At 65.3% G+C, this 113,647-nt stretch carries 109 protein-coding genes, 2 tRNA genes and 1 pseudogene (2 of these 112 cut by a window edge); 48 read left to right on the top strand and 64 right to left on the bottom strand.

Annotated features, from left to right (window positions below; translation table 11 throughout):
• A protein-coding gene (locus U741_RS0102750) for a type I restriction endonuclease subunit R (RefSeq protein WP_029888965.1) crosses the window boundary here: on the top strand, positions 1-1,172 show its final stretch. Its footprint begins 1,942 nt before the window's first position; only the last 1,172 of its 3,114 coding nucleotides appear in the window; its start codon lies off the left edge, out of view; the stop codon is at positions 1,170-1,172.
• A 2-nt stretch (positions 1,173-1,174) separates the two neighbouring features.
• Positions 1,175-1,897, top strand: a complete 723-nt coding sequence (locus U741_RS0102745) for a M48 family metallopeptidase (protein WP_029888964.1) — start codon at positions 1,175-1,177, stop codon at positions 1,895-1,897.
• A gap of 111 nt (positions 1,898-2,008) precedes the next feature.
• Here U741_RS0102745 and U741_RS0102740 read toward each other — a convergent pair.
• Positions 2,009-2,084, bottom strand: a tRNA-Phe gene (locus tag U741_RS0102740).
• 136 nt (positions 2,085-2,220) lie between these two features.
• Between U741_RS0102740 and U741_RS0102735 the strand changes: the two genes are divergently transcribed.
• On the top strand, positions 2,221-2,826 hold the full coding sequence (locus tag U741_RS0102735) for an LON peptidase substrate-binding domain-containing protein (RefSeq protein WP_029888963.1): 606 nt from the start codon (positions 2,221-2,223) through the stop codon (positions 2,824-2,826).
• A gap of 112 nt (positions 2,827-2,938) precedes the next feature.
• Here the strand turns inward: U741_RS0102735 and U741_RS19395 are convergent, their stop codons facing one another.
• Complete coding sequence (locus U741_RS19395) at positions 2,939-3,106, bottom strand: hypothetical protein (RefSeq protein WP_161776102.1); 168 nt, start codon at positions 3,104-3,106, stop codon at positions 2,939-2,941.
• Positions 3,107-3,172: 66 nt separating this feature from the next.
• Entirely contained in the window at positions 3,173-3,823 is a 651-nt protein-coding gene (locus tag U741_RS0102725; RefSeq protein WP_043110175.1) for a glutathione S-transferase family protein, read from the bottom strand.
• Between the two features lie 254 nt (positions 3,824-4,077).
• On the opposite strand from U741_RS0102725, the gene U741_RS0102720 reads away from it, so the two are divergent.
• On the top strand, positions 4,078-4,773 hold the full coding sequence (locus tag U741_RS0102720; RefSeq protein ID WP_029888961.1) for an MBL fold metallo-hydrolase: 696 nt from the start codon (positions 4,078-4,080) through the stop codon (positions 4,771-4,773).
• 4 nt (positions 4,774-4,777) lie between these two features.
• Positions 4,778-6,496 carry a SulP family inorganic anion transporter gene (locus tag U741_RS0102715; protein ID WP_029888960.1) on the top strand — a complete coding sequence of 573 codons (1,719 nt, stop codon included), beginning with the start codon at positions 4,778-4,780 and terminating at the stop codon, positions 6,494-6,496.
• A 19-nt stretch (positions 6,497-6,515) separates the two neighbouring features.
• On the opposite strand, the gene U741_RS0102710 is transcribed toward U741_RS0102715, so the two are convergent.
• The 4 genes from U741_RS0102710 to U741_RS0102695 are packed head-to-tail and all read right to left on the bottom strand — an operon-like array spanning position 6,516 to position 8,947.
• Complete coding sequence (locus U741_RS0102710) at positions 6,516-7,241, bottom strand: SIR2 family NAD-dependent protein deacylase (protein WP_235200010.1); 726 nt, start codon at positions 7,239-7,241, stop codon at positions 6,516-6,518.
• Positions 7,238-7,411 (bottom strand): rubredoxin, encoded by a 174-nt coding sequence (locus U741_RS0102705; protein WP_029888958.1) that lies wholly within the window; start codon positions 7,409-7,411, stop codon positions 7,238-7,240. The genes U741_RS0102710 and U741_RS0102705 overlap by 4 nt, the downstream gene beginning before the upstream one ends.
• Positions 7,412-7,424: 13 nt before the next feature.
• Positions 7,425-8,324 (bottom strand): fatty acid desaturase, encoded by a 900-nt coding sequence (locus U741_RS0102700; RefSeq protein ID WP_052378432.1) that lies wholly within the window; start codon positions 8,322-8,324, stop codon positions 7,425-7,427.
• Complete coding sequence (locus U741_RS0102695) at positions 8,321-8,947, bottom strand: TetR/AcrR family transcriptional regulator (protein ID WP_029888956.1); 627 nt, start codon at positions 8,945-8,947, stop codon at positions 8,321-8,323. Before U741_RS0102695 ends, U741_RS0102700 begins: the two co-directional genes overlap by 4 nt.
• A 115-nt stretch (positions 8,948-9,062) precedes the next feature.
• On the opposite strand from U741_RS0102695, the gene U741_RS0102690 reads away from it, so the two are divergent.
• A complete protein-coding gene (locus U741_RS0102690; RefSeq protein WP_029888955.1) occupies positions 9,063-11,093 on the top strand; it encodes a sensor histidine kinase in 2,031 nt (676 codons plus the stop codon).
• Positions 11,090-11,548, top strand: a complete 459-nt coding sequence (locus U741_RS19390; protein ID WP_052378431.1) for a response regulator — start codon at positions 11,090-11,092, stop codon at positions 11,546-11,548. Before U741_RS0102690 ends, U741_RS19390 begins: the two co-directional genes overlap by 4 nt.
• On the opposite strand, the gene U741_RS0102680 is transcribed toward U741_RS19390, so the two are convergent.
• Positions 11,528-12,847, bottom strand: coding sequence for an MFS transporter (locus U741_RS0102680; protein WP_052378430.1), 1,320 nt, complete (start codon positions 12,845-12,847; stop codon positions 11,528-11,530). The two genes, U741_RS19390 and U741_RS0102680, sit on opposite strands and share 21 nt — an antisense overlap.
• Positions 12,848-12,986: 139 nt before the next feature.
• Here U741_RS0102680 and U741_RS0102675 point away from each other — a divergent pair, with 139 nt between their 5' ends.
• Positions 12,987-13,268 (top strand): DUF427 domain-containing protein, encoded by a 282-nt coding sequence (locus tag U741_RS0102675; protein ID WP_029888952.1) that lies wholly within the window; start codon positions 12,987-12,989, stop codon positions 13,266-13,268.
• A 99-nt stretch (positions 13,269-13,367) separates the two neighbouring features.
• Here the strand turns inward: U741_RS0102675 and U741_RS0102670 are convergent, their stop codons facing one another.
• The 3 genes from U741_RS0102670 to egtB all read right to left on the bottom strand — a co-directional run bounded on the left by U741_RS0102670 (position 13,368) and on the right by egtB (position 15,887).
• Positions 13,368-13,574 carry a DUF3185 family protein gene (locus U741_RS0102670; protein WP_029888951.1) on the bottom strand — a complete coding sequence of 69 codons (207 nt, stop codon included), beginning with the start codon at positions 13,572-13,574 and terminating at the stop codon, positions 13,368-13,370.
• A 67-nt stretch (positions 13,575-13,641) separates the two neighbouring features.
• A complete protein-coding gene (egtD, locus tag U741_RS0102665; RefSeq protein ID WP_029888950.1) occupies positions 13,642-14,619 on the bottom strand; it encodes an L-histidine N(alpha)-methyltransferase in 978 nt (325 codons plus the stop codon).
• A complete protein-coding gene (gene egtB / locus U741_RS0102660; protein ID WP_029888949.1) occupies positions 14,616-15,887 on the bottom strand; it encodes an ergothioneine biosynthesis protein EgtB in 1,272 nt (423 codons plus the stop codon). Before egtB ends, egtD begins: the two co-directional genes overlap by 4 nt.
• Positions 15,888-15,972: 85 nt before the next feature.
• On the opposite strand from egtB, the gene U741_RS0102655 reads away from it, so the two are divergent.
• On the top strand, positions 15,973-17,133 hold the full coding sequence (locus U741_RS0102655) for an aminotransferase class V-fold PLP-dependent enzyme (protein WP_152551470.1): 1,161 nt from the start codon (positions 15,973-15,975) through the stop codon (positions 17,131-17,133).
• Positions 17,130-17,744: a molybdenum cofactor guanylyltransferase MobA gene (gene mobA / locus U741_RS18165; RefSeq protein ID WP_052378428.1), complete on the top strand. Its 615-nt coding sequence runs from the start codon at positions 17,130-17,132 to the stop codon at positions 17,742-17,744. The genes U741_RS0102655 and mobA overlap by 4 nt, the downstream gene beginning before the upstream one ends.
• 5 nt (positions 17,745-17,749) lie before the next feature.
• On the opposite strand, the gene U741_RS17580 is transcribed toward mobA, so the two are convergent.
• Entirely contained in the window at positions 17,750-18,124 is a 375-nt protein-coding gene (locus U741_RS17580; protein ID WP_084154617.1) for a winged helix-turn-helix domain-containing protein, read from the bottom strand.
• Between the two features lie 55 nt (positions 18,125-18,179).
• Between U741_RS17580 and moaA the strand changes: the two genes are divergently transcribed.
• The 9 genes from moaA (at position 18,180) to U741_RS0102600 (ending at position 25,895) form a co-directional block, all read left to right on the top strand.
• Positions 18,180-19,208, top strand: a complete 1,029-nt coding sequence (gene moaA / locus U741_RS0102640) for a GTP 3',8-cyclase MoaA (RefSeq protein WP_235200008.1) — start codon at positions 18,180-18,182, stop codon at positions 19,206-19,208.
• 193 nt (positions 19,209-19,401) lie between these two features.
• The gene (locus U741_RS19385; RefSeq protein ID WP_052378426.1) at positions 19,402-19,650 is read left to right on the top strand and encodes a MoaD/ThiS family protein; all 249 of its coding nucleotides are present in this window, start codon (positions 19,402-19,404) and stop codon (positions 19,648-19,650) included.
• 1 nt (position 19,651) lies between these two features.
• A complete protein-coding gene (locus tag U741_RS17575; protein ID WP_052378425.1) occupies positions 19,652-20,140 on the top strand; it encodes a molybdenum cofactor biosynthesis protein MoaE in 489 nt (162 codons plus the stop codon).
• Positions 20,141-20,229: 89 nt separating this feature from the next.
• Entirely contained in the window at positions 20,230-21,162 is a 933-nt protein-coding gene (gene moaCB, locus U741_RS0102625) for a bifunctional molybdenum cofactor biosynthesis protein MoaC/MoaB (protein WP_029888943.1), read from the top strand.
• Between the two features lie 2 nt (positions 21,163-21,164).
• Positions 21,165-21,914 (top strand): sulfite exporter TauE/SafE family protein, encoded by a 750-nt coding sequence (locus U741_RS0102620; RefSeq protein WP_029888942.1) that lies wholly within the window; start codon positions 21,165-21,167, stop codon positions 21,912-21,914.
• The gene (locus tag U741_RS0102615; RefSeq protein WP_052378423.1) at positions 21,911-23,116 is read left to right on the top strand and encodes a molybdopterin molybdotransferase MoeA; all 1,206 of its coding nucleotides are present in this window, start codon (positions 21,911-21,913) and stop codon (positions 23,114-23,116) included. Before U741_RS0102620 ends, U741_RS0102615 begins: the two co-directional genes overlap by 4 nt.
• A 15-nt stretch (positions 23,117-23,131) precedes the next feature.
• Positions 23,132-23,527, top strand: coding sequence for a cupin domain-containing protein (locus tag U741_RS0102610; protein WP_084154614.1), 396 nt, complete (start codon positions 23,132-23,134; stop codon positions 23,525-23,527).
• Positions 23,505-24,143: an acyl carrier protein phosphodiesterase gene (locus U741_RS0102605; protein ID WP_161776100.1), complete on the top strand. Its 639-nt coding sequence runs from the start codon at positions 23,505-23,507 to the stop codon at positions 24,141-24,143. Before U741_RS0102610 ends, U741_RS0102605 begins: the two co-directional genes overlap by 23 nt.
• Before the next feature lie 24 nt (positions 24,144-24,167).
• Positions 24,168-25,895, top strand: a complete 1,728-nt coding sequence (locus tag U741_RS0102600; RefSeq protein ID WP_029888938.1) for an OPT/YSL family transporter — start codon at positions 24,168-24,170, stop codon at positions 25,893-25,895.
• Position 25,896: 1 nt separating this feature from the next.
• On the opposite strand, the gene U741_RS0102595 is transcribed toward U741_RS0102600, so the two are convergent.
• From U741_RS0102595 to U741_RS0102575, 5 genes are all read right to left on the bottom strand, one after another.
• Positions 25,897-26,223 carry a DUF4326 domain-containing protein gene (locus tag U741_RS0102595; RefSeq protein ID WP_029888937.1) on the bottom strand — a complete coding sequence of 109 codons (327 nt, stop codon included), beginning with the start codon at positions 26,221-26,223 and terminating at the stop codon, positions 25,897-25,899.
• Positions 26,220-26,855: a LysE family translocator gene (locus U741_RS0102590; RefSeq protein WP_029888936.1), complete on the bottom strand. Its 636-nt coding sequence runs from the start codon at positions 26,853-26,855 to the stop codon at positions 26,220-26,222. Before U741_RS0102590 ends, U741_RS0102595 begins: the two co-directional genes overlap by 4 nt.
• Positions 26,856-26,875: 20 nt before the next feature.
• Complete coding sequence (locus U741_RS0102585) at positions 26,876-27,286, bottom strand: GFA family protein (protein WP_029888935.1); 411 nt, start codon at positions 27,284-27,286, stop codon at positions 26,876-26,878.
• Complete coding sequence (locus U741_RS0102580; protein WP_029888934.1) at positions 27,283-28,149, bottom strand: pirin family protein; 867 nt, start codon at positions 28,147-28,149, stop codon at positions 27,283-27,285. Before U741_RS0102580 ends, U741_RS0102585 begins: the two co-directional genes overlap by 4 nt.
• A gap of 97 nt (positions 28,150-28,246) precedes the next feature.
• Complete coding sequence (locus U741_RS0102575) at positions 28,247-28,843, bottom strand: outer membrane beta-barrel protein (RefSeq protein ID WP_084154612.1); 597 nt, start codon at positions 28,841-28,843, stop codon at positions 28,247-28,249.
• A 165-nt stretch (positions 28,844-29,008) separates the two neighbouring features.
• Here U741_RS0102575 and U741_RS0102570 point away from each other — a divergent pair, with 165 nt between their 5' ends.
• The gene (locus U741_RS0102570; protein WP_029888932.1) at positions 29,009-30,175 is read left to right on the top strand and encodes a serine hydrolase domain-containing protein; all 1,167 of its coding nucleotides are present in this window, start codon (positions 29,009-29,011) and stop codon (positions 30,173-30,175) included.
• Between the two features lie 70 nt (positions 30,176-30,245).
• On the opposite strand, the gene U741_RS0102565 is transcribed toward U741_RS0102570, so the two are convergent.
• Complete coding sequence (locus U741_RS0102565; protein WP_084154611.1) at positions 30,246-30,911, bottom strand: outer membrane beta-barrel protein; 666 nt, start codon at positions 30,909-30,911, stop codon at positions 30,246-30,248.
• A 123-nt stretch (positions 30,912-31,034) separates the two neighbouring features.
• On the opposite strand from U741_RS0102565, the gene U741_RS0102560 reads away from it, so the two are divergent.
• Both U741_RS0102560 and U741_RS0102555 read left to right on the top strand, forming a co-directional pair.
• A complete protein-coding gene (locus U741_RS0102560) occupies positions 31,035-31,472 on the top strand; it encodes a MaoC/PaaZ C-terminal domain-containing protein (protein WP_029888930.1) in 438 nt (145 codons plus the stop codon).
• A 28-nt stretch (positions 31,473-31,500) separates the two neighbouring features.
• Positions 31,501-32,493, top strand: a complete 993-nt coding sequence (locus tag U741_RS0102555; protein WP_029888929.1) for a tRNA dihydrouridine synthase — start codon at positions 31,501-31,503, stop codon at positions 32,491-32,493.
• On the opposite strand, the gene U741_RS0102550 is transcribed toward U741_RS0102555, so the two are convergent.
• Both U741_RS0102550 and U741_RS0102545 read right to left on the bottom strand, forming a co-directional pair.
• Positions 32,460-32,894, bottom strand: a complete 435-nt coding sequence (locus tag U741_RS0102550; protein WP_043110174.1) for an NTF2 fold immunity protein — start codon at positions 32,892-32,894, stop codon at positions 32,460-32,462. The two genes, U741_RS0102555 and U741_RS0102550, sit on opposite strands and share 34 nt — an antisense overlap.
• Before the next feature lie 50 nt (positions 32,895-32,944).
• Positions 32,945-33,018: transfer RNA gene (locus U741_RS0102545), tRNA-Gly, on the bottom strand.
• 65 nt (positions 33,019-33,083) lie between these two features.
• On the opposite strand from U741_RS0102545, the gene thiS reads away from it, so the two are divergent.
• Entirely contained in the window at positions 33,084-33,275 is a 192-nt protein-coding gene (gene thiS, locus U741_RS0102540) for a sulfur carrier protein ThiS (RefSeq protein WP_029888927.1), read from the top strand.
• Here the strand turns inward: thiS and U741_RS0102535 are convergent.
• A complete protein-coding gene (locus U741_RS0102535; RefSeq protein ID WP_152551469.1) occupies positions 33,272-33,508 on the bottom strand; it encodes a hypothetical protein in 237 nt (78 codons plus the stop codon). The two genes, thiS and U741_RS0102535, sit on opposite strands and share 4 nt — an antisense overlap.
• Before the next feature lie 102 nt (positions 33,509-33,610).
• Here U741_RS0102535 and U741_RS0102530 point away from each other — a divergent pair, with 102 nt between their 5' ends.
• The 3 genes from U741_RS0102530 to U741_RS0102520 are packed head-to-tail and all read left to right on the top strand — an operon-like array spanning position 33,611 to position 37,421.
• Positions 33,611-36,064, top strand: a complete 2,454-nt coding sequence (locus U741_RS0102530) for an AsmA family protein (protein WP_029888925.1) — start codon at positions 33,611-33,613, stop codon at positions 36,062-36,064.
• Positions 36,061-37,119, top strand: coding sequence for an A/G-specific adenine glycosylase (gene mutY / locus U741_RS0102525; protein ID WP_052378422.1), 1,059 nt, complete (start codon positions 36,061-36,063; stop codon positions 37,117-37,119). Before U741_RS0102530 ends, mutY begins: the two co-directional genes overlap by 4 nt.
• Positions 37,116-37,421: an oxidative damage protection protein gene (locus U741_RS0102520; protein ID WP_052378421.1), complete on the top strand. Its 306-nt coding sequence runs from the start codon at positions 37,116-37,118 to the stop codon at positions 37,419-37,421. The genes mutY and U741_RS0102520 overlap by 4 nt, the downstream gene beginning before the upstream one ends.
• 28 nt (positions 37,422-37,449) lie before the next feature.
• On the opposite strand, the gene U741_RS0102515 is transcribed toward U741_RS0102520, so the two are convergent.
• The 7 genes from U741_RS0102515 to U741_RS0102490 form a co-directional block, all read right to left on the bottom strand.
• Complete coding sequence (locus tag U741_RS0102515; protein ID WP_029888922.1) at positions 37,450-38,364, bottom strand: alpha/beta hydrolase; 915 nt, start codon at positions 38,362-38,364, stop codon at positions 37,450-37,452.
• 87 nt (positions 38,365-38,451) lie between these two features.
• Positions 38,452-38,697 (bottom strand): hypothetical protein, encoded by a 246-nt coding sequence (locus U741_RS19140; RefSeq protein ID WP_152551468.1) that lies wholly within the window; start codon positions 38,695-38,697, stop codon positions 38,452-38,454.
• Positions 38,698-38,800: 103 nt separating this feature from the next.
• Entirely contained in the window at positions 38,801-39,355 is a 555-nt protein-coding gene (locus tag U741_RS0102510) for a thioredoxin family protein (protein WP_029888921.1), read from the bottom strand.
• A gap of 16 nt (positions 39,356-39,371) precedes the next feature.
• On the bottom strand, positions 39,372-39,764 hold the full coding sequence (locus tag U741_RS0102505) for a DUF779 domain-containing protein (RefSeq protein ID WP_029888920.1): 393 nt from the start codon (positions 39,762-39,764) through the stop codon (positions 39,372-39,374).
• An 83-nt stretch (positions 39,765-39,847) separates the two neighbouring features.
• Positions 39,848-41,368 carry an aldehyde dehydrogenase gene (gene adh / locus U741_RS0102500; protein WP_029888919.1) on the bottom strand — a complete coding sequence of 507 codons (1,521 nt, stop codon included), beginning with the start codon at positions 41,366-41,368 and terminating at the stop codon, positions 39,848-39,850.
• A gap of 182 nt (positions 41,369-41,550) precedes the next feature.
• Positions 41,551-43,578, bottom strand: a complete 2,028-nt coding sequence (locus U741_RS0102495; RefSeq protein WP_029888918.1) for a TonB-dependent receptor family protein — start codon at positions 43,576-43,578, stop codon at positions 41,551-41,553.
• Between the two features lie 68 nt (positions 43,579-43,646).
• Positions 43,647-45,101 carry a DNA recombination protein RmuC gene (locus U741_RS0102490; RefSeq protein WP_052378420.1) on the bottom strand — a complete coding sequence of 485 codons (1,455 nt, stop codon included), beginning with the start codon at positions 45,099-45,101 and terminating at the stop codon, positions 43,647-43,649.
• Positions 45,102-45,220: 119 nt separating this feature from the next.
• Between U741_RS0102490 and U741_RS0102485 the strand changes: the two genes are divergently transcribed.
• The gene (locus U741_RS0102485; RefSeq protein ID WP_152551467.1) at positions 45,221-45,823 is read left to right on the top strand and encodes a hypothetical protein; all 603 of its coding nucleotides are present in this window, start codon (positions 45,221-45,223) and stop codon (positions 45,821-45,823) included.
• 52 nt (positions 45,824-45,875) lie between these two features.
• On the opposite strand, the gene U741_RS0102480 is transcribed toward U741_RS0102485, so the two are convergent.
• Both U741_RS0102480 and U741_RS0102475 read right to left on the bottom strand, forming a co-directional pair.
• A complete protein-coding gene (locus U741_RS0102480; protein WP_029888915.1) occupies positions 45,876-46,361 on the bottom strand; it encodes an FKBP-type peptidyl-prolyl cis-trans isomerase in 486 nt (161 codons plus the stop codon).
• Positions 46,362-46,400: 39 nt separating this feature from the next.
• A complete protein-coding gene (locus U741_RS0102475) occupies positions 46,401-47,765 on the bottom strand; it encodes a cytochrome P450 (protein ID WP_052378419.1) in 1,365 nt (454 codons plus the stop codon).
• A gap of 147 nt (positions 47,766-47,912) precedes the next feature.
• Here U741_RS0102475 and U741_RS0102470 point away from each other — a divergent pair, with 147 nt between their 5' ends.
• A complete protein-coding gene (locus U741_RS0102470) occupies positions 47,913-50,045 on the top strand; it encodes a PhoX family protein (RefSeq protein ID WP_029888913.1) in 2,133 nt (710 codons plus the stop codon).
• Here the strand turns inward: U741_RS0102470 and yihG are convergent.
• From yihG to U741_RS0102445, 5 genes are read right to left on the bottom strand one after another with little or no spacing between them, the layout of a single operon-like run.
• Positions 50,042-50,971, bottom strand: a complete 930-nt coding sequence (gene yihG, locus U741_RS0102465) for a 1-acylglycerol-3-phosphate O-acyltransferase, YihG family (RefSeq protein ID WP_235199983.1) — start codon at positions 50,969-50,971, stop codon at positions 50,042-50,044. The genes U741_RS0102470 and yihG overlap by 4 nt on opposite strands.
• Positions 50,972-50,986: 15 nt before the next feature.
• The gene (hemE, locus tag U741_RS0102460; RefSeq protein ID WP_029888911.1) at positions 50,987-52,051 is read right to left on the bottom strand and encodes a uroporphyrinogen decarboxylase; all 1,065 of its coding nucleotides are present in this window, start codon (positions 52,049-52,051) and stop codon (positions 50,987-50,989) included.
• A gap of 10 nt (positions 52,052-52,061) precedes the next feature.
• Positions 52,062-52,775 carry an orotidine-5'-phosphate decarboxylase gene (pyrF, locus tag U741_RS0102455; RefSeq protein WP_029888910.1) on the bottom strand — a complete coding sequence of 238 codons (714 nt, stop codon included), beginning with the start codon at positions 52,773-52,775 and terminating at the stop codon, positions 52,062-52,064.
• Between the two features lies 1 nt (position 52,776).
• Positions 52,777-53,088 (bottom strand): CcdB family protein, encoded by a 312-nt coding sequence (locus U741_RS0102450; RefSeq protein ID WP_029888909.1) that lies wholly within the window; start codon positions 53,086-53,088, stop codon positions 52,777-52,779.
• Positions 53,088-53,327, bottom strand: coding sequence for a type II toxin-antitoxin system CcdA family antitoxin (locus U741_RS0102445; RefSeq protein WP_029888908.1), 240 nt, complete (start codon positions 53,325-53,327; stop codon positions 53,088-53,090). Before U741_RS0102445 ends, U741_RS0102450 begins: the two co-directional genes overlap by 1 nt.
• Before the next feature lie 366 nt (positions 53,328-53,693).
• Between U741_RS0102445 and U741_RS0102440 the strand changes: the two genes are divergently transcribed.
• On the top strand, positions 53,694-55,121 hold the full coding sequence (locus U741_RS0102440; protein ID WP_052378417.1) for a WS/DGAT/MGAT family O-acyltransferase: 1,428 nt from the start codon (positions 53,694-53,696) through the stop codon (positions 55,119-55,121).
• An 11-nt stretch (positions 55,122-55,132) separates the two neighbouring features.
• Here the strand turns inward: U741_RS0102440 and styC are convergent, their stop codons facing one another.
• The 3 genes from styC to U741_RS0102425 all read right to left on the bottom strand — a co-directional run bounded on the left by styC (position 55,133) and on the right by U741_RS0102425 (position 58,337).
• Positions 55,133-55,603 (bottom strand): styrene-oxide isomerase StyC, encoded by a 471-nt coding sequence (gene styC / locus U741_RS0102435; RefSeq protein ID WP_029888906.1) that lies wholly within the window; start codon positions 55,601-55,603, stop codon positions 55,133-55,135.
• 179 nt (positions 55,604-55,782) lie between these two features.
• A complete protein-coding gene (locus U741_RS0102430) occupies positions 55,783-56,736 on the bottom strand; it encodes a DUF6492 family protein (protein WP_029888905.1) in 954 nt (317 codons plus the stop codon).
• Between the two features lie 5 nt (positions 56,737-56,741).
• Positions 56,742-58,337, bottom strand: coding sequence for an OpgD/OpgG family glucan biosynthesis protein (locus tag U741_RS0102425; RefSeq protein ID WP_043110172.1), 1,596 nt, complete (start codon positions 58,335-58,337; stop codon positions 56,742-56,744).
• 138 nt (positions 58,338-58,475) lie between these two features.
• Here U741_RS0102425 and U741_RS0102420 point away from each other — a divergent pair, with 138 nt between their 5' ends.
• The 3 genes from U741_RS0102420 (at position 58,476) to U741_RS0102410 (ending at position 61,332) form a co-directional block, all read left to right on the top strand.
• Complete coding sequence (locus U741_RS0102420) at positions 58,476-59,417, top strand: glycosyltransferase family A protein (RefSeq protein ID WP_029888903.1); 942 nt, start codon at positions 58,476-58,478, stop codon at positions 59,415-59,417.
• A complete protein-coding gene (locus tag U741_RS0102415) occupies positions 59,414-60,166 on the top strand; it encodes a glycosyltransferase family 2 protein (protein WP_052378416.1) in 753 nt (250 codons plus the stop codon). Before U741_RS0102420 ends, U741_RS0102415 begins: the two co-directional genes overlap by 4 nt.
• A 77-nt stretch (positions 60,167-60,243) precedes the next feature.
• Positions 60,244-61,332, top strand: a complete 1,089-nt coding sequence (locus tag U741_RS0102410; protein ID WP_029888901.1) for an IS630 family transposase — start codon at positions 60,244-60,246, stop codon at positions 61,330-61,332.
• A gap of 29 nt (positions 61,333-61,361) precedes the next feature.
• On the opposite strand, the gene U741_RS0102405 is transcribed toward U741_RS0102410, so the two are convergent.
• The 3 genes from U741_RS0102405 to U741_RS0102395 form a co-directional block, all read right to left on the bottom strand.
• The gene (locus U741_RS0102405; protein ID WP_043110171.1) at positions 61,362-62,213 is read right to left on the bottom strand and encodes a glycosyltransferase family 2 protein; all 852 of its coding nucleotides are present in this window, start codon (positions 62,211-62,213) and stop codon (positions 61,362-61,364) included.
• Between the two features lie 33 nt (positions 62,214-62,246).
• Entirely contained in the window at positions 62,247-62,963 is a 717-nt protein-coding gene (locus U741_RS17570) for a glycosyltransferase family 2 protein (RefSeq protein ID WP_052378415.1), read from the bottom strand.
• A 194-nt stretch (positions 62,964-63,157) separates the two neighbouring features.
• The gene (locus U741_RS0102395; RefSeq protein WP_200872659.1) at positions 63,158-64,054 is read right to left on the bottom strand and encodes a glycosyltransferase family 2 protein; all 897 of its coding nucleotides are present in this window, start codon (positions 64,052-64,054) and stop codon (positions 63,158-63,160) included.
• A 217-nt stretch (positions 64,055-64,271) separates the two neighbouring features.
• Between U741_RS0102395 and U741_RS0102390 the strand changes: the two genes are divergently transcribed.
• Entirely contained in the window at positions 64,272-65,189 is a 918-nt protein-coding gene (locus tag U741_RS0102390; protein WP_029888898.1) for a glycosyltransferase family 2 protein, read from the top strand.
• On the opposite strand, the gene U741_RS0102385 is transcribed toward U741_RS0102390, so the two are convergent.
• The 10 genes from U741_RS0102385 to U741_RS0102335 form a co-directional block, all read right to left on the bottom strand.
• Positions 65,161-66,021: an FkbM family methyltransferase gene (locus U741_RS0102385; RefSeq protein ID WP_052378414.1), complete on the bottom strand. Its 861-nt coding sequence runs from the start codon at positions 66,019-66,021 to the stop codon at positions 65,161-65,163. The genes U741_RS0102390 and U741_RS0102385 overlap by 29 nt on opposite strands.
• Positions 66,018-66,887 (bottom strand): glycosyltransferase family 2 protein, encoded by an 870-nt coding sequence (locus U741_RS0102380; protein WP_052378413.1) that lies wholly within the window; start codon positions 66,885-66,887, stop codon positions 66,018-66,020. Before U741_RS0102380 ends, U741_RS0102385 begins: the two co-directional genes overlap by 4 nt.
• A gap of 98 nt (positions 66,888-66,985) precedes the next feature.
• Positions 66,986-71,080, bottom strand: coding sequence for an ATP-dependent RNA helicase HrpA (hrpA, locus tag U741_RS19380; RefSeq protein ID WP_052378412.1), 4,095 nt, complete (start codon positions 71,078-71,080; stop codon positions 66,986-66,988).
• A complete protein-coding gene (locus tag U741_RS0102365) occupies positions 71,077-71,544 on the bottom strand; it encodes a PIN domain-containing protein (RefSeq protein WP_052378411.1) in 468 nt (155 codons plus the stop codon). Before U741_RS0102365 ends, hrpA begins: the two co-directional genes overlap by 4 nt.
• Positions 71,531-71,764 (bottom strand): hypothetical protein, encoded by a 234-nt coding sequence (locus U741_RS0102360; RefSeq protein ID WP_029888893.1) that lies wholly within the window; start codon positions 71,762-71,764, stop codon positions 71,531-71,533. Before U741_RS0102360 ends, U741_RS0102365 begins: the two co-directional genes overlap by 14 nt.
• Before the next feature lie 59 nt (positions 71,765-71,823).
• On the bottom strand, positions 71,824-74,952 hold the full coding sequence (locus U741_RS0102355; RefSeq protein WP_052378956.1) for an efflux RND transporter permease subunit: 3,129 nt from the start codon (positions 74,950-74,952) through the stop codon (positions 71,824-71,826).
• A gap of 53 nt (positions 74,953-75,005) precedes the next feature.
• Positions 75,006-76,046, bottom strand: coding sequence for an efflux RND transporter periplasmic adaptor subunit (locus tag U741_RS0102350; protein ID WP_029888891.1), 1,041 nt, complete (start codon positions 76,044-76,046; stop codon positions 75,006-75,008).
• Positions 76,047-76,218: 172 nt separating this feature from the next.
• Positions 76,219-79,845, bottom strand: coding sequence for a PAS domain-containing protein (locus tag U741_RS18160; RefSeq protein ID WP_052378410.1), 3,627 nt, complete (start codon positions 79,843-79,845; stop codon positions 76,219-76,221).
• Between the two features lie 96 nt (positions 79,846-79,941).
• The gene (locus tag U741_RS0102340) at positions 79,942-80,805 is read right to left on the bottom strand and encodes a UDP-2,3-diacylglucosamine diphosphatase (RefSeq protein WP_043110170.1); all 864 of its coding nucleotides are present in this window, start codon (positions 80,803-80,805) and stop codon (positions 79,942-79,944) included.
• Positions 80,806-80,898: 93 nt separating this feature from the next.
• Positions 80,899-81,711, bottom strand: coding sequence for an undecaprenyl-diphosphate phosphatase (locus U741_RS0102335; RefSeq protein WP_029888888.1), 813 nt, complete (start codon positions 81,709-81,711; stop codon positions 80,899-80,901).
• A 55-nt stretch (positions 81,712-81,766) separates the two neighbouring features.
• Between U741_RS0102335 and U741_RS0102330 the strand changes: the two genes are divergently transcribed.
• Positions 81,767-82,492, top strand: a complete 726-nt coding sequence (locus U741_RS0102330; RefSeq protein ID WP_043110372.1) for an SDR family oxidoreductase — start codon at positions 81,767-81,769, stop codon at positions 82,490-82,492.
• A 12-nt stretch (positions 82,493-82,504) separates the two neighbouring features.
• Here the strand turns inward: U741_RS0102330 and U741_RS0102325 are convergent, their stop codons facing one another.
• Together U741_RS0102325 and U741_RS0102320 are read right to left on the bottom strand one after the other, a co-directional pair.
• Positions 82,505-82,987: a methylated-DNA--[protein]-cysteine S-methyltransferase gene (locus U741_RS0102325; RefSeq protein ID WP_301331314.1), complete on the bottom strand. Its 483-nt coding sequence runs from the start codon at positions 82,985-82,987 to the stop codon at positions 82,505-82,507.
• Positions 82,984-83,745: an NRDE family protein gene (locus tag U741_RS0102320; RefSeq protein WP_029888885.1), complete on the bottom strand. Its 762-nt coding sequence runs from the start codon at positions 83,743-83,745 to the stop codon at positions 82,984-82,986. Before U741_RS0102320 ends, U741_RS0102325 begins: the two co-directional genes overlap by 4 nt.
• Before the next feature lie 103 nt (positions 83,746-83,848).
• Here U741_RS0102320 and U741_RS0102315 point away from each other — a divergent pair, with 103 nt between their 5' ends.
• The 3 genes from U741_RS0102315 (at position 83,849) to ppk1 (ending at position 88,324) form a co-directional block, all read left to right on the top strand.
• Positions 83,849-84,718: an EcsC family protein gene (locus U741_RS0102315; RefSeq protein WP_029888884.1), complete on the top strand. Its 870-nt coding sequence runs from the start codon at positions 83,849-83,851 to the stop codon at positions 84,716-84,718.
• 34 nt (positions 84,719-84,752) lie between these two features.
• Complete coding sequence (locus tag U741_RS0102310; RefSeq protein ID WP_052378954.1) at positions 84,753-86,111, top strand: NAD(P)/FAD-dependent oxidoreductase; 1,359 nt, start codon at positions 84,753-84,755, stop codon at positions 86,109-86,111.
• A 134-nt stretch (positions 86,112-86,245) separates the two neighbouring features.
• Entirely contained in the window at positions 86,246-88,324 is a 2,079-nt protein-coding gene (gene ppk1 / locus U741_RS0102305; protein WP_029888882.1) for a polyphosphate kinase 1, read from the top strand.
• On the opposite strand, the gene U741_RS0102300 is transcribed toward ppk1, so the two are convergent.
• The gene (locus U741_RS0102300) at positions 88,321-89,871 is read right to left on the bottom strand and encodes a Ppx/GppA phosphatase family protein (protein WP_029888881.1); all 1,551 of its coding nucleotides are present in this window, start codon (positions 89,869-89,871) and stop codon (positions 88,321-88,323) included. The two genes, ppk1 and U741_RS0102300, sit on opposite strands and share 4 nt — an antisense overlap.
• Before the next feature lie 234 nt (positions 89,872-90,105).
• On the opposite strand from U741_RS0102300, the gene U741_RS0102295 reads away from it, so the two are divergent.
• The gene (locus U741_RS0102295) at positions 90,106-90,426 is read left to right on the top strand and encodes a c-type cytochrome (protein WP_029888880.1); all 321 of its coding nucleotides are present in this window, start codon (positions 90,106-90,108) and stop codon (positions 90,424-90,426) included.
• Between the two features lie 16 nt (positions 90,427-90,442).
• Complete coding sequence (locus U741_RS0102290) at positions 90,443-90,775, top strand: c-type cytochrome (protein WP_029888879.1); 333 nt, start codon at positions 90,443-90,445, stop codon at positions 90,773-90,775.
• Between the two features lie 64 nt (positions 90,776-90,839).
• Here the strand turns inward: U741_RS0102290 and U741_RS18155 are convergent, their stop codons facing one another.
• Positions 90,840-91,631 (bottom strand): hypothetical protein, encoded by a 792-nt coding sequence (locus U741_RS18155; protein WP_029888878.1) that lies wholly within the window; start codon positions 91,629-91,631, stop codon positions 90,840-90,842.
• Between the two features lie 142 nt (positions 91,632-91,773).
• Here U741_RS18155 and U741_RS0102280 point away from each other — a divergent pair, with 142 nt between their 5' ends.
• On the top strand, positions 91,774-92,253 hold the full coding sequence (locus U741_RS0102280) for a hypothetical protein (protein ID WP_152551465.1): 480 nt from the start codon (positions 91,774-91,776) through the stop codon (positions 92,251-92,253).
• 199 nt (positions 92,254-92,452) lie between these two features.
• Here U741_RS0102280 and rpoD read toward each other — a convergent pair whose 3' ends face one another.
• The 4 genes from rpoD to rpsU form a co-directional block, all read right to left on the bottom strand.
• Positions 92,453-94,345: an RNA polymerase sigma factor RpoD gene (gene rpoD, locus U741_RS0102275; RefSeq protein ID WP_052378409.1), complete on the bottom strand. Its 1,893-nt coding sequence runs from the start codon at positions 94,343-94,345 to the stop codon at positions 92,453-92,455.
• A 187-nt stretch (positions 94,346-94,532) separates the two neighbouring features.
• The gene (gene dnaG, locus U741_RS0102270) at positions 94,533-96,269 is read right to left on the bottom strand and encodes a DNA primase (protein ID WP_029888875.1); all 1,737 of its coding nucleotides are present in this window, start codon (positions 96,267-96,269) and stop codon (positions 94,533-94,535) included.
• Between the two features lie 28 nt (positions 96,270-96,297).
• The gene (locus U741_RS0102265) at positions 96,298-96,750 is read right to left on the bottom strand and encodes a GatB/YqeY domain-containing protein (RefSeq protein WP_029888874.1); all 453 of its coding nucleotides are present in this window, start codon (positions 96,748-96,750) and stop codon (positions 96,298-96,300) included.
• Between the two features lie 83 nt (positions 96,751-96,833).
• Positions 96,834-97,049, bottom strand: a complete 216-nt coding sequence (gene rpsU, locus U741_RS0102260; protein WP_029888873.1) for a 30S ribosomal protein S21 — start codon at positions 97,047-97,049, stop codon at positions 96,834-96,836.
• Positions 97,050-97,170: 121 nt separating this feature from the next.
• Here rpsU and tsaD point away from each other — a divergent pair, with 121 nt between their 5' ends.
• Both tsaD and folB read left to right on the top strand, forming a co-directional pair.
• The gene (tsaD, locus tag U741_RS0102255; protein WP_029888872.1) at positions 97,171-98,193 is read left to right on the top strand and encodes a tRNA (adenosine(37)-N6)-threonylcarbamoyltransferase complex transferase subunit TsaD; all 1,023 of its coding nucleotides are present in this window, start codon (positions 97,171-97,173) and stop codon (positions 98,191-98,193) included.
• The gene (gene folB / locus U741_RS0102250; RefSeq protein WP_029888871.1) at positions 98,190-98,555 is read left to right on the top strand and encodes a dihydroneopterin aldolase; all 366 of its coding nucleotides are present in this window, start codon (positions 98,190-98,192) and stop codon (positions 98,553-98,555) included. The genes tsaD and folB overlap by 4 nt, the downstream gene beginning before the upstream one ends.
• Here folB and gmhB read toward each other — a convergent pair.
• The 3 genes from gmhB to U741_RS0102235 form a co-directional block, all read right to left on the bottom strand.
• Positions 98,524-99,087: a D-glycero-beta-D-manno-heptose 1,7-bisphosphate 7-phosphatase gene (gmhB, locus tag U741_RS0102245; protein ID WP_029888870.1), complete on the bottom strand. Its 564-nt coding sequence runs from the start codon at positions 99,085-99,087 to the stop codon at positions 98,524-98,526. The genes folB and gmhB overlap by 32 nt on opposite strands.
• 189 nt (positions 99,088-99,276) lie before the next feature.
• Positions 99,277-101,364: a glycine--tRNA ligase subunit beta gene (glyS, locus tag U741_RS0102240; RefSeq protein ID WP_029888869.1), complete on the bottom strand. Its 2,088-nt coding sequence runs from the start codon at positions 101,362-101,364 to the stop codon at positions 99,277-99,279.
• Between the two features lie 80 nt (positions 101,365-101,444).
• Positions 101,445-102,812 (bottom strand): hypothetical protein, encoded by a 1,368-nt coding sequence (locus U741_RS0102235; RefSeq protein WP_029888868.1) that lies wholly within the window; start codon positions 102,810-102,812, stop codon positions 101,445-101,447.
• Positions 102,813-103,007: 195 nt separating this feature from the next.
• On the opposite strand from U741_RS0102235, the gene U741_RS0102230 reads away from it, so the two are divergent.
• Positions 103,008-105,578, top strand: coding sequence for a hypothetical protein (locus U741_RS0102230; RefSeq protein WP_029888867.1), 2,571 nt, complete (start codon positions 103,008-103,010; stop codon positions 105,576-105,578).
• 9 nt (positions 105,579-105,587) lie between these two features.
• On the opposite strand, the gene U741_RS0102225 is transcribed toward U741_RS0102230, so the two are convergent.
• The gene (locus tag U741_RS0102225; RefSeq protein WP_029888866.1) at positions 105,588-106,547 is read right to left on the bottom strand and encodes a beta-ketoacyl-ACP synthase III; all 960 of its coding nucleotides are present in this window, start codon (positions 106,545-106,547) and stop codon (positions 105,588-105,590) included.
• Between the two features lie 56 nt (positions 106,548-106,603).
• Positions 106,604-107,512, bottom strand: coding sequence for a glycine--tRNA ligase subunit alpha (glyQ, locus tag U741_RS0102220; protein WP_029888865.1), 909 nt, complete (start codon positions 107,510-107,512; stop codon positions 106,604-106,606).
• A 366-nt stretch (positions 107,513-107,878) separates the two neighbouring features.
• Between glyQ and U741_RS19925 the strand changes: the two are divergent.
• From U741_RS19925 to U741_RS0102195, 5 genes and pseudogenes are all read left to right on the top strand, one after another.
• Positions 107,879-108,091 (top strand): annotated as a pseudogene (locus tag U741_RS19925) (hypothetical protein); the annotation flags it as partial.
• Positions 108,092-108,230: 139 nt separating this feature from the next.
• A complete protein-coding gene (locus tag U741_RS0102210; protein ID WP_052378408.1) occupies positions 108,231-110,081 on the top strand; it encodes an ATP-binding protein in 1,851 nt (616 codons plus the stop codon).
• A gap of 24 nt (positions 110,082-110,105) precedes the next feature.
• A complete protein-coding gene (locus U741_RS0102205) occupies positions 110,106-111,782 on the top strand; it encodes a site-specific DNA-methyltransferase (protein ID WP_029888862.1) in 1,677 nt (558 codons plus the stop codon).
• Positions 111,779-112,852 (top strand): virulence RhuM family protein, encoded by a 1,074-nt coding sequence (locus U741_RS0102200; RefSeq protein WP_029888861.1) that lies wholly within the window; start codon positions 111,779-111,781, stop codon positions 112,850-112,852. The genes U741_RS0102205 and U741_RS0102200 overlap by 4 nt, the downstream gene beginning before the upstream one ends.
• A protein-coding gene (locus tag U741_RS0102195) for a DEAD/DEAH box helicase (RefSeq protein WP_029888860.1) crosses the window boundary here: on the top strand, positions 112,849-113,647 show its 5' portion. Its footprint extends 1,892 nt past the window's final position; 799 of the gene's 2,691 nt are visible here — the first part of the coding sequence; it begins with the start codon at positions 112,849-112,851; its stop codon lies off the right edge, out of view. Before U741_RS0102200 ends, U741_RS0102195 begins: the two co-directional genes overlap by 4 nt.

The raw sequence follows: 113,647 nt of genomic DNA, 5'->3' as shown, positions 1-113,647 counted from the left end.
GGCTGTTTCAGGCCATTTGCCGCACCAACCGGCTGGACGGTGATGACAAGGACTTCGGCTACATCGTCGACTACAAGGACCTGTTCAAGAAGGTTGAGAACGCCATCGCGGTGTACACCGCCGAGCTGGATCACAGCGCCGGGGGTGCCGAGCCCGAGGTGCTGTTGCAGGATCGGCTGAAGAAGGGCCGCGAACGCCTGGATGCCGCCATCGAAACGCTGGAGCTGCTGTGTGAGCCGGTGCAGCCGCCCAAGGGCGAGCTGGAGTACATGCACTACTTCTGCGGCAACGTCGAGATCGCGACCGACCTGGCCGAGCGGGAGCCGCAGCGCGCGGCGCTCTACAAGGCCACCGTGGCACTGGTGCGCGCCTACGCCAACATCGCCGACGAACTGGATGCGGCGGGGTACACGCCGGGCGACACAGAGCGGATCAAGCGCCAGCTCAAGCACTACGTGGACGTGCGCGAGATCGTGCGCCGGGCCAGCAGCGAGACGCTGGATCTGAAGGCCTTCGAGGCCGATATGCGGCACCTGATCGACACGTACATCGAGGCCGATCAGCCCAGAAAGATTTCCCCATTCGACAACATGGGGCTGCTGGAGCTGATCGTAAAAACCGGCATTGGCGAAGCCATTGCCCAGCAGTTAGGCGGCATGAAAGGCAACAAGACCGCCATCGCCGAGACCATCGAAAACAACGTGCGCAGCAAGATCGTCAAGGAGCAAACCAGCGACCCGGCGTTCTACGAAAAGATGTCGGCGCTGCTGGACGAGATCATCCGCTTTCGCAAGGAACAGGCCGACGAGTACGAGGCCTACCTGCACCGCATCGCCGAGTTGGCCAAGAAGATCGAGGCTGGCCACGACGAAACGCTGCCCACCCAACTGGACAGCGCTGGCAAGCGCGCGCTCTACAACAACCTGCTGGCGAATCTGCCATCACGCTTAGCGGCTCAGGAGACGCCGCCGGATTACGACGGCAAGCCCGCTGACGAGGCCTTGGCGCTGGCGTTGAGGCTGGACGCGACCATTCGCACGGCACGGTTTGATGGCTGGCGCGGCGTGCAGGCCCGCGAGCAGGCCATCAAGGCCGCGATGTACGAGGTGCTGAATGATGTCAACGAGGTTGAGCGGCTGTTTCTCATCATCGCCGCGCAGCCCGAGTACTGAGGATGGAGGCGCTCGAGCTTGGGGATGTCTCGGTGGACGTGGTTCGCAAGAACATCAAGAACCTTCATCTGAGCGTGCACCCCCCGACCGGCCGGGTGACCATCGCCGCGCCCGCCCGCATGAGCCCGGACGCCATTCGCGTATTTGCCATTTCCAAGCTGGGGTGGATACGGCGGCAGCGGACCAAGCTGAGCGCCCAGCTTCGCGAGACCCCGCGCGAGTACATTGACAGGGAAAGCCATTACCTTTGGGGTCGCCGTTACCTGCTCACGGTGCAGGAGCGTGATCAGGCGCCTGCCGTCATCCGGCGGCACAACCGCCTCGTCCTTGGTGTTCGCCCAGGCGCGGATGTCGAGACGCGGGCGCAGGTGATGGCGCGCTGGTACCGCGACCAGATTCGCGAGGCGTTACCGGCGCTGCTCGACAAGTGGCAGCCCGTGATGGGCGTGGCATGCAACCGCGTGCTCATCCAGAAGATGAAGACGCAGTGGGGAAGCTGCAACGCCGCCACACGCAACATCCGGCTGAACACCGAACTCGCCAAGAAGCCGCCGGAGTGCCTGGAGTACGTGCTGGTGCACGAGCTGACTCATCTGCGGGAACCGACACATGGGGAGCGCTTCGTCGCGCTCCTGGAGGCTCAACTGTCAGGTTGGCGCTCGGCGCGGGCGTTGCTCAATGCCGCGCCGCTGGCGCACGAGGATTGGGCGAGATCTGACCGTTAGCGATCAAACAACCCTCAGATTGGAACGCTGCCTTCTTTGGCAGCATCAACACCGGGAGGGCACCAACAAAGCCACTGAGGCGCGCGATCAGATCGTAAGTGCTTGATTTAATGGTGGCCAAGGACGGAATCGAACCGCCGACACGAGGATTTTCAATCCTCTGCTCTACCGACTGAGCTACTTGGCCATTTGGGACGCGCTTCGCGTGGACCGCGAAGGGGCGCGTATTAAAGCCGCGCGCGGGGGTGGCGTCAAGCTCGCTCAACACCCGAGTGACGATGAGGCCGGGTAAGGTGCACGTCCCCAAACCGCCCGACCGGGTCATGACCGACACCACCGAAATTCCTTTATTCCCACTGGGCAACCCGTTGTTTCCTGCCGGGCGTCTGCAGCTGAACATTTTCGAGCCGCGTTACCTGCAGATGGTTGCCGAGTGCCTGGCGCAGAACAGCGTATTCGGCGTGTGCCTGATTGAAGGCGGGTTCGAAGTTGGCGCGCCGGCCATTCCGGCGCTGCTGGGGTGCAGCGCGCGCATCATCGAGTCGGCGCAACCCGACGCTGACCGTTACCTGTTGTTGGCGCGCGGCGAGTCACGCTTTCGCATTCTCGAGCGCTGGACTCTGGACTCCGGCCTGATCATGGGCCGGGTGGCGTGGATTGATCCACCCGACCCCATGCCGCTGCCCGAGCGTTACGCCCCGCTGGCGGCGCTGCTGCGCCAACTGTCGGACACGCTTGGGGACGATGCGCCGTTGCCGCGCCCGTTCCGGCTGGACGACGCCGCGTGGGTGGGTTACCGCTGGGCCGAACTGCTCAACGTCACGCCCGAGCGTCGCCAACGCTGGTTGACCTGTGACGAACCACTGAAGGTGCTCGACGAGGTCACCGCAGAGTTGCAGCGGCAGTCGTCGGGGTCGGATGAGGCTTAGCCGTGATCTCTCAACCGGTTGTCCAAGGAGCCGCTCCGGTGGACGCTGAGGTTGCCGACTTGGCAACTGAAGAAGGCAGTGCCGCGTGGACATGGATGGCAATGCCTCGCTTTCACCTCGAGGTCGAGCGGCGATGGTTGCGTGCCGGTTCAACCTGCACCGGCGCTTCGGCGTCATCGCCCGTCACCACCAAATTGATCCGAAACAAGATGGCGAAGAACTGTCCGTAGCAGACGGCGCCGCAGACCCGAGTGATGATGCGGCCGGTAACGGTGCTCACGCTGTTGGATCGCGTGCTGGCCCGGCATGCCGATATCGGGCGGCATGACGGGCCGGCGATGACCTTTTACCCTTTCATCTTTGCCTGTTCCGCGGCCGGATGAAGGCTGCCGGCGGCGCTGGGGCGGGCGTCCATGCGTTTGAACCAGGCGTTCAGGTTGCTCAGCGACGGGTCCAGCGGCTGGCCGACGCTGTTGGCGAAGTCGAGGCAGCAGTACAGCGCCAAGTCGACCAGCCGGATGTCATCGCCGCTGACGAACGGCTTGCCCGCCATCAGGCCATCGAGCCACTGCAGATTTTCCTTGCCAATGGTCTTTAGCCCATCGGCCGCTTCGGGCAGGCAGCGGACGCGGTCCTTGAACAGCGGCAAGCCCTCGGCGTAGCGGAAGCCGTTGTAGATGGCCTCGGTGATGTTCAGTTCGACGCGGCGCTGCCACATGCGCGACACGGCTTTTTCTTCCGGCGACTTGCCGACCAGCGACTTGCCCGGATTGACCTCATCGAGGTACTCGCAGATGGCGATGGTTTCGGCAATCACGGCGCCGTTGTCGAGCTCCAGCGACGGCAGCTGCCCGGCAGGGTTCTTGCGCTTGTAATCGGCCTGGCGGTTTTCGCCGCCCATCAGGTCGTGCTCCTGCATGTCGAGCGTGATGCCTTTTTCGAGCGCAAACATGCGCACCATGCGCGGGTTGGGGCCAAACGAGTTCAACAGCTTCATGGGGTCTCCTCAAATGGGTTTTGATGTCGCCGCGCAGTGCACGGAGCCTGCGAATGTTGCGCGCTGCGCCGGACGCTGCCAACGACCCGAATGGGTCGGTCACTGGGTCGTGACAGAGGTACGTCAGCGACAGGTTCGACGACCCCGATATTGACGCGCGACGCCTTCCGGCGTAATCTTATTTCACTTAAGGAATATCGATATTCTTTTTGGTTATCTAAGGTTTCCGGTACAGACCCTCACAAGGCATTTCCATGATCTTCCGCCAGTTTTTTGACCCGGTTTCAAGCACGTACACCTACCTGTTGGCGTCCGGCCACGGCCGCGAAGCGGTGCTCGTCGACCCGGTCAAGGAGCAGGCACACCACTATTTGGCCGCCATCGAGGCGCTGGATCTGAAGCTGGTCAAGGCCATTGACACGCACACCCACGCCGACCACATCACCGCGCTGGGCGACCTGCGCGACGCCACCGGCTGCGTCACCATCATGGGTCAGTTCACCAAGGCCGAATGCGTGTCGACGCAGGTGCGCGAGGGCGAAGTAATCGACGTCGACGGCCTCAAGCTCAAGGCCCTGTACACGCCCGGCCACACCGACGAATCGTTCAGTTTCGTGCTGAACCCCGCCGCGCCCGAAGGCGTCTTTACCGGCGACGTGCTGCTGATTCGCGGCAGCGGCCGCACCGACTTCCAGGGCGGCGATCCCCACAAGAGTTGGGATTCGATCGTCAACAGGTTGTTCAAGCTGCCGGACGACACACTGGTGTGGGCCGGACACGACTACAAGGGCTGGATGACCTCCAGCATCGGCGAAGAGAGGCGTCATAACCCGCGACTGGCCGGTAAAACCGAGGCCGAGTACGTGGACATTATGCGCAACCTGAACCTGCCCAACCCTAAGCTGATGGACATTGCCGTGCCGGCCAATCTGGCCTGCGGGCGCAACTGACCCCGTGCGTATTTCGCCGCTGCTGGCCGACCTGCGCCACGGCGGCTTGCCGGGGTTGGGCGCCGACACGCTGGCGGGGACGATTACCGCCATCCTGCTGATCCCGCAGGCGTTGGCCTATGCGCTGCTCGCCGGGCTGCCGCCGCAGATCGGCCTTTACGCCAGCGTCCTGCCGGTGATTGCTTACGCCCTGCTGGGCTCAAGCCGCACCTTGGCCGTGGGACCTGTCGCCGTGGCGGCGGTGATGGTCAGCTCGGCGCTCACCGCCTATGCCGGCGACGACGTCGACAAATACCTGACCGGCGCACTGCTGCTGTCGGCGCTGACCGGCGTCATGCTGCTGGCCATGGCCGCGCTGCGACTGGGCTGGCTGGCCAACTTCATCAGCCACCCGGTGTTGTCGGGCTTCACCACGGCTGCGGCAATCACCATCATCGGCACGCAGATTCCGGCACTCACCGGCCTCAGCGTGGCGCGTGACGCGTTGCCGTTCGAGCTGCTGACGCACCTGGCCGAGCAATGGCGACAGATCAACCCGGCCGAGCTGGCGTGGGGCGTCGCGGCGCTGATGTTGTTGGTGCTGGCGCGCCAGCCTTTGGTGAAGACGCTCACGCGCGTCGGCGTGGCGAAAAACACCGCCGCGATTCTCAGCCGCACCGCGCCACTGGTGCTGGTGATCATCGCCACGCTGCTGTCGACCCTGCTCGACACCGAAGCCCGCCACGGGGTACGCGTGGTCGGCGCCATTCCGCAGGGCATTCCCCTGCCGACGCTGGGCTTTATTGCGTCCGACGGCTGGATGGCCTTGCTGCCGTCGGCGGCGATGATCGCCGTGGTCGGCTATATCGAGAGCATTTCGGTGGCCAAGGTGCTGGCCTTTCGCCGCCGCGAGCGCATCGACCCTGATCGCGAACTGCTGGCGTTGGGCGGTGCCAATCTTGCCGCCGCGTTTGCCGGCGCGATGCCGGTGGCCGGCGGCTTTGCACGCTCGATGGTCAACTTCGACGCCGGCGCACGCACGCAACTGGCGGCCATCGTCACCGCGGTGTGGGTGGCGCTGGGCGCGTTCTTTTTTACTGGCTTGATCGCGGCGCTACCCAAGTCGGTGCTGGCGGCGTTGATTGTGGTGGCGGTTTGGCAGTTGATTGACCTGCACCACCTGCGCCTGACCTGGGCCTTTGATCGCACCGATGGCGTCGCGCAGGTCGTGACCATCGTCGGCGTGCTGGTGCTGGGCATCGAACCCGGCCTGCTGCTCGGCGCTGGCACCGCCCTGGCGCTGTTCCTGTATCGCACCAGCCGCCCGCATATCGCGGTGGTGGGGCGCATGGCCGGCAGCGAGCACTTTCGCAACATTCGCCGCCACCCGGTGCAGACCTTTCCCGGCGTGCTGCTGCTGCGCGTCGACGAGAGCCTGTACTTCGCCAACGCGCCGTTCGTTGAGAACGAACTGCAGACACGCATCCTCGAAACCCCCAACCTGCGCGCCGTCGTGCTGATCATGTCGGGCGTCAATGGCGTCGATTCCAGCGGTCTGGAAGTGCTCACCGGCATCGAACGGGTGCTGGCCGAGACCGGCGTGGCCCTGCATCTGGCCGAGGTCAAGGGCCCGGTGATGGACCGCCTCGCCAAAACCGACCTGCTGCGCAAGCTTGCGCCTGCGCACATTCACCTGTCGGCACAGGATGCGGTCAATGCCGTCGTTGGCGGGCCGCAGGGCTAGGGTGAGCCGCGCGACCCGGTCATCGAGAAAGGGGCAGCAACGCCGGCAGCGCGACAGAGGCGGGCTGACGGATCACCTGCTCGAACAGGTCACTCATGTCGCTGGCCTCGGGATTGATCTCGACCAAGCGAACGCCCATCTCTCTGGCGAACGGTAAAAACCCCGCTGCGGGATACACCGAGGCGGTGGTGCCGACCGCCACCAGCCACTGCGATGCGGCGATCAGCCGCATGGCGGCATCGAACACCGCGCCATCCACCTGGTCTTCGAACCAGGTGACGTCGGGCCGCAGCCAGCGCCCACACAAGGCGCAGTGACGGGTGACCAAGTTGGCGCCGGCGCGGTCATCACTGAGGCCGTGCGCCGCGCAGCGCATGCGCCAGATGGAGCCGTGCAGTTCAGCAGCGACGGCCACCCCGGCCCGTTGCAGCATGCCGTCGATGTTCTGCGTGACCACGCTCACCTGTCCTGGGTAACGCGCCTGCAAGGCGGCGATGTGCGCGTGTCCGGCGTGGGGGGCGCAGGCCAGCAGGCCTGCGCGGCGCTGCTCATGAAAGTCGAGCACCACGCCGGGCTGCCGGTCAAAAGCGCGCTGGCAGGCGACCTCCCGGTAGTTATATTGGCCCCAGATACCCCCGGCGCCGCGATAGGTCGGGACCCCGCTTTCGGCGCTCATCCCGGCGCCGATGAACAGACACACCCGATCGCCGCCGTCGAGGTCGATCCGCTTGCCGGGGAAGGTCACTCGTCGAGGTCGTAATCCGACTTCGCGGCCCCGCATTCGGGACAGATCCAGTCGTCGGGAATGTCATCAAAGCGCGTGCCGGGTGCAATGCCGCTGTCGGGGTCGCCCAAGGCCTCGTCATACACGTGAGAACAGTAGCGGCAACGATAGCGGCGGGTGGCGGTGCTCATGGCGGCTCCTTCGTTAGCCCGCGCCAGATGCGGGATAAATCTTCGGGTGTATGCGGAAATCGTGCTGGATCGCGAGCTCACGTTGGCGCAATTCCGGCTCCAGCAAGGTCCAGACTTTTCGATTGTTGAGGAATGGCGTCATCGGATACAGGTGGTGAATCAGATGATAGTTCTGGCATTGCAGCAGTGGGCTGAGCAGCCATTCATGACCGATGCGCACGGCGGTCGCGCGGGTCAGGTTGTCTTCCTGACGCGTGTCGTGCGGCACGTGCGGCAGCCAGAAAAAGCTGAAGCCCAGCGTCAGAAAAATGATGCGCGACGGAATGAACCACAACATCAGCACATGCCAGCCATACCCGCTGGCGATGAGCCCACCGAACACAAGGCCGGTCGCTGCCGTGAGCCACAGCGAGGTCATCAGATAACGCTGCGACACCTTGTCGCGATAACGAATCGTGTGAATCAGATACAGCAGGTCAATCGCCATCCAGCGGAACGGCAAGGTCCACGCCGCGCCGTGCAGCACGATGTCGGGGTCTTTCGGGCCGCTGGTGAAACGGTGATGCAGGATGTGCGCCCAGCGGAACAGGCGCAGGTCGACGTACGGCGCGCCCAGGAACACCGCCGTCTGACCGATGAAGTCGTTGAGCCGCGTGTTCGTCGAGATCGCGCGATGTATCGCGTCATGAACCACGGTGAAGGCGTAGTAGCCGATGACCGAGTTGATGATCATCGCCGCCCACAGCGGCAGCACACCCAGGAAGGCGAGGGCGTCTGAACTGATGTAAACGCTCATCACCAGCGCCCAAATGCCCACCACCGGCCACGACACTTTGGGCGCCGAGGTGAGCTGCTTGAAGCGGGCTTTGCGTTCGGGGCTCAGGCCCGACAGGTCAAGGGCTTGGGCACTCATGGCGGTGCTTCGGCAGCGGTGCTTTTGAGCATCAGTTGCATCAAGGGGTCCAGCAGGGTGGTCATGTCATGGCCGTGCACCAACTGACCGGCCACATGCAGCGTCATCAGGCCGTGCAACGACACCCAGAACAGGTGCGTGAGCGCGCGCGCCTCCCCTTCCAAGTCCCCGGTGTCGATGGCGCGCTGCACGACATCGGTGGCGTGATCGAACAGGTGCCGCCGCGCTGCCAATAATTCGGGGTAACGGCTCGGCGGCGGCTGTTCGAGGCTGAAGATCAGCAGATAGTCGTCCGGGTGTTCGCTCACGAAGCCCACGTAGGCCGCCGCCACTTCCCGAATCTGCTGCATGGGCGGGGCACCCGCAGTTTCGCGGGCCCGCACAAAGTCGTCGAAGTGTTGGGTGCAGGCGACGCGCATCGCCACCAGGACCGCTTCCTTGTTGCGGAAGTAGCGGTAGGGCAGCGTGTGGCTGATGCCTGCCGTGTCGGCAAGCCGGCGAAAGGTGATCGCCTCCAGCCCCTCGCTGCGATACAGCGCCAGCGCCAGCGTCACCAGTCGTTTGCGGGTGGCGTCGACAACATCGTCGGTCAGTTGCGGGCGGGCCATGCGTAGATTGAACATTGTTTATTTAACATCGTCAACCCCTGCAGAGTGCGCGCCGTTCAGCCATCCCCCGATCAGGGGACATACACCCCCCGCGAGGGCTCTACTATGCTGATCGGGATTGGGGAATCACGTGAATCAAGGGACGTCCGAAACGGCGGAGGCGCGCGGCACCGCAGCGCAACTTCGCTACTACTCACAGTTTCTGTACCGCTATGTTTTCGCGGCGCTGCTGTTCACCTACATGCACGTGCAGGGCATCACGCCGGGCGTGTTCACTCAAGACCAGATTGCGGCCGCCATGCTCGGCTATGTGCTGGCGGTGGCGGCGGTCATGGTCGCGGCACGTGGCCAGCGGCTGTCGCTGGGGCTGCAGCGGACGCTGGTGCTGCTGGACCTGACCGCCTTCGTCATTGGCGTGCCGCACGATCCCAACCCGGGCATGCCCGCCGCCTTCGCGTTCTATCTGGCCTACGCCGATCTGGGCCTGCGCTACCGCCTGCAGCTCTATATCGATGCCATGAAGATGGGGGCGGTGGCGCTGACCCTGGTGCTGGTGATGCGCGCGTTTTACACCGAGGCCGGCCTGCACTACGCGGACATGTGGCAGGCGTTGCTGCTGGTCATCATCGTGTTGCACGGCCTGCAGGTGTTTGCCGGACGCGAGCGCGCGCGGCAGCAAATCCGCGAATCGCAGGACCGCCTGACCCTGGCACTGAGCGCCCCCGGCGTCGGGGCCTGGGCGTCACGGTCGGCGCTCGACGAGTTGGTGGTCGACGGTCAAATCCGCGAGGCGCTGGGGCTGCAAAGCGTCGAATTCAACAACCGCATGCTGCGGTATCTGGATTACATCCACCCCGACGACCGCGACCGGGTCATTGAGCGCTACAGAGCGTTCATCAAATCGCCGGCCATCGATTACGAGGACAGCTACCGAATCATCAGGCCCAACGGCGCCGAGGGTTTCATCTGCTCCCGGGCCCGCGCCGAGCGTGACGAAGATGGCCGCGCCATCAGCGTTGCCGGCATGGTCTGGGACCTGAGTGCCGAGCACGCCCGCCAGCAGAGTCTGGCGCGCATCGAAGAGCGCTATCGCATCGCGACCCAGTCGGCCCAGGTGGCGGTCTGGATGCTCTACTGCAACGAAAACCGCTTTGAGCACGACAGCAACACACCCGAGCTGCTCAACCTGCCCCGCGACACGCCCATCGCCACCCTTGACGAAGTGCTGGCCCGGCTGCACCCCGATGACCAGGCGCCTTTCGCCCAGCAGATCGCCATGGCGGCGCAAGGCGACGATCGTGAGTTCTTCGGGGAGGTGCGCGTGGTGGCTGGCGACAACCACAGTCGCGTGTTGCAAATTCGCGCCAGCATCGAGCGGGATGCCAGCGGTGCCGCGATCCGCATCGCCGGTGCGAGTTGGGATGCCACGCAACTGGTTCGGGTGCGGCAGGACCTGGAACGCTCCAACCGTGACCTTGATGACTTTGCCTACATCGCCTCGCACGACCTGAAGGAACCGCTGCGCGGCATCGCCAGCTATGCCACGTATCTGGAGCAGGACTACGCGCCACAGCTCGACTCGGCCGGTCGCGCGATGGTGCAGCGGATCAAGCAGCAAACCACGCGAATGGAGGGCTTGATCAACGACCTGCTCACCATTTCCCGTATCGGCCGCACCACCTTGACCCTGGCGCCGGTCGATCTGAATGTTCTGGTTCGCGACGTGCTCGAATCGCTGGAGTTTCTGCTGCACGAGCACCAGGTCGACGTTCGCCTGAGCAGCAAGCTGCCGGTGTGGACATGCGATGCCGTCCGGGTTCGCGAGCTGATGCGAAACCTGATCGTGAACGCCGCCAAGTACAACGACAAATCGGCCCGCTGGATCGAGATTGGCCACACCGGTCACGGGTTGACCACCCGCTTTTTTGTGCGCGACAACGGCATCGGGATTCACCCCGATCAGCAGGGCCGCATCTACACGCTGTTCGAGCGCCTGCACCGCCGCGATGCCTATGGCGGCGGCAGCGGCGTCGGGCTGACGATCGTGAAGAAAATCGTGCTGCGACACGGCGGCGACATCTGGCTGGATTCCGCGCCCGGCCAGGGCAGCACCTTCTGGTTCACCCTTCCCCCGCAACGCCCTGCAGGAGCGACGCCTTGACGCCTGACACCATCCTGTTGATCGACGACAACCCCGACGACTATTTCGCCATTCAGCGGTGCCTGCAGCAGGCGGGCCTGGCCAACCCGCTGGCGCACATCGACGAACCGGGAGTCGGCCTTTCGCGGCTGCGCGAAGCCGCTGCCCATGACCGCCTGCCGACGCTGGTGCTGCTGGACATCAACATGCCGGGCATGAGCGGCACCGAGCTGCTGGCCGAGCTGCGCGGCGATCCGCGCATGGCGTGGCTGCCGGTGGTGATGCTTACCTCGTCGAACGATGATCGCGACGTGCTGGCCGCGTTCAACGGCCGCGCCAACGCATGGATCAACAAGCCGCTGGATTACGACGGCCTGCTGCTGGCCCTGAACAAAATCCGCTCACACCAGGTCGAGCGCATCGATCACCCTGGGGCAAGGCTCCACCACAGCCTGTCAATCCGCCGCGCCCAGTGACGTCTTCGAGGTCTCGGGCACGAATTTCACGGCCAGCATGCCGATCAGTATCGAGCCGAACATGTACGCCGAGATCGAAGCCGAAGTGCCGGTGAGCTGCATCAGCGTTGTGGCGATGATCGGCACAAACGCACCGCCCACCAAGGTGCCCACCTGGTACGACACCGAGTTTCCGGTGTAGCGCAGCCGCGTCGGAAAAAGCTCCGAGAGCATCGCCGCAATCGGTGAATACATGGCCGACATCGACACCGCCAACAAAGTCATGCCCAGCGCCATTAGCCATGGCTCGCGGGTGTCCAGCAGCCAGAACAGCGGGAAGACCATCGCCAGTCCGCTCCACGCGCCCCAAAGGTAGACGCGGCGCCGCCCGTAGCGGTCCGAGCCGGCGGCGAACACCAGGGTCAGCACCAGCCATACCGCCGACGACCAGAGCACCAGCCCGATCATCAGGGGGCGGCTGACGCCCAGTTGGGTGACGCCGTACGACAGCAGGTAGGCGATCATGACGTAGCCAATCATCGCCGGCGCCGACATCGTCAGACCGCCGGCCAGCACGGACTTCCAGTGCGACCGCAGCACCGCCGCCACCGGTACGCGCTCGGCGGTTTTTGACGCCTTGGCTTTGGCCTCGGCGAAGACCGGGGTTTCTTCCAGCCTGAGGCGAATCACCAGCCCGACGATCACCAGCACCGAACTCAGCAGAAACGGAACGCGCCAACCCCAGGTCATGAAGTGCTCTGGCGGCACGAAGGTGACCACCGACAGGAACGCCAGATTGGCCAGAATCAGCCCGGCCGGGGTTCCGATTTGCACAAAACCCCCGTAAAGGCCACGGCGGTTTGGCGGCGCGTACTCCACCGCCATCAGCACCGCGCCGCCCCACTCACCGCCCACGCCGATGCCCTGGAAGATGCGCAGCACCACCAAGAGAATTGGCGCCCAGATCCCGATCTGCGCATAGGTCGGCAACAGGCCAATCACAATGGTGGCGATGCCCATGCACAACAGGCAGAACACCAGCATCGCCTTGCGGCCGATGCGGTCTCCGAAGTGACCGACGATGACGCCGCCCAAAGGCCGCGCCAGAAACCCCACCGCAAAGGTTGAAAACGCCGCGAGGGTGCCGGCAAAGTCCGAAACGTTGGGGAAGAACAGCGGACCAAAGACCAAGGCTGCCGCCGAGGCATAGATGAAAAAGTCATACCACTCGAAGGTGGTGCCAATGAAGCTGGCCGCCACCACCTTGCGTGCTTGCCGCGCCTTCTCGACCGACACCGATGCGGATGACGGACTGCTCATGTTGATTCCCCTGGCACATCACATTTTGGTTGACGCTGATCAGACAGCGTTCGTTTTGTCGCGCAGGAGCCTAGCGTAATTGCCACAGGCCGGACATCGGCTACGGTAGCGCCTGTTCCCGCGTCCACAGGATTGACCCATGAAAGCGATTTGGAATGACGTTGTAATTGCCGACAGCGACGACACCGTGGTGGTGGAGGGCAACCATTACTTCCCGATGGACGCCGTCAACCCGCAACACATCGCGGCGTCGCCGCACCAGACCGTCTGTGGCTGGAAAGGCACCGCGCACTATTTCGATGTGGTGGCAGACGGCCAGGTCAACGCCAACGCCGCGTGGTTTTATCCCGAGCCGAAGGATGCGGCCGCGTCGATTGGCAATCGGGTGGCGTTTTGGAAAGGTGTTCGGGTCGGGCCATAGGGTCTGCCCGTGAAGCCGCTCGACAGCAGGCGGGTTCGATGGAAGCGACCGCACAAAAAAGCCCCGCCGTAGCGGGGCTTTTCATGGCGAACTCCGGTCTTACTTTTTGCCGAAGATCAGCAGTGCCAGACCGGCCGCAGCGGACACGCCGCCACCCACGAGATAGAGCATCGTGTTGTCGGTGAACTTGCCGGTCACGCCTTCGACCATCTGTTCGCCCAGGCTTTCGGTGGCGTTAAAGCCGAAGTAAAGCGCGATCAGGCCCCCGACCAGCAGCACCAGGCCCAGTAGTTTCGAAACGCCCATATCCCTCTCCTTGGTTTGGTTTTGTGCGCCGTGCATTGCATTGCAGCGACGGCGCAGTGTGCAGTAGCTAGCTGAACGTCAGGTGTTGCAGCATCACCAGAGAAAACCATTGGTTGGGGTCGGTCCAGGTGCGGGTCACGCGCAGCCCTGCGGTAGTCGCCATGTCGGCAAAGTCCTGCGGGGCGTACTTGCAGCTGTACTCCACCTGCATCGCCTCGCCTTCGGCAAAGCGGACGGGCTGGCCTTCGAACATCACCTCCTGGGCGCACTGGCTGACCAGCGCGGTTTCGATACGGCCCATCTCGGCGTTGTAATGGGCGCGGTGGGCGAATTGGTGCAGGTCGAAGTCGGTCCCCAACTCGCGGTTCAGGCGGGTGAGCAGATTCAGCGTGAAAGCGGCCGTCACGCCGGCGGCATCGTTGTAGGCCGCCTCGATCAGCGCGGGCTCTTTTTGCAGGTCGATGCCGACCAGTGCCGCGCCGTTTTCGCCCATGTCGGCATGCATCACCTTGAGCAACTTGATGGCTTGCGCACGCTCAAAGTTGCCGAGCGTCGAACCGGGAAAAAAGATCAACACCCGCTGCGGTTGCCGCTGCGGCACGGGCATTTGCAGCGGCTGATTGAAGTCGGCACACAGGGGCATCAGCTCAAGCTCGGGGAAGCGCGCCTGCAATTGATCGACACTGCCGCTGAGCGCGCTCGGCGAGATCTCGATGGGCACGAACGCCACCGGGTCGTGCAGGGCGGCCAGCAGCAATTCGGTCTTGATGCCGCTGCCGCTGCCAAATTCCACCACCAGCGCGCCGGGCCCCACCGCGTCTGCAATGTGGGCCGCCTCGGCCTCCAGCAGCGCCAGCTCGGTGCGCGTCAGGTAGTACTCCGGCTGCTCGCAGATCTGCTCGAACAGCTCGGAGCCCTGCGTGTCGTAAAAATATTTGGACGGCAGGCGCTTGGGGGTTTGGGCGAGGCCGGCGCGAACGTCGGCGCGCAGCTGCGCGCGCGCGTCGGCCGGCGGATCAAAGTGGGTGTTGGCGGCGTCGTTCATCGGTCTTGGGCCAGTCGCAGGCCGCTGAACTGCCAGCGGTCCGGCGGCATGAAAAAGTTGCGGTAGCTGGCGCGCACGTGGTTCTCGGGCGTGGCGCAGGAGCCGCCGCGCAACACGAACTGACCGCACATGAACTTGCCGTTGTACTCACCCAGTGCGCCGGGTAAAGGCTGGTAGCCGGGATAGGCGGTGAACGGGCTGGCGGTCCATTCCCACACATCGCCGAACAACTGTTGGAAGCCGCTGCCGGTTGCCGCCGCGCGCGGGTGGTAGTGCCCGGTATCCGCAAAACCACCGGCCACCGCTTGACCGGCGGCGGCCACTTCCCACTCGGCTTCGGTCGGCAGGCGGGCACCGGCCCAGCGGGCAAAGGCCTCGGCTTCGAAATAGCTGACGTGGCAGACCGGCGCATTCGGGTCCAGCGGTTGCCGCCCGGCCAGTGTGAACGCGGTTTCAAGATCGTCGGACCAGTAAAGCGGATGCATCCAAGCCTGTTGCTGCACGGTGGTCCAGCCTGCCGACAACCACAGCAGCGGATTGCGATACCCCCCGTCTTCAATGAAGGCCCGGTACTCCCCGTTGGTCACCGGCCGGTTGGCGAGGGCATGCGGGTGCAGCAGTGTTGGGTGGCGCGGCGTTTCGCAGTCAAAGGCGAAACCATCACCGTCATGACCGATGTGATGAATACCCTCGATCCCGTTGATGAATTGCAGCGGCAGCGCCGCAGAGACCCCCTGCAACGGCGCGGGCTTAAACGCCGGTTCCAGCGGATTCAGGGAGAACAGATGCTTGATGTCGGTCAGCAGCAACTCCTGATGCTGCTGCTCGTGGTGCAGGCCCAGGGTGATCCGCCGCAGCAGCTCGGGGTCGTCACTGCGCGCGAGCAGATCGCCGATGCGGGCCTCAACCTCGTGACGATAGGCCAGCACTTCGTCGAAGCCCGGGCGTGACAACAGGCCGCGCTGAGGCCTGGCGTGCATCGGCCCCACGCTCTGGTAATAAGAGTTGAACAGGTAGTCCCAGCGTGGATGCACCGGCACGTAACCCGCCTCAGCGCCAAGCACGAACTGCTCGAAGAACCAGGTGGTGTGCGCCAGGTGCCACTTGGCTGGGCTGGCATCGGGCATCGACTGCAAGGCGGCGTCTTCGGCGCTGAGGCCAGCGGCCAGCAAACGGCTGCGGGCGCGCACCGCCCGAAACTTTGCGAGCAGGGATTGTGCCGGGGCCGCCACTGACGGCGCCTGCAAATGGCATGGGACGTCAAGCATGGAAGGCTGATTTCGGTGTGCAAAAAATGAAGTCGCAGAATGCCAAAGATCGGCACGCAGGGTGCACGCAGCCGGTTACGGTCCGATGGCACGACGCGATTACCATGCGCGGATGGCACCCGATGACACCGCCCTGTTCGACCTGCCGCCCGAGGTGATCTACCTCAACACCTGTGGCGCTGGCCCGCGCCTGCACGCGGTCAACGCCGCAGCACACACGGCCCTGCACGCCAGCGCACGCCCCTGGGAGACGGGTGAGGCCGACTGGCACGCCGCCGTCGAAAACCTGCGTCGAAACACCGCGTCCTTGCTCGGCACCACGCCCGATGCCCTGGCCTTTTGCCCCTCGGTGGGTCACGGCATGAGCCTGGCGGCGCTGAACCTGCCCCTCGCCGCCGGCCAATCCGTGGTGGTGCTGGCCGCCGAACATCCGTCGAACCGGCTGGCCTGGGAGCACGCCTGCACACGCGTCGGCGCCGTGCTGCAGCAAGCTTGTTGCGAGCCCGGACAGGACTGGACCCACGCCGTGCTGCAGCACATTGACGCCCACACCGCCGTGGTCAGCGTGCCGCACGCGCACTGGGCCGATGGCGCGCTGCTGGATCTGCCACGCATTGCCCTCGCCGCCCGCGCCGCAGGCGCCGCACTGGTCATCGATGCCAGCCAGTCACTGGGCATCCTGCCGCTGGATTTCGAAGCCCTGGCGCCGGACTTTGTCATCGCCCCGGGCCACAAATGGCTGCTCGGCGCTTACGGCCTCGGCTGGCTGTGGGCCGCGCCGCGTTGGCGTGAACAGGGGCAGCCGCTGGAGCACGGCATCGCTGCGCGGCAGGCGGAGGGCGACTTTGCATCGCTTGTGTCCACCCCGGCATACCGCGACGGCGCCCGGCGTTTCGACTTTGGTGCCCACGCCCATCCCCTGTTGGTGCCGATGTCGCTGGCGGCCATCGACCAGATGCAGGCGTGGGGGCTGGATGCGGTTCGCAGCCGCGTCGCCGCACTCGTCAGCCATCTTGAAACCGGCCTGACGCAGCGCGGCCTCGGTGACGGATTGACACCCGGCCACGCGCCGCACTTCTGCGCATGGCGGCCACCGCCGGACCGCCTGGCCGCCGTCACCGCTGCCGCACGCGAGGCCGGCTGCATTCTTGCCAGCCGCGCCGGGGCGCTGCGCATCGCACCGTATTTGCACATCAAAGAAGGCCAGATCGACCGGCTGATCGATGTGTTGGCAAGCTCGACATGAGCGCCATACGCCCCACCGGGCTCATCCTCGCCGGGGGTCGCGGCCAACGGCTGGGCGGCCGCGACAAGGGTCTCGTGCCGCTGCACGACCGGCCGCTGATCGCCCATGTCGCCGAACGGTTGTCGCCGCAGGTGGCCACAATGCTGATCAGCGCCAATCGCAACCCAGCCGACTACGCGCGCTTCGGGCAGGTGGTTGCCGACCCGGTGCCGGGCTTTGCGGGGCCGCTGGCCGGTCTACTGGCCGGCCTTGATCACTGCGCCGGCGATTGGCTGCTGGTGGTGCCTTGCGACGCGCTGGGCCTGCCGCTGGATCTGGGTGATCAGCTCATGAACGCCGCCACTGACGCACGAGCCCACGCCGCCTACGCGGTGATTGGTGAGGACGCGCTCTATCCCTGCTGCCTGCTGCACCGCGATCTGCGGCCGGGGCTTGAAACCTGGCTGCACGGCGAGCAGCGGGCGGTGCGTCACTGGCTGCACGCCGAGGGTGCGGTGGCGGTGCCGGTGCGCGGCTGGCGCGCCGATATTTTCAATCTCAACACCGCAGATGATCTGGCGCGTGCCGCCCGGTCGCTGTCGGGCGACGCCTCCGGTCCGGCCCAGGGCTGACCCACTCACGCCAGCAGTTTGACTAGCCTGGCGTTGAGCCGACCCACCTGCCGCGCATGTTCGGCCTCGAGCGCTCGATAGGCCTTGATCAGCCGCTGGCCTGCGGGGCTCAGGGTCGCGCCGCCGCCACCCTTGCCGCCGGTCGCGCGGTTGACCAGCGGCTGGCCGAGCCGACGTTCCATGGTCTGCACCGCACCCCATGCCGCGCGGTAACTCATGCCCATGGCCAGCGCCGCCTGCCGGATCGAGCCGCTGTCACGCACCCGCTCCAGCAACTCAATACGGCCATGCCCGCCCAGGCTCTGATCACCGGCCATCAGCCAGAAATTGGCGTGCACTTTAAGCGGAGGTGAGTGCGGCAAAGCGGGGGTAGTGTTCATTCGTTATGTCCAGTGGTGTATAACGCGAGTCCGACCGCCAACCCAGCAGCGCAGCGTGCTCGACACCGTTTTACCCGATCCCATCACCAATGATCGCCCCACGCAGGGCGCGGCCCGGCTGCGCGACCAGCACGGCCGGGTGAAGCGCAAGCTGCGGCTGTCGCTCACCGACCGCTGCAACTTCAGGTGCAGCTACTGCATGCCGGAGCACCCGGTGTGGCTGCCCAAGGCCAGCCTGCTGACCCGCGCCGAGCTGTTGCGAATGGCGCGGCTGGCGGTGGATCAGGGCATCACCCACATTCGCCTCACCGGCGGCGAGCCGCTGCTGCGCGCCGGCGTGCGCGACATCGTCTCCGACCTGCAAACCCTGCGTTCGTCGGGCCTGCAGCGGCTGTCGATGACGAGCAACGCCGAGCGCCTGGGCGAACTGGCCCAGCCGCTGGCCGATGCCGGGCTCGATGACCTGAACATCAGCTTCGATGCCATTGATCCCGACGTTTTCGAGACCCTCACTGGCCGTCCCATTGCGCCAGTGCTGCGCGGCATCAACGCCGCCCGCGCCGCCGGGCTGCCGGTCAAGCTCAATGCCGTCCTGATCCGCGACCGCAACGACCACCAGATTCTGCCGCTCACGCGCTGGGCGCTGGAGCAGGATCTGAGCCTGCGTTTCATCGAATACATGCCGCTGGACCAGCCGGGCCGGTGGCGTCCCGAAACCGTCATGAGCGAGGCCGAGGTGCTGGCGGTGCTGCGCACCCAACACACCGTCGAAGCCCTGCCGCGCAGCGCTGAACCCGCCACCCGCTATCGCATCGACGGCCAGGACCGCGTCGGTGTGATCGCCACCGTGTCCAACCCGTTCTGCGGCAGTTGCGACCGCATCCGCTTCACCGCCACCGGCGAACTGTTCACGTGCCTGTTCGCCCAAACCGGCACGCCGATGGGTGCGCAGATGCGCGCCGGGGCTGACGACGATGCCCTCACCGAAACCCTGCACCGCGCCGTGTGGCACAAACAGGCCGGGTACGCGGCGCAGCCCGGGCCGGTGGAGCGGACTATTCTCATGCACGGGATGGGGGGGTGAGCGCTGGCGCTTTGCGCGCACTGCGCGCAGGCAGCGCGAACGCCCGGCCAGGGAAGGCCGGGCCGGGGGTCAATCGAGTGATCACGTCGCGCCAGGGATGGCATCTATGAGCTCCCACCTGGAGTGGCTCGCAGGCACAGCGAACGCACAGCCAAGGATGGCCACAGCACATTTTCAGGAGTTGAACCGCCGCATGAACATCACCTTCGCCTTCTACGGCGGCCTGACGCGCCGCTGCCAGGAAGCACCGCTTACCCTGACCCTGCCGGACCACACCGCCACCCTAGGCGATGCCGTGGCCGCACTCGGCGACCGATTCCCCGACGCGTGGGAAGCGCTGGAGCGCGCAGCACTGGCCGTTGATGACCAGATCGTGTCGCGGCGTACGTCCCTCGAAGACGGCATGATGGTTGCCCTGTTACCGCCTGTGGCCGGGGGCTGACATGTCGCTGTCGGAACACACGCTCACCCTCGATCCGCTGCTCGCCGAAGGCCAGTTCCCCGACTGCGGCGGCCTCGCGATCTTCGGCGGTGCGGTCCGCAACCACCACGAAGGCAAGCCGGTGCTGCGGCTGCGCTACTCCGCCTACCCGCCGCTGGCCGAGCGCCTGATGCGCGAGATCGAAGCCGAAACCCGCGCCAAATTCGACCTGCCCTACTGCCGCGTCACGCATCGCGTGGGGATGCTGGAAATTGGCGATGTGGCGATTTACTGCGTGGTGCGCGCCGCGCATCGCGCCGAAGCCTTCGCGGGGTGTCGCTATGCCGTCGATGCAGTCAAGCACCGCGTGCCGATCTGGAAGGAAGAGTTCTACGCCGACGGCAGCAGCCTTTTTGTTGATGGCTGCTGCATCAATCCGGAATTGGGCGAGCCCAGCTTCGGCGTGGCGGCCGAACCTTGCGGTCACGACCACGACCGGCCGCGCCCGTAGGTCGGCATTCATGCCGACATCAACCGTCGCCTGTCGGGTTGAAACCCGACCTACCGCCCTATCTCGTTTTCAATGATCGAGTCACACGCATGAAAGACGTCGGCAGCAAACCCGAAACCCGCCGCAGCGCGCGTGCCAGTTGCGTGCTGCACGCGCCGGCCGGCTGCATCACGCGCCTGCGTGAGGCCAATACCGACAAGGGCGATGCGCTCAAGACCGCACGTGTCGCCGGCATCCTCGCCGCCAAGCGTACCGACGAGCTGATTCCGCTATGCCACCCGCTGCCGATCTACCGCGCCGACATCGACTTTGACCTGGCCGACACCTCGGTGAAGGTGATCGCCACCGTCGAAACCATCGGCCCCACCGGGGTGGAGATGGAAGCACTCACCGCCGCCAGCCTGGCCGCGCTGACGCTTTACGACATGCTCAAACCGCACTGCCAACCCGCCGAGCTGCGCATCACCGACACGCATCTGGAAGAGAAGAAGGGTGGCAAGTCGCAGTTCGGCCGCAAGCTGCGGGTGGCGGCCGATGCGCAGGTGATCGTGCTCTCCGACACGGTTGCTGCGGGCAGGAAGCCCGACACCGCCGGACGCGCCGTCGAGGCCGCCTTAAGCAAGGCCGGTTTTGCGAAGGTCGGCTACGAGGTGATTGCCGATGAGCCCGACGATCTGCGCCAGCGCATCGATGCCGCCATAGAGGCCGGCACGGCGCTGATCATCACCGTCGGCGGCACCGGCGTTTCGCCGCGCGACTGCACGGTGGAAACCGTCACGCCGTATCTGCTGCAACCACTGCCGGGGCTGATGGAAGCCGCGCGCGCCTTTGGCCAGCGGCGCACGCCTTACGCGGCGCTGTCACGCGGCGTGGCGGGTTACGCGCGCAACAACAGCCTGATCGTGACCTGCCCCGGCTCGCGCGGCGGCGCCAGCGAGACCATGGCGGCGATTCAACCGGCGCTGATTCACCTGATCGAGGTCTGCCGGCCGGGCAAGCCGCATCCGGGCGGGTATCAGTAAGCGTGACCGCCGTGCTGCTGCCGGCGGCGCTGTTGCTGATTGCCGCGCTGTACGCCAGCGTCGGTCACGGCGGCGCCTCGGGCTACATCGCGGTGATGGCGCTGGCGGGCCTGGCGCCGGAAACCATTCGCCCCACCGCGCTGATGATGAACGTGGTGGTCGCTGGTATTGCCACCGCGCAGTTCGCCCGCGCCGGGTATTTTCGCTGGGCACTGTTGTGGCCATTTGCGGTGGCCGCCGTGCCGTTCGCCTGGCTGGGCGGACGCGTGCCACTCGATGCCGGACTCTTCGGGCTGGTTGTTGGCGCGGTGCTGTTGCTGTCGGCGGCGCGGCTGTTCTGGCAGCCGCGCGAAGCGACGTACCAGCGGGTGCTGAGCCTCGCCTGGGCACTGCCGGTGGGCGCGCTGCTGGGCCTGATCTCGGGCCTGGTTGGGGTGGGCGGCGGTATCTTTCTCACGCCGCTGCTGCTGTTTGCCGGCTGGGCGCGCGCGCATGTGGCGGCGGCGGTGTCGGCGCCGTTCATCCTGCTCAATTCGCTCGCCGGCTTGCTGGGCTGGTGGGGCCAGGGTCAGGGTCAGGGATGGCCACCTGCAGACCTGGTGGTGCCGCTGCTGCTGGCCGCCGTGATCGGCGGCAGCGTGGGCGGCTGGCTGGGCAGCCGTCGCCTGCCGCCGATTCAGATCAAACGCGCGCTCGCCGTGGTCTTGCTGGTGGCGGGCCTCAAAATGCTGGGTTTGGGAGTGAGCTGGTGATTTCAATCGACGCGGCCCTGGCGGCCTACGCGCAGCACGCACGGCCATTGCCCGTGGCGCGCCTGCCCCTGCGCGACGCGCTCAACCGGGTGCTTGCCGAGGCTCCGGTGGCGAGCACCGACCTGCCCATGTTTACGCAAAGCGCGGTGGACGGGTATGCGCTGCGCAGCGCTGATCTGGCGGCCGCCGGTGACGCGGCGCCGGTTGACCTGACCCTGGTCGGCGAAGTGGCTGCAGGCGCCGGTGCACTGCCTCATGTCGGCCCCGGTGAGGCGGTGCGCATCTTCACCGGCGGCACCCTGCCGCCCGGCGCCGACACCGTGGCGCGGCAGGAGATCGTGCAGCGGGGGGACGGTGTCATCACGCTGACCAGGGCCTTGCCGCCCGGCGAGGACACCCGCTTTCGCGGCGAAGAGCTTCAGGCTGGCGCCGAGCTGGCGCAAACCGGGACACGGCTGCACCCGGGCGGCATCGCGGCGCTGGCGATGGCCGGCATCGGCACGGTGTCGGCGTACCGCGCACCGCGCATCGCGCTGCTGGTGACCGGCGATGAGGTGGTGCCGCCCGGCGGCGCGCTGCTGCCCGGCCAGATCTTCGATGCCAACGGGCCGCTGCTGCACGCCTGGTTTCAGGCGCGCGGCGGGGCGGTACCCGAGGTGCGCTACGTGCCCGACACCTTGGAGGCCGTCATCAGCGCGCTGCGCGACGCACTGGTTGACGCCGATCTGGTGATCACCACCGGCGGCGTGTCGGTGGGCGACAAGGATTTTCTGCGCGAAGCGGCGGCCTCTCTGGGCGTGGAAGAGCGCTTCTGGCGGGTGGCGCAAAAACCCGGCATGCCCCTGTATTTCGGTCAGCGCGGGCAGCAGTTCATCCTCGGCCTGCCCGGTAACCCCGGCGCGGTGCTGGTGGGGCTGGAAGTGCACGCCGCGCGGTTGATGGCGCTGCTGGAAGGCGAAGCGTTGCCCCTGCCGCTCTGGCAGATGGGCCGTCTGACCGACACCTTCCGGGGCGACGGTCGCCGCGACCTGCTGGCGCGCATGCGCATGTCCGTCACCGCCGATGGCGTGGCCCTGCATCCGCTGGGCCGCCAGGGTTCGCACATGCTCAGCAACCTGATTGACGCCAACGTGATCGTCCGCGTGCCGCCCGGCGAACACCCGGCCGGCGCGGCGCTGCCGTTCATCACCCTTGCCGATTGAGACGGAGACCCTGCCGTGACCCGACCCCCGCCCACCGCCCGCATCGAACACAACGCTGCCGGCGCCGAGTACGACTTCCGCGAGGGCTGTGCCATCACCGAGTGGTGGAATCACCCGGCCGACGATGACGTGTCGGTGGCGCGCGCCCGCGTGGCGCCCGGCGGCATCACCCGCTGGCATCGGGTGCGGAACACCACCGAGCGCTATCTGCTGCTGGAAGGCCAGGGGTGCGTGGAAGTGGGCGATGAACCGCCAACACCGGTCGGCCCGGGCGATGCCGTGGTCATCCCGCCCGGCCAGCGGCAGCGTATCCACAACACCGGCGAGACCGATCTGGTGTTTCTCGCCGTCTGCACCCCGCGGTTTCGCGATGCCCATTACGAGGACCTTGAAGCCTCGGACGACCCTTGAACACCCGCCCGGCCGCGCCGTTTTGAACTACCTCGCGCACTTATATCTTGCGGACCGCACCGGCACCTCGCCGGCCGGGGCGATTCTGGGCGATCACGTGCGCGGACGGCTCGAACCGGATACCCGGACCGGGGTGCGCAGCGGCATCGTGCTGCACCGCCGGGTGGATCATTTCACCGACCATCACCCGGCCGTGCAACCGTTGCTCGCAGCCTTGCCCCCCGGGTTCCGGCGCTATGGCGGTATCCTGATCGACATCTATTTCGACCATCTGCTTGCCCGGCATTGGGCAACCTGGCACGACGAGCCGCTGCCAACGTTTGCCGCCCGCATGATGGCCGCCGCCCGCATCGAATGGCCGGACTGGGCGCCGTTTGCGGCTGAACGCCTGGCCCATCTGCCCGAGGTGCTGGCCGGTTACGCCGAACCGGCGGGCGTGGCGCGGGCGCTGGCGCGGACGGACGCCCGCCTGCGTCGACCCAGTCCGTTGACGGACGCCATGCCGGTGCTCGAGCAACATCAAGCGTTGCTGGCGCAGCAATTCGAGGTGTTCCTGCCGAGCGTGATCGCGTACGTGCAGACCTGGGTGGCGGCGCATCTGCCGGTCCATCCATAAGCCCCGCGTGGCTACACTCGGGCCATGACGGCCCCGCCCGCCAATCCGGTTCAACCCGCCCTCACCGCCCGCGCGCTGCTCACCGGCGCGGTGCTGGGCGCGCTGCTCACCCCGTGCAATGTGTACAGCGGCCTGAAGATTGGCTGGTCGTTCAACATGTCGATTGCCAGTGCGCTGCTCGCCGTCGCCTTCTGGCGGCTGATGCAGGATCTGGCCGGCGCGCGGCACTGGGGCCTGCCGGAAAACATCATCAACCAGACCACCGCGTCTTCCTCGGCGTCGATCGTGTCGGGCGGCCTGGTGGCGCCGATTCCGGCGCTGGCGCTGCTCGGCGGCCCGGTGCCGGACGGCGTGCTGCTGATGCTGTGGGTGTTTTCGGTGAGCGTGCTGGGCGTGGCGATTGCCGCGCTGCTGCACGCGCGCTTCATCCAGGGCGGGTCGCTGCCGTTTCCTGAAGGCACCGCGGCGGCGGAAACCCTGGGCAGCATTCACGGCGACGGTCGCGACGCACGCAGCCGCCTGCGCTGGCTTGGGCTGGCGGCGGTGATCTCGGCCAGCGTCAAACTGCTTGGTGACTTGTTCAGCGTCACCCTGCGCGCCAGCCTGCCGGGCGGCTTACCGACGGCCAGTTTCAAGCAGTTGGGCATCGCGCTGGATGGCTCGCTGCTGATGATTGGCTTCGGCGCCATCATCGGCCTGCGCGCCGGGCTGTCGCTGCTGCTCGGGGCGCTGATCGCCTGGCTGGGGCTGGCGCCGTGGCTGCTGGGGCAGGGGCTGGTGAGCCCGGGCGCGACCGATGCCGTGTGGTTCAATGAACTGGTGGGCTGGCTGATCTGGCCCGGCGTCACGCTGATGACCACGGGTGCGCTGGCCAGCCTCTGGCTAGGGCGTCGATCTGCCGCAGTGGCAGGCACCGCCACCAAGCGACGCTTTCCGTTGCCGAAAGCCGTGTTCGCGACCGGCACGCTCGCCGCCGTGGCGCTGGTGGTGGGCCTGCAGATGCAGTTGTTCGGCATCCACTTTGCAGTGGCGCTGGCCGCCGTGGGCATGGCGTTGGGGCTGGCGATCGTCGCCGCACGGGTGGTGGGCGAAACCGGCATTCCGCCGATTGGCGCGCTGGGCAAGATCGCGCAACTGGGCGTGGGGGCACTGGCGCCGGGCACCGCCACCGCCAACCTGATGGGCGCCAACGTGACCGGCGGCGCGGCCGGGCAAACCGGCGACCTGCTCAACGATCTGAAAGCCGGTGCGCTGCTGGGCGCCCGCCCGGCGCCGCAGTTTGTGGCGCAGATTTTTGGCGTGATCATCGGCAGCATCGTCGGCAGCTTGAGCTACGGCCTGCTGATTCCCGACCCAGCCACCATGTTGTTGACACCTGAGTGGCCGGCACCGGCCGTCGCCACCTGGAAAGCCGTCGCCGAGGTGATGGCGGGCGGCCTCGCCGCGCTACCGCAGCTGAGTGTTCCGGCCGCTGCGGCCGGCGGCGTCGCGGGACTGGCTCTGGCGCTCTGGCAATTCCGCGCCCCGGCCCGCTTCGCACGCTGGGCGCCGAGTGCGGCGGCGATGGGCCTGGCGTTCGTGATTCCGGCGTGGATCGCCTTCGGCCTGTGTCTGGGCGCCGTGCTGGCCGAAGCGCTCAAGCGAGTCGCACCGCACTGGGCGCTGCGCCACGTGATTGCGGTGGCGGCCGGGCTGGTGGGCGGCGAATCGCTGGCGGGCGTGGCAACCGCGCTGGCGACGATGCTGGCGTGATCTAAACGGGTGCGCTGCCGTTGGCCACCGCCAGCAGCACGTCGGCGTGGCAGGGCTGGTCGAGCGGGCACCAGCAGGCCAGATGCTGGCCGACCAGTTCGGCGCGCGCGGCGGCGATCAATTCGGGGCGCTCGGCAAGGTAGCGTCGGTAGGCCGTCACCGCAGCCGCGCGGCCTTCGATCCAACCGGCGTTGGGGTGCGTGGTCTGTACCTTGAAGGGATTGCCCCAGCGGTTGGGGCGACTGACGATGACCGTGCCCGCCGGCAGTCGCCAGCCCTTGCGGCGACTGAGCTGCACGCGGCTAGGTGGTGACGCGGTCGCGTTCATGAGGCAACGACCGTAGAGGCCAACACCATTACGCCCACCACCGCGACCAGTACCGCCGCCACACGCGGCAGGGCACGCAGCCGACCACCCGTCATGACCTTGGTGCCACGCGCAGCCACCGCCGCATAGGCCAGCTTGACCCCGCCCACGGCCACCGCGGCGGCGAGCATCACCGCCAACACATCGGCGGTTTCTACGTCCGTCAGCGGTACGAATGCGGGCAAAAAGCCCAGATAGAACAGCACCGCTTTCTGGTCACCGAGGGTCAGCGTCAGGCCGGCCATGACGCTGCCGGTCGCGGTGGCCCGTACCGGAGCCGCCTGCGGGGTCGGCGGCGTCATGCGCCACAGGCCGCGTGCCAGCCACAACAGATACAACGCACCGATGACTTTGGCCGCGACAAAAGCCGGCCCCAGGGCGTCGATCAGCGCCATCAGCCCGAACATCGCCACGGCGATGAACAGCAGGTCACCGACCACCACGCCAAGGCTCACCCAGGCGCCGTGCGCGAAGCCGTTCGCCGCCGCACGAGAGGTCACGATCAGCACGCTGGTGCTGGGCACGGCGGCGAGCAAGGCCATGGCGCCGAACAGGGCGGCTAGGCTACCGAGTGTGAGCGTGCTGGGGTCCATGCCGGCACTTTACCGACGACTCAGAGCCGCGGGCTGTCTTCCATCTCGGCGTAGCGCGGCAGGTCGTCGGTGATGGGAAACCAGTCGGCGCACGAGGCGGCGTAGATGTGATGCGACGGGCGGGCATCGACCGGGCTGGTCACCGTGCCCATACGCAAGCGCAGGGTCTCAGGGCGCGCGTCACGCCGGCTGTACAGCGGGCTGCCACAGTGTCGGCAGAAGGCGCGCTTCTTGTCGCCTGCACCCACGTACTCGGTGATGGCATCGGCACCACGGACCAGCCGGAATCCGGCCGCAGCGATTGGACTGTTGGCGGCAAACGGCGCGCCGCTGGCCTGCCGGCACTGGCTGCAGTGGCACAGCGCGATGGGGCCCAGCACGCCGTCGTAGCGGTAACGCACGGCCCCACAGTAACAGCGGCCTTCAATCACGCCGCTTCGACCAGGCGGCCTGCCTGGTAGTCGGCAATCGCCTGCTCGATCTCGGCGTGGGTGTTCATCACGAACGGGCCGTACTGCGCCACCGGCTCATTGAGCGGCTTGCCGGCGAGGACAATCACCCGACTCGGCGCGTCGCCGGCCGTGAGGGTCAGTTGATCACCGTCGCCGAGGATGCCGGCGGCATATTGCGGTATGGCTTTCTCGCCGATACGGATCGCACCTTCGTAGACGTACACGAAGGCGTTATGGCCCGCGGTCATCGGTAGCGTCTGGCTGCCCCCGGCGGGCAGCAGCAGGTCGACGAACAGCGGGTCGGTGGCCATTGCCCCCGGCGTGGCGTTGATGGGGCCGGAGACCGTCTCGCCGTCCAGCGCAAGGCTGCCGGCAATGAGCTTGGCCGACCCGCCGTTGGCCCGCCGTCGTTCGGGGAGTTCGCTGGCAGGAATGTCGCGATACCCGGCCGGTTTCATCTTTTCGGCCGCCGGTAGGTTGATCCACAGCTGAAAGCCGCGCATGCGCCCTTCGGCCTGTTGCGGCATTTCGGAGTGAATCACCCCGCGCCCGGCGGTCATCCACTGCACACCGCCGCTTTTCAGCTCGCCGACATTGCCCAAGTGATCTTCGTGGCGCATGTGGCCGTCGATCATGTAGGTGACCGTCTCGAAGCCGCGGTGCGGGTGCGGCGGAAAGCCGGCGATGTAATCGTCCGGGTTGTCGGTGCCGAACTCGTCGAGCATCAAGAATGGGTCGAGGCGCAGCGACGGGGCCGCGCCGATGCTGCGGCGCAGTTTCACGCCTGCGCCATCCGAGGTTTCGCGGCCGGGGATGATGCGGGTGACATGACGACTTTTCATGGGTGTATTTATGGCGCCTGCCTCGCAAAACGCAAGCCTCTCGCACCCACAAAAAACCCCGCCGAGGCGGGGTCCGTTTACTGCGTGAAACCGACAATCAGAAGTGGTAACCCACACCGATACGCAGGTCGTCCAGGTCAACATCAACCCCTCGATCGCTCAAGCGTGTCATGCGGTAATCGCCGAAAATGCTGATCTGCGGTGTGGCCTGATAACGAACACCCAGCAGAAACTCGGGGCCGTCCAGATCATCCAGCATCACGTAGCCGACGCTGCCGTGGACCATGAATTGCGGTGCCAGTGCGGCTTCGAGACCACCGTGTACACCAAAGCCGTCTTCGTCGGGACCACCACGATCTCCGTCAACATTGATGTATTCCAGCAGCCCGACAAAATTCACGTTTTGGTTCAGTGGAGAGTGCATTCCCACGCCGAAACGGAGCTGGTCGAGATCACCGGAACGGTCGTAATCGACCGCCTGGTATTCACCGTTGATGAACCACTGATCGGCAATGGCAAACCGGCCTTTGGTGCCGAAGCCGTCACCGTCCGTGTCGCCGCCTGGGGAGACGTCAATTTCAGCATTGGGGATGAAATAGCCATCGAGATGGCCGAAAGAAGGTTGCTGGGCATTTGCGTGGAAGGCCAGCGATGACAACGCCAAAACGCCCATTCCCACTTGATAGAGTTTCATGAAAATCTCCAGTTAATTCTTATACATGGCGTCCAAGTCAGGACCCAGGCAAGGTACCGCAATGAATCTGAACGGCCGGCGAAGATTGCGCCACAATGGTTCGTGGTGCACCAAAGTGATGCGCCGCCGGTGGGTCGCGCAACCAAATTCAATCTGGAGAGATCAATGCCCCTCAAAGCCGCCCTTGACGAGGTTCTTACCGAGGCCGTGGCCAACAACGCCGTCGCCGGCGTGGTGGCGATGGCCGGCAATCGCCGCGGTCTGCTCTATGAGGGTGCCGCCGGGGCTCGGGTGTGCGGGCAAGCCGCGACAATGACCCTCGATTCTCTCGCGTGGTTGGCGTCGCTGAGCAAGGTGGTGACCAGCGTTGCGGTCATGCAATGCGTCGAGCGCGGCCTGCTCGATCTTGACGCACCCGCCGCCAAGGTCTGCCCCGAGCTCGGTGAGCTGCTGGTTCGCGAGCGCTACACCGACGCTGGCGAACCGGTTTTGCGAGCACCGCGGTCGCCCGTCACCCTGCGTCACTTGCTCAGCCATTCCAGCGGACTCGGCTACGAACTGTTTCACCCCGACGTGGCGCGCGAGCTGGTCGACGCCGGCAAGGACAACGTACTCAGTGGCACCCGCGCGACGCTGCACCGCGCGCTGGTCGCCGACCCCGGCAGCGCCTGGGTGTACGGCATCGGCATCGACTGGGCCGGCCTGATGCTCGAAGCTGTGACCGGGAAGCGGCTCGGCGACTATCTCAAGGCTGAGCTTTTCGACCCGCTGAACATGGTCGATACCGGTTTCACACTCAACGCCGAGCAGGCCGCGCGGCGCGCGAGCATGCACGCGCGAACGCCGGATGGCGGACTGCAACCCATGGCGTTCGAACTCCCTCCGCAACCCGAAGTCCAGATGGGCGGCCACGCTCTGTTTGGCACCGCGCCGGACTATATGAGGCTGATGCGCATGCTGCTCAACGACGGCTCGCTGGACGGCGCGACCCTGCTCAAACCCGAGACCGTGGCCGAAATTCGCCGTAACCAGATTGGTGACCTGAACATGACGCCGATATCCACGGCGATGCCCGACTTCAGCCACCCGGTCGACCTGCACCCTGGAACCGCCTGCAAGTTCGGGCTGGGCGGGCTGATCAACACCGAAGCCACGCCGGAAGGGCGCGCGGCCGGCAGCTACGCCTGGGTCGGGCTCAGCAACATTTATTTCTGGGTGGACCCGGTGCAGGACATCACGGCAATTTTTCTGGCCCAGTCACTACCGTTCTTCGATCCCGCCATCGTCGAGGTCGTACGGCGATTTGAGCGGGCGGTTTATCAAGCGCGATAGCGTCGCCAGCCGCAACCAAAAACACCCTGCGCTGGCAGGGTGTTCGTGTGCTTCCAGCTAAGATCTCTGCTTAGAAGTGGAAACCGGCGCCGATGCGCAGATCGTCCAGATCTAAATCGGTGCCGCTGTCACTGAAACGGCTGGCGCGGTAGTCAGCAAACAGGCTGAAGTTAGGTGCGACATGGAAACGTGCACCGATCAAGAACTCTGGACCGTCGGTGTCGCCAAGGGAGAGGAATCCAACGCTGCCGTGCAGTGAGAATTGCGGCGACAGCACGGCCTCCAGGCCGCCATGTACGCCGAACCCGTCCTCGCCTTCGGAACTGAATCCTGGAGTGTCGACTTCGACATCGACGTATTCGACCTGCCCAACGAACCGCAGCGCGGTGTTGATGGGCAGACCCAACCCCAAGCCGACCCGCACCTGATCGAGTTCGATGTTGCTGTCGTCATACTCGACGGCCTGGTACTCGGCGGCGATGAAGAGCTGCTCGGAGACCAGGAACCGGCCCTTGAGCCCGAACCCGTCACCGTCATCCTCGGCGCTGCCGGTTGCGTCAGAAAGCTCCAAGTCGGCACGAGGAATGTAATACGCATCGACATGACCAAAAGATGTTTGCTGCGCATTCGCCTGAAACGCGAAGGCCGACAACATCAGGGCGCTAAGCCCGGCTGTGTGAATTCTCATGGTGTTCTCCCATTTGTTTTGGTGGTTATTGCCCTCCAGCGCGGGCAACGGAACGTAACACTTTTGTCCGGTCCGGCCATCAAGTGCGCACGCATGTGAGCGCCGACCCGCGGCGGCAGCGTTGTCGCCGCACTGGCACCATAGCGACCTCTCCGCCGTCACTGACGCCCCATGAAATTTCACGACTTCTCGCCCGATCAGACCCTCACGCTGGGCCCGGTGTCGCTCAGCGAGGCCGAGATCATCAATTTTGCCCGCCTGTGGGACCCGCAGCCGTTCCACACCGACCCCGAATGGGCGACCAAGAGCCGCTGGAAAGGGCTGATTGCCAGCGGTTGGCAGACTTGTGCCCTGACCATGCGCACGGTCTGCGAGGGCCCGCTGCTGGACTCGGGCTCGATCGGCTCGCCGGGGCTGGAGTACCTGAAATGGACCGCGCCGGTGCGCCCCGATGACGCGCTGACCATTACCCTGGACGTGCTCGGCACCGGGGTGTCGTCCAGCGGTAAGGTCGGCAAGTTGCGCTGGCAGTGGCGCGTCCACAATCAGGATCGTGTGCTGGTGCTAGACACCATCGCCACCAGCCTTTTCGATCTCGATCTGCCGTGACTCGGCCGGTCCGCCGATAGGCACGCTGATGCGGATTGCCCTGGCCCCGATGGAGGGCGTTGTCGACGCCCGAATGCGGCAGATGATCACCGCCGTGGGCGGCATCGACTGGTGCGTGACCGAGTTCGTTCGCGTCACCGACCGCCTGCTGCCGCCCAAGGTGTTCCACGCGTTGGCGCCAGAACTTGCATCCGGCTGGACGACTGCCAGTGGCACGCCCGTGCGACTGCAGTTGCTGGGCGGCGACCCGACCTGCATGGCCGAAAACGCGGCACGCGCCGCCGAACTCGGCGCCCCAGTGATCGACCTCAACTTTGGTTGCCCGGCAAAGATCGTCAACCGCAATCGCGGCGGCGCCGTGCTGCTTGACGATCCGGCGTTGCTGCATCGAATTGTCTCGGCGGTGCGAGCCTCAGTGCCGATGCGGGTGCCGGTCACCGCCAAGATGCGGCTCGGCTATGCCGACACCTCACGTGCACTCGACTGCGCCCGGGCGCTGGCTGATGGCGGCGCGGCCGAAATGGTGGTGCACGCCCGCACGCGGGCCGACGGTTACAACCCGCCCGCGTACTGGCACTGGATTGCGCGCATCGCCGAGGTCGTGTCGGTGCCGGTCTATGCCAATGGCGAGGTCTGGTCGGTGGCCGACTGGCGGCGCTGCCGAGCCGAAAGTGGCGTCGACAACTTCATGCTTGGTCGCGGCCTTGTCGCCCGCCCCGATCTTGCACGACATATACACGCTGCCGCAAAAGGGCAGGCTTGCATGCCGCTGGATTGGACTGACCTCGTGGTGATGATGGGCGCCTACTGGCAGACCCTCCGCGCCCAGGTGCCCGAGCGCCACGCGCCGGGCAGGCTCAAGCAGTGGGTGTTTGCGCTGTCACGCCATTACCCGGAAGCGCAGGCCTTCTTTCTTGAGATTCGCCGAGGCCGCGACTGCGTGCAGCTCGACTCGGCGGTGGCGGCACAAGTGGCTGCGGCCAAAAATCAGCCAGGGTTTGCAGTTCGCGCGGCCGCTTGATCATCGTCTAGCGGTGGCCGGATCAACACCACCGCACCGGCATCGCGCGTGAGCACCAGCACCGGGCCGTCACCCGGTCGCTCGATGCCCTCGGTGCCGGTGACAATCCACAGGTTATGCCGCTTGAACGCCCGATAAGGTCGCGCTGCCTCGGCCACGTCGCGTCCCAGGTTGTCGGTCCAGACCTGCCGGGCAATGGCCATGGCCGTCCGCTCGCCGGCCACCGAGCCCCGGGGGCGCTCGGTCTCAACCCGCGCCTCGCGGTCAACGTCGGTCATCAGCTGATCGACCCAAGCCTGCCAGTCGGGCTCGGGGAAAAAACGGCTTTGAGCGACGACGACGAAACTCGTCACCCAGAGTGAAATGGCCAGCCAACTGCGCAGCGAGGAAAGAATGCTCATCAATCGGAGGTTACCGTCTCGACGATTGGAGTGGGCCAGAAACACCATTATGGAGCGGGTGAAGGGAATCGAACCCTCGTCGTAAGCTTGGGAAGCTTCTGCTCTACCATTGAGCTACACCCGCAGCAGTGCCGAATTATAGGGCCGCCGCGACTCAATTTAGTACCGCGACCGACAAATCGTTTCCTCATGACCGTCAACGGACAACCTCATCCCGGCACGCCGCCGACCGTCGCCGCCCTGATCGACGAGTTGTCGTTGGCCGGGCGACGTATAGCCATCGCAGTCAATGGTGCGGTGGTCCCGCGCTCGACCTGGCCGGATCATGCGCTCGCACAGGACGACCAGATCGAGGTGGTGCACGCCGTCGGCGGGGGTTAGTCCTCCCGGTCGCGACGCGGGCCGCTGCGACGGTCTTCACCTTCCGGGGGCGAGGCATCTCGGTGACGGCGGTCCTGACGCTCCTGCTCACGGCGGTCAATGCGACGGCCACTACTTTTGCCACTGGCCTCACTGCGCAAGGCCTCGCTCTTCGAGTAGAACAGCAGGTAAATCAGGTAAACGATCAGCGCCAGGCCGGCGAGTGTCAGCGCGACTTCCACAAGGGTTAACACGGTGATGTCCTCGACTCGTGCGGCGACAGGGTGCCGGTTCAGAGTCCGGTCGGTAACAGCACGTTTATGATGGCCTGATTCGACTTCGAGAAGGGGGGCCTCATGCCCAAGGCACTGAAAATTGTTCTGGCCGCGTTCGGCGCGCTGTTGCTGCTGTTGATCGGCGTGGCCATTGCACTGCCGTTGCTGATCGACCCCAATGACTACCGCGACACCATCGCCAGCAAGGTCGAAGAAGCCACCGGACGAACCTTCGCACTTGGCCAGATCGAACTGAAGGTGTTTCCGTGGGTGAAGCTGCGGGTCAATGACGCCGCACTCGGTAACGCCGAAGGCTTTGGCGATGAGCCCTTCGCGTCGATTGAAGAGGCCGACGTCGGCGTCAAGGTGCTGCCACTGCTGTTTGACCGGCAACTGGAGGTCAGCGCCATCACGCTCAACGGGCTCACCGCCAACCTCGCGCGCAAGGCTGACGGCACCACCAACTGGGACGATCTGGCCGACGCCGGTGAAGACGCCCCTGAAGAAGAGCCCGAAGCCGCGACGGCCGAAGGCGGTTTCGACCCTCGGCAAATCGACATTGGCGGCATCAACATCACCAACGCGGCCATCCACTTCGACGACCGGCAAGCCGACCAGAACATCAAGATCGAGGATTTTTCGCTGGCCACCGGGCGGCTCGCCCTGGGCGAAGCCTTCGACGTCACCACCGGGGCACAGATCACCCTTGGCGAACCTGCCATGACCGTGCGCTGGGACCTGAGCAGCCGCATTTCTCCTGAAGAAGATTTCTCGCGGGTGGCCATTGCCGATCTGAAGACCGCGATCAAGCTTGAAGGTGAGGGTCTGGCGGCCACCAGCGAGCTCACCGGCAACCCCAATATCAACCTCACCGACACTCGCCTCGACTGGGTGGATCTCGCCGTCGATTTCGATGTAACCCACGCCGAGGGCAGCGCCAAAGGCCGCCTGACCTCGCCCGTCGAGCTCGACTGGACCGCGATGAAGTTGGCGCTGAGCAAGTTGGCGCTGGATGCCACCGCCAGCAGCAAGGCCCTCAACAAACCCGTCGACATCACCCTGCGCGGTGACGTCAGTTACGACGGCACGGCCAACACCGCGAGCGTGAACGGCCTGTCGCTGAAGGCCGGCGAAGCCAACCTCAGCGGCAACGTCGATGCCAGCAAACTCGACAGCGACGCGCCGCAGGCACAGGGCAAGCTGGCGCTGGCCGCGTTCTCGCCGCGCAAGCTGGCGGCCGAACTCGGCATCGAACTGCCGCCCATGCAGGACGACACCGCGCTGCAGAAGTTGCAGTTCAGCAGTGACATCGGCGGCGGCACGCGCGGCATTGCACTGAAAAACATCGTGCTGGTGCTGGACGACACCACCGCGCGCGGCTCGGCCGAGGTGCGTGACTTTGCCAGCCAGGCGATCCGCTTCGACCTCAACGTCGACCGGCTCGACGCCGACCGCTACATGCCGCCCACCGAAGAAGGTGATGGCGGCGACAAAAAGGCGGATGGCGAGGAAGGCGGCGACATCAACGCCATCCAGTTGCCCACCGAGATGCTCGATGCACTTAACGTCGATGGCGTGCTGCGCATCGGCGAGCTCAAGGTCAGCGGGCTCACCCTCAATGACGCGCAAGTCACCCTCAGCGGCGCCGCCGGCCAGCCCAAGCGCCAGCAGATTGCAGCCAAGCTCTATGGCGGCAACATCGCGCTGGATCACCGCTACACCCCCGGCGACAACCCCGGCTGGAACCTCAAGGCCGGACTCGACGCGTTTCAGGCGGCGCCCTTCCTGAAAGACTTCATCGGCAAGGAATACCTGTCGGGCCTCACCCAGTTCGATGTCGATCTGCGTACCAGCGGCAACACCGTCGGCGATCTGCGCGCGGCGCTCAACGGGCAGCTCTCGGCGCAGTTGCGTGATGGCGCGGTCAAGGGCTTCAACCTCGGTGCCGCGTTGCGCCGCGCCGAGGCGGCCTTCACCGGCAACGCAGCCGCGGCACGGGCGCCGGCCACGGTCGAAGAAACCGACTTCTCGTCGCTGGCCTTCGCTGCAAAAATCACCAACGGCGTGCTTGAAACCACGCTGCTTGACGCGGCCAGCCCGCTGTTCCGCCTTGATGGCGGCGGCAAGATCAATCTGGTCAATGAAACGCTGGAATTCCTCGCCAAACCGACGGTGGTCGCCACCGCCACCGGTCAGGGCGGCAAGGAGCTTGAAGCTCTGCGCGGTCTGACCATTCCCATCGCGCTCAGTGGCAGCCTGTTCGACCCCAAGGTGCGTTTCGACTTCAAGGAGGCCTTGAAGTCGAAGGCCGTCAGCGAAGCGCGGGAGCGCCTCGGGGTGGACGAAGAAGAGTTGCGCACCAAGGCCAAGGCCGAGGAAGCCCGCGCGAAAGAGAAGGTCGAGTCAAAAATCGAAGAAGAGCTGGGCGACGGCGCGGTCGATGCCATTCGCGGCCTGTTTGGTCGCGCGCCGCGTGCCAGGCCGACGCCCACCGCTGAGCCTGCGGCCGAGGCGACCCCCGAACCTGCGTCGTGAGTGCAAAGCCGTTCGCGGAGCGCGTGCTGCAGTGGTTCGATGCACACGGCAGACACGATCTGCCGTGGCAGCGGCCGCGCTCGGCATACCGCGTGTGGGTGTCGGAGATCATGCTGCAGCAGACGCAGGTCGCGACGGTCATTCCGTACTTCACGCGCTTTATGGCGCGCTTTCCCGACGTCGCAACGCTGGCCGCCGCACCGCTGGATGACGTGCTCGCCCACTGGTCGGGCCTTGGCTACTACGCCCGCGCCCGCAACCTGCACGCCTGCGCTCAGGGCGTGGCGAATGGCTTGGGCGGGGAATTTCCCCGCACCGTCGAAGGCTGCCTGGCATTGCCGGGTATCGGGCGCTCGACCGCGGGGGCCATCGTCAGTCAGGCCTTTGATGCGCGCGCGCCCATTCTCGACGGCAACGTGCGCCGCGTGTTGGCACGCCACGCCGCGCTGCACGGCTGGCCGGGCACGCCGGCCGTGTCAAAGGCTTTCTGGGCGCTTGCCGAATCACGTCTGCCCGAAGCCCGATACGCCGACTACACGCAGGCGCTGATGGACCTGGGCGCCACCTGTTGCACGGCAAGGCGCCCGCAATGCCTGCTCTGCCCGGTGCAAGAGGACTGCCTGGCGCGGCAGCAGGGCAGCGTGGCCAGCCTGCCCACGCCCAAGCCCAGGCGCGCGCGGCCACGAAAGCAGGCGCAGGTGCTGGTGGTCGAGAACCACGACGGCGAGATTCTGCTGGCGCGCCGTCCGCAGCGCGGCATCTGGGGCGGGCTGTGGAGTCTGCCGGTGATCATGGCCGGCGATGCATGGCCCAGCGGGCTGGACGCCTTGCAACCGTTCGACAACACCCCGCTGACGCCCATCGCCCACAGCTTTACGCACTTCGATCTGCAGATGGACCCGGTGCATCTGCAGGGCCAGCCCGCCGTGAACGACGACCTGATCTGGCACGCCCCGACGCAAGCCCTTACCCTCGGGCTCCCCGCGCCCATCCGGCGCATGATCGAACAACGGGTCGCCCACACCGCGGCCACAACCACCCCCGAGGCCTCATGACCAAAACCGTTCACTGCATCAAACTCGGCCGCGAAGCCGAAGCCCTGCCCAAACCGCCACTGCCCGGCCCGCTGGGGCAGAAGATCTTCGAGAACGTCAGCAAGGAAGCCTGGGCCACATGGATGGAGCATCAGACCCGGCTCATCAATGAATACCGGCTGGCATTGGCCGATGCCAAGGCGCGCAGCTTTCTTATGGATGAACTGAAGAAGTATTTCTTTGAAGGCGGCGAACTCACCGGCACCGGTTTCGTGCCGCCCGCCGGCGACAGCGGCGTCAAGCAGTACACCCCCGAAAGCTGACCGCCCTGGCGGTAGATCGCGGTGGATTTCAGTCCGGGTTGATCAAGTGCCGGACGAACCAGTCGCGCGCCGCGCCCGCCGAAATCTCGAAGCCCTTGCCGGTGTACGCGTCGAAATGTCCGCCGGGCACCAGCGTGAGTTGCTTGGGGTGTCGAGCGGTCTCGAAGGCGGCGGTGGCAAGGCCGCCGTCCGCCAGCCGGTCCAGTGGTGCGACGACCATCAGCAACGGGGTGGGCGCAATCATCGGCAGGTAGGCGCCGGGCTCATAGCCGCGAAAAAACTCCATCGACAGCAGCGTGGTTTCGTTCTTCCACTTGACGCCTGGCTTGTCGATGTAATGGCGGAAAAACTCCCAGGAATCGGGCGTCGGTAGCCCCGACATCGCGGCAGGGTCTTCGGCGACGATGGGAATGTAAGTGGGTGGCGCGCCGTTCAACTGGGCTTGACGCTCGGCTGCAAAGGCTGCGTCCATCGCCGCCCAATGGTCGATACGCACCAACTGTTTGAAGGTTTCGGAGCCCGAGATTGCCGGCACTTGGCCCACCACGGCTTTGACACGGCGATCGATGGCGGCTGCCACATAAGCGTTGCCACCGCCATAACTGGAGCCCCACAGGCCGATACGACCAGGGTCGACATCCTTGCGCGACTGCGCGTAGGTGATGGCGTGCTGAATGCAGCGAATCTGCTGCCAAGGGTCGACCTGCTGGCGCGGCGTTCCCGGCAGGTCGTCGCTGTCGCCGAAGCCGGGGTGGTCATAAACCAGGCAGGCCAATCCGGCGGCCTGGAAGTGCGTGGCGTAGTCGTCAAGGTGCATTTCCTTCACCGCCGTGAAACCGTGCTGCAGCACCACGCATGCTGCCGGGCCTTGGGCGTCGGCGGCCGGGTAGAACCAGCCGCGCAGGGTGGCGCCAGGGGCTGTGAATGTGATGTCTTCTCTCACGGCACTCTCCTCAATGGGTGATGTCTTCTGCGCGCTGTTTGGCGCCCTGCTCAGGCTAGGTCAGCCGGTGATCTGCTCTGCGCCCGATCATGGGCTGACGCGCTGCTCGCAAGCCTCACGCGTTTGTGTAGTGACGATGCTGCCGCTCGGCGTGCGTCCAAACCACGCGCCATCCCGCTCGGTGCACGGGGCATCGGCATTTGAAGTAGAACCTTCCTGTGGCGTGCCTTCTGGCGTTCCCTCCTGACCGCAGGCGGCGATGAGCAACCCAAGCGGGGCCAGCGCGGCGAGCCGCAGCATGGGCCGGCGGTTGATCAAGGGTGAGGTTTTCATCGGTTCTCCTGTTTGCGGGGTCTCGTAAGACGGCCATACGTCATGTCGTGGTCAATCGGGAAGGGACCGAAGTTTTGCGTGATGAACATCCGACCCCGCCATGTCAACGCCACTTGATGTTGCAGCCCTTGCTTGGCAGCTGTTGCTCGGGTGCGGGCATGCCGGCGTGCAGCTCGGCAAGTGCAGCGCGCAAGTCTTCGCCATTCAGGGGCGCGTCGTTGCCGGGCGTGGCGCCGTCCAGCCGCCCGCGGTAATACAGCTTCAGGTCGGCGTCGAGCAAAAAGAAATCCGGGGTGCAGGCGGCATCGAACGCGCGCGCCACCTCCTGGGTTTCGTCATAAAGATAGGGCGCCGGATAGCCCAGCGACCGCGCCTGCTGGGCCATGGCCTCGGGGCCGTCAGCCGGATGCTTGGTGGCGTCGTTCGATGAGATGAACACCACGCCGATGTTGTGATCCAGCGCCCACTGCGCAACCCGCACCAGCTCGGGATTGATGTGCTTCACGTACGGGCAGTGGTTGCAGATGAAGGCGACCAGCAGGCCGTGGGCACGCAGCAAACCGTCGCGACGATGCACCCGGCCAGTGAGCGGTTCGGGAAGCGAAAAGTCGGGCGCCGGCGTGCCCAAGTCCATCATGTTGGAGGGGGTTAAAGCCATTAAAACAAGGTCTCCTTCAGGGAGTGTGTGAAACCAGGCCCAGTGCCAGGGCCTCGTCGTCGGTGAACAGGCGCGAGCGCACCAAAAAACGCTTGCCGGTACCGTTTTCCAGCGAGAACATGCCGCCGCGACCTTCGACCACGTCGATGATCAGCTGCGTGTGTTTCCAGTATTCGTACTGCGACGGGCTGATATAGAACTTGGCGCCGCCAATCTCGCCGAGACAGACGTCTTCATCGCTGACGAGGTAGTCGTCAATGGGAAAGCACATGGGCGCCGAACCATCACAACAGCCGCCCGACTGGTGAAACAGCACCGGGCCGTGACGCTCGCGCAGCGCGGCGATCAGCGCCACGGTGGCGTCGGTGGCCAGCACCCGATCGGGTAATGCGTCTTGTGCTGAATTCATCAGCGACTCCAAAAAACGGCGCCCCAAGGGTAACCCCGGGGCGCCGGTGGTGAGGGCGAGCGCAGCCGTATCGCAGAGGCTTTTTAGAAGAAACCCAGCTTGTCGGGGCTGTAGCTCACCAGCAGGCACTTGGTCTGCTGGTAATGGTCGAGCATCATCTTGTGATTCTCGCGGCCGATGCCCGACTGCTTGTATCCGCCAAACGCCGCGTGCGCGGGGTAGGCGTGATAGCAGTTGGTCCACACCCGGCCGGCCTTGATGCCCCGGCCCATACGGTAGGCGGTGTTGCCGTTGCGGCTCCACACCCCGGCGCCGAGGCCGTAGAGGGTGTCGTTGGCAATGGCCAGCGCTTCTTCCTCGGTCTTGAAGGTGGTCACCGACAGCACCGGCCCGAAGATCTCTTCCTGGAAGATGCGCATCTTGTTGTGACCCTGGAACACCGTGGGCGTCACGTAGTAGCCGCCGCTGATGTCGCCGCCCATGTCGGCGCGCGCGCCGCCGGTGAGCACCTTGGCGCCTTCCTGCTTGCCGATGTCGATGTACGACAGGATCTTTTCAAGCTGCTCGCTGGAGGCCTGCGCGCCGATCATCGTGCTCGGGTCCAGCGGATGGCCCTGCTTGGTGGCCTGCACGCGCTTGATGGCGCGCTCCATGAATTTCTCGTAAATCGACTCCTGAATCAGCGCGCGACTCGGGCAGGTGCAGACTTCACCCTGATTCAGCGAGAACATCGCAAAGCCTTCCAGCGCCTTGTCGAAGAAAGCGTCGTCTTCGTCCATGACGTCTTCGAAGAACACGTTGGGGCTCTTGCCGCCCAGCTCCAGCGTGACGGGAATCAGGTTCTGGCTGGCGTACTGCATGATCAGCCGCCCGGTGGTGGTTTCGCCGGTGAAGGCGATCTTGGCGATGCGCGAGCTGGAGGCCAGCGGCTTGCCGGCTTCAAGGCCGAAGCCGTTGACCACGTTGAACACGCCCGGCGGCAGCAGGTCGGCAATCAGCTCCACCAACACCATGATGCTGGCGGGGGTCTGCTCGGCGGGCTTCAGCACCACGCAGTTGCCGGCAGCGAGCGCAGGGGCGAGCTTCCACACGCCCATGAGGATGGGGAAGTTCCAAGGAATGATCTGCCCAACCACGCCCAGCGGCTCATGAAAGTGATAGGCCACGGTGTCGTTGTCGACCTGCGAATGCGAGCCTTCCTGGGCGCGGATACAGCCGGCGAAATAGCGGAAGTGATCGATGGCCAGCGGAATGTCGGCGGCCGTGGTTTCGCGAATCGGCTTGCCGTTGTCCCAGGTTTCGGCCTCGGCGATGGCCGGCAGGTTTTGCTCCATGCGGTCGGCAATCTTGTTGAGGATCAGCGCGCGCTCGGCGGGGGCCGTCTTGCCCCAGGCATCGGCGGCAGCATGCGCGGCATCCAGCGCCAGCTCGATGTCTTCTTTTTGCGAGCGGGCGATCTGGCAGACCACCTTGCCGTTGATCGGCGACACGTTGTCGAAGTACTGGCCGCCCAGCGGCGCGACAAATTTGCCGCCGATGAAGTTGTCGTATTTGGCCTTGAAGGGCGACTTGGTCGGCGTCGCCATGGTTGCGGGTTGGTTCATGTCGTTGAGGCTCCTCTCAATGTTTTGGGTGAACGCAAAGCGGTTGATCGCCGGCGCACCACGCGCACATTTCTCGATGACCCGGAAACTCAGCACGTCAGCCGACTGAAAACCACGCTACGCCCAAGCGCCACGGGGTGGCACTACCCGGACTGGCAGGATTGGCGATCACGCGCCTGGCATCAGAACGTCACGCTGAGCCCTCCGAGCACCACCCGGTCGGCGGCCGGCTCGTAGTAACGACCAAAGCCGGCATTGACCCGCAGGTTGTCGTTGTATTCGCGGTCCAGCAGATTGTTGACGGCGACGTAGGGGGTGATTTGGCGCCCCGCGAACTCGCCGGTCCACGACAGGCGCGCGTTGAGTACCGTGTAGCTGGGCACGCGCACGCTGTTGGCGTCGTTGACGAACACCCGGTCCTGGCCAACCGCTTGTAGACGCGTGGTCCACGCCGGCAGTGGCTGGTAGGCCAACTCGGCGAACCATTGTTGCTTTGGCAAACCGGGCAGGGCGTTGCCGGAAAAGTCATCGCCAGCCAATTGGTAGTTTCGAAAGCTGAAGTCGTTGTAGCTGTAGCTCATCGATGCCGTCAGCGGCGGCAGCGCCTGCCACACCGCGCTCAGCTCGACGCCGTCACGGTCGGTGACGCCGGCATTGCGGAAAAAGCTGCGGCCCGATTGGCCGTCAAGTTCAAAGCGGATCAGCTCGTCCTTGTTGCGAATGCGGTAGACCACCCCCTCGGCGCGCAGCCGCGTGCTGTCGAATTTGTAGCCGACCTCGACATTGCGCGCTTCGGCCGGGCCCAGGGCCGGGTTGAAGCCGCCGCCGTTGGGGTTGGCCAGCTCAGAGTTGGTCGGCGTCTCGAAGCCGGTGCCGTAGCGAGTGAACACGCTGCTGCGCTCGGTCAGCGCGTAGCCCAGCCCCAGATTCACACTGGTGCGGTTGAACTCACGTTTGCCGGAGTCGTCGCCATCGGCCTGAAAGCCGTCGCCCACCGACAGGCGAATGCGGTCATAGCGCAGGCCTGTGGTCGCGGTGATGCGCTGCCAGGCCATCTGATTGCTGACATAAACGCCAACGCCGCGTGCGCGCTCGTCCTGGTCCAAGGTCAGATCGCCGCGCACCCCACCGGGGCTGTTATCGAAGCGGCGACGCTCGTCGGTTTGCGCCTCGATGTCGGCACCAATACTCACCGTGTTGGCGGTGCCGGCCCAGCCATAGCGATGATCGACCTGCCCGCCAAGCCCGCCGAACACGCGGTCGAACGCGGTCTGGCCGCCGCCGGCAAACGGCAGGGTGTTGGTGAAGTCGCGCTGGCCCAGCCAGGTGCGCAGTCGGTAGTCGGTTTGCGCATTCAGCGGCGAACGCCACGACACGCCGATGCGCTCCTGCCGGATCGACTCCCCCACCGCGAAGTTCACTGCACCGGGGTTGGCCTGGCGGCGGTTGGCCTGCACCTCGGCGAGCGTCAGCGCGGCCGGGTCTTCGGCGTCGATGTCGAGCACTGCGAGGTTGAATGCCAGCGTGCCTTCGCCGATCTCCTGCGCGTATCGGGCCGAGCCATTGAGGCTTTGGGCTTCCATGTTGTCGCGGTGGCCCTCGAGTTCGCGATAGGCCAGCGACACCAGCCCCGATTGGGTGTCGTTGTGCATTCCCACTTCGCCGCGCATGCGCCGCTCGCCGAGTTCTCCGGCGACCACGTCAACGCGGCCATGTTGATGCTCGGGACGGTCGCGGGTGGTGATCGACAGCACGCCGCCCGCGCCGTTGCCATACAGCGCCGAGGCCGGGCCGCGCAGCACTTCCACCTGCTCGACCAGCGCCAGATCGAGGGCATCAAGATCAGTCTGGCCATCGGGCATGGTCAGTGGAATGTCATCGACGAACACCCGCACGCCGCGCACGCCGAAGGCCGCGCGGCTGCCGAAGCCGCGGATCGACAAGCGCAGACCCTGATTGAGGTTGTAGGTGCTCTGCGTGAACACGCCGGGAATCCGTACCAGGGTTTCCGAGAGCGCCAGCCCGGCGTCACCCAACTGTACGTCGGTGTCGATCACGCCAATGGCGGTGGGGGATTCCACCCACGGCGCGCTGATGCGCTCGCTGGTCACGACCACCGGCGCCAACCGGGTGCTGCCGTCGTCGGCCGTGGCGTTCCAGGCCAGTGCGGCCAGCAGGGCGGCGATGCCGCAGGGTGCAATCCGCTTCAAAAGTCTCTCTCCGGGTGACGTCTTGGGTGCGGGCGATGCTGCGACGGCGCGGCAGCCATTGCCAGACCCTATCGGGTAGTCGGCGGCGTGTCGTCGTCTTGCCAGTCATCGGCCTGCAGTGCGCGTGGCTGGTGCTCGACCGGGTCGAGCGCGTCGATCTCGCTGCTGTCGGGCGCCACGCGTAGCGCCTGAAGTTTGCGCGCCGAAACCAGCACCCGGGTCTCCAGCGAGGCGGTGGCCTTGTTGTAGGTGTCGACGGTTTTGCCAAGCTGGTCGCCGAGCCTGTTCCAGTGCGCTGCCAGCGGGCGGATGCGTTCGTAAAGCTCGCGGCCCAGCGCGGCAATCTCTTCGGCATTCTGGGCCAGTGCCTCCTGCCGCCAGCCGTACGACACCGCGCGCAGCAGCGCGATCAATGTCGTCGGCGTGGCCGGAATCACCCGCTCGGCGACGCCGTATTCGATCAATGAGGGATCTTGTTCCAGGGCGGCGGAGAAGAAGTTTTCGCCAGGCAGAAACAGCACCACGAACTCTGGCGTCGGCGAAAACTGCTCCCAGTACGCCTTCCGGCCCAGCGCCTGAATGTGGGTGCGGACCTGCCGCGCGTGGTGCGCCAGATGCTGCTGGCGGACCGCCTCGTCGCTGGCCTCGGCAGCGCGCAGGTAGGCGTCCAGCGGCGCCTTGGCATCGACCACCACGCGCTTGTCGCCGGGCAGCCTCACCAGCAGGTCGGGGCGCAGCCGGCCACCGTCCCCGTCGCTGGAGGTCTGCTCGGTGAAGTCGCAGTACTGGACCATGCCGGCCATCTCGACGACGCGCTTGAGTTGCACTTCGCCCCAGCGGCCGCGCGCCGTGGGCGTACGCAGCGCGGTGACCAGGCTGGCGGTTTCGCGGTGCAGTTGCGGCAGGTGGGTTTCGACCAGCCCTTTCAGTTGCTCGTTGAGCGCCGCGTAAGAGGCGATCCGTGCCTGCTCCAGCTCGCCGAGCTTGCCGTCGACCCGGCCGAGCGATTCCTGAATGGGTTTGACCAGCGCCGCGACCGCTTTCTCGCGCGCGCCGAGCTCCGACTTGGCGGCCTCCTGGTAGCGCTCCAGCTGGGTGCGGGCCAAAGCCAGAAATGACTCGTTGTTCTTCTGCAGGGCTTGTGACGACAGGTGGCTGAAGGCGTCGCTGAGCGACTTGCGGGCCTCGTCAAGCAGCGCCAGCTTTTCGGCCGCGCCTTCACGTTCTGCCTGCAACTGCGCGGCGGTTTGCGCCAGCGCGCGGGTGGTGTCGTCACGCTGAGTGGCTGACGCCTGCAGGGCGGCTTCCAGCGTCGGCACGCGGCGCGCGTCGGTTTCAGCAATGGCGCGGCGTTCGGCCTCGCTCTGCAATGCGGCGCGCTGGGCGTCGAGCGTGGCCTGTACCTCGGTCAGCCGGCGTTGCAGCGCCCGCCGACCGCGAAACTGCACCCATGCCAGCAGCAGCGCGGCCAGCAGGGCAACACCGAGTCCGGCGACCAGCGGCAGCAGTAGCGCCTCGTCCATATTTTGGGTGTGCCCTTGGGAAGGTGAATGTGGCAGGTCGGGTGCCAAGCCTAACGTGCCGCGGGCTGATTCGATGAGATGCCGCTTGCGCGGTCCGCGCCGGCAATCAACACTGCGCCATGAAGCGTTATTTATGGGCGGTTCCAGTGTTGGTGGCGGCCGCTACGGCGGCCTTCTGGTGGTGGGCGCGGCCGGTGCCGCTGCACGGCGAAACGGCGGCGTTCGGCGAACGAAAACCTGGCATCGAGCTCGGGGCCGGTTTCACCAGCTATGTTGATCTCGCCAGCGTGCGCGCGGCCCACCCCGAGGCAATCGTCATCACCGACGTGCGCCGGGCCGCAACACCGGCCCACCCGGCGCGCGAACTCATCACGCTGGAATTACGGCCGTTCTCGCACCTCGACGTGCCGGGTCGGTTGACCCTGGACTTTTTTAATGACCGGCTGATGGAGGTGACCTTTTACCCGGTCAGTGCCAACGATTACGCGCCGGTGCTGGCGCGTGCCGAGCCGAGGCTGCGGCGCGAGGGGGCCAATCGGCAGGTGCTGGTCAGCGGCCAGCGGCGGGTGGCGTCCAACGTTGCCCAGCAGGCCTCGCCACTGGGGCCGAGCATGGGCGGGCAGCCGTTCGTGCTTTGGCAGGACCGGCGGCTGCGCAGCGAGCTTGACGACTGGGACGCTCGCTTTGGGCATCTGCCGCAGCCGGCCAACCCCGGCAACTGAGCATGAAAAAGGCCCGCATTGCGGGCCTTTTCAATGATGCCTTCGGCATGGATCAATGGTGATGATGACCGCCGTCACCATGGGCATGACCGTGGGTGGTCTCTTCCTCGGTGGCGGCGCGCACATCGGCAATCTCGACTTCGAACTTCAGGGTCTCGCCGGCCAGCGGATGATTGCCATCGACCGTGATGGTGTCGGCTTCGACCGCGGTCACCGTGACCCGCATCGGGCCCTGGGCAGATTGCGCCTGAAAGGCCATGCCGACCTCGATGGTGTCGATGCCCTGAAACGCATCACGGGGCACCTGCTGGATCAGCTCCATACGCTTTTCGCCATAGCCTTCGCCCGGTGCGACGGTCACGCTGAGCTTGTCGCCCGCAACCTTGCCGGCCAGTTCTTTTTCCAAGCCGGGAATGATGTTGCCGCCGCCGTGCAGGTAAGCCATGGGCTGACCCTCGGGGGATTGATCAAGTACTTCACCCTTGCTGTTGGTCAGGGTGTAGTGGAAACGGGCAACGGTTTGAGCCGCAATCTGCATGTATCAACATCCGATTAAGTGAAAGGTCATGCTACCCGCTCAGGCCCGGCCTCGCAGGCGCGACGCCAGTTTCAGCGGCAGCCCGTCCAGCGGATGGGCGATGGGCGCCAGGCGATACGGCATCTCGTAACCCGGCGCCACCGCAAATGAAAAGCGACGCAGCAACTGGTGGATGACCGCCTTCACCTGCATCTCGGCAAAGTGCAGCCCCAGGCACATGTGGACGCCGCCGCCGAACGGCGCCCACGCGAAGGGGTGGCGCCGGTGCTCCTGACGTGCCGGCGAGAAACGCGCCGGATCGAAGCCGTCGGGGTCGGTCCACCAGTGCGGGTCGCGCTGGGTGTAAACCGGGAACAGCGCCACCGACATGCCGGCCGGAATGGGGTGACCGGCCAACTGCACCGGTTTGAGGGTCTCGCGCAGCATGATGGTCAGCGGCGGGTAAAGCCGCAGCGCCTCGCGCAGGACCCACAGGGTTTCCTCGTGCCCCTTGAGCGCCTCGAAATCCGGGCGCTCGTCGCTGCGATCCAGCGCCTGCTCGGCCAGCCGCTGCTGCCATACCGGGTGTTGGGTCAGGGCATAGACGATGGTCGTCAAGGCGCTGGTGGTGGTGTCGTGCGCGGCCATCATCAGGAAGATCAGATGGTCGACGATTTCAGTGTCGGCGTAGCGCTGGCCCTGCTCGTCTTCGGCCAGACACAACTGGCTGAACAGGTCGGCCGACGGACTGCGGCGGCGCGTGGCGATCAAGCCTGTGAGGCGTCGCTCCAGGCGCCGCCGCGCACTCAGGCCACGGGTCCACGACGGGCCGAGGCAGCGCATGCGCAGCACGGCGCCTGAGGCCTCGACCAAGTCAGAGAAGTCGCGGTTGACCGCACTGACCTCCGCGTCCAGCACCAGACCGAGAAAAATCTGCGCCGCCATGTCGAGGGTGAGCTGCTTGATGGCGGGGTAAAAGTGGAAGTCGGGCTGCCCCTGCCATTGGTCCAGCCTTGAGGCGATCAGCGGGTTCATCAGGTCGAGATAGCCGGCCAGAGCCTCGCTACGGAAGGCTGGCTGCATCAGCCGCCGGTGCTGTCGGTGATCGGCGCCGTCGCGCAGCATCAGGCCGCGCGGGAAGAGCTTTTCCAGCACCGGCGACCAGCCACGCTCACTGGAAAAGGCCTCGTCGCGGTTGAGCAGCACCTGTTCGTTGATGTCGGCGCTGAAGCACATCACGCGCGGCAGAAACAGAAAGTTGCCCCGCGCCACCGTTCCGTGCGCCGCTGAGTGACGACGCGCGAAGGCCAGCGGGTCACCCAGAAACTGCAAGGTATGGCCCAACAGCGGCGCGCCGCGATGGCCCGGAAGATGGGCGATTTCGCCGCCACCGCCCATCAGTCCGTCGAATGAAATGCGGGCCATGGGCCTCCGGAATTGACAGGCCGACGATATTGAACGAGCGGTTTGGGTCGAGCAAGGCCGCTTGCCATGCAATGGTCATCGGTCTGTCACCGCAGCGAAAAGGGGGCGGCCTACGGTGCGAGGCTTCTCACCACACAGCCAACTGCCATGAGCCATCATCCGATTGAAGACAGCAACCGTTCCGACAAACGCGTTTTTTGGGACATTCTCGATGCCTCCCTCTCGCGGCGTTCGGTCCTCAAAGGCGGTGCCGCCGCCGCCATCACCTCGGCCAGCGGGCTGTCGTTGTTGGGGCTGTCGGCGTGCAGCAGTGGCAGCAGCAACGGCCCGGGCGAAATTCCCGAACCGCGCCTGGGTTTTTCCGCTGTGGCCAAAAGCCTCGAAGACCGCGTGGTGCTGCCGGCCGGTTATTCCGCGAGCGTGCTTTACGCGCTGGGCGACCCGATTACCGAAGGTCTGGCCGAATATCCCAACGATGGTTCGGACGACGGCAACTGGGACCGCCGCGCCGGTGACCATCACGATGCCATGGCCTTCTACCCGTTGCCCAAGGGCAGCCAGAACAGCGACCGCGGCGTGCTGGTGATCAACCATGAAGCGCTGACCGACCAGTACCTTCACGAAAACGGCCCGACCGATCTGGGTGAGGGCGTCCGCCCGCTGGCCGAAGTGATCAAGGAGCAGTTTGCGCACGGCGTTGGGGTGATCGAAGTGGCACGGTCGTCCAGCGGCTGGGCCGTGGATCGCAGCAGCGACCTCAACCGTCGCTGGCATGTGAACAGCCCAATGGAGATCAGTGGCCCGGCGCGGGGCTCAAGCCTGATGACCACACCGCTGTCGCCGACCGGCATCGACACCTTCGGCACGCTCAACGATTGTGGCCACGGCGTGACGCCCTGGGGCACCTATCTGGCGGGTGAAGAAAACTGGTTCGCCTATTTCACACTCGACGGTGCCGGCGACGACACGCCGCAACTGGCGCGTTACGGCATCAGTTCCGGCGCGACCGGGTTCAACTATCGGGGCTGGGACACGCCGGCGGGCGCCGCCAACCTGCAGCGCCGATTCAATGCCTCACGGACCGGCGCGTCGGCGGCCAACGACTTCCGCAACGAGCCGCATCATTTCGGCTACGCGGTCGAGATTGACCCCTACAACCCGGACGCGACACCGAAAAAGCGCACGGCCATCGGGCGCTGCTCGCACGAGGGGGTCTGGTTTGCCCCGGCTGTGGCGGGTGAACCGCTGGTGGCCTACACCGGCGATGACTCACGCAACGAGTACATCTTCAAGTTCGTCTCGGACACCGCGTGGGACCCGGCGGACGCGACGCTCGGTCTCGAAGGCGGCGACAAGTACCTGGACACCGGCACGCTTTACGCCGCACGTTTCAACGGTGACGGCACCGGCGACTGGCTGCCACTGACCCCCGACAACCCGCTGCTCGAGGGCATGTCGGCGGCGGAAATCGTCATTTACTCGCGTATCGCCGCCGACCGCGCCGGCGCCACCAAGATGGACCGTCCGGAATGGGGCGGCGTCAATCCGCGCAACGGCGAGGTGTATTTCGCGCTGACCAACAGCAGCAGCGGCAGCAGTGGCCGCGGTCAGGGCGGCGCGGGCTCACAGCCACGTGATGCCGCCAACCCGCGCAGCTACACCGGCGGCCCGGATGGCAGCCTCGACACGGCGGCCGGCAACGTCAATGGCCACGTGATCCGCTGGCGCGAAAACGGCGTGCAGGATGCCGTCGCCTTCGTCTGGGATGTCTACGCGTTCGGCGCCCGCGCCAACTATCCGGCGGCCATCAACCTGTCCGGCCTTGACGACAGCAACGACTTCTCGGCGCCCGACGGCCTGTGGTTCGACAAGCGCGGTATTCTCTGGCTGCAGACCGACGACGGCGCCTACACCGACACCACCAACTGCATGATGCTGGCCGCAACGCCGGGCACGGTGGGCGACGGCGGCAGCTTCAATGTGCCGGGGGCCGATGGCGAGCTGGTGACCACCTTCATCGGCGACGCGCCGGGTGCGAATCTGCGGCGGTTTCTGGTCGGGGTGCGCGGCTGTGAGATCACCGGGGTGGAGGCCACGCCGGATTACCGGACCCTGTTTGTCAACGTGCAGCATCCCGGCGAGCGCGGCGACCTTACGGACTACCAGAGCAGTTGGCCGTATGCGGCCGATGCGACCTTGGCCGGCACCATCGGCTCCCGTCGGCCGCGCACCGCAACCATCGCCATCACGCGGGACGACGGCGGCGAAATCGCCATCTAAATGGCGGTGAACGAAGACCCCGGCGCTGTTTCAGCGTCGGGGTTTTTCAGGCCGGAAATACGGGCGTCCTTTTCGGCCCACAGCTTGGCGACCCACTGATGGAAGCGGGCGCGGTAGTCGACGTCGTGTTCGTAGTTGCCACGCATCAGTTCGGACGGAATGGCGCGCACCGCAATATGCAGACACGCGTGGCCCTGCTCGCCGCAAAGCCAGCTCCACAGACGACTGCGACCTTCGCGGGTGGGGGCATAGACCAGCGTCACGTCCACCAGCCCGGCGAACTGTTCGCCCATTGCATTGAGGGTGAAGGCCAGCCCGGCGCTCTTGGGCTTGAGCAGGTGAGCATAGGGCGAGGCCTGCGCCAGATGCTTGGCCGGCGTGAAGCGCGTGCCCTCAAGAAAATTCACCAGTGCAACCGGTTGTCGCTTGTAGACCTCGCACTTGCGGCGCGTGGTTTCGAGGTCCTCGCTGCGCAGCGCAGGATTTTTGGCCAGCGCCTCTTTGGAATGGCGCTTCATGAACGGAAATTCCATCGCCCAGCACACCTGCCCGATGATGGGGATGTACTTGAGCTGATCCTTCAAAAAGAAGCGCAAAAACGGCATGCGCCCGTGCAGGGCCGCAAACAGGATCAGGATGTCGGCCCACGACTGGTGGTTGCTCACCACCAAATAGTTACGCGTCGGGTCCAGCGCGCCCTCGACCGTCACCTCCCAGTCCATCGGATGCACAAGCCGGTACAGCCGTCGGTTCGTGCCGACCCAGCGACGGGCAATGAACACGCAATAGCGACTGGTGCGGTCCCGTAGCGCACGGCTGGGCAGCAGGTGCAGCACGACGCCAGGCAGCATCAGCGTGAACCAGAAAATCAGCACGACGAACTTCAGCGCGAAGGTCAGCACGCCAATCATGGGCGCAGTCAACACTCGGGCCAGCATGGCTTACGCGGCGTGATAGGCCGGGCTGAGCTCGTGCACCGCCGCCACCATGGCTGCCGCATGCTCAGGGTTGACGCCCGGCGTGATGCCATGGCCCATATTGAACACGTGGCCACTGCCATTGCCATAGCTCTGCAGCACCTTGGCCACTTCCATGCGAATGCGCTTGGGGCTGGCGTAGAGAATGCTGGGGTCGAGATTGCCCTGCAGCGCCACCTGCGCGCCAACCCGGGCGCGAGCCTTGCCGATGTCGGTGGTCCAGTCCAGGCCCAGGCCGTCGCAGCCGGTTTCGGTCATCAATTCCAGATGCTGACCGCCGCCCTTGCTGAACAACACCACCGGCACCGTCGGTGCCACGCGCTTGAGGTGGGCGACGATTTTCGCCATCGGCTCCAGCGAGAACTGCACATAGGCCTCCGGCGTGAGCGCGCCGCCCCAGGTGTCGAAAATCATCACTGCGTCGGCGCCGTGTTCGATCTGCGCCTGCAGATACAGGCTGGTGGCGGCGCTGAGCTTGGCCAACAGCGCTTCCATGGCGTCGGGCGCGTCATACATCAGGGCTTTGGCGCGCGCGAAGTCCTTGGAGCTGCCGCCTTCAATCATGTAGGTGGCCAGCGTCCACGGGCTGCCGGCAAAGCCGATCAGCGGCATGCGGCTGTCCAGCGCGCGCTTGATGGTGGACACCGCATCCATCACGTAGCGCAGTTCTACATTGGGGTCGGGCACCGGCAGCTTGTCGATCTGTCGCGGGTCGCGGATGGGGTCGGCGAAACGCGGGCCCTCACCTTCAGCAAAAGACAGGCCCAGACCCATGGCGTCGGGCACGGTGAGGATGTCGGAGAACAGGATGGCGGCATCGAGGTCATAGCGCTCCAGCGGCTGCATCGCCACCTCGGCGCACAGTTCCGGATTGCGGCACAGGCTCATGAAGTCTCCGGCCTTGGCACGGGTGGCGCGGTACTCGGGCAGGTAGCGCCCGGCCTGGCGCATGAACCACACCGGGGTCCGGTCCAGCGGCTCGCGCCGCAAGGCGCGAAGGAAGCGGTCGTTCTGAATCAGTGTGGTCATGGCGGTATTGTCAGGCAGTCGCGGCGGCAATTTCAGTTTGCAGGGTTTCAACCATGTGACGCGGGTCGGCGGCGTCGCGGATCGGCCGCCCCACCACCAGATAATCGCTGCCGGCGGCTATGGCCTGGGTGGCGGTCATGATCCGCTTCTGGTCGCCTTCTACGCGGTTGGCAATCGGGCGGATGCCGGGGGTCACGCAGATCAGTTTGTCGGGCGCCTCAAGGCGCAGGCGCTGCACTTCCAGCCCTGACGACACCACGCCATCGCACCCGGCCGACAGCGAGCGTTTGGCCCGCGACAGCACCAGGTCGGCGATGGTGCAGGCAAAGCCCATGTCGTCGAGATCACCCTGGTCGAGGCTGGTCAGTGCCGTCACCGCCAGCACCTTGAGGCCGTTGGACTTGGCCTGCGCCGCAGCTTCCATCATGGTCTGGTTGCCGTGCAGGGTTGCAAAGTCGGCGCCGCGCTCCGACAGGTTGCGGATGGCGCGCGCCACGGTTTCGGGGATGTCGAAGAACTTCAGGTCAACGAACACCTTTTTGTCGCGGCGTTTCAGCGTGTCGAGCAAGTCAAAGAAGCCCGGCGCCATGAGCAATTCCAGGCCAATTTTGTAAAAGTGCCCGGCGCTGCCGATGCGCTGCACCAGCGCCAGCGCGGCGTCTGCGGTGGCCAGGTCCAGGGCGATGATCAGGCGTTCGTGGGCGGGAATGGCAAGGCGGGTCATGTCAGTAGCCGGTCAACAGAAAATCAAGCGCATTCAAAAAGTCGTGGCGCTGCCCCGTCAGGTCCGCCACCACGGGTGGGCGCAGGCTTTGTGCAGCGACCGCGGCGGCGTCGCTGGTGACCACGACATGCGGCTTGCCGTGCACCAGCACTTGCGGATGCAGCCGGGTGAATGGCGGCCCGTGCCGATCCGCTGGAATGACCGGCAGCACCAGCCGTGAGCCCGTATCCACCGCATCCGACTGCACGTCGAGCAGATAAGGAATGTCTGAGCTACTGGGGCGCTGGTTTCGATACAACTGAAACTGCGCCATCAGAACCGCACCAGGTCCATGTTCCACATGCCGTCCCGTTCGATCCGGGCGCGATGGTACGCGATGGCCTCGGCGTTCTCCTCTTGCCATTGCCGGTTTTGTGCACTGCGTAACGCGGCAGTCAGCGCGGCCTCGGTAATCTGCGACAGGTTCAAGCCTGCGGCCTTGGCGGCGTCGATGATGTCGCCGCGCACCCGCACGTTGAGGGCACGGCGCGGCGGGGCTGAACGTTCAAGCATGGACATGTTCGTAAGGCTGGGTTGAAGCGTTGAATGAGCATGCGTGCGCACACTGTGTGCGTCAAGCCAAATCAAGGCACGGCACGGCTTTTGCTTTGCAACGTGCAGGCAATGCTGTCATGAGAAAGTTGCCCGGCGGCCTGTTAGCACTTGGCAACCCGGTACCTGATTATGTCTATGCCTCAGCTGAGATGCTCAGCGACGCTATGAAAGCCCGCGATATCGAGGGTTTCCGGGCAGAAGGCCATCAATCGGCCGGATCATCATAAGGCCATGATATTTATGGATATTTATAAAATATGCTGAGACGTAGACATAATCAGGACCCGGTATTTGATAATAGGCCCCAGTGCCACGGAGAGAACAATGAAACCTTTGTCAGCCATCGACAACATTTTTTTGCTCATGGAGCAGCGCCAGCAACCGCTGCATGTGGGCGCGCTTTGCCTGTTCACCCCGCCGCCGGACGCGCCGCCCGACTTTGCGCTGCAATTGGCCGAGCGCCTGCGGCAATCGGCGCAGGCCGCAGCGCCGTTCAACCGGCGGCTGGTCAGCCGGGCGGGGTTCAAGTTTTGGGATGAGTCGGGCGACTTCGACCTTGCGCAGCATTTCGTGCACCTGGCGCTGCCGAAGCCGGGGCGTGTTCGTGAACTGCTGGCCATGGTCTCGCGGGTGCACGCGGCGCATCTGGATCGCGCTTATCCACTGTGGCGCATCTATCTGATTGAAGGCCTGGACGACGGGCGCATTGCGCTGTACTCAAAAATTCACCACGCACTGGTCGATGGCGTGGCGGGCATTCGCCTGCTGATGAAGTCGATGGCCCCCGATGCCGAAACCTCCATCACCATGCCCGCCCCGTGGGAAGTGCGCACCCGCCGCACCCGCGAACGCCGCTTGCCAGTGCCAACGCCGTCGCTGCGCGGGGTGAATGCCTTGCGCGCCCTGGCCCAGCAGGGGCTCGACGGCGTGACGCCGGTGTTCCAGCAGTTTCGCCAGGTGCGCCGTGACCAGCGCGCCGGGCGCGAAGACTGCATCGGCAGCCTGCAAGCGCCGCGCTCCATTCTTAACAACAATATTTCGGGCTCGCGGCGCTTTGCCGCCCAGTCGTACGAGACGCCGCGCATCAAGGCGATCGCACGGCGCTTCGACGCCACCGTCAACGACGTCGTGCTGGCCATGTGCGGCGGCGCGCTGCGGCGCTATCTGGGCGAGTTGAATGCCCTGCCCGACGCCCCGCTGGTGGCCGCCGTGCCGGTTTCGACGCGGCGCGACGATGGTGATTCGGGCAACGAAGTGGCCTTTGCGCTGACGCATCTCGGCACTCACATTGCGTGTCCTGAAGCACGTTTGCTCGCCGTGAAAGCCTGCATGGACTACAACAAGCAAGTGCTCAGGGCGCTGAACCCGTCGCAGCTCATGGCCTACGAAGGCCTGATGTTTGCGCCTGGCGTGTTCAATCTGCTCACCGGCTTCAGCCGGACCAAAACCATCGTCAATGTGGTGATTTCTCACGTGCCCGGCCCGCGCACCGAGACCTATTGGCAGGGCTGCAAGCTCGACGGCGTGTACCCGGTGTCGCTGCTGGTCAACAACATTGCGCTCAACATCACCCTGGTCAGTCGCCACGACTTCATCGACTTCGGGCTGATTGGCTGCCGTAAAACGCTGCCGAGCCTGCAGCGCTTGCTCGACTATCTCGGCGAGTCACTGGACGAGCTTGAAGCGGGCGGCGCCCCGGTGGTCCCCGCAGTCAAGGCAAAGGCGCGTCAGGCCAGCAAGGCGCCAGCCTGACGCGTGTTGCATCAGGCCTTGGCGAAGGCCTGACGAATGAGGATGTAGACCGCCACCAGCGACACGATGGCAAACACCAGCGCCGGCAGCAGGCCGATGATCGCCCAGATGTTGGACTCGCCGTGCACATTGTCGGCCACCGTCAGCGCGCGGTTGGGCGCCATCAGCGCGGCCCAGTAAAAGATGGTGTTGGCGCAGCCCGTGCCAATCAGCATCCAGTGCAGCTGCCCTGCGGGCTTGTCGGCGATCTTCATCGCCATGATCAGCAAGGCCACCAGCATGATGAACACGCCATTGAACATGCCGCCAATGTGCGCCCGCGCCCAACTGCCGGCGTCGCCGGGAATGGTGAACTCGATGATGCTGCCGGGAATCAACTCCAGCCCGCCGATCAGGCTCGACAGCAGGCCAAAGCCCGCGAGCATGCCGATGAACATCACCACCGCACCGTGGCCGACCATGATTTTTTGTTTTGGCTGCATCGTGAACTCTCCCTTTTTTAGTGTGAAGCGGCGAGTGTAATCCGCTGTGCGCTGCACCTGCTGCGGCCGAGGGTCTTGCCGGCGCCCGACCGGCTTCGTCGTGCAGCCGAGCTGCGGCACAAGTCGCCCTCCGTCGTAGCGGACCAAAACCAGCCGCCTCGTCGCCGAGATGATCGGACTCAGCGTCCTGCGACGGGGTCGACAAGCGCCCGCACACTCGGAATCACCTGGTCCGCATCCCACAAACCACGCCCGCTGCTCTGCGAGTGCAGGGTGATGTAGTGGCAGTCCGGCTCCGCCATCAGCGCCTGCAGATGAGCGATGAGCGCAGGGAGATCGGTGGCGTCGTGGACGTAGCGCGACAAGGCGGGCGATCGCCATTCCACACCGCCAGCGGCTGGGTGCTGGCGCAGGAACAGCCGGTAGGTGGCGAACTCGGACCAGCGGCGCGGCGGCTGGGCAAGAATGGCCTGCCACCATGGACACTGATAGCGATTCTCAAGCCAGCGCATGAGTGCGCGCACGCTGGGCGGGTGCATCGGAAAGGGCGTGTCGAAATACAGGTCGACCGGCGCTTTGGCGTCAAACGGCAGGCCCAGCAGGCGGTGTGCCTCGCGGTTCCACTTGCGGACCTTGCCGCGTGCCTTCTCGGCGGGTTGCCACTGTTCGATGCAGACCGGACGCGTGGGGTGCAGGTAGTCATCGACCCGCGCCTGTGCGGTGACGATGACGTCGGAGTCCAGCACCAGCACGGTGTCGGCCGGGCTGGCGGCAACGCTGGCCAGCTTGCTGATCTGCTGCATGTGCCAGCCCAGATACCGTGGCCACACAGGCGCGCCGAGGCTGCGCGTCAGGCTGCTCAGCCACTTGGTGCCGTGGCGGCCCAGGCGGTGTTGCCAGCCCAGCGCGTTAACGCGCGCCGCTTCAAGACCGCCCGGCAGCACGTCGGCGGTGGGCTGCAGTTCGACGGCGGGCACATGTCCGGCAAAGGTCGGCAGGTCCTCGCTGTGCACCACCACGTGGTGCGGCACGGCCACCAGCGACGAGCGCTGCAGCGACGCGCGCAGCAAATCGAAGTGTCGTGCATCACCGGCCCAGGTGACGGTCAGCAGTGAGAGGGTTGGCGCACGCATGACGACTATGATGCCGCGCGTTCACCGGCCGGTGGCGGGTTGTACTGGTAAAGCCAGGTTTCGGTCAGGGTCTGGCCGTTGGCGCTGAGCTGCAGGCGCAGGTCGATGGGGTCTTCGGACCCGTCGGGCGGCACCAGGTCGAACATCACGCGATAGCCGTCAATGGCGTGCAGCGGGCGTGCCGAAACAGTCTCGACCCGGCCGCGTGACGTGGTGACCCGCGCTTCAATGTCGGTGTGCTCGGGGTTGATCAGCGACAGGTTGCCGCCGGCAAAATCCACGGCAAATCGCCACGAGAAATACTGCCGCGTTTTGCCGACCACGCCGCCGATGCCGGTGCGAGTGGCGACGCAGGTGGCCAGCGGCGGCACCTCTGGCGGCGTGGCCCCCCAATGCAATCGGTAGCCGAACAGATGTTCCTCGCCCGGCGTGACCGGCTGCTCGGGGTTCCAGAAGGCCACGATGTTGTCGAAGGTTTCATCGACGGTGGGAATCTCCACCAACTGCACCGCGCCCTTGCCCCAGCCGGCCTTGGGCTGCACCCACAGGCTGGGCCGACGCTCGTAGAACACACCGTCATCCTGATAGTGGTTGAAGTCGCGGTCACGCTGCAGCAGGCCGAAGCCGCGCGGGTTGTCGTCCTGAAAGATGTTGAAGCGCAACTGTCGGGGATTGCTTAGCGGCCGCCAGACCCATTCGCCGCTGCCGCTGTGCAGGGCCAGGCCGTCGGAGTCGTGAATCTCGGGGCGCCAGTCGTTGGCCATGCGGCGGTCGTTTTCGCCGGTCTGATACATGCTGGTCAGCGGCGCGATGCCGAGGCGCTCGATGGGTTTACGCGGGTACAGCGCGGCGTCAATGTCCATCACGAAGTTCTGCCCCGGCGTGAGCACAAAGCGGTAGGCGCCGGTGGTGCTCGGCGAGTCGAGCAGACCGTAAACGACCAGCGAATCGGACTGCGGATCCGGCTTTTCCAGCCAGTAGGCGACAAAGTCGGGGAATTCTTCCGGTCGCGGCAAGGCGGTGTCGATGGCCAGCCCGCGCGCCGAAAGACCGTATTGCCAGTCGCCGCCCACCGCGCGGAAATAGCTGGCCCCGAGAAATGCCGCCACGTCTCGCGTCGGGTCGGTATCAATGTTGAGCCGAAAGCCGGCAAACCCCAGGTCGCGCGGCAGGCGCCGGCCGATCAGGCCACTGTCGCCGTAGTCGAACAGGGCCGGGTCATAGGCCAGCGCGCGCGCCTGCCCATCCACCACTTCGTGCAGCGTCACCGGTCGTTTGAAGAACAGGCCCAGGTGAAAAAACTGCGCCTTGAAGCGCAGCTTGTCGTCGCCCCACAGCGCGTGGTCGGCATCGAAGCCAATCGACTGGTATTGGTCCCAGTCCAGCGCCGAGACCGCCTTTGGCAATTCGCCCTCATGGGATTGATACGGCTGCGCCGACAGTTCGCGAGCTTTGCCTTTGAGCGTCGCATAGTCGAAGCGCTCGGCATCGCCCAGACGCTTCGGGTCGGCGGCATTGGCATTGACGCTGAGTAGCGCGGCGGGGAATGGCAGGCTGGCGCCGGCGAGGGCGGCGGCACGCAACAGGGCTCGGCGTTGCATCGATTCTCCAACAGTGAGGCATTGTGGGCGGATGCTAAGCCGTGGCGCCGGCTCGGGGCTGAATTCTCACCCATGGTGGCGGGCTAACATGCCGGTCTCGGCGGGTCGTACCCGCTCGGCTTCCTCACCGGATCTGGCATGTCGCAAGAACTCCAGTTCGCCGTTTTCTCTTTCAATCGGGGCCGCTTCCTGCAGCACTGCATTGAGAGCATTGAGCAGTTCGCGCCCGGCTGTCCGGTGCACATCGTCGATGATGGCAGTGACGATGCCGACACCCTGCAGGTGATCGCCGATGTTTCGCGACGCCACCGCGTGACCGTTGCGGCCAGGACGGGAGCAGCCAAGCACGGCGGTTTGTATGCCAACATGCAGTCAGCGCTCGATATTGCACAACCCGACGTGCCGCTGTGCTTCCTGCAGGACGATGCCCAGCTGGTCCGGCCACTCGAAGCCGACGATGTCTCAGCGATTGATCGCTACTTTGCCCACTCGCCCAAAGCGGCATTTTTGAGCCCGGCGTTTGTCCACCGCAGAAAGAAGGCGCAGCCGCCCGATGCCCTGCAGTTCGATCCCGTCACCGGGGTTTACCTGCCCAGGCTGAGCTCGCAAACGGCCGGGGTTTACTACTCCGATATTTCGATCACCCTGCCGCAGCGGCTGCACGCTGCCGGTTGGCAGTTCAAGAACGCTGAACACGACAACGAACGACAGGCGCGCGCGCACTTTATGCGCATGGGCATCCTGCACGCGCCGTTTGCGATGATGTTGCCGTGGGTGCCAGCCTTTCGCGGCAAGCACAAAACGCTCGCGTTGACCTTGGGCGAGAAGCGCAGCGGCTGCGGCTTTCACCCCATCGAACCGATGACCCGTGAGGCCGTGGCGGCAATGCGCGCGCGCGACCCTCGCATCTTTCCTTGCGTTGAAGATTTCCTGTGGGTCGCAGGCCGCGACCCGACCGCGCTTTGGCGATTCAACGGGTTGCAGGGTCATCGCGATCTGAAATGGCTGAACAGTATCGAGATGCGCCTTCGTCGAGGGCTGGCGGCGATCACGCCCGTCCGTCAGGGGCCAGCACCGTGAACCGGCCCGGCTTGTCGGCTTATGTGCTGACCTTCAATTCAGAGCGCTATCTGCAATCCATCCTTGCCCAGCTGAACCGGTTTGCGGACGAGGTTGTGGTGCTCGACAGCGGCAGCGCAGATGCGACGCAAGCGATTGCGGCGTCGGCCGGCGCCCGCTTCGTGACGCATCCTTTCAGCGATTTCCGGACCCAGCGCGGCGTCGCCGAGCAGGCTTGCAGCCACGACTACATTTTCTTTTGTGACTGCGACAAACGCCCGGATGACGTGTTAGTCGCGGCCATCAGGGCGGTCAGGACAGCGGGACTTGATCAGGCGGCTTATGACGTGCAACGCCACTGGCAGGCTTACGGCCAGCCGGTGCGCGTGGTGTACCCCATCGTCAGCCCGGATCGCGTCCCGCGGCTTTATGACCGGCGCCGTTGTCACTGGGCGCCCGACAAACGCGTGCACGAGGGCTTGTTGGTGGACGGCCCGCGGCGGCTGCTGGCGGGCCGTCTCGTGCACCTCACCTTTGAGACCCAGGCCGAGGTGGACGAGAAGCTTGCCCGTTACACCGACCTGGCCGCGCTGGGCTTGCTTGATCGCTGCCAGCGAAAAGGGCAGTCGCCGCGTTGGGCGGCGATCCGTCACGGCGTTCAGGCTTGGACCTTCAGCCCGCTGGGCGCGGTGATCAAGTCGTATCTGCGACGCGGCGGGTGGCGCGACGGGCGGGTGGGTCTGCGATTGATGATCTATGCACTGCGCTAGTGTCGTGAGTCATAAATAATATGAACCAATGACGACTCCGTCTGTCTCGGTATCATCGAGATATCGAGGGGATTGTCATGGGACGTGGACGGCCATTGCCGGAACTGAAGCTCACGGCGGAAGAGAACAATCGGCTGGTCGAATGGACGCGCCGGCACAAGACCAGCCAGGCGCTGGCGATGCGCGCACGTATCGTGCTCGCCTGCGCGCAGGGGGCGCAGAACATCGAGGCGGCGGCACGGTTGCACGTCTCGAAGCAGATGGTTGGCAAGTGGCGGCGGCGGTTCGTGGAGCGCCGTCTGGATGGGCTTTTGGACGATCCGCGACCGGGGGCGCCCCGGCGCATCGGGGATGACCTGGTGGAAGCCGTCATCGCCAAGACGCTGCAGTCCAAGCCGGTGGACGCAACGCACTGGAGCACGCGCGCCTTGGCCGACCACATGAAGCTGTCGCAGTCGTCGGTGTCGCGCATCTGGCGGGCGTTTGGCTTGCAGCCGCATCGTCAAGAGACGTTCAAGCTTTCCACCGACGCCCTGTTTGTTGACAAGGTGCGGGATATTGTTGGGCTGTACCTGGCGCCACCCGAGAAAGCCGTCGTGCTCTGCGTCGACGAGAAGAGTCAGATTCAGGCGCTGGATCGCACGCAGCCGATTCTGCCGATGACGCCCGGCCTGCCGGAGCGGCGCACGCACGACTACATGCGCCACGGCACCACCACGTTGTTCGCCGCGCTGGATGTGGCGACCGGCAAGGTGATCGGGCAATTGCACCGACGCCATCGTGCCGCCGAATTCCTGAAGTTCCTGGCAACGCTTGACCAAAGCGTGCCCGACGATGCCGAAGTCCATGTCGTGATGGACAACTACAGAACCCACAAAACCCCTGCGGTAAAGCGCTGGTTTGCACGACATCCACGATTCCACCCGCATTTCACCCCGACCTCTGCATCGTGGATCAATCAGGTCGAACGCTGGTTTGCCGAGATCACACGCAAGCAGATTCGGCGTGGCACTCATCGCAGCACCCGCGAACTGGAGCAAGCCATCCGCGATTACCTCTCAACCTACAACCAAAATCCCAGACCGTTTGTCTGGACCAAGACCGCAGACCAAATCCTCGATTCCGTCAAACGGTTTTGTCTGCGGATTTCTGACTCGGGACACTAGTCGCACCTCAAGCATTGGAAGGCTGCGCGTCAGTTGGCGATGGCGGCGGCACGCGGGTAACCGTCTCGCTGCAGTTCGGCAATGCCGAAGTCGGTGCGACTGACTCGCTGGCGTTGGTTGTGCTTGCGCAGCGCCCGGTTGCGAGCGTAGGCGGCTTGGTCGACGTAGCCGCGTGGGTGATCAAGGTGCAGGCAGACCGCGTCGTAGCGCACGCTGCGGGCACGAATCCCGGCGTTCAGCAGGCGGGTGCCGAACTCACTGTCTTCGCTGCCGTAGCCCATGCGCTCGTCAAAGCCGTTTACGCGCAACACGTCGGCCTTCCATGCCGCGCCGTTGGCGCCCTTGAAGTCGCAGCGCGCCGGTGTGAGCTGATTGAGCCAACGCGCCACACCGGGCGTGGCCGTGAGCTTCACCGTCTTGTGGCTGGACGGCAGGCCATGGGCCCTGAGCCAGCGCAGGTCGAAGCAGCGGCCGCTGGCGATGTCCTGCGCAGTGATGGCCTGGCTGGTGACCATCGGCAGCTTGTAATAACTGCCCGCGACCCAGTGCCCCGGCGCCGCCCGGGCCGCGTGCACGGCAACAAAGTCACGGCGCGGAATGCAATCGCCGTCGCTGAACAGCAGGTAGTCGCCTTGGGCCTGCAGCACCGCCTTGTTGAGGATGCGGCATTTGCGAAAGCCGTCGTCGCGCTGCCAGACATGGCGCAAGGTCAGCCCGGTTTCGTCGCGCATTCGCGCGATCAAGGCACGGGTTTCTTCGGTCGAGCCGTCGTCGGCAATCACCACCTCAAAGTCGCGGTACTGCTGCTGCGCGTACCCCAGCAATGATTTTGTCAGCCAGTGGGGCGCGTTAAAGGTCGAGAGGATGACGGAAAGCTTCATGGCGCTCCGAAGGGTTCCGCAGGGAGCCGGCAATTATCGACGCAACCAGTCGTCCTTTGCGCGGCGCACGGACTGTCGAAGCGCGGTCAGCCGTGCGGTCGGACCATAACGGCCTTTGCTGAGGTGGCGGATACGCTGCACCCTGGGGATCGCGAGCCCTTGCCCCTGAGTGCCGAGCAGCCAGCGGAACACGCGGTCTTCCCGGGTTTTGCACCAGTGCGTCGCGGGGGTCAGAAACGCGGGGGTTGCCGCGCAGTAACCGACCCTGCGCACAACATCGCCGCGGACGATCTGCAGGGGCCCCGTGGCGCGGGTGACGGCGTGGGGTGTGAAGGTGAGGTTGGGCTCACAGTCCAACGGCGCATCGACCGACGCCCGCTGGATCGCCGAATCGCGCAACAGGTCGGTGGTCCACTCGATACCCGGATGCACCAGCACAGCCGACTGACCACGCAGCCGATCAGCCAGCGCGTCCAGACAGCCCGCGCCGAACAGGACATCGCAATCGGTGAACCACAGCCAGTCGGCGGGGCTCCTCCGCGCGGCGAGGTTGCGGCCAATCGTCCGCCGCATCAACTGCGGCGTGGGCAGGGCGTGCCAATGCCATTCAATGCCGGGTGGCCGGTGCGCGGCGAATGCCGCAAGCAGGTTCTCGGTCGCTGGATCGTCATGGCTGAAGAACACCCTGACGCGAACGTCGAGTGCCGTGGGCGGGTTGCGCACCAGCGAGGCCAGCTGATGACGCAGCAACGGCGCGTACTGCCAGCAATGGCTGACGATTTAGAGCGTCAGCCGTCGGCCGGTGGACAGCGGTGCCGGCCTCGGCGCGACGCCGCTCCACCATGCGGCCGGAACCGGGGTGGACGCCAAGAGCCCGGTCAGCCGTCGTGCAAGGGCATCACGGACGCGGCCCATCGGCGCGGCGCCACCCCCGGTGTGCATTGCTAGGCGCGGTCCTTGGCCTTGCGGATTTGCTGGCGCAGCGTCGCCATGCGGCCGCCGGCGCGATACCGACCCTTGGACACATGGCGGATGCGCTGGACCCCGGGGATGTCCAGCGGCACGCCGCGGGTGCCCAGCAACCAGCGAAAGGTGCGGTCCTCGTAGCATTTCTGCCAATGATCGGCGCCCGGTTTGTAGGCCGCGATGGCGTCGCAGTAACCGACCGCCCGCGCCACGTCACCATGGGCGATCTGCAGAGGGCCGGTGGCCCGCGACACAGCGCGTGCCTTGAAGTCCACCACGGTGCCGGCCAGATCGGCTTCAGGCGAAAAGCCGGCCAGCGAGGCGTCGTCGTCCGCCAGCAACGAAGTGCAATGCTCCACCTGCGGATAGACCAAGGCGTCGGTGCGACCCTGCAGATTTTCAGCCAGCGCGTCGAGGCAACCCTCGCCAAAGACCAGATCACAGTCGGTGAACCACACCCAGTTGGCCGTCGTGGCCAGCGCTGCCTGGTTGCGACCGATGCACCGGCGCATCAGTTGGTCGGGTGGCAACACCTGCCAGTTCCAGCGCACGCCGGGGACCTCGTGACGCGCGAAGTAGGCGAGCAGGGCCACGGTGTCAGCGTCTTCGACGGCATGAAACACGGTGACGCGAACATCGACCTGTTGCGGCGGATGCAGGACCAGTGAGCTGAGCTGGTGCTTGAGCAGGTGCGCGTACTGCCAGCAGTGGCTGACCACTTCAATCGTCAGGCGGCCGGTGACGGCGTCACGCTGCATGGGTGGCGCGGGCGAAAACCAGCGCGCCGGCACAATGCCGCTGGCCGCCAGCCGAAAAAAATGACGGCAGACGGCATGCCACGCACCGTCGGCCACCCTGGGCGGCGTCAGTGTCACGGGAGTGGACGGATTCTGTGGCGCGGCGTGTTCCGTGAGGCAGGTCGGGAGGCACGCCGATACGGGCGCGGCGACTAAGCGCGATGCCACATGGTGCCCCAGATCGTCGACGCGCGGTTTGTTCGATGGCGAGAGACCGTCCGGCCGCGCGAGTCGGCGCGCAAGCCGGGGCCGGACGTTGCGTAAACTGCGGCGGCCGCTCCGATCCTTGGAACCCATGACCCCGCCGCTGCACTTCTACATTTTCTCTTTCAACCGCGGTCGTTTTCTGGCCCATTGTGTGCGCTCCATCGAGACTTGCGCCCCGGGCGCGACGCTGACGGTGATGGACGACGCCAGTGACGACCCCGAAACCGTCGCCGTTCTGAAGCGGGTCGGTGAGTGTCACGAAGTGGTGGTCCGCGCAGGCGGCGAAGGCTCCAAGCACGGCGGACTCAGCGCCAACATGCAGGCGGCGCTGGACCGTACCGACGCGCCACGCGTGTGCTTTTTGCAGGACGACATGCAGTTGGTGCGGCCACTGGATGAGACCGACGCCGCAGCCATCAATCGCTGGTTTGAACAACGGCCCAACGCGGCGTTTTTGCACCCGGCGTTTCTCAAGGGCTGCAATGCCGCCCGCGACCGGCAGATCACCCGCTTTGATGACGCCACCGGCTGTTACCTGCGCGAGGCCGAGCGGCTCAGCGTTGGTGGGCACTACTCAGATATTTTTATCGCCGACACGGCGCGGCTCAGGGCGCAGGGCTGGCAGTTCACCGCCCGCGAGCATGGCAACGAGCCGCAGGCCAGGCGGCTGTTCGGCCCCATGGGCTTCATGTTTGCGCCGTTCGTCATGTGGCTGCCGTCGGTGCCGGCCTATCGGGGCCGTAGCAAGACCCGGGCGATGCAGCATGCCGAGCGGCGTCAGGGCTGCGGATTTCATCCGTTGCGCATGATGTCGCAGGCCCACGCCGAGGCCTTCCGCCAGCGCGACCCGCAGCAGTTGCCCGTCGCCGAGACTTTTTTGCGGCTTGAAGACGCGGCGCGGCTGACCACCCCGTGGCGCTATCACCCGTTTCAGAACGCGTCGCTGCTGCGCAACCTCGACAAGCTGGAGCGCAGCCTCAGCCGCCTGTGGTCGACGCGCGGCTGAGCAGCAAATTACGCGACGTGCGGCCCTGCTCGACATAGCCCAGCGCGTCGATCAGGCGCTGCATCAGCCGGTTGTCGTCGTGGACGTGCTCGATCAACAGCGCCTCGGGCCATAGGGTTTCCGGGGCATTGTCGAAGAAGTGCCCGAGGATGCGCGGCTCGTGGCCCTCGACGTCAATCTTCATCGCCCTGATGCGGGTGATGTCGCGTGACTGGCACAGTGCCAGCAGCGTGTTGACCGGGACCTCCCGGGTGTCCGCCTGACCGTTCGCCGTGCCGTCCTGCAGACTGTTCTGGCCGCGCTGTCGGGCGTCGATCTTCAGCGTCGCGATGCCCTCGTGATCACTCAGCGCCACCGGTGCCAGGTTGATGCTGAGGCCGTTGTGCTCGGCGTTGAAGCGCATTCGCGCTGAAAGCTCGGCGTCGGGCTCGACGGTGTGGATGCTGATGCGCGACCCCAGCCGGTGTGCCATCGCCAGGCTGTAAAGCCCAATGTTGCCGCCGATGTCGACAAAGGTGCCGCCGTCGGCGAGTTGCGCGGCGAGCCAGTCGAGCTCCGGCACGTCGTAAAACTGCGGGGCATACAGCGCGGTCATCTCGCAGAAATTGCCGCGGTTGAGCAGCCGCAACTCCATGCCCAGCGCGTTGACGTCGAAGGGTCGCACCGGCGCCCGCTTGATCGGCCCGCGCAACAGCCGCGTCAGGCGGTACCAGATGCGCGAGGTGCCGGGCAGCGCGTGGCAGATACGGATGACCCAGCCGGCCAAGCCGGTCGGGGCGTGGGCACCCCAGGCTTGGGTCTTGCCGGGGTCACGCTCGGCGGTCGTGCTCATGCCGCGCCCGCCGTGTCCGGCACCCGCGCCTGGTCAGGTGTGAAACCTGAAGCCAGCAACTGGCGGATACCGTGCCCGGTTTCGACCGTGCCCTCGCGGGCGTGTGACTGCCGCAGCGCCTTGTTGAAGGCCACGCGTTCGGGGTTGGCGTAACCGCGCGGATGGTCAAGGTGCAGGCAGATGGCATCAAAGCGCACGTGCCGCGACCTGACCCCGGCATTGAGCAGCCGCACGCCAAACTCGCGGTCGAGTCCGCCCCACTGCATGCGTTCGTCAAAGCCGTTGACCCGCAACACGTCGTCACGCCACGCCGAGGCGTTGGCGCCCTTGAGGTTGCAGCGGGTCGGCGTCGTGGCATTGAGGAAGCGGGCGAGGCGCGGACCGGCGATCACCTTGAGATTCTTGCGGCCGGCGGGCAGACCATGGGCGCGCAGCCAGCCAATGTCGAAGCAGCGCTGGGTGCGGATGTCGTCCACGGTGATCGCCTCGCTGGTGGTCATGGGCAATTTGTAATAGCTGCCCGACAGGAAGTAACCGCGCTGGGCGCGCGCCGCGTGCACCGCGAGAAAGTCGGCACGCGGAATGCAGTCGCCGTCTGAAAACACGAGGTAGTCATGGCGCGCGGCCAGAATCGCCTTGTTGAGGACGCGGCATTTCTGGAAGCCCTCGTCAGGCTGCCAGAGGTGCACGATGTCCAACCCGGTCTCAACGCGCAGTGCACGGATGCGTTCTGCGGTCTCGGGACCCGAGCCATCGTCGGCGATGATCAGCTCGAAATCGCGGTGGGTTTGCACGGCATACCCCCAGACGACGTTCTCCAGCCATCGCAGCGCGTTGTAGGTGGTGACCAGTACGGAAAGCTTCATCAGGGCGGGTGGCCGCTCGCGAGGTTGCAGTGCAGGGCGCCTAGATTATCGTCGCCGATGGGCTCACGCACGGGCGGCACCTTTTGCGCGGTCATTGTTCAGTCTTTGCCATCCAGTAGCGCTCGAATTTTCTCGGCCGATGGCCCGCCCTGGGCCTTGAGTTGCTGGGCAAAGAGCATCACCCGCCACTCTTCCAGAAGGCCGTGCGCCGGGTGAAACGGTGCGGGCAGGCGCGCGGCAACTGGCTGGATCTGGGCCATCAACTCAGCGTCGCGCTGTGGCTTGAGCGCGAGCCGGTCGAGCCGCACGCCGATGGCCTTCAGGTACACCGGCATGCGCGGCCACATATCTTCGTGCAGGCGCTCGATGAAGCCGGGTGCCAGCAGAGCATCGAGTTGCAGGTTGATGTCATTCACCGCCTCGACGTGCGCGGCAACATCGCGCAGTCGCGCGCGTAACTCGCGCTGGGTGGCCATCCACGGCACCACGTCGTCGAGCAGATCGAGCGCGTAGCGCGAAAACCGGCCGCATTTCTCGAATGCCGTCTGGAACGCCGCGCGGTCTCTCGGCGTCGGGTCCATCAGGATGTCGTCAGCGGCGCGCCGGGCGAGGTTGGCCGCAAGGTCTTCGGCGGTGTAGGGTCGGCCGATCAACGTGGTGCCCAGGCGTGACTTGGCGGTTCTGCGCAGGTCGCGCAGCCGGTCGGGCATCTGTCCCAGCAGCAGCGCGCGGCAGCCATCGCGATGCGCAGCGATCGCTGCGTCCGCTGACTCGAACAGGCGCAGGTGGACCTGCTCGCCCGCCAACGACAGCGCCGGGTGCGCGGCCGCGCCATTGGGCAGCGGCACCTGTGCCGGCAGCGCGTCGAAGTCCCAGGTTTGCAGGCCCTCGCGCGTCCACGGCTGGGTGGCTTCAGCCTTGGCGGCGACCTTTTGCAAGGCCGCACGGGCGGGCTCGCGGTGGCGCTGATGCAGTGTGGCCAAGGCGTTGGACTCGCCCAACTTGCGGCCGTGCTCGTCTTCTAGCACCAGCCTTGGCCGCAGGTGGGCGGGCAGTTTGTCGGGCTCGAAGTCGCCCGGTTCCAGCGCCACGCCGCACATGCGGTGCAGTTCACGGCTGAGCACGACCACCAGCGGGCCGTCGCTTGGCCCTGCCGACTCCAGCACCGCCCGCGCAAACTCCGCGGCGGGCGTGCAGTAGCGGCGCAGCTTGTGCGGCAGGCTGCGGATCAGCGCCTCGACCAGCGCGGGTTGCAGGCCGGGCACCAACCAGTCGAAGGCTGCTTCGGGTAGCGCGAACAACTGCGACTGCGGAATATGGAAGCTCACGCCGTCCGCGTCTTCCCCGGGGTCGTGGGTGTAGCTGAGCTTGAGGTTGATCCCGGCGACAACCAGATGATCGGGGAACAGCTCGCCCACATCGCTGCTGGCACCCGGCCGCAGCGCATCGGTTTCGCTCAGTGCAAGGCTCGCGCCCCGCGTCGCGTGCAGCCATTTGCGCAACCCGGCGTCGGTGCACACCTCGGGCGGCAGGCGCGCGTCGTAGAAGGCGGCCAGTTGCTCGTCGGAGGCCAGCAGGTCGGGGCGGCGCAGGCGCGCTTCCTTTTCGCGCACCGATTCAATCAGCGCCAGATTGGCGAGCAACACCTTGGGTTTTTTCAGCAGTTGTCCGCCCACCAGGGCATCGCGAATGAAGAGGGCGCGCGCCTCGGCCGGCTGGCTGGAGCCGTAGTGGCGGCTGCGTTTGGCCAGTGGCAGGCCGAACAAGCTGATGTACTCGGTGCTGGTCACCTCGCCGCGCTCGGCGTTCCACACCGGGTCTTGCAGGCTGCGCTTGAGCAGGTGCGCGCCCACGGTTTCCAGCCAGGCCGGGTCCACCGCCGCATTAGTGCGGGCGAACAGTTTCGAGGTCTGCACCAGTTGCGCGCTCATCACCCACTGCGGCGCCTTCTTGGCGAGCACCGACGCCGGAAAGATGACGAACTTGCGGCCGCGCGGGCCCTGGAATTCGGGCGCTTCGGGGCGCTTCAAGCCAATGTGGTCGATGAGACCCGCCAGCAACGCGCGGTGCAGATCGGGGCTTAACCGTTCGAGGGTCTCGGGCGGGATGGGCGTCCACGCCTCGCGCCTAACGCCTGGCGGGGCGTTGCCCTGCCTCTCACGCAACAGGTCAGCGACCTGCTGATACACCTGCACCCACTCGGTCATCCGCAGGTAGTTCACGAAGCGCGCCTTGCACCATTTGCGCTGGCCGTTCTGCTTGAGCCCTGCGGCCTCGGCCTGCCAGCGCTCCCAAAGTTGCAGCAGGGTGAGGAAGTCGGACTTGGCGTGGCGCCAGGTCGCATGCTGCTGGCGGGCCTGGGTCTGGGCTTCGGGCGGTACTTCGTGCGGGTCTTGCACCGACAGCGCGGCGGCCAGCACCCACACCGCTTCCGGCGCCGGGGTCTCTCTGCCGGCGAGGGCGATGCGCGCGATACGCGGGTCCAGCGGCAGGCGGGCAATCTCGCGGCCCAGCGGCGTGAGCTGGCGGTCGTCGTCCAGCGCGCCCACGGTTTGCAGCAGGCGGTAGGCGTCGCTGATGTGGCGATGCTCGGGGGCATCGACCCAGCCGAAATGCTCCACCTCGCCGAGCTTGAGCGCGGTCATTTGCAGAATCACGCCAGCGAGGTTCGAGCGCAGGATTTCCGGGTCGGTGAACAGTGGGCGCCCGGCAAAGTCCGCCGCCTCGAAAAGCCGGATGCAGATCCCGGGCCCGACCCGCCCGCAGCGGCCGGCGCGCTGGTTGGCGGCGGACTGAGCCACCGGTTCGATGTGCAACTGCTGCACACCGAGGCGCGGCGAGAAGCGGCTGATGCGCGCAGTGCCCAGGTCCACCACGTAGCGGATGCCGGGCACGGTGATCGAGGTTTCGGCGACGTTGGTGGCGAGCACGATGCGCGGCGCGTGGCCATGGCTGAACACGCGGTCCTGCTGCTGCGCGGGCAGGCGCGAATACAGCGGTAGCACTTCGGCACGCGGAAAGCGCCCCGGCAGGCTGCGCGCGAGGTCGTTGATTTCGCGCTCGCCGGGGAGGAAGACCAGCACGTCACCCTGAGGCTGAAGCCTCGCCCTCTCCCCACCGACGGCGCCGCCGTCGGTCCCCCCCTCTCCCGCTTCACGGGAGAGGGGCGCAGGACGGCGGCCTTCCGCCGCCGAACCATGTCCGGGGCGTGGATGCCAGCACTCGGCGATGGCGTCAGCCACGGCGGCGTCGAGGTCGCCATCCGGATCGGGCGGCCGATAACGGACGTCCACCGGGTAGGCGCGGCCTTCGACTTTGAGGATGGGGGCTGGCGTTTCCGCGCCCAAGGCGCGGCCCTCTCCCCCAGCCCCTCTCCCGCGAGGGGAGAGGGGAGAAAGCGAGGCACTTGCAGGCTCGCTTCGGGTTGGCGGCACAGTAAGCCCCTCTCCCCTCGCGGGAGAGGGGTTGGGGAGAGGGGGCGGCACTGTCGAAAAGTGCGCCGCCAAGCGCTCCGGATCCAGGGTCGCCGAAGTGATGATCAGCTTCAGCTCGGGCCGTTCCCGCAACAGATGCTTGAGCCAGCCGAGCAGAAAATCGATGTTGAGGCTGCGCTCGTGGGCCTCGTCGATGATGATCGTGTCGTAGGCCAGCAGGCGGCGGTCGCGCTGCATCTCGGCCAGCAGAATGCCGTCGGTCATCAGCTTGACCAGGGTCTGCTCCGACACGCGGCGGTCGAAGCGCGTCTCGAATCCGACCAGTTGGCCCAGCGGGGTTTTCAGCTCCTGCGCGATGCGGGTGGCGACGCTGCGCGCGGCGAGCCGTCGCGGCTGGGTGTGGCCGATCAGCCCGCGCGTGCCGCGGCCCAGCTCCAGGCAGATTTTCGGCAATTGCGTGGTCTTGCCCGAGCCGGTTTCGCCGCACAGCACGATGACCTGGTGGCTTTCGATGGCCGCCTTGATCTCGTCACGCGCCTGCACCACCGGCAATTCTTCGGGGTAGTCGATGACCGTCGGCCGCAGCCGCTGGCGGTTTTCAGCGGCGCGCAGGGCGCGCGCCACGTCCTGCTCAAAACGCACCGGGTCGAGACGCTTGCCGGAGAGCGTGCGCTGGAGGCGTTCGGCATCGCGGATCAACAATTGCTCGCGCACGGCGGCAAAGGCGGCGCGCAGCGCCTCAGGCTTCGCTGCGCTCATGGACGACGGCGTTTGCGCGGTGCGACCGGGGCGTCAGGCAGGAAGGGATTGACGATGGTCAGGCGCTCGATCTGCTGGCCGTGTTGCAGGTCTTCGGAGTACAGCCGCGTGCAGCCAGCCTGGAGCGCGGCGGCGACAATCAGGCTGTCGTAGAACGAAAAACCGAGGCGCTGGTGCAGCGCGATGGCGCGGTGATGCAGGGCATACGAGGGCGAGACCTTGCAGATTGGCCAGAGAATCCGCTCCGCGATGTCCAGAGCATCTTGCGCCGTGAGTTGGGTCTTCAACTTACGCAGGCAGGTGTTCAGGAACTCCTGGATCACCTGTGTGCTGATCACGGCGTGGTGCTGTGAAATGAGACGACTCTGAAGAAGTTGAGCGGTTCGTTGTTTCGCCGGGTCGGCGATATCGACGCTGTAGATGACGATATTGGTGTCGAGAAAGGCCCGCTCAACGTCGCTCATTCATCTCATCCCGCGTGAACTTGCGGCCGCCGGAATCGGCGTACGTCATGCGGCTCATGATTTCATCAAAAACCCGCACCCGCTCCGCCGCCTCTTCATCGGCATAGGTTTGCAGCCAGGCGCGGAATTCGGCGTTGAGCGTGGTGTTGTGCGCCTGGGCACGGGCGCGGGCGCGGGCGATCAGGTCTTTTTCGGCCGACAGGGTGATGTTGCTGAGCATGACGAGCCCCGGTGGTGTACACGAGCGTAGTGTACACGAGGGTCGTGCAGCGCCGGTCGTCAGGACGTTGCGCTGGCGGCGGTTCCGCGCCCGAACAGCGCGCCCGAAAGCCGGTCTGCGGCGCCGCGCACCACCACGAACAGGCACGGCGCTATCACCAGCGTCAGCACGGTCGAGAACAGCAAGCCGCCAATCACCGCGATGGCCAGCGGCTGCATCAGCGCGGCGCCCGAACCCATGCCCAGCGCCAGCGGCAGCATGCCGAACACGGTGGTGAGCACGGTCATGAGGATGGGCCGCAGACGGATGCGCCCGGCCTGGGCGACCGCCTCTTCCAGCGCCAGGCCGTCGAGCAGGCCGCGTTCGATGTACTCGATCAGCAAAATGGCGTTGTTCACCACGATGCCGATCAGCAGCACCATGCCCAGCAGTGCGGGTGAACTCAGCGGCGTGCCGGTCACCCACAGCAGCGCCACCGCGCCCACCAGGCAAAACGGCGCCGTGATGATGATGGCCACCGGGTTGCTGAGCCGTTCGTACTGCACCACCAGCACCGCGAACACGAGAAAGACTGCCAGTAGCAGCACGTTGCGGGTTTGCCGGTTGGTCTCTTGGATCGACTCGAACTGGCCGCCATAGATCAGCGTCGCTTCGCTGCTGGCGTCCAGCGGCGCGAGGCGACGTTGCACTTCGGCCATCACCGCGCCGACATCGGCCTGGGAGGTGTTGAAGCTGCCGACGATGCGCTGGATGCGCACCTGATTTTCGCGCTCGATTTCGGACGGGCCTTCGGTGAAGTCGAGGCTGGCCACGTCACCGAGCCGCACCAAGCCATTGTCGCCGTTGGCGATCAGCACACTGCTCAGCGCATCGAGGCTGTCGATGGCGGTGTCGGGCAGGCGCACGCGCACGTCGTACTCGTTCTGACCATCGGTGTAGCGGGTGGGCACGGCGCCGGTCACCGAGCTGCGCAGCGCGTCGCCAATCGTGCCCAGATTCAGCCCCATGGCCGCCGCACGCGCACGGTCCACGGCTATCGACAATTGCGGCGAACGGTCGGTTTCGCGCATCTCTACCCCGGCCAGGCCGGGCACGTCGGCAATCAGCCGCACCGCTTCGCGCGCCACGCGTTCCAGTTCGGCGAGCTCGCCGCCGACCACCTTCAGGTCAAAGTCTTCGCCCGAGACGCTGAAGTTGAGCCCGCGAATCGACGGCGGATCAACCCGCAACCGCGCGCCCGGCAGGTCCAGCGCCTTGACCCGTTTGCGCGCCTCCACCACCCAGCGTCCGGCCGGCCAGTCGGGGCGCAGCGCGGCATCGCTGAGGCGCACATCGACGTTGGCGCGGCCGTTGCGCTCGGTCACCACCCCGCCGTACAGCGCGCCGCCGGTGATGGTGAACAGGCTTTCGACATGCGGCATGTCGCGCAGCACGGCTTCGATTTGCTGGGCGGCGTCGTTGGTCTGCTCCGGCGTGGTGCCGGGAGGCAAGTTGACGCGCACGCCCACTTCGCCGTTGTCGAGCTGCGGCAGAAACTCCGAGCCAAGCTGGCCAAACAGCGCGTAGCCGGCGATCAGGACCGGAACACTGGCGGCGAGCACCGCCCACCGCCAGCGCAAGATGCCGTGCAAGGCGTGTTCGTACCCGCGGCTGGTGCGGCCCAGCAGGGCCTCGAACGCGCGCCACGGGCCGCGCTCGTTGAGGCGCGAGCGAAATTTCACCCGGCCCAACTGCGCCGAGGCCATGGGCACCAGGGTCAGCGCCACCACCAGCGACACCGCGACGGCAAATGAAATGGTGATGATCAGGTCGCGAAACACCATCGCCGCAAAGCCGCTGGCGAGCAGAAACGGCACCACCGCAGCCAGGTTGGTGAGCGTGCCGGCAACGATGGCCGAGGCCACTTCATCAGCGCCGTCGTGGGCGGCATCGTCAGGGCTTTTGCCCAGTTGCTCGCGGTGCCGGGCGATGTTTTCCAGCATGACGATGGCGTTGTCGAGCAGCAGGCCGACGCCCAGCGCCAGCCCGCCGAGGCTGATCACGTTGAGCGTGAGGCCGCCCAAACCCATCAACGAAAACGTGGCGAGAATGGCGACCGGAATCGCCAGCCCGATGGCCAGCGACTTGCGCAGGCTGCCCAGAAACGCCAGCACCACGAGCATGGCCAGCACCGCGCCGCTGACCGCTGCGGTGGTGACGGCATCAATGGAGCCGCGCACAAAAAAGGCCTCGTTCTTGGTGGCCTGCCAGCGAATGTCCTCAGGAATAAACCCGGAGTCGCGCAGCGATTCCAGCCGCGCGCTGACCGCCTCGACCACTTCGACCGTATTGGCGTCGGGCTGCTTGAACACCGACATCTGCGTGGCCGACGCGCCGTCGAGCCGCACGAACACGCGCTGCTCGCGGAAGCCGTCGCGGACCATCGCCACATCATCGAGGCGGATGTTGCGGTCGCTGCCGGCCACCGGAATCAGCATCTGCGCCAGATCGCCGGGCGCGGTGAACCGGCCATCGACGCGTGCCCGCACATCAAAGGTGTTGGAGGTGACATTGCCCGCCGCGATGTTGCGGTTCTCCTCGCCGATGGCGGCGGCCACGGTTTGCAGGTCGAGGCCGTAGGCGTTCATCCGCTGCTGGTCCAGCACCACTTCGATTTCGCGTTCCTGGCCGCCAATGGCCTCGACGCCCGACACACCGGGAATCGATTGCAACTGCGGCGCCAGCCGGGTCTCGACCCAGTCGCGCACGTCGCGCGGGCCGCGAATGCTCGACGAAAAGCCCGACTCAAACACCGCCGATTCGCCGGGGTCCCACTTGCGGATACGCGGCGGCTCGACGTCGTCGGGCAATTGCGCGCGCGCCGCCTCCAGCAGCCGCGCGGCGTCCTGCATGGCAACGTCGAGGTTCACCCCGTAGTCGAACACCAGGTTCAGGTCAGCGCGGCCTTCTTCGGCCTCGGCGCTGAGCAGCACCAGGTTTTCGGTTTGCGAAAGCTGCCGCTCCAGCACCCGCACCAGTTGTTCTTCAATGACCTCGGGCGCAACGCCGGGGTAGTTCACGCTGATGCGGATCAGCGGATACACCACGTTGGGCAGCAGGTTGACCGGGAGGCGACCGGTGGCAAACAGCCCCAGCACCAGCACTACGGCGGTGATGGCGATGGTGCCCAGCGGGCGGCGGATGGCCATGTGCGTCACGCCGCGCGTGTGGCGGGTGCTGCGGGCAATTTCGCGCGGCGGGTTCACGCTGCGGCCGGGTCGAGTTCGCGGACGATGCGCACGGTCTCGCCGGGCGTCAGATCGGCCGGGCTGCTGGTGACCACCGCATCGCCGACCGCCAGCCCGCCGGTGATCTCGCGCCAGTTGCCGCGGCTCACACCCACTTCAACCTCGCGTCGTTCCAGGGCGTCGTCGTCGTTGACGACCATCACGTAACTGCCGCCGGCCCGCAGGCCCACTGAGCTGATGGGCACGGCCAGCACATCGTTGCGCCGGTCCACGACCAGGGTGGTGCGCGCCAGATACCCCAGCCGCAGCGGCGCACGCTCGCTGTCGGGCAGCGCCACTTCGATGGTCACCAGGCGGCTGGTGCTTTCGGTGGTGGGCATGATGCGGCGCAAGGTGCCGGTGAGGGTGACGCCTGCGCCCAGCGCGTCGATGGTGACCGGCACGTCGTCGCCCGGCGCCAGGCCCGCCACATCGAGCTCCGACAGGCCAAAGCGCACGACGAGCTGGTCAAAGTCGGCGAGCGACAGCAGCGGCGCGTACTGGCTGACTGACTCGCCGGGCTCGACGTAGCGCGCGGTGACCATGCCGCTGATGGGTGCGCGCACGGTGCCGAAGCTGGCGCGTGTTTCCCACAGGCCTACATCCGCGCGCGCCACTTCCATCTGCGTCTGGGCGATGCTCAGGCTGGCCTCGTCGATGTAGCCGCGCTCGCGCAGTTTGCTCAGCCGCTCCAGGTTCACCTCCTGCTCGCGCAGCAGCGCGCGGCCACGGGCAAGCTCGGCGCGGGTTTCGCGTACGTCCAGGGTGGCCAGCACCGCGTTCTTCTCGACCCGGTCGCCGGCCTCGACGTCGAGCATCGTGATGACCCCGGCGATCTGGCTGGCCAGCTCGATGTGCCGCAGCGGCTCGACCGGCGCAGACACGCTGACCTCGCGTGACAGGTCACGCGGCGCCACGCGCACGACCTCAACCGGCAGGCCAGCGCTCGCCGCCTCTGCACCGTTGCCGGCCGGTGTTGCACGTTCGCCACAGCCGCCAAGCAGGATGGCGAGCATCAGGAATGCCGCACTGCGGCACGGTGGGGGAGCCGCAGTCGTCGTCAGAAACGCCATGGATGCGCCAAGGTGAACTCGGAGAGGTGGGGATGCCGCCATTGCGGACCTCTACGACCCCGGAGAGCTGTACTGGTTCGCTGGGGATTGAGAGGGCTCGCGCGGGCGAGATCTATTACGGCCGTTGGAGCGCGGCCTCTAGCGCGTCGACCAGTGCGACGTAGCGCGCGAACAGGTCGGTGGCGCCAGCGCGCGCGTGATCGAAGGCGCCGTCACGGCACGCCAGCTCGATGTGTTCGTAACGCAGGCCCAGTGCCTCGGCCCCGACCAGCCGGCTGGTCGACTTGAGGGTGTGCGCGACCCGTCCCAGCACCTCAGCGTCATCATTGGCCAGCGCTTGTTGCAGGTCGGCACGCTGGCCGGTCAGGTCGTGGCGCAGGGCCGCAATCACCTCTTCGGCGCCGTCGCGCTCGAACAGCTCGATCAGCTTTTCAAAACCGGCATCGCTGAAGTCGCCCGTGGCCACGTCGGCACCCGCACTTGTCTCAGGCGCAAGTGCCGAATCTGTGCCCTCGTTGAGGCTGATCGCCCGCTGCGCGCGGTCCAGCGCGACCGCAAGCGCACGCGGGTTGAGTGGCTTGCTCAGGTAATCGTCCATGCCGGCCTCGCGGCAGCGCTGCTCATCACCCGCCAGTGCGTTGGCGGTGACCGCGATGATGCGTGGGCCGGCGGCAAGCACGCGGCGGATCTCGCGGGTGGCGGCAAAGCCGTCCATGACCGGCATCTGCACGTCCATCAGCACGACGTCATAGGGCTGACGCAGTACGGCGTCGACCGCTTCCTGGCCGTTGCTGGCGATGTCGGCATGGTGGCCCAGCCGTTCGAGAAACTTGAGGGCGACTTTCTGGTTGACGGTGTTGTCTTCCGCGATCAGCACGCGCAGGCGGATGCCGCCATCAGCCTCGGCAGCCGACGCCGGCAACTGCGGGTGCTCTGCATCACCACGCAAGTCGAACAACAGCGCCAACTGGTCGTACAGCGTTGACTGGCGCACCGGCTTGAGCAGCCGGGCGCGGAACAGCGACGGTTTGCCGGGGTCCTCGGGCTCACTCACCGAGCCCAGCAGCAGCAGGGGCAGCTCGCGGCCGCGCGGAACACTGCGGATGGCCGCAGCCAGTTCGTGGCCGGTCATGTCCGGCATCATGAAATCGAGCAGTGCCACGTCGAAGTCTTGCTGGCTGACGGCGCGCAGTCCCGCCAGCGGTGCGCCGGCTTCGATGACGACCATGCCCCAGCTTTCGAGTAGGCCGCGCAGCACGCGCAGGTTGGTCTGGTTGTCATCAACGATCAGCGCGCGACGACCCTTTAACGGTTCTCGCGAGCGTGGCCCGCTGCGTGGGTCGTCCACGGCGCCGAGCTCGACCTCGAAATGAAACGTGGTGCCCTTGCCAAGCACGCTCTCAGCCCAGATACGGCCCTTCATGCGCTCGACCAGCTTGCGGCAGATCGCCAGCCCCAGGCCGGTGCCCCCGTGGGTGCGGGTTTGCGAGGTATCGACCTGGGAGAACATCTGGAAGAGCCGGTCCATGCGATCCGCAGGTATGCCGATACCGGTGTCGCGCACCGACACGCGGAATCGCCAGGGCACGTCGTCTTGACCTGCGGTGAGGGTGGTGGTCGACACCACGATTTCGCCGCGCTCGGTGAATTTGATGGCGTTGGACAGCAGATTGACCAGCACCTGCCGCAGTCGCCCGGCGTCGCCGCTGATGCGTGCCGGTAGGTCGGGCGCGGTGTCCAGCACCAACTCAAGCCCCTTGGCCAAACTCTGTTGGGCGACGAGGTCCATGGCCTCTTCCATGCAGGTGCGCAGATTGAAGGCGTAGTGCTCCAGATCGAGCTTGCCGGCGTCGGCCTTGGAGAAGTCGAGCACGTCGTTGATCACGGCCAGCAGGTGCTCGCCGCTGTTGCGGATGGTGTCGAGATAGTCGCGCTGGATGGCGCTGAGCGGCGTGTCGGCGAGCAGGTTGGTCATGCCGATGACGCCGTTCATGGGCGTGCGAATTTCGTGGCTCATGTTGGCCAGAAACTCGGACTTGACTCGCGCGGCTTCGGCAGCGGCGGCTTCTGCCTGCTTGAGCTCCTCAATGTCGACGTTGGACCCGACCCATTGCATCAGTTGACCGTCGGCATCGCGCAGCGGGCGCGCGTCGACCCGGTTCCAGCGCCACTGGCCATCGTGGCGACGCATGCGGTACTCGATGCTCAGCCGCTCGCCGGTTTTCAGGCAGTCGGCCCAAAGCCGGAAGGTCGTCTTGCGGTCATCGGGGTGCACGAACTCGGTCCACCCCTGATCGAGAATCTGTTGCATGGGCGCGCCCAAATAGTCCTCGGTGGTCTGGTTGACATAGTCGATGCTGCCATCAAGGCGTGAGGTCCAAACGAGGTTTGGGCTGGTTTCGGAATGGATGCGATAGCGCTTTTCACTTTCGACCAGCTCGGCGGTGCGTTCGGCCACCTGGCGCGCCAACTCCACTTTGGCTTCGACCTCATCGTGGATATCAATAACGCTGCCGATGAAGCCGAGAAAGCTGTCGTCGTCGTCAAAGCGTGGCGTCGCAGCATCGCGATGCCAGCGATACACGCCGTCGTGGCGGCGCAGGCGATAGTCTTTTGCGTACGGCGTGCGTGCGTTGCTCGCGGCCATGAAGGCCTCGCCTGCCGCCGCCGCTTCGTCGAGGTGAACCGCGGTGGTCCAGCCCAGCCCCAGTTGGCTGTTCATCGGCTGACCCACGTAGTCGCACCAGGACTTGTTGATGAAGGTGCAGTGGCCATTGGCGTCGGTGACCCACATCTTCAACGGCGCGTGTTGCGCCATGCGCAAAAAGCGCCCTTCGCTTTCCTGGATGCGCGCCTCGGCCCGCTTGCGGCGAGTGATGTCCTGCATCCCGCCGAGCATGGCGATCGCTTTGCCGGCGGCGTCGCGAATCACGACGCCACGGTCGCTGACGAAGCGGTATTGACCGTCGTGGTGACGGAACCGGTACTCGGTTTGCCAGCGCGTGCCCAGCGCCGGGTCGTCGGTCACGGCGCGCACGCTGGCCGATACCCGTTCAAGGTCATCGGGATGAATACGGTCAAGCCAGACCTTTTCGTCGGTGCCTATCGTCTCGCGTGACCAGCCGAAGATGGTCTCGAAACCCTCGCTCCATTCAATGCGCCCGGCGACGAGATCCCAGTCCCAGATCGCATCGTTGGTGGCGCTGCTGATACGCTCCAGGCGCCTCTCGGCCGCCAGCAGGGCGTGCCGCTGTCGACGCGCGGCGATCAGCGCACTGGCGGTTCGGGCGAGCGCCGACAGGGTCTCGCGCCCCCGAGCGTCGAGGGTCCGCGGTGCGAAATCGATGACGCAAAGCGTGCCCAGCCCCAAGCCTTCCTCGCTGACCAGCGGCGCGCCCGCATAGAAGCGGATCTTGGGTTCGGCCACCACCAGGGGGTTGTCGGCAAAGCGCGGGTCCTGGTGGGCGTCCGGGACCTCAAAAATTTCCAATGGATTGCGAATTGCATGGGCGCAGAACGCGACGTCACGCGGCGTCTCGGTCGCCTCCAGTCCAATACGCGACTTGAACCACTGGCGGTTCTCGTCGATCAGGCTGACCAGGGCGACCGGCGTGCCAAGCAGGTCTGACGCCAGTTTCGTCAGGTCGTCAAAGGCCGCCTCGGGCGCGGTGTCGAGCAGGTGACTGTCGCGCAGTGCAGCCAGGCGTGCGGCTTCTTGTTGGGCATCGGCGTCGTGAGACATGGCACAGCTCCGAAGGGTCGAACGGCAGGGGTTCGCCCCTCCTGGACCGCCCCGAACACACTCTACCGACGCGCGGGGGAAGCCGCTGTGCCTAGCTTAGGCGCTTGCGCGTATCGGTGTGACCTTGGCGTCGCTGCGCTGGTTGAGGTGGTCGAGCTCGACCCAGCGCAGGATGCGAATCTGGCCGTTGTGGTCTTCGGCCAGGGCGGTGCAGCTTTCGACCCAGTCACCACAGTTGTGATACGTCACGCCGTGACGCTGACTGATCTCGGCATGGTGGATGTGGCCACAGACCACACCGTCGAGGCCGCGCCGCTGGCACTCGCGCGCCACCGATTCTTCATAGGTTGAGACCACGTTGACCGCTGCCTTGACACGCTGCTTGGCGAACGCCGACAGCGACCAGTAGCGCATGCCCAGCAGGCTGCGACCGCGGTTGAACCAGTAGTTGAAGCGCAGGGTGGCCTCGTAGGCGACATCACCGGCCATCGCCACCCACGCGTGGTAGCGGGTGATCACGTCGAACGCGTCGCCGTGGGTGATCAGCAGTTCACGACCGTCGGCGGTGGTGTGGATGTGCTCGTTGACGACCTTGATGTTGCCCAGTGCCAGTTCAAAGCCGACGAACTTGCGCAGGAACTCGTCGTGGTTGCCGGTCACGTAATAGACCTGCGTGCCACGCTTCGACTTGGTGAGAATCTTGCGGATCACGTTGGTGTGTTCCTGCGGCCAGTAGAAGTTTTTCTTGAGCTTCCAGCCGTCGATGATGTCGCCCACCAGGTACAGCGTGTCGCACTCGTTGGCCTTCAGAAAATCAACCAGGTGGTCGGCCTTGCAGCCGACCGTGCCCAGATGCACGTCAGAGATCCACAACGTGCGGAAGTGCGGCTTGTCTGACGTCGATTTGCGCGCGGCTCTCGGCTTGCGCGGTGCGGCGATATTGGTGGGCGCAGCGTTCATGCGTCACTCCCGTGGGGCCGGCAGGCCCTTCAATGGATACGCGCGAAGCCTGCACGGGCGGCGTGCCCGCTTTATGACGGTTTCGTGAAGGTTTTATGACTCGGCCGGACCGTCACCGAAGCCGAAATACGCCAGCAGCAAAAGCCCCAGCGCGATGCGATACCAGCCGAATGGCACGAAGCTGTGCTTGGAGATAAAGCCCAGCAACCATCGGACCGCCGCGAAGCCCACCACCGCGGACACCACAAAAGCCAGCAGCAACTGGCCCCAGTGCTCGGCAGCGGTGGCCTCAGCGTCGAGCAACACTTTCATCAGTTCAAAGCCGGTGGCCGCAAACATGGTCGGAATGCCCACCAAAAATGCGAACTCCGCCGCCTTGGGGCGGTGGGTCAGCCCCGCGAGCATGCCGGCAAAAATGGCCATTGCCGAGCGCGAGGTGCCCGGAAAAATGCCGGCAATGATCTGCGCCACCCCGACGGCAATCATGACCGTCCAAGTCACCGTTTCGTGCGACGGCTGGCGTTTGGCCCAGGCTTCGACGGCGAAGATCACCAGCCCGCCGATAATCAGGGCCAGCGCGATGGGCGTGACGGTTTCTGGCAGCTCGACGCCCATGAGCTTGGCGGTGAGGCCGAGGACGGCGGTGATCATGAACGCGCCGGCAATTTGCAGCGTATAGCGGCGGTGCTCGGGCACCTGCCAGCCGGTGGCGAGCTGCATCAGGCGCGCGCGGTAAACCAGGCACACCGCGACAATTGCACCGGCCTGAATCGCCACGTTGAACAGGTCACTGCGACGGCCCAGCCACTCCTGCGCGATCAGCAAATGGCCGGTCGAGGAGATCGGCAAAAACTCGGTCAAGCCTTCGATGACGCCCAGCAGTAGCGCCGACAGCCAGTCATTCATGGGGTAGCGCTATGCTCGCGGGATGAACGCAAAGGTTAATGAAAAGAGCGCATCCATGCCGGTCGCGCTGGTCACTGGCGCAGCGGCGCGGGTCGGCGCCGCAATTGCTGAAACCCTGCACGGGCAGGGTTTTCGAGTGGTGATTCACTGCCGCAATTCGCGTGTTGACGCCGACGCCCTGGCGGCGCAGCTCAACGGCGTGCGCGCCGCCAGTGCGGCCGTCGTACAGGGTGACCTTGCCGATCTGGCCGCGCTGCCGGCGTTGGCCGCCGAAGCGCGGGCGCATTGGGGGCGTCTCGATGCATTGGTCAACAACGCGTCGTCGTACTTCCGCTCGCCGCTGGCGGCGGTGACGCCGGCGCAGTTCAACGACCTGATCGGCAGCAATCTGGCGGCGCCGCTGTTTCTTTCGCAGGCCTGTGCGGCCTTTGACGAGCTGCGCAACATCGTCAACATCGTCGACGTGCACGCCCGCCAGCCGCGCGCTGGCTACGCGCCGTACTTCGCTGCCAAGGCGGGGCTTTGGACGCTCACCGAAGCACTCGCCGCAGAGCTGGCGCCGCGCGTGCGGGTCAATGCGGTGGCGCCGGGTCACATGATCTGGGCCACGCAGCCGACGTTGACACCGCAGCAGCAAGACGCCGAGCTGGCGCGCATTCCGTTGGGGCGACTCGGCGGCGCTGCGCAAGTCGCCAAGGCGGTGGGCTTTCTGCTGTCGGACGCCGCCGACTACATCACCGGCACGGTGCTGCCGGTCGATGGCGGCCTGCGTTTCGGCTGATCAGCCCAAGGCTCAGAACAGGCTTTTGCTGAGCGCGCCCTCCAGTTCGAGCAGCGCCTGCTTGCGCGCCAGTCCGCCGGCATAGCCCGTCAAATGGCCGTTGGCGCCAATCACCCGGTGGCAGGGCACGATGATGGCCAGCGGATTTTGTACATTGGCCAGCCCCACGGCCCGGGCTGCGCCGGCATCGCCCAAGGCGCGGGCCAGCTCGCCGTAGCTGCGGGTGTCGCCGCAGTCGATGGCCCGCAGCAGCGCCCAGACCCGGTGCTGGAAGACGCTGCCGGTGGCCGCCAGCGGCAATTCAAAGTGGCGACGCTGCCCGGCGAAATATTCAGCCAGTTGAGTTCGCAGGGCGTGAAGGTGATGCGCGCCGCCGCCTGATGAATGCGCCGAGCGCGGCCTCGGATCGAAGTGCAGCCGCGTTACCCCGGACGCCGTGGCGGTGGCGCCCATCGGACCCAGGGGCGTGTCGATCAAGGCATCCCAGCCGGTCAAGGCGCAGCCTTTAGCGTGCGCTCGCCCAGCGGGTGTCCGTCTGGGCCGAAGCGTCGTTCAGTCAGGGTGGCGGTGCCGACATAAGGCACGGTGACCACGGTCGAAGCGCGGGTGCCGTAGCGGGTGTCACGGATGAACGGCGGTGACAAAAAGCGCTCCAGCTCGGTGCCGATGCCGGTGTCGGGCAGTTCGGCGGCGTCGGCGGGCTGCGGGTCGGCGAGCGCGTCGAACAGGGCATCAACCGGGCGTCGCTGCGCCGTCACGTCGTGCATTGCGGCGCGCAGGCGCAGCAGCTTGGGCCATGGTGTGTCGAGCGCGTCGTTGGACAAGCCATAGACGCCTGGCGGCAGCGTGTCGTGGCGCGGTGCCGGGCGGTTGCTGACGTATTCAAGCGTCACGCCATCCCACAGCAGCAGGTTGAAGCCGGCGTAGGTTTGGGCCACGCCCAACAGCGTCTGCGCCGCGGCTGCCGCCGAGACGTCGCCGCGAACGAAGTCGGCCACCAGCGCGCCGCGCGAGGGTGCACCGTGCGGGGTCTGTGCCATGCGCCGCACATTGGTCACCGCTGCCAGTCGGCGCTGGCCGGACAGCGCCAGCCAACTGCCGCCGGCTTCGAGGTCGCGTCCGCCAACGACCTGCAGCGCATCGTCCCAGGCCGCCGCGCCTGCCGTCGGCCGCGCGTGAAATTCGTCACGGTTGCCGGCCAGGATCAACTCGAAGGTGGGGTGCGCGCGAAAGGCGCAGGCAATCAGGCACATGGTCGTTCGCGGAAAAGAAAGGGTGCGCGGTCAGGCTGCGTACGTGGGTGGGTTGAGTAGACTCGTGACCTCCCGCAAATACTGCAGCAAAAAGGTACCCGCGATGACCGATGCCCCGCTGGCGACAATGTTGACCGTGCCCGAAGGCGCCCTCACCGACTATGAGCAAAAAGTGCTCAATGACCTGTTGCGCTGGCAGCAGCAGGGGCCGAGCTGGGGCACGCGACTGCTGGCCAAGCCATCCGGCGCGGCGGTACAGGCCGTGCAGAACATGGTGCCGGTGGAAGTGCTGCGCGCCGGTCTGACCAAGGCTAACCAGTTTGCGCGCAAAGTCGATGACCGCCGCGACGTGCTCAAGCGCTCGGGTCTGCCCAACGAGGTGGCGCTGGGCGCGCAGTCGCTGGAAGCGGCCGACCGGCTGGCCATCCAGATTTCGCGCCGGGCGATGATTCTGGGCGGGGTCGGCGGCGGCGTGCTCGGCGTGACCGGCGCCGCCGGCATGGTGATCGACATCCCGCTGCTGCTGACGCTGGCGCTGCGCACCATTCACCGCACCGGCTACTGCTACGGCGAGCTGCTCGATGAGGCCGAGCGCGAGCGCCTGGCGGTGGGCATCTTCGCGCTGGCCTCGGCCAACAGCCTCGATGAAAAAACCTCGGCGCTGGAAGCCCTGGCCAGCGGTCGCGACGTGGTTGACGACGCCTGGCGCGACGGCCTGGAGCGGGTCGCCGAGCGCGAGATGGCCAAGGATGCCGCCGCCTACAGCGTGCAGACGCTGGCATCGCGCATCGGTCTACATCTTGGCGCGCGCAAGGGTGCGGGCGTGGTGCCGGTGCTCGGCGCCCTGGTCGGGAGTTCGATGAACGCGTGGTACCTGCACGATGTGTCGCAGACGGCGCGGCGGGTGTTTCAGTGGCGACGAATCGCCGCCCGACGGCCAGCGGAAGCCGCCGAGGCAAGCGCCCCCGCGTGATAAAATGCTGCATCGCAACATCGGGGATCAGTTCTTGAGCAGCAACGCGCAGGGTTCGTCGGGTTCAGCCGCACAACGGCATCGGGTTGTGATTGTCGGTGGCGGTTTCGGCGGGCTCCACGCCGCCAAGCACCTGGGCGCATCGGACTACGATGTGACGCTGCTCGACAAGCGTAATTTTCAGTTGTTTCAGCCGCTGCTGTATCAGGTCGCGACCGGCGCGTTGACCATCGGCGACATCGCCATTCCGCAGCGGGTGGTGCTGCGCAAGGCGCGCAACGTGACCTGCCTGACCGCCACCGCGTATGACATCGACACTGACCATAAGGTGGTGCGGCACGAGTTTGGCGAGACGCCTTACGACACCTTGGTGGTCGCCACCGGGGTCAAGCACCACTATTTTGGCAAGGACGAGTGGCGGGCTTTTGCGCCAGGGCTGAAGACCGCCGAGCACGCCATCGAGATGCGCCGCAAAATTTTTGGCGCATTCGAGCGCGCCGAAATGACCGACGACCTGAAGCTGCGGGACGAACTGCAGACCTTCGTGATCGTCGGCGCCGGGCCCACCGGAGTCGAGCTGGCCGGCGCCATTGGCGAGCTGGCGCAGAAAGTCATGGTGCGTGATTTCCGCCGCATCGATTCACGCGAATCCCGCGTCCTGCTGATTGAGGGCGCGCCGCAGGTGTTGCCCGCCTTCGATGAAAAACTGCGCGTCGCAGCACGGCGGCATCTTGAGGCGCTAGGCGTTCAGGTGATGACCTCAACGATGGTCGAGAACGTGAGTGCCGAGGGCGTGCGCATTCGCAAGGGCGAGACCACCACCGAAATTCGTGCCCGTACCGTGCTGTGGGCGGCCGGGGTACGTGCCTCGCTGTTCGGGCAGATTCTTGCCGAACGCCTCGGCGTGCCTTTGGACCGGGGGGGACGGGTGCGGGTCGAGCCGGATTGCTCGTTGCCCGGGCACCCCGACATTTTCGTGATTGGCGACCTTGCGCGGCTGACCGACGCGCGCGGCCGTGAGGTACCGGGCCTCGCGCCCGCCGCCATTCAGCAGGGGCGCTACGTCGCCACCACCCTGAAACGGCGGGCCAAGCGCAAGACCGCGCTCAAGCCTTTTTACTACCGTGACTGGGGCTCAATGGCGGTGATTGGCATGAACCGCGCGGTGGGCGACCTGCGCGCGTTCAAGACCACCGGCACTCTGGCGTGGTTCCTGTGGGCGTTCGTGCACATTCGCGCGCTGATCGATGGCTCGCAGCGGGTGCGGGTGTTCGTGCAGTGGGTGTGGAAATACCTCACCCGTCACATTGGTGACCGTTTGGTGACCGGCGCGCCGACCAGCACCAAGACCCTGCGCGCCGAACGGCTCGGTGATCCGCCGTCGATGCCCTAGGGCCTGTTAACGATTGCCGTATCGCAGCGATTGCGCCAATTGTTAACAGGCCCTAATGGATCCGCGTTGATCTGGGCTGTCACCCAAGTGTCATCTTGGGTCTGGCAACATGACCGATTGTCTGAATCAGGAAGATGGCAGTGGATGGCATGGCCCCGACCGAGTTGCTGCTCAATCGCGAGTTATCGTTACTCGAGTTCAACCAGCGGGTGCTGGCCCAGGCGCAGGATGATCGGGTTCCGCTGCTGGAGCGGCTGAAATTTCTGTGCATTTCCAGCTCCAATCTCGACGAGTTTTTCGAGATTCGCGTTGCCGGCCTGCAGCAGATGGCCGAGGTCAACCCCGGCACTCGCGGGCCTGACGGTCTCAGCCCCGCCGAGACGCTGTCCGCCATTGCGGTGCGCGCCCACGACCTGGTCGCCGAACAATACCGGGTGTTCAACGACGAGCTGTTGCCGGCGCTGGAGGCCGAGCAGATTCGCTTTCTGCGCCGCTCGGAATGGTCGCCCGAGCAGGACGCGTGGCTGAATCGCTTTTTCCATGACGAGCTCCTGCCGGTGCTGTCGCCCCTGGGGCTGGACCCGGCGCACCCTTTTCCGCGCATCCTCAACAAGTCGCTGAACTTCATCGTCCAGTTGTCGGGCAAGGATGCCTTTGGCCGCAACACCGGCTTCGCGGTGGTGCAGGCGCCGCGCGCGCTGCCTCGGTTGATCCAGATTCCGCGTGACGTCACCGGCAGTGGGCCGCACGATTTCGTGTTTCTGTCGAGCGTGATTCACGCCTATGTCGATGACCTGTTCCCCGGCATGGCGGCCAGCGGCTGCTACCAGTTTCGGGTGACGCGCAACGCCGACCTGCTGGTCGACGAGGAAGACGCCGAAGATTTGCTGGAGGCGCTGGAAGGCGAGCTGTCGCAGCGTCAGTGGGGCGACACCGTACGGCTGGAAGTGGCGCACAACTGCCCCGAGGCGATGTGGCACTACATCATGGACGAGATTCAACTCACGCCCGCCGATGTTTACCAGGTCAACGGGCCGGTCAATCTCAACCGGCTGATGGCGCTCCCCGACCTGGTCGAGCGGCCGCAACTCAAGTATCCGCCGCACACGCCGCGGCCCGGCAAGGCGCTGGCCAGTGGCGATATTTTTGCCGCCATCCGCGAGCGCGATCATTTGCTGCACCACCCCTACGACAGCTTCTCGCCGGTTCTGGAGTTCATTCGTCAGTCGGCCAAAGATCCGCGCGTGCTGGCCATCAAGCAGACCCTGTACCGCACCGGCTCGAAGAGCCTGGTGGTCGACGCCCTGTGCGACGCGGCGCGCGCCGGCAAGGAAGTGACGGTGGTCATCGAGCTGCGTGCACGCTTTGACGAGGCCGACAACATCAACCTCGCCGAGCGCCTGCAGGACGTCGGTGCCCACGTGGTGTACGGCGTGGTCGGCTACAAGACGCACGCCAAGATGTGTCTGGTGGTGCGTCGCGAGGAAGGCGCCGCACAGCTGCCCGGCGGCTTGCGCTACTACACCCACCTGGGCACCGGTAACTACCATCCCAAAACTGCCCGGCTCTACACCGACTATGGCCTGTTTACTGCCGACGCCAAGATCGGCAAGGATGCGCACGCGGTGTTTCTGCAGCTCACCAGCCTCGGCAAGGTGATCAAGCTCAACCGGCTGCTGCAGTCGCCGTTCACGCTCAACGAGGGCATGCACGCGCGCATCGAGCGCGAAATGGCGCACGCCGAAGCCGGCCGGCCGGCGCGACTGATCGCCAAGATGAATGCCCTGGTCGAGCCGGAGATCATCAAGAAGCTCTACGCCGCCTCGGCGGCCGGCGTGAAGATCGAGCTGCTGGTGCGCGGCATGTGCTCGCTACGGCCCGGCGTGCCAGGGCTGTCCGAGAACATCACGGTGCGCTCCATCATCGGACGCTTCCTGGAGCACCACCGCGTCATTTACTTCCTCAACAACGGCGAGGAAGAGATTTGGCTGTCGAGCGCCGACTGGATGGAACGCAACCTTTTCCGTCGCGTCGAGATCGCCTTCCCGGTGCTCGACAAGGCGCTGCGGGCAAGACTGCTGCAGCAACTCGAGGCTTACGTGCTCGACACGGCGCAGAGCTGGCAGCTTCAGCCTGACGGCCGGTACCTGAGACTGGAGACCGCCAACGACGTGGTGCCGGTTCAGCAACAGTTGATGGATGAGGCGATTTAAGGACGAGCTGACGGATCAGCCTCAAGCCGTAGGCTGAGGCCGGTGCTGTCGAGGTAGTCGCTTTCCAGTTCCAGATCGGCGCGGGTTAGCGGGTGCTGATCCAGCCACGCCTTGCGGGTGAATTGCAATTGCAGCACCCGTGCCTTGTCGACCAGCTCGGCGCGCACCGGCGGCCGCAGGCCCGGCGTTCGAGAGCGGTGCAACAACACCGCAAGCCGCAGCAGCATGGCCAGTCGTTGCAGCGGCAGGCGCCAGTCGCGCGGCAAGTCGGCCAGCGCGCTCTGCGAAAACTTGCCGCGGTGCAACCGCACCAGCGCCGCCAGCAGCGCCTGCTCGGTTTGTGAAAAGCCCGGCAGATCGCCGTGGCGCAGCATGTATTCGCTGTGCTTGTGGTAACCGGAGTGAGCGATCACCAGCCCGATTTCATGCAGTTGTGCGGCCCAGCGCAGCAGGCTGGCACTGGTTTTCGGGTCGAGCTGCCAGGCGCCGGCCGTCTGGTCGAGCAGCTTGAGGGCGGTGCGCTCCACGTCCTGCGCCTGGCGGGTGTCGACGCCGTAACGCTCGGCCAGCGAACTGACCGCCTCACCGCGCACGTCCCGGTTGCCAAGGCGCCCCAGCAGATCGTGAACCAGACCCTCGCGCAGGGCGTGGTCCGAGGTGTTCATCTGGTCGATATCGAGCGCATCGAAAATCGCCGCCAGCACCGCCAGGCCACCGACGAACACCGGGCGCCGATCCTCGCGCAAGGCCTCGAAGTCAATCTGCTGCACGTGGCCGCGCGCCAGGGTCAGCTCGATGACCTTGTCCAGCCCGGCGCGGGTGATGCGGTCCTCGCACCAGCCGTGGCTCATCATCACCCGCCAGATGCCCCGGATGGTGCCTGAGGCGCCAATCGCGACGTCCCAGCCGGCCTGGCGATAGCGGCGCTCGAGAAACTCAAGCTCGATGCGCGCCGCCAGCCGTGCCTTGCGAAAGCGGGAGCGGCTGATCACGCCGTTGGCGAAAAAGCGCTGCGTGTGCACCACGCAGCCGAGGGCGACCGATTCCATCAGCCGCGGCTTGCTTCCGCGCCCGATGATGACCTCCGTGCTGCCGCCACCAATGTCGACCACCAGGCGGCGCGGCGGCTCGCGCCCCATGCCGTGGGTCACGCCGCCGTAAACCAGCCGTGCTTCCTCGCGACCGGCGATGATTTCGATGTGGTGACCCAGCGCTTTTTCCGCGGCCTCGATGAAGACCGTCGAGCGCTTCATTCGCCTGAGCGTGTTGGTCCCCACGGCGCGCACCCGCTCGGCGGGCAGCTCACGTAGGCGTTGACCAAAGCGTTGCAGGCAGGCCAGCGCACGTTCGGCGGCCTCGTCCGACAGGTGTTTGTCGCGGCCCAACCCGGCGGCAAGGCGGATCGGCTCGCGCAGCCGGTCAATGACCTGAAGGTCGCCGGCCGACGAGACGCGCGCCACCATCATGTGAAAGCTGTTGGAGCCCAGGTCGACGGCGGCGACATCGGTCACCTCGCCCGCAGACCGCGGCCGCAGGATCAAATCCATGTCGGCAAGCGGGCGTTGTCGGAGGGGAGGTTGCCGGTCGGCGTCAAAGCGTGGGCCAAGGCGGGTAAAGGTGGCGCGGACTATACCCAATCCGCTCCGGCGACCGACACCTGCAAACCGCAGGCAACACGCCTTGATCGGCCTGTGGCGGTCTGTCCCGCGTTGACCGAAGCGTCCATTTCCCCGACAATTCGCGTCCCCTCAGGCCGTTCCGGCCCTATTGGAGTTTCATAAATGAAGTCAGTGCGCTGGGCGATCCTCGCCATCGCCTCGCTGGCGGCTTTGCCTGCCCATGCGGAAGGCGACGCCGCCGCCGGTCAGATCAAGGCCAGTACCTGTATGGGTTGCCATGGCATTCCGCTTTACAACAATGCGTATCCGACCTACCGGGTGCCGAAGATCGGCGGCATGAGCGTGGAGTATCTCGAAACCGCGCTCAAGGCATATCGCAGCGGCGAACGTGAGCATCCGACGATGCGCGCCCAGGCCGTGCCGATGTCCGACCAGGACATCGCCGACATTGCCGCCTTCATCTCTGGCGCCCCGCGCCGCTAAACGGAAAGTCGACGAGATGCGTTCTACCCATTTTGTTTTTGCAGTCGCGATGGCCCTGGGTGTGGTTTCGGCCGGCCCGGTATTTGCCCAGCAAGCCCCCGAGGCCGCCGCCACCTGCGTCGCGTGTCACGGTGAAAAAGGTGCGGCGCCGATCATGCCCGCCTACCCGGTGCTCGCCGGTCAGCACGCCACGTATCTGGAGCACAGCCTGCACGCCTATAAAGAGGGTGCCCGCAAGAACGGCATCATGGCGGGGATCGTGGCGGGCCTCAGCGACGCGGACATGCGCGCCCTGGCGCTGTACTTTGCCGCGCAAGAAGGGCCGCTCTACGAGCCCCGGATGCCCTGATTGTCGGCGTCAAAAACAGGCTAGTTGATCAAGCCCCGCCTGCGGGGCTTTTTTGTGGGTGCGATCAGCGCGTGGCCCAGCGGTAGATCAAACCCAGTTGGGCGCCCTTGAAATCGGCATCCAGCGCAAGGTCACTGCCGCGAACTGAAAAGTGGCGCAGGTGATACCCAAGCGACACGCCGAGACCGCCGAGCAGGCGCCAATCGGCTGCCACACGCCATTGCCAGGCTTCGTCGTCTCGGTACTCGACCCAATCGGCCTCGGCGATCAGTGTCAGCGCTGAGACCGGCTGCCAATCGAAGGCCACATGCAGTTGCGGGAAGAGCTCCTGCAGGTCGTCGATTTCGGATTCGCCCGCCGGGCCGGGGTCTTGCACCACCACCGGTCCGTCGACGCGGCGCACGGTGACGCCGAGGTGGGCGCGCAGGGTATCGCCCAGCGTGACGGGGTAGCGAAGCGTGAGGTTGAGGTCTTCAAGGTCGGCGAAGGCGTCAAGTTGGGTCTGCCCGCTGATCAGCGTGATCTCGCCGAAGCTGAGGAGGTCGGTTTCAACCACCCGGTCACCTTCAACCCCCAAGACGTAGCGCCCCAGGCCGATCTCGGGTAGCCAGCCGGGGCCGAAGTGGACGTTGAGGCGTTGGTAGTCATGGTCGACGGTCTCGACATCCAGATCGCGCCGGAAATCCAGCGCGTTGCCGTTGACGGTCTGCCCGGTGAGCCGGTAATCCCAGTGGCCGACTTCGGCGCGCACGGCGGTCGCATGGGCGGGTGCGGTGAGCGTGCCGCAGGTCAGCAGCCCCGTGGCGGTGACCGAAATCACGGCGCTGGGCGTGCTGCGCTGAAATACCTTGGGCATCGCGTTATCCTCGCCAGTCGCCAGCGGCTTGCGGTCTGCCGAAGCGCTGCGGATTCCCTGTAATTGAATAAGAGAGAGTGGCATGAATCGCTTCACTGGCGCGGGCTGGGTTTTGGCCCTTTGTTTGATCACGGGGTCCGCGGTGGCCACCGAGCTGCGTTACAACCGCGTCGATCTGCGTTACATCGTCGCCGACACCGACAGCGAAAAAGGCTTCGGCCTTGACTTGCAGGGGCTGCTCACGCCCGCGCTGTATGTCGTGGCCGGGTTCAACGACAGCGGCGTGCGCCAGGTCGGCCGCTATGGCTTCGGCTATCGCCATGCCGTGCACCCCTCGGCGACCGACCTGTTTGTCGAGGCCATTGGCGGCGGGATCAAGGTGGACGGATTTTCCACGGCATCGGGCTTCGGCGGCAGCGTTGGTATTCGCCACCTGTTCAACCCGGCCATCGAAGGGATGATGCGGGTCGATTACCTGAGCGTGGATGACCCGTTCGGCGACGATCTGTCGTTCACCGCCAGCGGCGACTGGCACTACTCGAAGAACTTTTCGCTGGTGCTGAAGTTGACCGTGGAAGAAGAAACCAATTCGGCAGGGCTGGGGTTTCGTTTCAGCCTTTGACGGCTGCGATGATCGGCTCAGGCGGTGCGGGGTGACCATTTCGCGGTTTGCCGCGCGGCGAACGTCCTAGCCTGACGGTGATCATCATCATTGCCGGGTTTCGCAAGCTTGGCCCAGCCTGCAAAGTCGTTGCCGCCGCTTGATCAGGCCCACAAAAAACCCCGCACAAGGCGGGGTTTTTTGTGGGCAGCAATACGACTTATTCGTCGAGGAAGCTGCGCAGGTAGTTGGCGCGGGAGGGGTGACGCAGCTTGCGCAGCGCCTTGGCCTCGATCTGGCGGATGCGCTCGCGGGTCACGTCGAACTGCTTGCCCACTTCTTCCAGCGTGTGGTCGGTGGTCAGGTCGATGCCGAAGCGCATACGCAGCACCTTGGCTTCGCGCGGCGTGAGGCTGGCCAGAATCTCGTGGGTGGCCTCCGACAGCGACTGCGTGGTGGCCTCCTCGACCGGCGAGATGGCCGCCAAGTCTTCGATGAAGTCGCCCAGATGCGAGTCTTCGTCGTCGCCCACCGGGGTTTCCATGGAGATCGGCTCCTTGGCGATTTTCAGCACCTTGCGGATCTTGTCCTCAGGCATTTCCATCTTGATCGCCAGCTCTTCCGGCGTCGCCTCGCGGCCCATTTCCTGGAGCATCTGCCGGGAGATGCGGTTGAGCTTGTTGATGGTCTCGATCATGTGCACCGGAATACGGATGGTGCGCGCCTGGTCGGCAATCGAGCGGGTGATGGCCTGGCGAATCCACCAGGTCGCGTAGGTCGAGAACTTGTAGCCGCGACGGTATTCGAACTTGTCGACCGCCTTCATCAGGCCGATGTTGCCTTCCTGGATCAAGTCGAGGAACTGTAGGCCACGGTTGGTGTACTTCTTGGCGATCGAGATCACCAGGCGCAGGTTGGCCTCGACCATTTCCTTCTTGGCACGGCGGGCCTTGGCATCGCCGACGTTCATGCGCCGGTTGATGTCCTTGATCTCGTCCAGCGACAGCAGGTTGTCCGACTCCGAAGCGCGCAGTTGCGCCTGCAGGGCGACGAGCTCGTCCTTGCGGCTGCTCAGCTCTGACGAATATTTGCGCTTGGCGCGGATGCATTTTTCCAGCCACTCGACATCGGTCAGTTTGCCTTCGCGATAGCTGCGCAGAAATTCGTCGCGTGGCATGCCGGCGTCGGTCACGCAGATCTTCATGATCTGTTTTTCGGTGACGCGAATTTCGTTGATCCGACTGCGCAGGTTGGTGCTGACGGCGTCGACGATCTTCGGTGACAGCTTGAAGAACAGCACGTGCTCGGCGACGGCGTTGCGTTTTTCCTGGGTCTTCTTCTCGGCACTGCCGTTCGTTGACAGGGCTTCCCAGGCTTCGTCATAAAGCTTTTGCAGCTTGGCGAACTGTTCGGCGCACTGCACCGGGTCCGGGCCGGTGTCGGGCGTTGATTCCTCGTCGTCGTCGTCGCCGTTTTCTTCTTTTTCCTTGTCCTTTTCGGCTTTGGTGACCGGCATCGGAATCGGGTTGCCAGCCTGCAGCAAGGCTTCGATCTCGGGGTCGAAGAAGCCGGTGACCACTTCAGCCAGGCGGCGGTTGCCGGCCACGGCATCGGCGTAGGCCTCCAGCATGATGGCAACCGTTTCCGGGTACTGGATCATCGCGAACATGGCCTCGTTGAGGCCTTCTTCGATGCGCTTGGCGATGCGGATTTCGCCCTCACGGTCGAGCAGTTCAACGCTGCCCATTTCGCGCATGTACATGCGCACCGGGTCGGTGGTACGGCCAAACTGGTCGTCGCTGGAGGCGATGGCGGCAGCCGCTTCTTCGGCAGCGTCTTCTTCTTCTTCGGCGCTGGCCACCACCGACGGCTCGGAGAACAGTTGCTGTTCTTCGTCCGGGGCATCTTCGTAGACCGGAATGCCCATCGCCTGAATCATGGTGACGATGTCTTCGATCTGCTCGGAGTCGATGACATCCGGCAGGTTGTCCGACACTTCGGCAAACGTCAGAAAGCCCTTTTCCTTGCCCATGGCAATCAAGATTTTGATCTGCGACTGCTTCTGCGTTTGCAGTTCGGCGTCGTTGACGGCGGTTTCTTCGTGCTTGCTCATGCGGGACCTAAAAATTTCAAAATGCGGCGCGGAACCGGATATTATACAGGAGCGCCTGCAGTGGAAGTCCGAATAAGCCTTGCTGAGGGCCGGTTTGCGGCGCTTGCTGGTCGGGTCAGGTTGTCAATGTGCTGACGGTTGCCGGCTTTTCAATCCGCAGCCGCCAATCGACACGCCGCGCGGGCGCTCAGGCGTTGAGCTCACGCATGATCGTGCCCAGTTCCTGCTGCTCTGCCCCACTCAGCGAACGGGTGGTCGAGGCGTTCAGCAGGTCGGTATAGCGGCTGCGCCGAATGCCGCGCCACAGCTTGTCCAGGGCGTCGTCGAACTCACGGGCCAAGGCGTCGTCATCGAGCAGGCTGGGCTCGGCCATCACCCGCATCAGCGCCTCGCCCTCCTTGCTGTCACGCCAGCTCTCCAGGAGTTGCGCTGCGGTCGCGTTTGGGTGGCTCTGAAAGTAATCGATGGCGCGGGTGAGGATGTTCAGTCCCGGCAGCGCAGCCGCCGCAAAGGCCTCGACATGTTGGGCGCGTTCGGCCAGTGCCGGGCGTTCCAGCAGGGCGCGCAGGGCGCCCTTGATGATCAGGGTCTGACCGCTGGCGCGGCCTGATCGTTTGGGGGTAGCCGGTGTCGTGACGACAGAAGGTGCGGTGGCGTCATCGGCCAACTGGTCCGCAGACAGCCGCGCCGTCGCGGCCAGCGCGTCGGTCAGCAGCGACTTGAAGGGCCCCTCGGGCACGCGCCGCAGATGCGGCTGTGCCAGTGCGACAAAGCGGGCACGTCCCTCAATGGAGGTGGTCGGCGCCTGCTCGGTGAGGGTTTCGATCAGGTAAGTCGACAGCGGTGTCGCGTCTTTGATGCGTTGCTCAAAGGCGTCGCGGCCTTCGGCCTGGATGAGGCTGTCCGGGTCGTGGCCCTGCGGCAGAAACATGAAGCGGCACTCGCGGGCGCCGTGCAGCTCGGGCAGGGCCTGTTCCAGCGCCCGCCATGCCGCACGGCCCCCGGCGGCGTCACCGTCGAAGCAAAAAATGACCTTGGTGGTCTCGCGAAACAGGCGCTGCAGGTGATCGCGGGTGGTGGCGGTGCCCAGCGTGGCCACCGCGTCGGTGATGCCGGCCTGGTGCAGCATCACCACGTCCATATAGCCCTCGACCACCAGGACATGTGGCAGGGCTGCCTTGCGCGCCGCCTTGGCCTCGAACAGCCCGTACAGTTCGCGGCCCTTGTGAAACAGCGGCGTCTCTGGCGAGTTCAGGTATTTGGCGGGGTCCTTGATCACGGTTCGCCCGCCGTAGGCGATGACCCGGCCGCGCGCATCGCGAATCGGAAACATGATGCGGCCCCGGAAACGGTCATAGGGCCGTCCGCCGCCATCGCGCTCGATCAGCAAACCGGCGCTGACGGCGTGGGCCAGGGTGGCCGGAGTGAAATGCGCGGCCAGCGCGTCCCAGCGATCCGGCGCAAAGCCCAGGCCGAAGGCTTTGGCGGTCTCGGCCGTGACGCCGCGCTCACGCAGATAGGTTTGGCTGTCGGGACTTTGGCGCAGCTGGTCGCGAAAATGACGTTGCGCCACGGCCAGCGCGTCTAGTGGGCCTTCGAGCACCAGCCGGTCGACATGGCCGCCCTCGCGCGGTACGTCCAGCCCGGCCATCTGCGCCAGCGCCTCGACGGCATCGACGAAACTGAGCCGGTCGTGCTCCATCAGAAAGCCGATGGCGTTGCCGTTTTTGCCGGAACTGAAGTCGAAGTACATCTGCTTGGTGGGCGAGACGAAGAACGACGGGGTTTTTTCGTGGGTGAACGGCGAGCAGCCCTTCCATTCCTTGCCGGCGCGCTTGAGCTCCACGCGCGCGCCGATCAGCTCCAGGATGTCAGTCCTGGCCAGCAGATCCTGGATGAAGCTGTCGGGGATTCGGCCACTCACGGCGGGAGTCTAGCCGTGGCGCGTCAGGTCAGCCCTGATTGAGGCGAGCCTTGACCTGCGCCGACAGCGCGCCCATGTCGGCACGCCCAGCGACCTTGGGCTTGAGCCAGCCAATCACCTTGCCCATGTCTTTGGGCTCGGCCGCACCGGTTTCGGCGAAGGCCTGATCCAGTAGCGCAGCGAGCTCAAGCTCGCTCAATGCCTGCGGCAGATAGTCCTGCAGCACGACAATTTCGGCGGCTTCCTTGTCGGCCAGTTCGGGGCGATCGCCGTCGCGGAACTGTTTTTCGGAGTCGCGCCGTTGTTTGACCATCTTTTCGATGGCGGCCATCACCACGGTGTCGTTGAGGGTCTGCTGCTCGACGACTTCGCGCTGCTTGAGCTCGGCGCTGAGCATGCGCAACACCGACAGACGCAGCTTGTCGCCGGCACGCATGGCGGTCTTGATGTCATCTGCAACGCGGGTCTTCAGATCAGCCATGGTCTACACCTCGAACAGACAAACCAAAGGAGGCCCGCGAGACGGTCGCGAGCCTCCAAAACCACTCAGGCACTACCGGGGGCTTAGTAAAGCCGCGTACGCCGGTTGGTTTCGCGCAGGACCTTCTTGGCCTGGCGCTTCACGGCCGCAGCGCGCTTGCGCTTGCGTTCCATGCTGGGCTTCTCGAATGCTTCTTTCTTGCGGACATCGGTGAGGACGCCAGCTTTTTCACAGGTGCGCTTGAAACGGCGCAGGGCGACTTCAAACGGCTCGTTGTCGCGGATACGAACGTTGGGCATGCAAAAAAATCTCGTTGATGCAGACGGGTGATCAGGCTTCAGCGCGGCGCCCAATAAATGGCGCTGCGTCGAAAAAGGGCGTGGATTCTAGTCGGCCCGCGCCGCTAATGCAAAATAGGCCATGAGCATCCTCGCCATTGAGTCTTCCTGTGATGAAACCGCCGTCGCGATTTATGACGACGTTGCCGGCCTACGGGCCCACCGCCTGCACACCCAGATTGCCCTGCACGCCGAGTATGGCGGCGTGGTGCCCGAGTTGGCCTCGCGGGATCACCTGACACGGGTGGTGCCCTTGGTGCGCGACACCCTCGCCGACGCCGGGCTGGGCTTTGCCGATCTCACAGGGGTGGCCTACACCGCCGGGCCGGGGCTGATCGGCGCGCTGATGGTGGGTGGCGCCACGGCTGCCGGGCTGGCGCAGGCGCTGGGCTGCGGCATGGTGCCGGTGCATCACATGGAAGGGCACCTGCTGGCACCGATGCTGGAACCCGACCCGCCGAGCTTTCCGTTCGTCGCGCTGCTGGTGTCCGGCGGTCACACGCTGCTGGTGGCGGTCGAGGGGATTGGCCGCTATCGCGTCTTGGGCCAAAGCCTTGATGACGCGGTGGGCGAGGCCTTCGACAAGACCGCCAAGTTGCTGGGCCTGCCCTATCCTGGCGGGCCGGCGCTGGCCAAACTCGCCGAGCAGGGCCGCGAAGGGGTGTATCGCTTTCCGCGACCGATGACCGACCGGCCGGGGCTGGACTTTTCGTTTTCGGGGCTGAAAACGGCGGTGGCCACGCGTATTCCCGAGGTCTTGGACGACACCGCGCGCGCCGATTTGGCGCGCGGCTTTGAAGAGGCAGTGACCGACACGCTGCGTATCAAGTGTGCCCGCGCCATCGAGGCCACCGGGTATTCGACCCTCGTGGTGGCCGGCGGCGTTGGCGCCAATCTGCGGCTGCGCGACAAGCTCGGTGCCTGGGCCGCGCAGCAGCGGGTGCGGCTGGCGTTTCCCCGGCAGGCGTTCTGCACCGACAACGCGGCAATGATTGCCTATGTCGGCTGGCAGCGGCGGGCCGAGGCCCGGTCGCCGGGCGACGGTATTTTTGCCACGCCGCGCTGGTCGCTGGCCGACCTCGGGCCGGTCGGAGAGGCGGCATGAGCGACGTCATCCTGCTCAATGGCATGGCGGTCGAGGCGCTGATTGGGGTCTACGACTGGGAGCGCGTGGCGCCGCGACCGTTAATGCTCGACCTTGCGCTGAGCGTTGATCTGAGTGCCGCCGCCCGCAGCGACGACGTGCAGGACACCGTCGACTACGCCGCCGTTGCCGCCTGCGTGACCGCCGTCTGCGCGCGCGAGCAGCCGCAACTGCTTGAGGCCCTGGCCGGGCGCATCTGCAGCGCGCTGCTGGCGGAGTTCGGCGCGATTGATGCGCTCACGCTGACCGTGCACAAGCCCGGCATCCTGCCCAACGTCAACGACGTGGCGATCAGGCTGACGCGGTCACGGTTGAGCGACTGATCAGCGCGCGTGCGGCCGCCGCAAGGTCGTCGAAGCACGGCACCCGGGCCTTGAGCGCGTCGTCCAGCGCGGCTTCGGTGGCGGCGCCGTTGCCGGTGCGCACCAGCACCGGCTGCGCGCCCGCATTCAGTGCGGCGTGCACATCGCCCGGCGAATCGCCGATGAACCACACCCCGTCCAGCGGCTGGCCCAGCCGGCGCGCCAGATCCTTGAGCATGCCGGGGTTGGGTTTGCGCATCTCGGTGGCGTGGTCGGGGTGCTCGGGCGCGAACTCGATGCCATCAATGCGGCCGCCCATTTCGGCGACGCGGCGCTGCAGGTAGTCGAACATCGCCAGCAGTGCGTCGTGGGTGAAAAGGCTGCGACCGATACCGGCCTGGTTGGTGGCGATAAACACCCGAAAGCCCGCCTGGCAGAGTCGCGCAATGGCCTCAATGCTGCCGGGCAGCGCGTGCCACTCGGCCACCGACTTGATGTGATTCGGCGAGTCGTGGTTGATGACGCCGTCGCGGTCGAGAATCACCCATTTCATGCTGTTCATGACCCTGCTCCGTGCTTTGCAAACCCTTGGTCCCAAGGGCATTTCCCGCGACAACCGAGTCACATTCGCCGAGGCCCCACACCCATTCGTATGTTGCCTCGGGAGTGCCGTCCGTGCAGCGACCGCAGTCTGCTTTCCCGCCCCGGCGCGGATGTCCAGTGGACATCCGCTTGATCCGGCTCACCCCGGCAACTGCGACAGGTCGGCCACTTCGCGGCACAACGCATCCACACGGGCCAGCAGCGCCAGGCGGTTCTGGCGGATGGCGGCATCGGGATCGTTGACCATGACGGCGTCGAAGAAGTCGTCCACTGGGTCACGCAGGCTGGCCAGGTCGACCAGCCGTGCGGCGTAGTCGTCACCCGCGCCGCGCTTTTCCAGGGCGGTGATGGTGGTCCACAACGCCTGCTCGCTGGTGTGCTTCAGGGCCTCGTCATCCACGGCATGCGCGGTTGAGCCGGGCTCGCGCTCTTCAGCCTGGCGCAGCACGTTGCGGATGCGTTTGTTGGCGGCGGCCAGCGCACTGGCGGCGGGCAGCACGGTGAAGCCATGAACGGCCAGCAGGCGCTGCTCGACATCCAGGGGCCGCGTGCCGCCCAGGGCACGAACCGCCTCGAAGGCTTCGGGTGTGATGGCACGGCCATCCGCCTCGGTGCCCACGCGGTAAGCGCGCAGGCGCTCCATGGTGAAGTCGAGCAGCGCGGTCAGGGTTTGCGCGCCGCGATCGCCGGCTGGCTGCGCGTCAAGCGCCATTTTCAGCGCCGCCTGCAAGTCCAGCGACCAGCCGCCCTCAATCAGAACCCGCAACACCCCCAGCGCCGCACGCCGCAGGGCGTAAGGATCTTTGCTGGCGGTGGGCTTCTGGCCGATGGCGAAGATGCCGGCCAAGGTGTCGAGTTTGTCGGCAAGCGCCACCATCTGGCCTTCGGGCGTTGACGGAATCGGCGTGCCCTGCTGGGTCGGCAGATAGTGCTCGGCAATGGCGCGCCAGACGCCCTCGGGCGCGCCATTGCGGCGGGCATAGTCGCCGCCCATCAGGCCCTGCAATTCCGGGAACTCAAAGACCATCTTGGTGACCAGATCGGCCTTGCACAGCGCAGCGGCGCGCTGCACGTCGGCAACGCGCTGATCGCTGGCACCGGTCTCGCGGGCCAGCGCCGTGGCCAGCACGGCGATGCGCGCCTGCTTGTCGGCCACCGTGCCCAGCGCCTGCTGAAAGGTGACGCGCGCCAGGCCTTCGGCGTGTTGCGTCAGGGGGATGGCGCGATCCTGGTCGAAGAAAAACGCGGCGTCGCTGAGGCGCGGCCGCACCACGCGCTCGTTGCCAGTGATCACCTGCGCCACATCGCGGCTTTCGATGTTGATGACGGTGATGAACGCCGAGGTCAGCCGCGTCTGTTCGGGGTCTTCGAACACGGTGAAATAACGTTGGTTGGTCTCCACCGTGGCGACGATGACCTCGGGCGGCAGCTCGAGAAACCGCGACTCGAAATGGCCGGTGATGGCCACCGGCCATTCGACCAGCGCGCTGACTTCGTCGAGCAAATCCCCGGTGACGCGCGCGTGGCCACCGGCCGCCTGCGCCTCGGCGCTGATCTGCGCGGCGATGTGGGTCTTGCGGGTTTGCGGGTCGGCAATCACCTTGGCGTCGAACAGCCGGTCGGCGTAGGGCTCGGGCGCGTCGAGCTGGATGGCCTGCGGTGCGTGAAAGCGATGGCCGTAGGTGATCCGATTCGCTTTGAGGCCAAAGGCCTGCAGCGGCACCACGTCCGTACCCAACAGGGCGGTCAGCCAGGTGACCGGGCGCACGAAGGTGTCGTCACCGCTGCCCCAGCGCATGCGCTTGGGCACCAGTTGGTCCATTTGTTTGAGCGTGTCGTCGAACACCGCTTGCAACAGGTCTGCAGTGGCGGCGCCGGGCTCAGTTTTCTCGAAGTGCAGCTTACCGTCGCGTTCGCCCAGATCGGCGAAATCAACGCCGCAGGATTTGGCGAAACCGAGTCCCGCCGGCGTTGGCTGCCCGTCCTTGATGGCGGCCTTGAGCGCCGGGCCGGTTCGCGTGACCTGCTGATCCGGCTGCCGGGTCGGCACCGCCGCGACCATGACCGCCAGCCGCCGCGGCGTGGCAAAGCGGGTGACGTGGCTGGTGCCCAGGCCCCGACTCGCCAGACCTTGCACAACGCCGTCGGCCAGGGCATCGGCCAGCGGCAGAACGTACCGCGCTGGCAAATCTTCGGTGCCGATTTCAATCAACAGAGTGCGGGACATGAGCAAAAAGCGCCGTCGGTAATTCGGGGAAGGCCGATATTGTCGGGCAAAACGGCGCGGTGAGGGTCAGGACAGGCTGACTATGGCGACTGAAAGGGTTGGGCCAGTATCCACAGCCCACCCACGGTGAACGCCACCATCAGCACCAGCATCGGCAGTTGGCTGACAACAGCGCCGCGGCGGTCGGGCAACCGCCCAATGGCGATGCGGTGGGCCAGCGCGACGCTGACGATGTGTCCGCCCAAGATCAGCGCCAGTTGCACATCCCAGATGCGGTAAACATCGGGTGCGTTGACGCGCATGAACCACTGCGCGGTGCCCAGCCAGTTGGTGTTCCAGCCAAACGGGTCCGACAGCAGCGGCACGATCTTGGGGCCCTGCACTTGCAGCAGCGTGTAGTAATGGCTGGCGTGATAGACCAGCACGATGGGCAGCAGCGACGGTGCAAAGCGACGCATCACCGCTGCCGTGCCGCCCAGTGCCGGGGCCAGCCGCGCGGTGGCGAATGAGGCCAGCGCGTAGGCGGCTAAATACAGCAGCGGCAGCGCCCACAGCCACGCCGCATTCCACCATCCGTAGCCGCGCCGCAGGGCCGGGAAGGCTTCCAGCGGATTGGTGCCCAGCCAGCCACTGAGCCACTCCGGGTACAGCCACAGCCAGTAAACGCCGTGCCAGATTTCGGTCTCGTGCAGCCCGTCGAAGGCGGTGGTCGCCAGCAGCGCCATAATCAGCATCACCCGGCCGCGCGGCCCCTCGTCCATGTGCAACACGCCCGAGAACGGCCAACGCAGCGAGAATGACCGGGTGGGTGGTCCGCCGGCCTCGTGGGCAAACGCCACCGGCGCCAGCCGCGCCAGCAGGTTGAGCCACACCGAAAACAGCTCGCCGTGGCGAAACCAGCGCTCAACCCCAAACACCGCGCTGGCGACCAGCGTCAGCGCGGTGTAGGCCAGCAGCGCTGCGGCGAGGCTGCGTGGCTCGACGTGCCCGAACAACTCGAACCAGACCAGTGCCACCCAAAGCAGCGCGGCCGGCCACACGCCCAGGCGCTCCGGGTAGTGCACAACGCCGTCACGCAGCCGTGGCCACAGTCGCGCCAGCCCTTCGGCCAGCGTGCGCCATGGATTGATCAGCGCAAACAGATCACCCACCAGCACCGTGGCGTAGGCAAAGCCGAGCATGAACACCACCCAGAACAGGGTCATGTTGAAGTTGGCGTAGGGGTTGGCCGCGCCGAACACACCGCTGGCAATGGCCAGGACCAGCAACGCCAGCGTCACCGCGCGCAGACCCCAGACCAGCCAACCCGGCAACGCCCATCGATAGGCCGCCGGACCGGCGGCGGCCCGTGACGCAGGTGCTCTCAGGAACAACGCCGCGAGCACGAACGACACGATCAGCGCAAACGCCGCGCCCCACGCGTAGCGCTCGAACGGCAGCGGCAGCACGTGGACCTCGCCGAAGGAATGAGCAAGTGCTGCGCCGAGAGGGCTTGCAAGGAGTGCCGCAAGCGCGAGTTGAGAGAGAGATGGCCGCTTCATGCGGCTGAATTTACTAGAAGGATCAGCAGGTTCCCGGTGCTAGGCTCTCAAAAAAATGACCTACCCAGCGGCCGGTCGCGGCTGTGCGTGCGGAGTGAAGCGATGTTCAAGTTGCGCCTGTTGTGCCCGGTTGCCGTCCTCGCGCTTATCGCCCTGAGTGGCTGTGGCAGTTCGCTGCCGACGCTGGTGCCGCCCGAGACGCCGCCTGAGCGTGAGGCTGAGACATCGCCGGCCGCGCGCGACCGCTATGCCTTCCACAACCAATGCTGGGTGCTGCGTTCGGCGGCCACGGGCGCCTACGTGCAGCGCGACGGCAACCGTTACCACGCGGTCTCGACCACGCTGGCCGACGCCGAGAAGTTTTACTTCAAGCCCAGCCGGCTGGGTGAATACCTGCTCATGGACCGCCAGGGTGACCTGCTGCGCGCCGGCCCGGCGGCCACCACGGCGCGGGCACTGGCGATGGCCGACGACGCCAGCCGCTTCACCCTCAAGGTGGTCGGCGACAGCGTGCCGTACCCGGCTGAGCCCGCCGTGTTTGTCGAACCCAGCCCAGCCAATCTTGCCGCGTTTCGTGGCTTCATCGATCCGCTGGTGGCCGGCGAGCGCCACACCCTGGCGCGCTTCAACGATGGCCAGCCATTGGGGCTGGACGCTGACGGGCAGCTGGGGGTGGATGTCGCAGACCCGGCGCAGCAACAGTTCGAGATTCTCGCGGCGGTCGACTGTCTGGCGTTTCCCGAAGCGCACGACAACACCGAGGGCGACACCTTCAGTGGCACCACCGCCGACGGCAAGGTGCTGGGCATGGCCGACGTGCACGTGCACATCAGCGCCACCGAGTTTCTCGGTGGTGCGCAGTGGGGCGACCCGTTCCACCCGCTGGGGGTGACACACGCGCTGGGCAATTGTCAGGCCGACCACGGTCCGCAAGGGGCGCTGGATGCCGTGGGCGCGCTGCTCGGCAACCAGTTTACCGGCCACAACACCGATGGCTGGCCCACCTTCACCAGTTGGCCGGCGCGCGACATGCTGACCCACGAGGCGATTTACTGGAAGTGGCTGGAGCGCGCCTGGAAGGCCGGTCTGCGCATCGCCGTGAATGACGTGGTCGACAACGAAACCCTGTGCAAGCTGCAACGCAATATCACCGCCGCGCCGATCACCGACTGCAACGAGATGAACAACGCCGCCCGGCAGGTCGGCACCATGTATGCCATGCAGGCCTACATCGACGCGCAGTACGGCGGCCCCGGTGAGGGCTGGTTTCGCGTGGTGCTGGACCCGGTCGAAGCGCGGCAGGTGATTGAAGACGGCAAGCTCGCCGTGGTGCTGGGCGCCGAAATCTCCAACCTGTTCGACTGCAAGCTCACCTACAACCCGCTGCGCAGTCAGGAGCCGTTTGAAGAAACCGGCACCGGCCTGCTGGAGAATCGCTACAGCTGCCGCATGACCGAGACCGGTGCGGACGACGAAATCCTCACCCAGATGGACCGGCTCTGGGACCTCGGCATACGCCAGATCATCAGCATCCACGAGTTCGACAACGCCTTTGGCGGCAACGGCATCTTCGATGCGCTGGTGCTCAATATTGGCAACCGCGAAAACACAGGCGGCATTCCTGATCTGGCCGACATCACCACCCTCACCGACATCGGCGCCCTGACCGGGGTGCTGGCGGTGCCCGACGGCATGTCGCCGCTGGGCAATCTGCCGCTGCTGGGCGAGGCTGCAACGGGTGAGTTCTGGACCACCTACGACTGCCCCACGGTGGACGACCCCAGCGTTGGCGGCGGGTTTTTCTCGGACGACCGCGCAGGCACGGTGATGACCAGCCTGCCGCCGGGTTGCCTGTTTGTCGGCCAGGGCGGGCGCCCCGGCGGCGCGCTGCCGTGCTACCCCAGTACCCCGCAGTGCAACGCCCGGTGGATGACGCCGATGGGGCTCTACACCTATCGCAAGCTGATGGAGCGCGGCTGGATCATCGACGTTGATCACCTCGAATTCGAGATGAAAAACCAGCTCTTGGAACTGGCCGAAGCCCAGCCGCAAACCTACCCGCTGGTGTCCACCCACGGCACCTTCGGCGGCATGTCGAACGCGCAGGCCATCCGCATTCTGCAGGGCGGCGGCTACATTTATCCGTCGCTGAGCGATGGCGTCAGCCACCTGACCTTGCTCGATGAGCTCAAAGGGCTGTGGAACACCGCCGGGCAGCCGTTCGAGTTCGGCTTCGGTTTCGGCACCGACACCAATGGTTTGTCGGCGCAAGCGCCGCCGCGTGACGAGATTGCGCCCGGCGACGCCATCAGCTACCCGTTCAACCTCTTCAGTCAGCCCAACTTTGCTGCGCTGGCGGAGTTTGAGTCGGTGCGCAGCCTGCGCTTCGAGCAGCCCGAAGAGCGAGACGCCCAAGGCCAGGGCCGCACCTGGAACCAGGACCTCGACGGCAACGCCCACTACGGCATGCTGGCCGACACCGTGCAAGAGATGCAGATCGAAGGCCAACCGCAGCAACTGCGCGACGTCTATCACTCGGCCGAGGTGTACCTGCAAACCTGGGAGCGGACGGTTGCGGCGCGCAATGCCATTGCCGCCGCAGGCCAGAGCACCGTTCCGGACGGACTGCTGCGCGCCGCGCCGCTGCCGGCATCACCGATCAAGCTGGACTGACCAGAGCCCCTACCAACGCACCAGCACCGACCCCCAGGTCATGCCGCCGCCCACGCCGGCCAGCATCACGTGCTGCCCGGTGGTGATGCGGCCGTCGCGCACCGCTTTGTCGAGCGCCAGCGGCACGGAGGCCGCCGAGGTATTGCCCTGACGTGCGACCGTCGTGACCACGCGCTCACGCGGCAGTTTGATGCGGTCGGCGGTGGCGTCGAGGATGCGCTGGTTGGCCTGGTGCGGCACCAGCCAGTCGATGTCGGCGCCGGTCAGGCCGTTGTGGGCCAATGCCTCGTTGGCGCACTCGCCGAGCACCCGCACTGCCACCTTGAACACCGCCTGGCCGTCCATCTCAAGGTAGGGGTTGCCGCGAATCTTGCCCTCGGCAATGCCGCCGCCGACGCGCAGGATGTGACTCAGGCTGCCGTCGGAATGCAGGTGGCTGGAAAGAATGCCGGGCGATTCGGACGGCTGCACCACCACTGCGCCGGCGCCGTCGCCAAACAGCACGCAGGTGCGGCGGTCGTTCCAGTCGAGCAGGCGCGAGAACACTTCTGAGCCCACCACGACCGCACATTTGTGGGCGCCGCTGGCGACCATTTTGTCGGCGATGGCGAGCGCGTAAATAAAGCCGGTGCACACCGCCTGCACGTCGAATGCCGCGCCCTGCTTCACACCCAGCTTGGCTTGCAGCAGGCAGGCGGTGGACGGAAACACCATGTCGGGTGTGGTGGTGGCGCAGACAATCAGATCGACGTCTGCCGAGGTGATGCCCGCGCTGTCCATCGCCCGCTGCGCGGCCTTCAACGCAAGGTCGCTGGTCAGCTCGTCGTCGGCCGCCACGTGCCGCGCCTCAATGCCGGTGCGCGACACAATCCATTCATCGCTGGTGTCGATGCGCGTCGCCAACTCCTGGTTGGTGACGATACGGTCCGGCAGATAACTGCCGGTGCCGGTGATGCGTGCGTAGCCCACGGGTGTCTCCTTGGTGTTTCGGCTTGACCGACTCGTGGGTCGGTTTGCGCCCGGCCTCAGGTGGCCTTGTCGGGTTTGGCCAGCATCGGAAAGCCCAGCGCTTCACGGGCTTTGTAATAGGCCTCGGCGCAGCCGCGTGCCAGGGTGCGCACGCGCAGGATATAGGCCTGACGTTCGGTGACGCTGATCGCGCCGCGCGCATCCAGCAGGTTGAAGGCGTGGCTGGCCTGGATGGTGCGTTCGTAGGCCGGCAGTGGCAGCGGCTTTTCCAGCCCCAGCAGGTGTTGGCACTCGGCTTCGGCCTTGTTGAAGCGCTCGAACAGCGTGGCGACGTCGGCATGTTCGAAGTTGTAGGTGCTCTGTTCGACTTCGTTCTGGTGGTAGACGTCGCCGTAGGTCACTTCGCGGCCGGTGTTGGGATCGCGCGACCAGACGAGGTCGTAAACGCTTTCGACGCCCTGGATGTACATCGCCAGTCGCTCAAGGCCATAGGTGATCTCGCCCGCCACCGGCCGACATTCGAGCCCGCCGACCTGCTGAAAGTAGGTGAACTGCGTGACTTCCATGCCGTTGAGCCAGACCTCCCAGCCCAGGCCCCAGGCGCCCAGGGTGGGCGATTCCCAGTTGTCTTCAACAAAGCGGATGTCGTGGGTGAGCGGGTCAAAGCCCAGCGCCGACAGCGAGTCCAGATAAAGCTGCTGGATGTTGGCCGGACTGGGCTTCATCAGCACCTGAAACTGGTAGTAGTGCTGCAGACGGTTCGGGTTTTCGCCGTAGCGGCCGTCGGTGGGGCGGCGGCTGGGCTGCACGTAGGCGGTGTTCCACGGCTCGGGGCCGAGGGCACGCAAAAAAGTCGCCCAATGGAAGGTGCCCGCGCCCATTTCCATGTCCATGGGCTGGACCACCGTGCAGCCGTGGCCGGCCCAGAAGGTCTGGAGCTTGAGGATGAGTTCTTGGAAGGTCATCTTGAGGGTGATGCGGTTTGCACGGGCGGGCAGTATACGAAGGTGATGGCCTTCGTCGTTGCCGCGCGCGCGATTGCTGAAAGGTATTCCTTACTCGAAGCGTCCACATGATTGCCCAGGCTCGCATTCATAAACACTGCGGGGATTGGAGGCCTCTGCATGAGTGATCCCGCCAAGCTGTTTGCAGCATGCGCGTCAATTGCGCTCGAAAATCCAAGGTCCGTGCTCGGTTCGCGTAATCTCCGGGTGTGGGAGGTACAGGACAGGCTGGGATTTCCGCCTGAGTTGCGATCGACAGATGTCACGGCGGTCAACGAGTCCACTAAGGCCCAAAGATCGATTCAACCAGCGGCCGCATTAGAAGCCATGCAAATAACGGATTACCAAGCGAAATACTTCGCTTACGAGTTGACCAGAAGGCACCCTCCCGACAGCATTGAAAAGCTTGCGGGCGCGGTGGCTGGCGCCCAGGTGGACTTGAATCCACATCAGGTCGACGCGGCGCTCTTCGCCTTTCAGTCACCGCTGTCCAAGGGCGCCCTGCTCGCCGATGAAGTAGGGCTTGGCAAGACGATTGAGCCCATTGTGTCAGACCATTTTGGCGCGCCCCACATGAACATTGAGCACTTCATGGCGGCCCAGGGGCGGCCGCTTTGACCGCAGTTAGTCGTTCCGATGTTCAGCTGTCAGGGCTCGATCCAATCTGTGGAGTGCGTCTATGCGTCTTGTTGAAGTAAAACTCGCCAACTTCCGAGGCTACGCCCAGGAAACCACCATGCCGATTGATCCGCTCACGGTGCTGATTGGGCGCAACGATGCCGGCAAGTCCTCTGTTTTGGATGCACTCGACATATTCTTCAATGAGGCAACCATCGAGAAGGAAGACTGTTGCGTTGGAACAACTGCAACGGAGATACGCATCGCCTGCGTGTTCGAGGACTTGCCTGCGCAACTTGTGATCGACGATCAACACCCCACAACCTTGCAAGCCGAGCACCTGGTCCGCAGTGATGGGCGGCTGGAAATTATCAAGGTCTACAACTGCGCAGCTGCAAAAGGAAAGCTCGGCTCCGTCATGGCGAAAGCCCTGCACCCTTCCACGCAGGGAACGGACGACCTGCTGGGGCTCAAGATCACTGAACTAAGGTCCAGGGCACAGCAACGTCAGGTTGATCTGAGTCAGACCAACCAAACCATCAAAACTCAACTGCGTTCCGCCATTTGGGGGCAAGCTGACGATCTCGAGCGGGTTGAACGCGAAGTCGGTCTATCCAAAGAGACGGGCAAGGAAGTCTGGGAGCAGTTGCAGACCCATATGCCGGTATATGCCCTGTTCAAATCTGATCGGGCAAGCACCGACCAGGACGCCGAGGCGCAAGACCCGCTCAAGTCGGCGATCAAGGAGGCGATTAGGCGTCGCGAGACAGAGCTTAACGATGTGATCGGTGACATTCGCCGAGAACTTGAGCGTGTCGCTGGACGCACGGTCGAAAAGATCCGCGAGATGAACCACGAGCTTGCGAATCAGTTGCACCCCGCGGTCAAGAACAAGAACTGGGACTCATTGTTCACGGTCACTCTGACCGGCGAAAACGACATCCCTATTAACAAGAGAGGTAGCGGCACTCGCCGGCTTGTACTGCTGAACTTCTTCCGGGCGAAAGCAGAAGACGATTCCCTCACCAAAGGGGGCGGCGTCATCTATGCAATTGAGGAGCCGGAAACGAGTCAGCATCCCAACTACCAGATCATGCTGCTGGAGGCTTTTGAGGATCTTGTTGATCAGGGGCGTTGTCAGGTGCTCCTGACGACACACACGCCGACGCTTGCGCGAAGGGTCAACCGGAATTCCTTGCGGCTGATCACTTCTGTGAACGGAGCGCCGGTGGTGCAGCACGGTAATCTTGATCAGACCCTCGAGCGAATCAGAGATACCTTGGGCGTACTTCCAGATCACGACGTCAAGGCGTTTTTCGGTGTTGAGGGAAAGCACGATATCCAGTTTCTCAGGCGCATTTCAGCGATGCTTGCGGCTACTGAACCGGATATTCCGAACCTTGAGGCTGCCGAACAGGCCGGAAAGCTGGTCTTCCTATCGCTTGGCGGCAGCAGTATGGAACTGTGGATCAGCACCGTAGCGGGCTTCGGCCGCCCGGAGTTCTATCTAACTGATAGGGATCAAGCGCCGCCTGCGCAGCCGAAATATCAACAACACATTGCGCAGTGGGTGGCGCGTGGCTGCACTGCTTGGGCCACATCAAAGGGCGAGCTTGAGAACTACCTTCACCCATCGGCAATTCTTGCCGAGAGTCCCGGGTACTCAGGCACGGGGGCGGATTTCGAGGATGTCCCCATGCTATTTGCCGAAGCGGTGCACTCAGGAGATCGCAACGCCCCAGCATGGGCAACGGTGTCGCCCGAAAAGAGAAAAGACAAAGCGTCGGCTGGGAAGAAGCGCCTCAACACGGCATGCGTGTCTCGAATGACCCCCGCGCTGTTGATGCAATCCGATCCGAACGACGACATCCGAACATGGCTCAGGGCCGTTGGCAGAGCGCTCGATCAATGAAGAATGACAGGGTTTTGCCTGCGGATGAGTAACAAACAGAAGCTGGAACTGACCTGGATCGGCAAGGAGAACCGGCCAAAGCTAGAGCCGCGCATCCTCATTGAGGACCCGGACAAGTCGTATCACGCGAAGCATCGCGTGTCGGACACCGATCTGTTCGATAACCGACTGATCTTTGGCGACAACCTGCTGGCCTTGAAGGCGCTGGAGCAAGAGTTTGCAGGCAAGGTGAAGTGTGTGTTCATCGACCCGCCATACAACACCGGCAGCGCATTCACGCATTACGACGACGGGGTGGAGCATTCGATCTGGCTGAGCCTGATGCGCGACCGGCTGGAGATCATTCGGCGGCTGCTGTCGGACGATGGCTCGCTGTGGATCACCATCGACGACAACGAGGCGCATTACCTCAAAGTCCTCTGTGATGAGGTATTTGGCAGGGCGAATTTCGTTGCAAATGTTCTTTGGCAGAAGAGAATTGGCCCTGACAATCGCTTGCCTTTGGGAGATGCGCACGACCACATTTTGGTTTACGCAGCCGACAGGAGTCATTTCCAGGCTCGGGCGAATCGGGTGCCGCTAACGGAAAAGCAGCTTGCCGAATTCAAGAATCCTGACAAGGATCCTCGTGGGCCTTGGACGTCGTCGTCGAATTTCTCGGCTCAAGGGTATCGACCCAATCAGATGTACAAAATCACGACGCCTGGTGGCGCTGAACACAATCCGCCGCAGGGCCGCTGTTGGGTAACTATCGAGAGCGAATATCGACGTCTCCTTGCTGAAGGGCGCATGTGGTTCGGTGGGGACGGCAGAGGTATGCCTCGAAAGAAGACGTACCTGCAGGAGCAAGTAGGGCGCATGTCATGGACTTGGTGGCCCAATGATGAGGTCGGCAATACGCAGGAATCAAAAAAAGAGAGCATTGCTATTTTCGGGGCGAATGACGCGTTCGGCACTCCTAAGCCGGAACGCTTGATGCACCGCGTTTTGCACATCGCCACCAACCCGGGCGACCTCATCCTCGATTCCTTCGCCGGCTCCGGCACCACCGGAGCGGTGGCCCACAAAATGGGCCGTCGTTGGATCATGGTCGAGCTGGGGGACCACTGTCATACACACATCATTCCGCGCCTCAAGAAGGTCGTTGACGGCGAGGATGCAGGCGGTATCACCGAGGCGGTGAACTGGAAAGGTGGAGGCGGCTTCCGCTACTACCGTCTTGCGCCTTCACTAATGGAAAAGGACAAGTGGGGCAACTGGGTTATCAACCAGACCTACAACGCTGCGCAGTTGGCTCAGGCCTTGTGCAAGCTGGAAGGGTTCACCTACGCGCCCTCTGAATCCCTGTACTGGCAGCATGGACATTCGACGGAACGCGATTTCGTCTATGTCACCACCGCCAACCTTTCGCATGAGCAGTTGCAGCAGCTCTCTGATGAAGTGGGGACTGAGCGCTCTTTGCTGGTGCTCTGCACGGCGTTTCGTGGGCGGGGCGAGTTCCCCAATCTGACGGTCAAGAAGATCCCGCGACAGGTCTTGTCCCGCTGCGAGTGGGGGCACGATGATTATTCGTTGCAGGTGGAGAATTTGCCGCGCGCTCCCGTGGAGCGCGCCCTCTCCCCCGGCCCCTCTCCCGCAGACGGGAGAGGGGAGAAAGCGGCGGCGGCGGGCCAGCAAGGGTTGTTTGGGGAGGAGGCATGAACCAGGGCCCGGAGAAACCCGGCGCGGGCTCCGAGATGCTGCTGTATCGGACCGAGGACGCCCGCACCCGGATTGAGGTACGGCTGGGGGATGGGTCGGTCTGGCTGACTCAGGCACAGATGGCGGAGCTGTTCCTGACCACCCCTCAGAACATCACACTCCACCTAAAAGCGATCTACGGGGAGGGGGAGCTGGCCGAGGAGGCAACTTGTAAGGATTACTTACAAGTTCGAACCGAGGGTGCCCGGCAGGTCCAGCGAGCCCTGCGGCACTACAGCCTGGACGCCATTCTGGCCGTGGGCTACCGAGTCCGCTCGCCACGGGGCACCCAGTTCCGGCAATGGGCAACCGAGCGTCTGCGCGAGTTTCTGGTCAAGGGATTCGCGCTGGACGACGAGCGCCTAAAGCGCGGCCCGGATGACGGCTACTTCGAAGAGCTGCTCTCGCGCATCCGGGACATCCGCTCGTCCGAGCGGATGTTCTGGCGCAAGGTGCTGGACATCTATGCGACCAGTGTGGATTACGACGCGAGCGCCGAGGCGAGCCAGCGCTTCTTCAAGACCGTGCAGAACAAGATGCACTGGGCCGCGCACGGACACACTGCGGCCGAGATCGTGAAGGGCCGGGCTGACGCAGCTAAGCCGAACATGGGTATGACGAGCTGGAGCGCCACCCGCCCGCGCAAGTCCGACGCGAGTGTTGCCAAAAACTATCTGAACGCTACAGAGCTGGACGCACTGAACAAGATCGTCAACGCCTACCTGGAATTCGCGGAGGTGCAGGCCTTGAACCGACGGCCCATGGCGATGGCGGACTGGATCACCAAGCTCGATGACTTCCTGCGCTTGGGCGAACGCGATGTTCTGAGCCATGCGGGCAGCATCAGCCACGACGCGGCATTGAAGCACGCAGAGACGCAGTTCGAGTTTTTCCGCCGACAGCGCGCCGATGAGGTCACCGCAGTCGAGCGGGATTTTGATGCGGCTGCCAAGCACTTGAAGGGTCTGGCCACGCATCAACGCAAAGGCTTGCCGAAGAAGACGAAAAAGAACCCAGGGGAGAAGGAATGAATCGGCATGTCAACGCCATTGCCGGGCGGCTGAGCCTACGCGCACCGCAGCGGCGCTCCCTGGAACTGCTCGACCGCGTGACCGAGATCCTGCCGCCGCGCGGAGGCGCGGACGCGACGGCTGCGCTGGATCTTCTTCGCAGTGAGTTCCCGAACGTTACGGACTTTGAGCGCGACTTTCCGTCGCTGTGTTTCGCACTGGCCACCGGCGTCGGCAAGACGCGGCTGATGGGCGCGTTTGTCAGCTATCTGCACCTGGCCCACGGCATCGACAACTTCTTCGTGCTGGCGCCGAACCTCACGATCTACAACAAGCTGATCGCCGATTTTGAGGACCGACAGAGCCCGAAGTACGTCTTCAAGGGCATCGCCGAGTTCGCCATCGACCCGCCGGAAATCATCACGGGTGACAACTACGAGGCCAAGGCGGGCTCGTTGTTCTCCAACCTGGTTCGCTGCAAGGTCAACATCTTCAATATCTCCAAGATCAACTCGGAGGTGCGCGGTGGAAAGTCACCGCGCATCAAGCGGCTGTCCGAGTACATCGGACAGAGCTACTTCGACTACCTGGCCGGGCTACCTGACCTGGTGCTGCTCATGGACGAGTCGCACCGCTACCGAGCCAGTGCCGGGGTGCGGGCGATCAACGAACTGAAGCCGATCTTGGGCTTGGAGCTGACGGCCACGCCGTATGTGGAGACCACGAAGGGCGCGGTGCCCTTCAAGAACGTCATCTACGACTACCCGCTTAGCCAGGCCATGGCCGACGGCTTCGTGAAGGAGCCGGCAGTTGTCA

Source organism: Polycyclovorans algicola TG408 (assembly GCF_000711245.1).
Lineage (GTDB): Bacteria > Pseudomonadota > Gammaproteobacteria > Nevskiales > Nevskiaceae > Polycyclovorans > Polycyclovorans algicola.
This window is presented reverse-complemented; position numbering and strand designations above follow the sequence as displayed.

Coding starts and splice junctions, on each gene's coding strand:
- U741_RS0102745 (WP_029888964.1), top strand. CDS start 1,175: ATGGAGGCGCTCGAGCTTGGGGATGTCTCGGTGGACGTGGTTCGCAAG.
- U741_RS0102735 (WP_029888963.1), top strand. CDS start 2,221: ATGACCGACACCACCGAAATTCCTTTATTCCCACTGGGCAACCCGTTG.
- U741_RS0102725 (WP_043110175.1), bottom strand. CDS start 3,823: ATGAAGCTGTTGAACTCGTTTGGCCCCAACCCGCGCATGGTGCGCATG.
- U741_RS0102720 (WP_029888961.1), top strand. CDS start 4,078: ATGATCTTCCGCCAGTTTTTTGACCCGGTTTCAAGCACGTACACCTAC.
- U741_RS0102705 (WP_029888958.1), bottom strand. CDS start 7,411: ATGAGCACCGCCACCCGCCGCTATCGTTGCCGCTACTGTTCTCACGTG.
- U741_RS0102700 (WP_052378432.1), bottom strand. CDS start 8,324: ATGAGTGCCCAAGCCCTTGACCTGTCGGGCCTGAGCCCCGAACGCAAA.
- U741_RS0102695 (WP_029888956.1), bottom strand. CDS start 8,947: ATGTTCAATCTACGCATGGCCCGCCCGCAACTGACCGACGATGTTGTC.
- U741_RS0102680 (WP_052378430.1), bottom strand. CDS start 12,847: ATGAGCAGTCCGTCATCCGCATCGGTGTCGGTCGAGAAGGCGCGGCAA.
- U741_RS0102675 (WP_029888952.1), top strand. CDS start 12,987: ATGAAAGCGATTTGGAATGACGTTGTAATTGCCGACAGCGACGACACC.
- U741_RS0102670 (WP_029888951.1), bottom strand. CDS start 13,574: ATGGGCGTTTCGAAACTACTGGGCCTGGTGCTGCTGGTCGGGGGCCTG.
- egtD (WP_029888950.1), bottom strand. CDS start 14,619: ATGAACGACGCCGCCAACACCCACTTTGATCCGCCGGCCGACGCGCGC.
- egtB (WP_029888949.1), bottom strand. CDS start 15,887: ATGCTTGACGTCCCATGCCATTTGCAGGCGCCGTCAGTGGCGGCCCCG.
- U741_RS0102655 (WP_152551470.1), top strand. CDS start 15,973: ATGGCACGACGCGATTACCATGCGCGGATGGCACCCGATGACACCGCC.
- mobA (WP_052378428.1), top strand. CDS start 17,130: ATGAGCGCCATACGCCCCACCGGGCTCATCCTCGCCGGGGGTCGCGGC.
- U741_RS17580 (WP_084154617.1), bottom strand. CDS start 18,124: ATGAACACTACCCCCGCTTTGCCGCACTCACCTCCGCTTAAAGTGCAC.
- U741_RS19385 (WP_052378426.1), top strand. CDS start 19,402: ATGAACATCACCTTCGCCTTCTACGGCGGCCTGACGCGCCGCTGCCAG.
- U741_RS17575 (WP_052378425.1), top strand. CDS start 19,652: ATGTCGCTGTCGGAACACACGCTCACCCTCGATCCGCTGCTCGCCGAA.
- moaCB (WP_029888943.1), top strand. CDS start 20,230: ATGAAAGACGTCGGCAGCAAACCCGAAACCCGCCGCAGCGCGCGTGCC.
- U741_RS0102600 (WP_029888938.1), top strand. CDS start 24,168: ATGACGGCCCCGCCCGCCAATCCGGTTCAACCCGCCCTCACCGCCCGC.
- U741_RS0102595 (WP_029888937.1), bottom strand. CDS start 26,223: ATGAACGCGACCGCGTCACCACCTAGCCGCGTGCAGCTCAGTCGCCGC.
- U741_RS0102590 (WP_029888936.1), bottom strand. CDS start 26,855: ATGGACCCCAGCACGCTCACACTCGGTAGCCTAGCCGCCCTGTTCGGC.
- U741_RS0102580 (WP_029888934.1), bottom strand. CDS start 28,149: ATGAAAAGTCGTCATGTCACCCGCATCATCCCCGGCCGCGAAACCTCG.
- U741_RS0102575 (WP_084154612.1), bottom strand. CDS start 28,843: ATGAAACTCTATCAAGTGGGAATGGGCGTTTTGGCGTTGTCATCGCTG.
- U741_RS0102570 (WP_029888932.1), top strand. CDS start 29,009: ATGCCCCTCAAAGCCGCCCTTGACGAGGTTCTTACCGAGGCCGTGGCC.
- U741_RS0102560 (WP_029888930.1), top strand. CDS start 31,035: ATGAAATTTCACGACTTCTCGCCCGATCAGACCCTCACGCTGGGCCCG.
- U741_RS0102555 (WP_029888929.1), top strand. CDS start 31,501: ATGCGGATTGCCCTGGCCCCGATGGAGGGCGTTGTCGACGCCCGAATG.
- U741_RS0102550 (WP_043110174.1), bottom strand. CDS start 32,894: ATGAGCATTCTTTCCTCGCTGCGCAGTTGGCTGGCCATTTCACTCTGG.
- thiS (WP_029888927.1), top strand. CDS start 33,084: ATGACCGTCAACGGACAACCTCATCCCGGCACGCCGCCGACCGTCGCC.
- U741_RS0102530 (WP_029888925.1), top strand. CDS start 33,611: ATGCCCAAGGCACTGAAAATTGTTCTGGCCGCGTTCGGCGCGCTGTTG.
- U741_RS0102520 (WP_052378421.1), top strand. CDS start 37,116: ATGACCAAAACCGTTCACTGCATCAAACTCGGCCGCGAAGCCGAAGCC.
- U741_RS19140 (WP_152551468.1), bottom strand. CDS start 38,697: ATGAAAACCTCACCCTTGATCAACCGCCGGCCCATGCTGCGGCTCGCC.
- U741_RS0102510 (WP_029888921.1), bottom strand. CDS start 39,355: ATGGCTTTAACCCCCTCCAACATGATGGACTTGGGCACGCCGGCGCCC.
- U741_RS0102505 (WP_029888920.1), bottom strand. CDS start 39,764: ATGAATTCAGCACAAGACGCATTACCCGATCGGGTGCTGGCCACCGAC.
- adh (WP_029888919.1), bottom strand. CDS start 41,368: ATGAACCAACCCGCAACCATGGCGACGCCGACCAAGTCGCCCTTCAAG.
- U741_RS0102490 (WP_052378420.1), bottom strand. CDS start 45,101: ATGGACGAGGCGCTACTGCTGCCGCTGGTCGCCGGACTCGGTGTTGCC.
- U741_RS0102485 (WP_152551467.1), top strand. CDS start 45,221: ATGAAGCGTTATTTATGGGCGGTTCCAGTGTTGGTGGCGGCCGCTACG.
- U741_RS0102480 (WP_029888915.1), bottom strand. CDS start 46,361: ATGCAGATTGCGGCTCAAACCGTTGCCCGTTTCCACTACACCCTGACC.
- U741_RS0102475 (WP_052378419.1), bottom strand. CDS start 47,765: ATGGCCCGCATTTCATTCGACGGACTGATGGGCGGTGGCGGCGAAATC.
- U741_RS0102470 (WP_029888913.1), top strand. CDS start 47,913: ATGAGCCATCATCCGATTGAAGACAGCAACCGTTCCGACAAACGCGTT.
- hemE (WP_029888911.1), bottom strand. CDS start 52,051: ATGACCACACTGATTCAGAACGACCGCTTCCTTCGCGCCTTGCGGCGC.
- pyrF (WP_029888910.1), bottom strand. CDS start 52,775: ATGACCCGCCTTGCCATTCCCGCCCACGAACGCCTGATCATCGCCCTG.
- U741_RS0102450 (WP_029888909.1), bottom strand. CDS start 53,088: ATGGCGCAGTTTCAGTTGTATCGAAACCAGCGCCCCAGTAGCTCAGAC.
- U741_RS0102445 (WP_029888908.1), bottom strand. CDS start 53,327: ATGCTTGAACGTTCAGCCCCGCCGCGCCGTGCCCTCAACGTGCGGGTG.
- U741_RS0102440 (WP_052378417.1), top strand. CDS start 53,694: ATGAAACCTTTGTCAGCCATCGACAACATTTTTTTGCTCATGGAGCAG.
- styC (WP_029888906.1), bottom strand. CDS start 55,603: ATGCAGCCAAAACAAAAAATCATGGTCGGCCACGGTGCGGTGGTGATG.
- U741_RS0102430 (WP_029888905.1), bottom strand. CDS start 56,736: ATGCGTGCGCCAACCCTCTCACTGCTGACCGTCACCTGGGCCGGTGAT.
- U741_RS0102425 (WP_043110172.1), bottom strand. CDS start 58,337: ATGCAACGCCGAGCCCTGTTGCGTGCCGCCGCCCTCGCCGGCGCCAGC.
- U741_RS0102420 (WP_029888903.1), top strand. CDS start 58,476: ATGTCGCAAGAACTCCAGTTCGCCGTTTTCTCTTTCAATCGGGGCCGC.
- U741_RS0102410 (WP_029888901.1), top strand. CDS start 60,244: ATGGGACGTGGACGGCCATTGCCGGAACTGAAGCTCACGGCGGAAGAG.
- U741_RS0102405 (WP_043110171.1), bottom strand. CDS start 62,213: ATGAAGCTTTCCGTCATCCTCTCGACCTTTAACGCGCCCCACTGGCTG.
- U741_RS0102390 (WP_029888898.1), top strand. CDS start 64,272: ATGACCCCGCCGCTGCACTTCTACATTTTCTCTTTCAACCGCGGTCGT.
- U741_RS0102385 (WP_052378414.1), bottom strand. CDS start 66,021: ATGAGCACGACCGCCGAGCGTGACCCCGGCAAGACCCAAGCCTGGGGT.
- U741_RS0102380 (WP_052378413.1), bottom strand. CDS start 66,887: ATGAAGCTTTCCGTACTGGTCACCACCTACAACGCGCTGCGATGGCTG.
- hrpA (WP_052378412.1), bottom strand. CDS start 71,080: ATGAGCGCAGCGAAGCCTGAGGCGCTGCGCGCCGCCTTTGCCGCCGTG.
- U741_RS0102365 (WP_052378411.1), bottom strand. CDS start 71,544: ATGAGCGACGTTGAGCGGGCCTTTCTCGACACCAATATCGTCATCTAC.
- U741_RS0102360 (WP_029888893.1), bottom strand. CDS start 71,764: ATGCTCAGCAACATCACCCTGTCGGCCGAAAAAGACCTGATCGCCCGC.
- U741_RS0102355 (WP_052378956.1), bottom strand. CDS start 74,952: ATGGCCATCCGCCGCCCGCTGGGCACCATCGCCATCACCGCCGTAGTG.
- U741_RS0102350 (WP_029888891.1), bottom strand. CDS start 76,046: ATGCTCGCCATCCTGCTTGGCGGCTGTGGCGAACGTGCAACACCGGCC.
- U741_RS18160 (WP_052378410.1), bottom strand. CDS start 79,845: ATGTCTCACGACGCCGATGCCCAACAAGAAGCCGCACGCCTGGCTGCA.
- U741_RS0102340 (WP_043110170.1), bottom strand. CDS start 80,805: ATGAACGCTGCGCCCACCAATATCGCCGCACCGCGCAAGCCGAGAGCC.
- U741_RS0102335 (WP_029888888.1), bottom strand. CDS start 81,711: ATGAATGACTGGCTGTCGGCGCTACTGCTGGGCGTCATCGAAGGCTTG.
- U741_RS0102330 (WP_043110372.1), top strand. CDS start 81,767: ATGCCGGTCGCGCTGGTCACTGGCGCAGCGGCGCGGGTCGGCGCCGCA.
- U741_RS0102320 (WP_029888885.1), bottom strand. CDS start 83,745: ATGTGCCTGATTGCCTGCGCCTTTCGCGCGCACCCCACCTTCGAGTTG.
- U741_RS0102315 (WP_029888884.1), top strand. CDS start 83,849: ATGACCGATGCCCCGCTGGCGACAATGTTGACCGTGCCCGAAGGCGCC.
- ppk1 (WP_029888882.1), top strand. CDS start 86,246: ATGGCAGTGGATGGCATGGCCCCGACCGAGTTGCTGCTCAATCGCGAG.
- U741_RS0102300 (WP_029888881.1), bottom strand. CDS start 89,871: ATGGATTTGATCCTGCGGCCGCGGTCTGCGGGCGAGGTGACCGATGTC.
- U741_RS0102295 (WP_029888880.1), top strand. CDS start 90,106: ATGAAGTCAGTGCGCTGGGCGATCCTCGCCATCGCCTCGCTGGCGGCT.
- U741_RS0102290 (WP_029888879.1), top strand. CDS start 90,443: ATGCGTTCTACCCATTTTGTTTTTGCAGTCGCGATGGCCCTGGGTGTG.
- U741_RS18155 (WP_029888878.1), bottom strand. CDS start 91,631: ATGCCCAAGGTATTTCAGCGCAGCACGCCCAGCGCCGTGATTTCGGTC.
- rpoD (WP_052378409.1), bottom strand. CDS start 94,345: ATGAGCAAGCACGAAGAAACCGCCGTCAACGACGCCGAACTGCAAACG.
- U741_RS0102265 (WP_029888874.1), bottom strand. CDS start 96,750: ATGGCTGATCTGAAGACCCGCGTTGCAGATGACATCAAGACCGCCATG.
- rpsU (WP_029888873.1), bottom strand. CDS start 97,049: ATGCCCAACGTTCGTATCCGCGACAACGAGCCGTTTGAAGTCGCCCTG.
- tsaD (WP_029888872.1), top strand. CDS start 97,171: ATGAGCATCCTCGCCATTGAGTCTTCCTGTGATGAAACCGCCGTCGCG.
- folB (WP_029888871.1), top strand. CDS start 98,190: ATGAGCGACGTCATCCTGCTCAATGGCATGGCGGTCGAGGCGCTGATT.
- gmhB (WP_029888870.1), bottom strand. CDS start 99,087: ATGAAATGGGTGATTCTCGACCGCGACGGCGTCATCAACCACGACTCG.
- glyS (WP_029888869.1), bottom strand. CDS start 101,364: ATGTCCCGCACTCTGTTGATTGAAATCGGCACCGAAGATTTGCCAGCG.
- U741_RS0102230 (WP_029888867.1), top strand. CDS start 103,008: ATGTTCAAGTTGCGCCTGTTGTGCCCGGTTGCCGTCCTCGCGCTTATC.
- glyQ (WP_029888865.1), bottom strand. CDS start 107,512: ATGACCTTCCAAGAACTCATCCTCAAGCTCCAGACCTTCTGGGCCGGC.
- U741_RS0102210 (WP_052378408.1), top strand. CDS start 108,231: ATGCGTCTTGTTGAAGTAAAACTCGCCAACTTCCGAGGCTACGCCCAG.
- U741_RS0102205 (WP_029888862.1), top strand. CDS start 110,106: ATGAGTAACAAACAGAAGCTGGAACTGACCTGGATCGGCAAGGAGAAC.
- U741_RS0102200 (WP_029888861.1), top strand. CDS start 111,779: ATGAACCAGGGCCCGGAGAAACCCGGCGCGGGCTCCGAGATGCTGCTG.